Genomic DNA, 115,343 nt, shown 5'->3' with positions numbered 1-115,343 from the left:
CGAACTCCACGTACGCGCGCCCCCACCGGGCCGCCCATTCGTCCTCCGGGTGCGGGCCGGAAAGCCGGTCCCACTGCGCCGAGCCCTGCCAGTCCTGCCATGCCAGCTCAAAGGAATCCTTTACGCCCAGCCGGCGCTGCATCGGGGTGTCCACCAGGAACAGGCCGCCCAGCGACCAGAACGCCTGCCCGCCCAGGTTGGCCGCGTTCTCCTGGTCCACGATGGCCACCCGCTGTCCGGCGCGGACCAGCTCGTTCGCGGCTACGAGCCCTGCCAGCCCGCCGCCGATGATGATGACGTCCGCGTCCATGCGATCCCCGCCCTGCCTGACGATAAGTGAGAGTCCAGCATCAACCTACAGCAGGTTTGAAGCTCTCCTTCATGGTTGGTGGGAGAATGGAGCCAGGACATCTGTCACGGCGCCGGCCCGGCTCCGGCAGGTCCCATCCAGTACTTCAGGAGGGGATCCTGATGGACCCCACCACCGTCATTGCGGTTGTTGTCGTCATCCTGCTGCTCATCGTGGCGAGGATGTCCATCCGGATTGTGCGCCAATACGAGAAGGGTGTGCTCTTCCGGCTTGGCCGGGTGGTCGGCGTGCGGGAGCCCGGGCTGCGGCTGATCGTCCCGGTCATCGACCGGCTGCCGCTGGTCAGCCTGCGGATCGTCACGATGCCCATCCAGTCCCAGGGCATCATCACCCAGGACAACGTGAGCGTGGATGTTTCAGCGGTGGCCTACTACCGTGTGGTGGACGCCGTGAAGTCCATTGTCGCCATCGAAAACGTTGCCGCGGCCATCGACCAGATCGCCCAGACCACCCTGCGGAAAGTAGTGGGCCAGCACACCCTGGACCAGACCCTGTCCGAGACCGCGCGGATCAACGCTGACATCCGGCAAATCCTCGATGTGCTCAGCGTCGAGTGGGGCGTGGAGGTCACCCTCGTTGAGCTGAAGGATATCCAGTTGCCCGAAAGCATGAAGCGCGCCATGGCCCGCCAGGCTGAAGCTGAACGTGAGAAGAGGGCCAAGATCATCGCCGCCGAAGGCGAGGCCATCGCCGCAACGGCGCTCGGCGACGCATCGGACACCATGATGGCCCACCCGCTGGCCCTGCAGCTGAGGAACCTGCAGTCGCTTGTGGAAATCGGCGTGGACAAGAACACCACCGTGGTGTTCCCGGCACCGCTCATGAGCACCATCGGCGAACTGTCGGCGTTCCTGGCCCGGGAGGGCCAGGCGGCCTCCGCCGGTAAGCCGCCCATCAAGGCCGCCTGACCGCCGCTCGCCGTAAAATCCCCGCCGTTCGGCGCGCCAACAGTACGTTTGCTGATGATTTGCATGATGATTGCCCAAGGCAAGGGGCCTGGGCTCGTCAAGGTCTTTCGCCTCTGGATCGATCAGACATCGACGTCTTCGACAAGCAAAGGGAATCAACCATGGGCTTCCTGGACCGTGACCACTCCATCGCCCCGCCGGGCTTCAACCGCTGGCTGGTCCCGCCGGCGGCGCTCGCCGTCCACTTGTGCATCGGGCAGGCCTACGCCACCAGCGTGTACAAGACCGCGCTGGTGAAGCACTTCGGTGCCAGCCTGACCGAGGTGGGCGTGATCTTCTCCATCGCCATCGTCATGCTGGGCCTTTCCGCCGCGGTCATGGGCACCTGGGTGGACACCAACGGCCCGCGCAAGGCGATGTTCACGTCCGCGATGTTCTGGGTGGGCGGCTTCCTCATCGGTTCGGTGGGCATCTTTACCCGGCAGCTCTGGCTGGTCTACCTGGGCTACGGCGTGGTGGGCGGCATCGGACTCGGCATCGGGTACATCTCGCCGGTGTCTACGCTGATCAAGTGGTTCCCGGACCGGCCGGGCCTGGCCACCGGCATGGCGATCATGGGCTTCGGCGGCGGCGCGCTGATCGCCAGCCCGGTATCCCAGGCCCTGCTCAAGGCGTACGATCCCAACTCCGGCGCCCAGGGCTGGGTTGCCAGCGGTGATGCCGTGGGCAAGCTCTTCCTGACTCTCGCCGTCGTCTACCTCGCCTACATGCTGTTCGGCGCGTTTACCGTCCGGGTGCCCGCCGACGGGTGGAGGCCCGCCGGGTTCGATCCCTCGAAGGTCAAGGCGGCCAAGCTGGTGACCACCGAGAACGTCTCGGCGAAGAACGCCATCAAGACGCGCCAGTTCTGGCTGGTGTGGGTGGCGCTGTTCTGCAACGTGACGGCCGGCATCGGCATCCTGGAGCAGGCCGCGCCCATGATCCAGGACTTCTTCCGGCAGTCCGACGGCAAGTCCCTGGTGAGCGCCGGCGTGGCCGCAGGTTTCGTGGGGCTGCTGTCCATCGGCAACATGTCCGGCCGGTTCGCCTGGTCCGCCACCTCCGACGTCACGGGCCGCAAGCGGATCTACATGGTGTACCTGGGCGTGGGTGCCGTGCTGTACACGGTGCTGGCGCTGGCCGGGTCCAGCGCCACGGCCCTCTACGTGGTGCTCGCCTTCGTCATCATCTCGTTCTATGGGGGCGGTTTTGCCACCGTTCCGGCCTACCTGCGGGACCTGTTCGGGACGTTCCAGGTGGGCGCCATCCACGGCCGGCTGCTGACCGCGTGGTCCGCCGCCGGTGTGGCCGGGCCACTGATCGTCAACAGCATCCTGGATGCGCAGGGTAAGCCCGGCCAGCTGAATGCGGTGTCCTACCAGCCGGCGCTGCTGACCATGGTGGCGCTGCTGGTGATCGGCTTTGTGGCCAACCTGCTGGTCAAACCCGTCGACGCACGGTTCCACGAATCCCGCCCCGAGCGGCACGAATCCCACCATGGAGGCCTGAAATGAGCAGCACCGCACACACCCACGGCGCACACGAGCCGGTCAACAAGTCCACCGGCAGGCTGGTCCTGGCCTGGGTCCTGGTGGGGATCCCGCTGGCTTACGGCGTTTTCCAGACGTTGACCCAGGTGGCCGCCCTGTTCGGTTGAGTTCTTGCCCCTGGTGTCACACTGGCCCGGTTTTGGCGGCCGAACGGCGGTGGTTGCCCGTTGCTTCCCTCGCTTGGCGCTGAAAACCGGGCCAGTCTGTGCGCCCGGGCGTCACGCAGAGCAGGGTTTTGGCGGGAGCGGACGACGGCGGCCCCGGTTTTCCGGGGGTTCGCCGCCGTTCGTGGGCCTAAAGCGTGCCGTCCGTGACGCGAGTGCCGGGGGTCAGGCCGCGGCAGGCTTCATGAGCCGCCGCCGCAGGATGGTTGCCGTCACCCAGGTGACCAGGCTGCAGGCCGCGGCGCCCCAGAGGATGTCCGTCACGGCCACCAGCGCGGTAAAGTCCTTCAGCACGGCGAACCCGGTCTGCGCCCAGGTGGCGTAGGTGAAGAACCCGAACAGCGCAGCGCCGGTGACCCTCTGCCGCAGCGTAGCCCGGGAGTCGTTGGGCCGGATGCCGTAGTGCACCACTCCCGCCACGAAGATGACATAGAACAGCACCGCGCCAGGCAGGTTGGCCTTGGCTCCCAGCAAGTGGCCGATCTGGCTCCGGTAGAGCGGGTTGGCCACCAGCAGGATCCACACCACATCCAGCACGGCGAAAATCAGGGCGCTGACAACGTAGGCGGTCAGCCAGTTCTTGGTGCGGGGGCTCATGGCGGGCTCCTTGGCTCGGGTGCGGTTCAGGAGTGGTTCGCAGCCACTGCCGGGAGCGGACTGCCCGGATCCGCATTCTTCCAGGAGGGCAGCCGGGCAACCATGCCGGTTCCGCCCCATACAGGATGGCCCCCGCTCCGAACACTTAGTGGACAAGGCCACCATGGCTGAGTTGTTGTTGGATACAGCCGTGCCCGGAGGGGTGCGGACGGGGACCGGCCGTGCAGCAGCGCGCGGCGGACCAGGGGAAAGGAATCTGTCCGTGAACGAAAAGAGCCGCAAGGCCCTCATCAGCACCATCATTGCCGTGGTGGTGGCGGTGCTCATCGCCCTTGCCGGAAGCCAGGGCGGGTCGAGGATCGGCGGGTTCCCTGTGTTCGCACTGGGGGTCGCCACTGCCTTCGTGATCCAGTGGCTGGTGTTCATCCCGTCCTACAAAGCGCAGACGGAGAAGTTCTACGACCTCACCGGCGCCCTGACCTACATCTCCATCACGGTGTTCCTGGTGCTGGCGTCCCCCGGCGTGGATGCCCGCGGCATGCTGCTGGCAGCCATGGTGGTGCTGTGGGCCGCGCGGCTGGGCAGCTTCCTGTTCCTGCGGATCAGCAAGCACGGCAAGGACGACCGGTTTGACGAGCTCAAGCCGGACTTCTTCCGCTTCCTGAACACCTGGACCATCCAGGGCCTGTGGGTGGTGCTCACCGCGGCGCTCGCGTGGGTGGCCATCACGTCGGACAAGAAGGTGGGCCTGGACTGGTTCTTCTGGGTCGGCCTGCTGGTGTGGCTTGTGGGCATCACCATCGAGACCGCGGCGGACCTCCAGAAAAACCGGTTCAAGGACGATCCCGCCAACAAGGGCCGCTTCATCAGCACCGGCCTGTGGTCCAAGTCCCGCCACCCCAACTACTTCGGCGAGATCACGCTGTGGGTGGGTGTCGCCATCATCGCCCTGCCCGTCATGCAGGGCTGGCAGTGGGCGGCGCTGGTCTCCCCGGTGTTCGTTGCCCTGCTGCTGATCAAGGGAAGCGGCGTGCCGCCCCTGGAGAAGAAGGCGGACAAGAAATGGGGCGGCCAGGCGGACTACGAGGAGTACAAGAGGAACACTCCGGTGCTGGTGCCGAAGCTGAAGTAGGGCTCTGCCGCAGCAGGATTAACGACGGCGGCATCCGGAACCGGGTGCCGCCGTCGCCCGTTGATCAGTTACGATTTAACCCATCAAGGGGAGTACTCCCGTCTGTGCGTGGCCCGTCAATACGGATGCAGCGAAGCATCCCGGGCCACCGGCTCCGGTTCCCACCGGGCGGAGGAGACCTTGGCGTACATGTCAGCGCCTACCCTTTGGAGTACCCGCCATGCAGGTAACACCCCTCGTCTGGATCATCACCATTGCTGTGACCATCCTGTTCTTCGTTTACGAGTTCTTCGCCCACGTCCGCAAACCCCACGAACCGTCCATCGGTGAATCGGCGCGCTGGTCGGCCTTCTACATCGGGCTCGCGCTGGTGTTCGGCGCCGGGATTGGAATGGTGTCCGACTGGACGTACGGCGGCGAGTACTTCGCCGGGTACCTCACCGAAAAAGCCCTGTCCGTGGACAACCTGTTCGTCTTCCTCATCGTGATGACAGGCTTCGCCGTTCCCAAGAAGTACCAGCAGAAGGTGCTGATGGTGGGCATCATCATCGCCCTCATCCTCCGCGGCGGGTTCATCGCCATTGGCGCCACCCTGATCGAAAACTTCTCCTGGGTGTTCTACATCTTCGGCGCCCTGCTGCTCTTCCTCGCGTACAAGCAGGCCTTCGGCGGCCACGACGCCAACCCGGCTGACGGCAAATTCATGAAACTGGTCCGCCGTGTCCTGCCGGTCACCCCGGACTACCACCGGGACCGGCTCACCGTGAAGCTGGACGGCAAGCGGTTCGTGACGCCGATGATGCTCACCATCATCGCGATCGGCTTCGTGGACCTGGTTTTCGCCGTCGATTCAATCCCCGCGATCTACGGCCTGACCAGCGAAGCGTACATCGTCTTCACGGCCAACGCCTTCGCCCTCATGGGCCTGCGGCAGCTGTTCTTCCTCATCGGAGGCCTGCTGGAGCGCCTCGTCTACCTCGCGCAGGGCCTCGCCGTCATCCTCGCGTTCATCGGCGTCAAGCTGGTCTTCCACGCGCTGCACGTCAACGAGCTCCCCTTCATCAACGGCGGCCAGCCGCTCCTCTGGGTGCCCGAGATCCCCATCTGGTTCTCCCTGCTCTTCATCGGCGCCACGATCCTCGTGGCCACGGCGGCCAGCCTGGCCAAGACCCGCGGCGGGGGTGAGGCCGAAGTCCGGGCAGGTGAGGTCACGGACTCCACAGCAGGCAGCCCGCGCTAGCCGGCGGCTGGCCACCTGCGCAGGACGTACGACGGCGGCACTCCAGGTGGGTGCCGCTGTCGGGTAGTCCACTCCATGACATGGTCCACTGACCCCTGTTGAAGAAGCGGGGCCCGTCCTACACTTAAAGCGCCTGCAGGTAACCATCAGATGACGCCGGGTTGTTCAGGACATGAGAATGTCCGAGCCGTCTCTTAGCGAGATCGCGAAGGTACCTGCAGGTTCTGCGTCTGAAGACTGCAGTGCTGGAGGGGCTCCCCTTCTGCCGTCACCGTGCGCCGTACGTGGATGCGTCCCGGATCTTTCCCAGGCGCAGCGTTGGCGCAGGAGTCGGGAAGGATTGCCCGAGTTCCGCTGGAACCGTCAATCCGGGAGATTCCCCGACGCTAAGCTCTTGCGTGGCGTCAGCGGTAATGGGGGCTGACGCACCAAACTTTTCATGCACACAACCTGGGGAATCTGCATGTCCAGAAACGCGTCCTTGCCCGACACCATGCCTGCCTCCGGCGCCCGCTGGACGGCCGCCGTCGTCCTTTCCGCGCTGCTGGCCCTCTTCGGCTCAAACCTGCCGGCGGTGGCTGCTGACACAGGCACCGAGCCGTCAGCAACAGTCAAGGCCGCGGTGCCTCCGGCCAAGGGCTTCCGGTGTGAGTACGTCGCCCGGCAGGTCTCTGTGAAGGCGCGGTACAGCCTGTGGGTGACGCAGGCGGAGCACGACGCCATCGCCGGTATCCTCGCCACCTGCCCCGGGCAGCAGGCACCCGCCACCGTAGCGGCTGCCTCCAGCGCCACGGTCGTCTACTACGCGAACTGCTCCGAGGCCGTGGCTGCCGGGGCTGCCCCCTTGTATGCCGGCAGCCCCGGATACCGTTCCGGACTGGACGGCGACGGCGACGGAGTAGCCTGCGAGGGATAGCTCCCGTTATGCCGCCTTCGGCCCTGTTTGGGGCGGGGCGTCCTTGTTCAGTGCCAGGCCTGCGATGATCGCGCCGGCCAGGAGGAGTACGAACGGCGTTTGGAGAATTGAACCCAGAAGTGCGAACCCCGAGTCCGCAATAGGCCTTGACGCCGCAATGAGGCAGGCAACGTCCATAGCCAGGGCCACCACGTAGCCGGCGACGAAAATGACCATCACCGCGGGCGGCCGGTAACCCTTGGTGAAGGCCCGCACTGCCGAGTCGTAGGCCACGAATTTCAAGCCGATGAAGATCGGAGTGAAGGTCAGCAGGTCCACGATATGCACATTGTCCGGGAATCTGCGCAGCGGCACGTTCGCGTCGCCTTGGTAGACCCCCTCGGAAAAGAACCACCTGGTGCCCAGGTGGATCCCGATCAACAGGGCCGACAGCAGCCCGTACCGCAGCCATGTTCCACGCCGTGTCATCCCCATCGCCCAGTATGGCTGTGCGTGCCATGTGGGTTTCAAGGCAGTTGCGGCAAACTTGAGGTGCCGGCGGGGTGCAGGCCGTTCATGCTCTTCCCCGGACGGCCTCCAGATGGCAGATTGTTCCTTGGCGCCGGAATAGCCGGACACGAAAAAATACGCTTAGGGGCTCCATGGCTCACGCCGAGAACCAGATCACCATCAGCCGTTCGCCCGACGAGGTATATGCGTTCCTGGCCGACGGGCTGAACAACACGGCCTGGCGCGCAGGCGTTCAGTCGATCTCGCTGCAGAGCGGCACTCCCGGAATGCTTGGCGCGGTGTACAAGCAGACGCTGAGCGGACCCGGCGGCCGGCCCATCGACGGCGACTACGAGATCACCGCAGCCGAACCCGGCAGGCTCCTCGGCTTCCAGGTGGTGGCCGGTCCTGCCCGCCCGTCCGGCGCCTACCACCTCGGGCCATCCGACGGCGGGACAACGGTCCGCTTCACCCTGGACTTGCAGCCCAAGGGACTGATGAAACTCGTCGGGCCGATGGTCCAGCGCACCATGGACCAGGAGGTAGCCCAACTGGCCCACCTCAAAGCAGTCCTCGAGGCGCGGTAGGCATGAGCCGTGCGGGACTAACACCGGCAAGGATGGACTCCCGCATCAGGAATCACGACGGCGGCACGCGGCAGTGTGCCGGAGGTATGGGGTTCGTGCGGCAGACTTGAGGGTGCTCCCCAACGAAAGCAGGACCCCGTGATCACTCTCCAGCAGGACGCCGACGGCTTCGTCCGCATGAACCGCCACTACCCGGCCAGTGTTCGGATCCGGATTGCCTTCAACGATGGCAGCACCGGCGAGTTTTCCGGCCGGGTCCTCAACAACGCCTACGACGCCGCGCTCGCCGAGTTCCGCGCCCAGAACAACCTCGACGCGAAGGGCTTCAGCCGGACTCCGGCAGGCCGTATTAACTCCGGCAACAAACTGGACTTCGTTCCCGTGCACCCGGGCATGGGGGAGTAGCCGGAGCGACAAGCCTGCGGGTGGTCACACGGCAAGTGCATCGGCATGCCGGTGAGCAACCTTCCACTGCCCGCCCTCGCGCCGGTAGACCTGCGTGGCCCGGAGCGTGAGGCCGGTGGGCTCGCCGTCCCGGCGGAATGAGATGCGTTCGATGCCGGCGGTGTAGGCCATGTCTCCTATGACGTCGCATGCCTGCAACTCGAACTCGTACGATGTGCAGTTGGAAAAGCTGTTTTCCAGGAACCTGAAGATTTGCTCTACTTCTGCCAGCCCGTAGGCGTTGCGGAAGGCTCCCAGGATGCTCACCGGCTCACCTTGCGACCAGATGGCGCGCCGGGGGTCCGCGTCGCCGTTGTGCAGGGCGACTTCCGCGTCATGCAGGGTCGTTTTGACCCACTGAATGAAGTCTTCGCGGTCACTCATGGCGTCAAGGTATCTGCGCCGTGCGGGCCCGGCAAGGGCGGAAAGTCCCTACGAGTGCGGGCTTTCAAGTCACCAACCCCGCCGGGTTTGTACCTAAGGCACCGGCCCAAAAGAGGGGGAAATGTTGGGGGCTGTTCCTCTCGACCGGTCCTCAGCCCGGGCCTAATGTTTCCTCGCAAGCATCCGGCGAGGAGGAATGAGGTGCCCAAAATGGGAGCACAGGAAGACGCCGCACTGGTTCGGCGAGGCTATGAAGCGTTCAGTGCAGGCGACATGGATACGCTCAGGGAGCTGTTTGCTGAAGACGCGGTCTGGCACGTAGGCGGCACAGGTCCGCTGTCCGGCGACAAAAAGGGCCGGGAGGCGATCCTGGCCTACTTCGGCGAACTTGGTACGCGGTCAAACGGTTCGATGAGGGTCACCGTGGAGGACGTGGCCCAAGGTGATAGATATACGGTTGGCGTCCAGTTTTCGCACGCGGAGCGCGACGGCAAGACCATGGACCAGCGGCAGGTCATCGTGTTCAGCATTGCCGACGGAAAAGTCGCAGAGGGCACTGAGATGCAGGCGGAAACCACGTTGGTTTCTGATTTCTGGTCCTGACTGAGAGGGCCCTTCAGTTGCTGTGACTCTAGCCGGTGCTGTCCCCCGAGCACCATGCCGTTCACTCTGCTGGGGAGCAGAAGGTAATGCCGCAAACAGGGTGGAAACTACCCTATGCCGCCTGGCATGGAGCAACATACGGTGGACCGCACATCGGCCGGCGCTTTTCCTTTGCATAGGGCTTGCCGTCATCCCGCAGGAGGTCAACCATGCGCATTAACCCCAGGATGTTCGCAGTTCCCGTCGCCGTGGTAACGCTGCTCGTGTCGGCCGGTGGGGCGTCAGCAGCTCCGCCCGAGGTCATTAAGGAAAATGACGTCACGGGCTTGGTGATCAACGGTTGCAACAGCGAAGAGGTCATCCTCCTCGACGGGATCTTCCGCACAGTCATTAAGACTTCTGCAGACGGCACCACGAAACAGTTGGCATTCATCCACTTGACCGGCACCGGAACTTCCGGGTCCAAGTACGTCGTCAACCAATCGTTGCAGGACAACTTCAACGGTACGACCTTCAGCGGGAGCACGTTCTCTGTTCTTGTCAGCCAAGGACCACAGCCCAACGAAACAGTGACTTTCAGTTGGGATGGAGACAACTTTTCGGCGGAGTCCGTTTGCCACGGCTAGATACCGGCCCTTCCCTGTGACTCTAGCCGGCGCTGCCCTGGTGGGCCGTCACCACAAAGTGTTCCACCCGGCGGTCCGGAACCAGCCAGATCAGCGCGACGACGGTGAATACCGCGACTCCCAGCAGCGGCTGAACGAAGGTGAGGGCGATGCCGGTGAGGTAGATTAGCGGCGAGGCCTTGCCCTTCCAGTCCTTGCCTACGGCCTGGGCCAGGGCCCCATCCTTGCCCTGCACCGCGATCAGCCGCCGCTCCAGGATGAAGTAGGCGATCGCGGCGCACAAAAGGTTGACGCCGTACAGCAGCACGGGAACCTGCAGGAAACCGGACTCGTCCATCCACCGGGTGGTGAACGGGAACAGGGACAGCCAAAACAGCAGGTGGAGGTTGGCCCAGAGGATGCCGCCGCTCACCCGGCTGGCGAGGTGGATCATGTGGTGGTGGTTGTTCCAGTAGATCCCCACATACACGAAGCTCAGGAGGTAGGTGAAGATCGTGGGCAGGATGGCGGCGACGCCTGCCCACGTGGGTTCCTCGGGCGTGTGCAGTTCCAGCACCATGATGGTGATGATGATCGCCAGTACGCCGTCGCTGAAAGCCTCAAGCCGGTTTTTATTCACCCGAACATCATGCACGCAAAGTCACGTGGACAGGGGCCTCACACGACGATGGTGACCGTGCCCGCGTCGCCGTCCACGCTCACCTTCTGTCTACCGGCCAGCCGCTGCGTCGCCACCCCCGTGCCCAGGACGGCCGGGATGCCGTACTCGCGGGCCACGATGGAGCTGTGGCTCAGCGGCCCGCCCACATCGGTGACCACAGCGGAGGCCATCGCGAACAACGGCGTCCAGGCCGGAGTGGTCATGCGTGCCACCAGCACTTCGCCGGGCTGCATCAGGCCGAAGTCCTCGGGACCGCGCAGCACGCGGGCAGGCGCAGTCACCCGCCCGGAACTCGCACCCGCGCCCTTGATCACGTCGCCGGACTGGCGCTGCGATCCCGCCGGCATCATCGAGCCGAAGGCCTTCTCCATCCACGCTTTTTGCGGCAGCATCTGCGGGGCTTCGGCCTTCGCCTGGCCGCGCCACAGCATCCTGCGTTCCTCGACGGCGGCGGCCCGGACCGGCCGCGACGCACCGGCCAGGGAAACATTGGCCTCCACGTCCGCCAGCCCAAACTCCACCGCACTCTGAAGTTCCTGGAAGCGCAGCCAGAATACGTCGTCGGGTGCGGCGATGACACCCGACAGCACCAGCCGCCGGCCGAGTTCCCGCAGTATCCGCCGCAGCAGCGGCCAGGCGAGTCCGACGTCGGCCAGGGCATCCTCACGCACCGGTGCCGTCTCCTGCGCCCACTTCAGCACCCGGAGGAACAGGGCCCGGCGCCGCGGGCCGAGGCGCGAGGCCACCTCACGGGTCAGTGCCTCCCGCCGCTCGGTCAGGAGCCGCTGCCGCTCATGCGGGTCGGTGCCCTGCCCGCGCAGGTAGAACTTCACGGTTTCCAGCTGCGCCGACGGGTTGTCCGCCGGCACCGGGGTGGCGAAGTCCAGGTTGTAGACCGCGTGCCCGTAGAGGTCCAGGTGTTCCTGGAAGGTGAACCGCCATTCCTGCCACAACACGTCCTTCACGCCCTCCGGCGCGGAACCTGTGCGCAGGCACTCGGCGAGTTCCGGCGTCGGCCGTTCAAGCAATGCCTTCACCAGGGAAGGATCGCTGCGCGCCCAGCCCGCGAGGTCGTACAGGGACTTTTCCGCCCGGATGGGCTCGCTGTCAAAGCCCAGCAGGAACTCCTGGGCCGCGGGATCGCCTTCACGCCGGACAGCCTTGTAGCAGGCCCGGAAGGAAAGTTCGCTCATGTCGGCCATCGGGATGATGGACTGCACAGCGGTGTAGTACACGGTTCCGGCGTCCAGGAGCGCCTGCACGCCGGCCAGCAGATCCTCTCCCGAAAGCTCCGTTGGTGGTTTCGCCGACCAGTCCTTGATGATGCGTTCGTAGCGCGGATGCGAGTAGTCGCGCCAGCCGGCGACGCCCATATGCGCCTTGCCGCCGAACAGTGCCCCCATGGCCGGCACCGTCCTCCCCGTCATCCGCAGCATGGGCCAGGTGCGGTAGTAGTAATAGGCGTAGCCGTTGACGGTGGGGAATCGGACGTCGCCCTCGCGGAGGGAGCCCGGCCCCAGCGCCTGGTTCATCAGGGCGGACAGCGAGCGGGACACCGAGCCGTCGACGAGGTCGGCGAAAAGCGGGGTGAGCGGCTCCGGCATCTGCTCCACGATGCTCGCCCGGAAGTAGAGGCCCTTGGGGTAGGGGACAGGCCATTCCGTGGGGACGTCCGCCGCGGGTTCGGGCAGCGCGGTGATGGGCCGGGACTGGAGCAGGAAGAACGTGCCGTCCGCCCTGGCCCACTCGATGTCCTGCGGGGCGCCGAAGTGGTCAGCGATCCGCTGTCCGTGGGCGGCGAGCTCGGACGCCGCGGCATCGTCCAGGACCGGCGCACGACGGCGGTCTTCCGCCACCTTTTCCTCAGCCGTCCCGTCCTCCGTCAGGACCGTCATGACCTCCTTGTCGGCTGTCTGCCGCGTGAGGACTGTGCCCGTGGGAGTGTCCACGGTCAGGTCATCTGTGGTGACCTGCCCGCTGACCACGGCCTCGCCCAGGCCCCACGCGGCGCTGATCACCGTCTGGTCGCGGCGGCCGTTCGCGGGGTTGGCCGTGAACATCACCCCGGCTGCCTCGGCCTCCACCATCTGCTGGATCACGACGGCGAGACGCACCTGGCCGGGCAGCACGCCTTCGCGGGCACGGTAGGCCATGGCGCGCGCCGTCCAGAGGGAGGCCCAGCAGTTGATGACGGCCTTGGCCAGGGCGTCCTGGCCGCGGATGTTGAGGTAGCTTTCCTGCTGCCCGGCGAAACTGGCGGAGGCGAGGTCCTCGGCCGTGGCGGAGGAGCGGACCGACACGGCGGTGTCCCCGCCGCCGAGGCGTGCATACGCTGACCCGAGTTCGGCCTGGATGGCGGCAGGCATGGAGCCTTTGCGGAACAGGGTCCGGATCAGCGCCGACGCATGCTCATACTCCTGCGGCGACGCATCAGGTGGCAGTGCGGCCAACTCCTGGATGGCCGCCCCGAGGTTGTTCCCGGCGGTGAAATCAGCGTACGCGGCGGTGGTGAGGACCACCCCCGGCGGGACCGGCAGCCCGGCCCGGATAAGGCCTCCCAGGCCCACGGCTTTGCCACCCGCCCCGGCGATGTCGCTCCGGTCCACGTCGCCCAGGTCCATGACGTAGGTCATGACGATGCCCCCTTACTGTCGATCGCCGTCGGCCGTTTCCAAAGCACTGCCGCCAGGACCGCAACCCATAGCAGGAACGCCCCGATGCTGATGCGCTCGCCGACGCCCAAGACGACGTTCGGTCCCGGGGCTGCCATGAACGCGACCATACCCATGAGGGCTGACAGTGCGAGCGAGACGATCGAGTAGGCGCGCATCCGGCCGTGGAATCCTGCCGCGACGAAGCACATCGCGGCGACCATGAGGGCCAGTTGCACGTTGGTGGCCACGATGTGCGCGGGGATGGACGAATCGTCGCCCAGGCGCAGCGGGAAGAGTGCGCCGATGATGTTCCAGAGCCCGTAGGCGGTGAGCAGCCCGGCGCCGATGCGCAGGGCCCGGTTCCCGCGGACCGAGTTCCAGGCGCCCACCCCGAACGCGGTGAACAGCACTGTGTAGAGCCACGTGAACGGGACCAGGACCGGGTAGCCGGGGGAGCCCACGGCGAACAGTTCGCTGACCATCTGTTCCGTGCGGCGGTAGCCGGCCCATTGGGAGGCCGCGATGCCGTCGGTGAACACCACATAAAGCAGTGATGACAGCGGTCCGGCGGCGAGGAGCGTGATGCGCAGGGCGTCGCTGCGGTGGCCGTCGAACGGCAGGGCCCGCCCGCGTCCGGGGAGCCGTCCTCCTGCAACTGACATGGTGGGATGTCCTCAGAGCCCGCGCTCCAGCAAGCGGCCCGGCGCAGGGCACGCGGGCGTTGGCCCCGACGCCTACCTGTTCCAGATTGTTCCCGGCCGCCGTGCCCCGCTAGGGCCGAACGGCCTTGGGGCTGCGGTAAGCGCCGGAGCCCTTTCCCCTACTCCTGTTATTGGGTATCCCGGGATATTGACTGCCGCTGTTCCGGGGGATACGTTCCGCCTTATCGGCGCCGGTCCCGCAAACCACGGAACGAGGCGCCGCGGGACAGGCCAGGAGGAGAGACCATGCCGAAGTATCTGTTTGAAGCCACATACGTGGGCCAGGGCATTAAAGGGCTTATGCAGGAAGGCGGAACCGCGCGGCGTGATGCCCTTGCGGAGGCGCTGAAATCCGTGGGCGGAACGCTGGAAAGCTTCTACTACGCCTTTGGTTACTACGACGTCCTGGGCGTTTTTGAGGCGCCGGACGACGCAAGTGCTGCCGCGCTGTCGCTGCTGATCAATTCGTCGGGGACCGTCAACGTCCGGCTGAAGCCGCTCCTCACTGTGGAGGACATAGACGCGGCCGCGAAGAAGACCCCGTCCTACCGGGCGCCGGGACAGTAGGGGAGTGTCGCGCCGTGGCCAGCGGGCCGCCGTCGGAAATTACGACGGCGGCCTGCCGCTGCCTGGGCGGGTTACTGCGGACACTGCCTGGCGGCGAGAAGCGCGAGATCGTAGATCAGCTGCTGGACTTCGCGCTCGCGGCCGCTGACTCTTGGGACCGGCGTCTGGGAGGGCGCGGTTCCTTTGCGCGGTGGTGCCGGAACGGGGCGGTGCGCTGCGGAATTACTTGGGCTGCCGGGTCCCGCGTTGCGGGCTCCGCCAGTGATATTGCCTTGAAATGCGTCCGTCGTGAGCAAGATATTTCCCCCTGGTCGAACCTGTGACCACCTTAGGAAGCGGCATTCGCATTCGGAAGGGCTTTTGTCCATTGAGGGGATTTATTGCCTCAATCTTGATCGAAACCTGTAGTAGGGGAGAGCTGCAGTCAGGAAAGCCATGTCCTGCTGTTACGCGTTGCCTGCACCTTGCCCGGTGTCCTCCCACAGGACATCCAGGTTGTGGAAGATCACGGGCCCGTCGCACAGCTCGGCCATCCGGGCAGCGAACTCGGACGTCTCCGGACGGCCGGAGTTCTCCATGGCCGAGTCAAAGGAATCGAAGTCCACGATCGTGAAGTAGTGCCCGGGATGGTCCCGGTCAGCGGTGGCCATGATGTGGCGGAAGGTGGGCGGAGTGGTTCCCTCGGTTCGGGAAGGGCGGCCCAGCTCTTCGATCTCCTTGATGCGGGAGGACGTGAATTCGATGATCTGCACAAACCCGGCCATGATGGCTCCTCGACGGCGGTGGACGCTGATGCGGACCACCGTAAACCCGGCGGCGACCTGGGCACAGGGGGAAAATTACCCTACTTCCCCCGCTGAAAGCGTGCAGCATGGCAGATCAATCAGCCGGAGACGAGGAGCGGCGGGGACCGGGCAGGGGACCCGCCGCTGCCCGTCAGCGGTTGGCGCCCAGTGCCGCCCAGGCCTTGTTCCGGCGGTCGGCAAGGTCCCTGCGGGCCGCCAGGGCATCAGCCAGGCTGACGGCGGCGAACCGGGTCGCCGTTCCGGGCGCAGCCCGGGCCACCAGGTCCATATCCGCGCTGATCACGGTGCCCACCATCGCGTAGCCGCCGCCGGAGACGGCATCCCGGTGCAGGATGATCGGCTGGGTGCCACCGGGAATCTGGATGGATCCCACGGCATACCCCGCATCCACGATGTTGGAAGGGTCCGAGCCGGCGCCGAACGGCTGTTCCCGCTCCTTCCATTTGACCCCCGGTCCGGAGTAGCGAAGACCCATCCGGTCAGCCACGGGCGTCACTTTCCACTCCTCGTTGAGGAGATTGCCCAGGCCTTCGTCGGTGAGGCGGTGGTCATACAACCCCAACACGATCCGGACTTCCTGCTCCTTGGCGAAAACAGGCCGGAATTCATCCGGGACGCTTTCGGCCTGGGGGAGTCTTCCGCCATTGAGGGGAGCGCCCACGGGGACCACGTCGCCCGCTTCAAGCTTGCGGCCCTTGAACCCGCCGATAGCACCCAGGCTGTACGTGGACCGGCTGCCCAGCACCTCCGGGACGTCGATGCCGCCTTGGACGGCGATGTAGTAGCGGGTGCCGCCCTGGATGACGCCGAAGGAAAGCTGGTCCCCGGCCTTCAGGACCAGGCGGCTCCACTGGGGCCGCGGCTCCCCGTTGACCTTCACCTCCACAGGAGCGCCGGTGACGGCGATGACGGCGTCGCTGTCGGTGGTCAGCACCGGGCCCAGGTAGGTGCACTCAAGGACCGCTTCGCGTGCCGTGTTTCCCACCAGGGCGTTTCCCAGCTCCGCGGAGTACTGGTCCATGGAGCCGCTTTGCGGGATGCCCACGTTGTAGTGGCCCGTGCGCCCCTGGTCCTGGACCGTGGTGGCCAGGCCGGGGTTTCCAATTTCAAATGCCATTGAGGGCCTCCATGAGTTCACGGTTGTAGCCTTCCGGGTCGGCCAGCGCCCTGGACAGCTCGAACGTTACCGGCGCTTGCCGGTAGCGGAAGGTGCCGGCGGAGATCTCCGCCTGGATGGCGTTGTATTCCGCTTCCGTGACCGGTTTGAATTTCACGATGTCCCCGGGGCGGAAGAACACCATGAAGTCCTTGAAGTCAGCCAGGGCCTGGTCGGGGTCGAAGATGGGGGCAGCGGCCACGCCGAACATCTGGTACCCGCCGGCACCCCGGACGGAATAGATGCAGCCGAAGCATCCGCCGTGCCCCACGGTCAGCTTGGGGGTGTCGGTCCGCGGGCTCAGGTATTTGGGGACCTCCAGCTGCTTGTCGCGGTCCACCAGCTGGAACAGGAACGGCAGCCCGGCCACGAAGCCCACCATGGACACCAGCCACGGCTGTTCGTGGTGCCGCTGGATGAACTCCGCCGCGTCCTCCAGGTGGTTGACCTTGGCCGCGTAGTCGATGTCGCTGCCTTCGGGCTCCTGGTGGAACCCTTCGCGGAACCGCTCTGCCACTTCTGCGGTGAACGGGTCCTCGTACCAGACCGGGACTTCAACGATCCGGGTCTCCAGTGCCCGTTCCTGGTGGGACGCCAGGTCCCGCTCGATGCCGCGCACAGCTGTTTCCAGTTGTTCCGGAGGCAGGACGTCGGGGTCGAAGCGCACCAGCAGGGATGCGTTGGCCGGGCAGATGTCCACGATTCCCGGAAGCCCGGCGTCGGATAGCCTGCCGGCGATGGACATGACCTTGAAGTTCGCGGGCAGGCTCATCGCTTCGGAGACTTCCACGAACAGGAATTCGTCCCCGCCCCAGGTGTAGCGCGCACCCGGGAGGACGGCGGCTTCGGTGGTCATTTTGCCCCCATGAGGTCGGCTGCGGTTTCAATGAACTTGGAGTGGTGGCTGACCTCGGCGAATTCAGGCCGCGCCAGCAGGGCCAGGTGGACGGGGACGGTGGTTTTGACCCCTTCAATGTGTGTTGCCTCCAGCGCCGCCACGGTTGCGGCAATGGCCGCATCCCGGTCCGGGGCGTGGACGGCCAGCTTGGCCAGGAGGGAGTCGTAGTACGGGCTCACCACCGAACCTGCCTCCACCCCGGTGTCCACCCGGATCCCCTCACCCGATGGCCAGTCCAGCGACCGGATGGTGCCCGGGCTGGGGAAGAAGTGGTGGCTGGGGTCTTCCGCGTTGATGCGGCATTCGATGGCGTGGCCGCTGAAGTGCACATCGTCCTGGGAAATGGACATGGATCCGGTGGAAGCAATCAGCAGCTGCTCGCGGACCAGGTCCACACCGGTGATCTGCTCGGTGATGGGGTGCTCCACCTGGATCCGGGTGTTCATTTCGATGAAGGCGGCCTCGTGGTTCACGGGGTCGTACAGGAACTCCACGGTGCCCGCGCCGTGGTAGCCGCACTGGCGGGCAAGGGCCACGGAGGATTGCCTGATGGTGGCGCGGACGGCGTCCGGAAGGTTGGGTGCGGGTGCTTCCTCCAGTACTTTCTGCGATCGGCGCTGCATGGAACAGTCGCGGTCGCCGAGGTGGATGAAGTTGGTCCCGTCGCCCAGGACCTGCACCTCCACGTGGCGGGCGTGCTCCACGAACCGTTCCAGGTAGACGGTGGGGTCGCCGAAGACGGCGGCGGCCTCGCCCCGGGCCATCTCGATGGTTTCCAGGAGCTCGCTTTCGTCGTGCACGAACCGGATGCCCCGGCCGCCGCCGCCGGCGGAAGCCTTCACCACCAGCGGGTAGCCGATGGCACGCGCAATGTCGACGGCGTCGGCTTCCGGATCCAGGGGACCATCAGACCCCTTAAGCACCGGGACGCCGGCCTTGGCTGCCGCTTCCCGGGCCAGAGATTTGTTGCCCATCATGGCGATGGTGTCCGCGTTCGGTCCCACCCAGGTGAGGCCTGCGTCCGCCACCTTCCGGGCGAAGCCGGCGTTCTCCGAGAGGAAACCGTAGCCCGGGTGCACGGCGTCGCACCCCTGCTCCAAGGCCGCGGCCACCAGGGCGTCCTGGTTCAGGTAGCTGGCGGTTGCCTGGGCCGGGCCCACCACCACGTAGTGGTCGGCTGTCCGGGCTGCCAGTGATTCCGCGTCGGGCTCGCTGACCCCCAGGACGGTTTCGATGCCCATGTCGCGGGCGGTCCGGGCGATCCGCACGGCGATCTCGCCGCGGTTTGCGATGAACAGTTTCATGGGCTGCCTTTATCCTTCCCGGATGACGACGATGGAGTCGCCCGGGTTGACCATGTCGCCTTCGTTGACTTCAAAGGATTCCAGGGTCCCGGCGACGTCGGACTGGATCTCGGTGAACTGCTTCATGATTTCCACGATGCCGATGGTCTGGCCGACTTCGATGGTGTCGCCTTCATTGGCGAACGGGGGTTTGCCCGGCCCGGGCTTGCGGTAGAAGACGCCGGGAAGGGGTGAAACGATCGTGGCCATGTGCTGCTCGCTTTCAGGAGTGGGTGGATCGGGATGAGTCGAGTGCCTTGCGCACGGCGGAGGCGACGGCGACGGCGTTGGGTGCATCCGAGTGGACGCAGATGCTCTGGAAGGCGATGTTCAGGGGAGTGCCGTCGACGGCGGGAACGGGCCCGCCTGCCATCGCCCGGCTGACGCGTTTCGCGGCGGCGTCCGGGTCGGTGGGTGCGGGGCGTCGCTGGATGAGGAGCTCGCCGCCGGGGCCGTAGTTGAGGTCCACGTAGAGCTCCGCGACGAAGTCCACGCCCATGGCGCGGCACACGGATTCATGGGCGGTCCCGGCCAGGCCATAGAACGGAACACCGAACTGTTTGGCGGTTCCGGCTGCCGCCTGCATGAGGTCTTCGTCTCCGGCGAGCATGCCGTAGAGCGCGCCGTGGGGTTTGATGTGGTTCAGGGACAGCCCGTTCTTCGCCAGGAAGGCGGTCAGTGCCCCGGTCTGGTACAGGATGATGGACTCGACCTCTTCCGGGGTGAGCACCATGCGGCGGCGGCCGAACCCCATGGGATCGGGGAGCCCGGGATGGGCGCCCACGGCCACGCCGTGTTCGGCGGCAAGGGCCACCGTCCGGTTCATGACGTCTGGGTCCCCGGCGTGGTAGCCGCAGGCCACGTTGGCGACGTCGATGATTTCCATGAGTGCGGCGTCGTTGCCGAACTCGTGCAGGCCGAAACCTTCACCCATGTCCGAATTCAGGAGCACCTGGGCAGGCGTGGTGTGCGTCACGTTTTTTTGCATGCAGGCAACGGTACCGAGGCTGGGGGTCAGCCGGAATTGGGCGGATCGCCGAATGTGGCCCCGCGGATTATGCTATTTGCACTAACAGGAGGGCTTGTCATGCGTGTTGCCGACCTTGTGGCGGATGCTGCGCTGAACATCCGCCTTGCCGTGCCGGGCAGTCCCGGACGCCTGGCCCGGCCTATCGCTTGGTGCGCGCCCACGGAGCACATGGACCCCACGCCGTTCCTCACCGTCAACGCGCTGCTGCTCACCAACGGGATGGGCCTGAACGTCAAGGACTACCGCATCTGGGATGCCTACGTGGAGCGCCTGATGTCTGTGCCTGTCTCGGGCCTGGTTTTCGGCCTCGGTGCCGCGCACCGTGAACTGCCGCCGGGACTGGTGAAAGCCTGCGAAGCACACGGTCTTCCTCTGCTTGAGCTGCCTCCGGAGGTGCCGTTCGTCCAGGTGATGCGGCACGTGGACCAGCTCATTGCCGCCGAACGCTATGCCGAACTGCGCGCCGGGTGGGATCTGGCGGATGAGTGCACGCGGCTGGCGGCTGGCGGCCATTCGCTGGCCCAGGTCCTGGAACGGGTGGCCACCACCATCCGGGCGCGGGTGGCGGTCCTTGACCACAATGGTTTTGAACTCATGTCCGCTGGAACGGCCGAGGGCGGCACGGCCCGGACCACGCTGAGCCTGCCCAGCGGCGGGATCCTCCGGTTCAGGCTGGCCATCGAAGGCATCAAGAGCAGCCTGGTGCTGCAGCCGCTGTTGGGGCCGGTGGCGGCGGTGATTGCCATGCAGCTGAGCTACACCTTAGGGTCCCGGTCGCCCCTGCATTCGCGGGAAGCTGCGCGGTTTATCGAGGCACTCTATGAGGCCCGGGGGACTCCGGCGCCGACCCTGCGGCGCTACGCCGCGGAGGCCGGGTTCGAGCCGGACGCGGAGTGGGGCGCCGTGCTGATCGGCGGTGCGGGGGATGTTGCGCCGGCCAAGCTGCGGACCATCGCCTGGCGGGTGCGGGTGGGCCTGCAGGCTGAATTCGGGACCGTGCGGTTCATGGAGGAGGCCGGCCTGACGACGGTGCTGGTGCAGCGCGGGGAAGCGGGGATGGAACTCATGGAAGCCGTCCAAAAGTCCTTCCAGGACGGGCCGGAACTGTCCGCCGTCGTCTCCGGGTGCGGGAACCTGGACGAACTGCCGCTGGTGCTCCAGTTGGCCCGCCGCCGTGTGGGCGAGCCGGGGCTCCATCAGGCGCCGGTCGCTGACCTGGCCGGCGTGGTGGAGGGCCTGCCCGGCGCCGGGCTGGTGGCCATGTCCCGGCGGCTCCTGGCCCCGTTGATGTCCGACGGCGGCACGGCCTTGCGTGAAACGCTTGAGGTCTACCTGCGGTACAGCGGGAATACCCGCGAGACTTGCAGGGAGCTCTTCATCCACCGCAACACCCTGACGTACAGGTTGCGCAAGATTGAGGAGCTTCTCCGGGTGGACCTGGACGACGGCGAAGTGCGGGCCACCTGCCTGCTGGCACTGCGGATCGTCGCCGCCGGAACCTAGTTGGCCGCCATTTCCGCGGGCGCCCTGGCGGCGCTGCTTTCGCGGACGAACAGGGTGGGTTCCAGCTGTACGGCTTCGGGCTTTTCCCCCCTGAGCACGGCCTGGATGAGCTGCACCGCCGTCCGTCCAATGTCCGCCATGGGGGAGTGGACCGAGGTCAGCGGAATGGGAAGCTCGGCGGCCAGGGAGGTGTCGTTGTAGCCCACCACGGCCACGTCCTGTCCTACGGCGAGGCCGCGGGAGCGCAGGGCTCCCATCGCGCCGATGGCGGCGAAATCGTTGACCGCGAAGATGGCGGTGGGGCGCGGCTTGCCGCTGGCGAGGATCTTTTCCCCGGCCTCCCGGCCGCCGGCTGTGTCGAATTTGGACCACACCACGTCGTCGTCGGAAATGGTGCCGCCCAGGGAGCGCCAGCGGTCCAGGAAGCCGGCGGTGCGGTCGACGGCGGTGCTTGCGTAGGGCTCGCCTGCGATCACTGCCACCTGCCGGTGGCCCATTTCCCAGAGGTGGCTGGCCACGAGTTCGCCGCCCACGACGTCGTCGCAGGTGGCGGACGGGTAGCCCGGCACCCTGCGGTTCATCAGCACGAACGGGACTTTCCGGTCGGTCAGTTCCTGCAGGAGGCCGCCGTCAAGGTGGGCATCGCCAATGATCAGGCCGTCCACCCGCCGGGCCAGCATGAGGTCGATCTTCCGCCGTTGTTCGTCGGGGTCATCGCGGGAGTTCATCACGAACGCGGAGTACCCCACCTCGGCTGAGGCTTCGTCGATGCCCTCGTACATGATGGCCAGGACCAGGTCCGAAAGGCGGGGGACGATGACGCCGAGCAGTTTGGTGCGGCGGGTGCGGAGGCTGGCGGCCTGCGGATCGGGGGAGTAGCCCAGCTTGCGGGCCAGTTCACGGACGCGTTCGGCGGTGGCGGCCGAGGCCGCTCCCTTGGCCACGTCGGAACCGGAGTGCAGGACCCTGGAGACGGTGGACGGATGGACGCCCAGCTCCCGAGCCAAATCCTTCAGCGTGACTGTTCCGCCGCCGTCGGCCTTTTCTTTCATGTCCTTCTCCTGCCCACCGGGGCCACTGTAGCCCAGGTCCGCCCGCGCTGCCGGGAAGGGCGCCAAGGCAACCCTTGACGTGACCCGCTTCACATCCTATAGTCGTTCATCAGCGCTACCCAAACGTTTGGGTAGGTGCGCATCCCAGACCTTCCCCGGCGCCCCCACCCCCGGCGCCGCCCCTCATGCCCATCGCAAATGCCCGTTCTGCGGAAAGTTACCCAATCGATTGGGTTGCGGATTGCGCAGCAAACCACCGGAGCTGAAATGACTGTTACCGACTCCCACGTCGTGCTGCTGGCTACCGGGGGCACCATCTCGTCGCGTTCTTCCCAGGCCGGCGGCGCGGTCGCCTCCGATACCGGCGAGCAGGTGTTCAAAGCCCTCGGCCCGCGGGTGTCCCACCCTGTCCGGGTGCTGGACGTGTTCCAGAAGGGGTCCTACCTCCTGACCTTCGACGACATGCTGAGGATCTGCGCCACCGTCAAGGAAGTCCTCAAGGACCCCAGCGTCCTGGGCGTGGTGGTCACCCACGGCACGGACACCATGGAGGAGACCGCCTACCTCGCGGACCTGACGCACGCGGACGAGCGGCCGGTGGTGTTCACCGGCTCGCAGCGGGCAGCTGACTCCGACGCTCCCGACGGGCCGGACAACCTGGCCCGGGCCATCGCCGTCGCGGGTTCGGAAGTTGGACGGGGAAAGGGCGTCATGGTCCACTTTGCCGGCACCATTTACCCGGCCGCCGGCGTCCGGAAAAGCCAAACTCTTCGGTTGGATGCCTTTGCGAACCCCGATTTTGGGGTACTTGGCCAGGTATCAGCCCAGGGAGAAGTTGCCATGGCCGGCAGCGGCGGCAGGCTCGAGGCCCTGCCCCTGCCCCAGCCGGGCGGCGGCTCCCCAAGGGTGGACCTGGTTGCCGCCTATCCCGGCGCCGATTCCACCCTGATGCACGCCGCCCTTGAAGCAGGAGCGGAAGGCATCGTCCTGCAAGGAACCGGAAGCGGCAATGCAAATGCCAGCCTCTGCGCAGAGGTGGCCGCCGCCGTCGCGTCCGGCGCCGTGGTGGTGACCAGCACCCGCGTGGACGCGGGACCGGTGGTGCCCATCTACGGTGCCGGCGGCGGTGGCGAGGACCTGCGCGTTGCCGGTGCCATCAGCTCCGGCCACCTCCGGCCGTCACAGTCGCTGATCCTGCTCAGCCTCCTGCTCAGGATCAATCCTGACCGGGACCGGATCACCGAAATTTTCGCCCAACGAGGGAGGCCCCCTGAACCTTCCGCCTGACACCAAGAACACCCCGGTTTTGAACGAATTGAAAGGAAAATCTCATGGCTAAGGACATTCAAGTCGCCTTCGGCGTGGACGTAGACGCAGTGGCAGGCATGCTCGGCTCCTACGGAGGAGAGGACTCCCCGTGCGACATCAGCCGTGGCCTGTTCAGCGGTGAAGTCGGCGGACCCCGGCTGATCCGGTTGTTCCAGAAATACAATCTCCCGGCAACCTGGTTCGTGCCGGGGCACTCGATCGAAACCTTCCCCGAGCTGACCCAGATGATCGTGGATGCCGGGCACGAGATCGGCGTGCACGGATATTCGCACGAGAACCCCATCGCCATGACCCGGGAGCAGGAGACCGCCATCCTGGACCGCGCGATCGAACTGATCGAAAAGGTGTCCGGCCGCCGGCCCACCGGCTACGTTGCGCCGTGGTGGGAATTCTCGCCGGTCACCAACGAGATCCTCCTTGAGCGCGGCATCAAGTACGACCACTCCCTGATGCACCGCGACTTCGAGCCGTACTACGTCCGCGTAGGGGACTCCTGGAAGAAGATCGATTACACCAAGGACGCCCAGACCTGGATGGAGCCGTTGAAGCGCGGCCAGGAAACGGACCTGGTGGAAATCCCTGCCAACTGGTACCTCGATGACCTGCCTCCGATGATGTTCATCAAGGCATCCCCGAACTCGCACGGGTTCGTCAACCCCCGCGACATCGAAGAGATGTGGCGGGACCAGTTCGACTGGGTCTACCGCGAAATGGACCAGGCCGTCTTCACCATGACCATCCACCCGGACGTCTCCGGCCGCCCGCAGGTGCTCCTCATGCTCGAGCGCCTCATCGAACACATCAACTCCCATGAGGGCGTCACCTGGTGCACCTTCGACCAGATCGCCGACTCTTTCCTTTCCCGCAGCCCCCGTAAGGACAACAAGTCATGAGCATCCAAGAACCGGTTGTCGACCTGTCGCAGCCCCGCCCGGACGAGAAGCGCCGCTTCCCGGTCTTTTCCAAGCGCCACACCACCACCGCTACCGTCCTTGCCCTGCTGGCCTGGACCGTGGCCGTCTTCGACTACGGCCTGTTCGGCACCCTGCTGCCTGCCATGCAGCAGGAATTCGGCTGGTCTGCCCCCGAGGCCTACGCCATCAACACCTGGATCGCCGTCGGCACCGCCATCGTCTGCTTCGGCATCGGGCCCGTCATTGACCGCCTGGGCCGCCGCAAAGGCATGATGACCACCATTGGTGGGACCGCCGTCGTCTCCGGCCTCACGGCCCTGATCCCCACGGGGATCCCGTTCTTCAGCAACGCCATGCTGGTGGTGGTCCGTTCCTTCGGCGGCCTCGGATTCTCCGAGCAGGCCGTGAACGCCACTTACATGAACGAGGTCTACCAGGTCACCGAAGTCGCGGACAAGCGCAAGCGGCCCGGCTTCCACTACTCCTTCATCCAGGGTGGCTGGCCGCTCGGCTTCCTGCTGGCCAGCGCACTGGCCCTGGCCTTCCTGCCCTCCCTTGGTTGGCGTGCCCTGTACCTGATGGCCACCGTCCCGGCCGCCGTGATCGTCTGGGTCATCGCCCGGAAGCTCAAGGAAACGCCCCAGTTCGAACTGCACCACAAGCTGACCGAGCTCGAGAAGCACGGAAAGACCGAAGACGCGCACTCCCTGGCCCACGCGTACGGCGTCGAGCACTCTTCGGCAGCGCCGCTCAAGCGCATCTGGGAGCCGCACCTGCGCCGGAACACCATCGTGTTCTCCATCGCCTGGATTGTGAACTTCTTCGGCATCACCATCTTCAGCGTCCTGGGCAGCTCCGTGCTCAAGAACGCCAAGGGCGTGGAACTCTCCGATGCGTTCTGGATGCTGATCGTCATCAACCTGCTGGCCTACTTCGGCTACGTGTTCCACGGATGGCTGGGTGACAAGATCGGCCGGAAGCGGACCATCATCGGCGGCTGGATCCTCTCCGGCATTTCCTTCGCCATCATGCTCAGCCCGCTGGCCAGCGACCCGTTCACCATCATCCTGACCTACGGCGCCGGCCTGTTCTTCCTGGTGGGCCCGTACGCGGCCATCCAGTACTTCATGGCCGAGTGCTACCCGGTGAGCTGCCGGGCTACCGGAACCGCGTTCATCGGTGCCATGAGCCAGCCCGGAACCATCATCGGCGGTGCCATCTTCACCGCCATTGCCGCCGGTGCCGGCACCGGCAGCGCAGCCCTCTGGGTCGGTGCCTTGGGCACCCTGGTCTCCGGGCTCCTGATGATCGCCGCCAAGCCCCCTGCTGAAGCCCTGATGGAGGACCACCCCCATGACGTCGTCTAACAGAGTTGCCATCATCACCGGTGCCGCCAGCGGCATCGGCCGTGCCCTCGCCGTCCATTACGCCCGCCAGGGGGTGGTGTCCGTCATTGGCACCTTCCCGGGCGATCCCCACGATCCGGAGGAGACCCTCCGGCTGGTCAAGGAGGCCAACGGTGAGGCGGTGATCCACGAGGTGGACGTCCGCACCACCGCGTCCGTGGACGCCTTGGCGCAGCGGGCCGTGGATGAGTACGGCCGGCTGGACTACGCCATCGCCAACGCGGGCATCCTCCGCAACTCGCCGCTGGGGGAGATGACGGATGAGCGCTGGCACGACATGCTCAACGTGGACCTCACCGGCGTGCTGCGCACGCTGCGGGCCGGGGCGGAGAGAATGACCGACGGCGGCGCGCTGGTTGCGGTCTCGTCCATCGCCGGCGGCGTGTACGGGTGGGAGGAACACGCCCACTATGCCGCGGCCAAGGCAGGGGTGCTGGGCCTGGTCCGCAGCGTGGCCGTGGAACTGGGCCCGCGGCAGATCCGGGCCAACGCCGTGATCCCGGGCCTCATTGAGACGCCGCAGTCCCTGGACCCGGTGAATTCCCTGGGCCCTGAGGGGCTGCAGCGGGCCGGGAATGACATCCCCTGGGGCCGGGTGGGCAAGCCGGAGGAGGTGGCCAGCGTGATCGGGTTCCTCACCTCCGACGACTCCCGCTACATCACGGGGCAGGCGCTGGTGGTTGACGGCGGCCTCACCGTGAAGATGCGCGCCTGACGGCGCCCGACAGCCCGCCTGACAACGAAAGGACACCATGAACACATCGACTGCTGACCAAGCGTCCGGAAACGCCCAGGCCGGGAGCGGCCGCGGGGTGGTGGTCACCGGCGGTTCCAGCGGGATCGGCAAAGCCATTGCCGAGGCCTTCCTGGCCAACGGGGACCGGGTGGCGGTGCTGGACCGCGCCGGCGGGGACGGTGCCATCCGCGTGGACGTGGCTGATGAAGCCAGTGTGCGGGCGGCCTTCGCCGAGGCGCGGGAGAGGCTGGGCGGCATCGACGTCCTGGTCAACAGTGCGGGCCTGCTGACGGAGTCCCCGCTGGAGGACATGTCCTTGGCCATGTGGAACGAGACCCTCACGGTGGACCTGACCGGTGTGTTCCTGTGCTGCCGGGAGGTGGTGGGGGAGATGCGGCAGCGTAAGTGGGGCCGCATCATCAACATCGCCTCCCAGTTGGCCATCAAGGGCGGCGTGGGGCTGACGCATTACAGTGCCGCCAAAGCCGGCGTCGTGGGCCTGTCCAAGGCCCTGGCCCTGGAAACGGCCGCAGACAACGTGCTGGTCAACTGCATCGCCCCGGGCCCCATCGAGACGCCGCTGGTGGAGGGCATTTCGGAGAGTTGGAAGGCCGCGAAGCGCGCCGAGCTTCCGCTGGGAAGGTTCGGGACGCCGGAGGAAGTGGCGCCCGCCGCCGTGCTGCTGGCCAGCGACCCCGGTGGAAACCTGTTCGTCGGGCAGACGCTGGGGCCTAACTCCGGCGACGTGATGCCGTAAGGAAAGGGAACAACATGTGCGGTGCCTGCGGAAGGACCACCGCGGCGGACCCTGCCCTGGGGCCGGTGCGGACCATGCGGCAACACCTGATCGTGGCAGCCACGGTCAACGCCGTCTGCACCGGCCTCCCGGGCGCCCCGAAAGTGACCGCGCTTAAGGACGGTTGGCTGATGACCGGCGCGGCCGGCGCCTCCAGGCAATGCCAGACCGTCGAAGAACTGTGGTCCGCCGTGCTCGGGTGCTTCACGGACGCGTCGGTTCTGGACCGGTTGCGAAGGCGCCGCCAGGCGTACGCGGCGGATCCGGCCAACGCGGGCCTGCCTGCCCGGGCGGCCGGGCTGCTGCCGGACCCCGAACACAAGGAGATTTTGAATGACTGATTATTCCCCGCTCTGGTCACCCATCCGGATCGGTGCCACCGAGCTGGATAACAGGGTGGCGCTGGCTCCTATGACGCGGATCAGCGCCACCGAGGACGGGCATGCCACGGAGAGGATGGCGTCCTACTATCGGAACTTTGCGCGCGGCGGCTTTGGGCTGCTGATCACGGAAGGCATCTACCCGGACACCGCCCACAGCCAGGGCTACCACTTCCAGCCGGGTATCGCGACGGAGGGGCAGGCCAGGTCCTGGGCGAACGTGGTGGACGGCGTGCACCAGGCGGGCTCGAGGATCTTCGCGCAGCTGATGCACGCGGGGGCGCAGAGCCAGGGGAACCGGTATGTGACTTCCTCGGTGGGGCCATCGGCGGTGGCACCCAAGGGGGAGCAGCTGGGGTTCTACCGCGGCGAAGGCCCATATCCTGTTCCTTCCGCGATCACGTTGTCCCAAGTGAAAGAGATCCGGGACGGGTTCGTCACGGCAGCGCTGCGGGCGCAGCAGGCCGGGTTCGACGGCGTGGAGATCCATGGTGCCAACGGTTACCTTCTGGACCAGTTCCTCACGGACTACCTGAACCAGCGCGACGACCGCTACGGCGGGTCAGCGGAAAACAGGGTGCGGCTTGCCGCTGAAATCTGCCACGACGTCCGCGAGGCCGTTGGTCCGGATATGACGGTGGGGATCCGCATCTCCCAGTCCAAGGTCAGCGACACTGAGCACAAGTGGAGCGGGGGAGTGGCGGAAGCGGAGGTCATTTTCGGCACCCTGGGCGCCACGGGAATCGATTTTGTCCACACCACCGAATACCGCGCCGCCGAGCCGGCGTTCGCGGATGCGGAGGAGACCCTGGCTGCGCTGGCCAAGCGATACTCCGGGGTGCCGGTGATCGCCAACGGCAAGCTCGACGATCCGGATACGGCCGCTTCGATGCTGGCGGACGGCTCAGCGGACGTTGTCGCCCTGGGCAAGGGAGCCCTGGCCAACCGGAACTGGCCGCACCTTGTCCGCAACAACCTGGAATTCGGGGAGCTCGATCCTGCCGTCTTCGCTCCGCTGGCGGACGTCAAGGACTGGGAGTTGGAGGACAGGTAGGCCGAGAGCATGCCGCTGGGCTCGGTCCAATCGGGACGGGAAAGCAGGGGTTCCCTCCTGGCTATTGGACCGCCGTCGTAGACGTACGACGGCGGTCCAATAGCCTGAGTGCGTCATGTTGCCTGCACTCGGGCTGCTACGTCGGCGTGATGTCGAGGACTAGCGGCATGTGGTCGCTGTGAGTTAGCCAGTCTTCGTGGCTGCCGATAGTCAGCGATGCCGAGCAGGCTTCGCTTAGGAACGCATAGTCGATGTGATGGCCGAAGTGCAGCTTCTTCGTGTGGAAATACGTCTTTGTTGTTTCCGCGCCGTGGGCGTCACTGTTGGCCCGGTGATAGACGCTCTGCATACCGAGGCCGTGGAGTCGTTCTACCAGCATCGAATGGTTCCTGCCTGGATGCTCGCGGTCCCAAACAGTGTTGCTGTTGAAATCGCCGATAATAAGTGAGGGTGCAGACGTCAAGAATTCGGCGTGCCTGCTGACGACTTCGTGTGTTACCCGGACATACTTGAGCTCTTTATCCCGGACATGGGCCCACAGCCCGATGATGTTCAGACCGTCCACTGAGAACGGAATATGCCAAGGTAGGTGCGCGTCCGCCTCGTGAAGCATGTACGAACGGTTGGTGAAGCCGACGACACCGAGGCCCTTGTGGGGGTTTGAGCCGACCCACGCCTTGAACGGTGCTTCAGTTTCCATGATGTGTCTTTGGGAGGTCTCCGCCAAGATCGCGATATCGGGCTTCAGCGCTTCGACGAGGGGGCGTTTCTTTGCGAAGCCCATGGCGCAGTTCCAGGAAACAATTCGCATACTCGGTAGGCCTCAGATCTAAAGCCGCCTGCTTGAGGCGTCGAAACTAGTTGGTACATGGGTTTGGTAATGCTGGGTTAGATTGCGGGGCGGCAATTTGCTGGCCCGACATCCAGCAGAGGCGTAAGTCGCCGCGCGGCCATCGGCAGAAAGCCCCTAGTCGCAGGCTTGTTGAGTGCCCGAGGCATTAGGAGCGGGTTTCATCAGTGCTCGCGGCGGCATCGATGGGTTCGAGCCACTGCAGGAACGTTTGGCGTCCGACGACTGATCCCGGCGCCGGGATCAGGGAGCCGTGGCGCATGGCCTTGCCCATGGGGCCGGGCAGGGGCAGTGGGACGATCCGTTTCTTCTGCTGAGTTTTGGCCAGGTAGGCCGCGACCAGGCTTTTCAGCTGTTCGGCCCGCGGGCCGCCGAGATCCGGGATGCGGCCTTTCGGTCCGGCCTCGGCCGCATCCACCAGGGCCGCCGCCACCTCCTTGGCCGCCACCGGCTGGGTAGACATCATGGGCACGAATACCAGCGGGCCCACTGACGCGGCTTTGATGGACATCGGCACGAACTCGTGGAACTGGGTGGACCGGAGGACGGTCCAGGGGATCCCGCCGTGCCGGACTTCGTCCTCCTGCACCAGCTTCCCGGCGTACAGTCCTGAATTGGCCTTGTCGATGCCCACAATGGACAGCGCCACATGCTGTGTCACGCCGGCTTTCTTCGCGGCCGCCAGCAAATTCTGGGTGGCGTTGGTGAAGAAATCCACGGCTTTCTTGGTGGACATGGCCTGGATGCCGGAGACGTCGATAAGGGTTTCGACGCCCTGCAGTGCCTGGTCGAGGCCGCGCCCGGTGACCAGGTCCACCCCCTCCGCGCGGCTGATGCTGACCACCTCATGCCCGCGTTCCCTGGCGATGGCCACGACGTGGCGGCCCACTGTACCGGTTCCCCCGGCAACGGCAATCCTCATGGACGGAATCCTAGGCCGGTTCGCCGACAAACCGCTCTTCGCAGGGTAAATGCTTCTGCCAAAAGGCACTGAAACGAGGGAAGGGGGTTCGTCGTTCTCCGGCATTGAATTCCAAAGCGGTCGCGTGGACGACTTCTGGCGGGTCCCAATTCATGACTTCTCCTGCTGTTTTGTCTCGTAGCCATACATGCAGCCGGTCCAGAACTGGCTGGGTTGCCTGATCTACCGCGTCTTCCATGGCGAGAATCAGTGCAGCAAAGCGTTCGGCGATTGCCAGAGGCATCTGATTGATGAGGGAGATGGGAGCAACCTTAGTTGCCTGCCCGGCATCGTCCAGCAGGACAATCGGGAGGGGGAGGGCCAAGTTTGATTGCGAATGTGCGATAGTCGTGTTGCGGTACTGCCGAATAGCCTGGTGCAGCCACTTCATTGAAGGTGGCACGGCTGGTACTTCGGGCATCTCATCGAGGCGCGTGCGGACATTCGAATGGATAAAGGGTCGGATGTAAGCCGTTACCGCGTGTGATGTTAGCGGGAGCCATAGTTCCGAACTTTCACCGGCCGCGAGTGCACTGGCCAACGTATGGGAGGCTTCCGAGAGGTCGCTCGCGTGGCTGGTCAGTTCTACGAGCAGCCTTGTGTCGGGCATGTCCGGCAACAGCGCTAGGGGCGGCTGGGGGCTTGTCACTGAAGTTGTTGCTCCTGTCCTCAACTCTGGTGCAGGCATTTCGTGCCACTTGGCTCAAAGGACCAATATCGCGACTTAGTCACCTTTTCGTGGAACGTTAGCCCGGAGATCATCGGCCTGGATCTCATCAAGCACCCATCGCTCGTGCTTTCGGTGGTCGGAATACTTCTCGCGGAGGTAGTCGCGGACTACCTTCCCCGGGCGCTGTTCGTCTGTGTAGCCGAGTTCCCGGGCAAGTTCGGCAGGTTCATAAGTGGCCATAGCCTTGAGTGTAGGCCGGAGGCTGGCTACGTTGGGGCTATCTGCTGAGACTTCGGCGGCTAGAACTCGTTAAGGAACTATCAGGCTCACCCCGCCACTTCAGCTTTCGCCGCCCTCGTAGCGTTCATCCACTCGCTCAACCACGGCGCCCGGACAGCAGACGTGATCCGGCAGTCTGCTACGAAGGTTCCCTTGGCGCCGGCGTCGATCCAGTCCTGCAGCGCCGACAGGTCAGACAGGGACCGGACAACAGCAGACTCAGCCCCCAAAGCGCGGGCAACACCGCTGAAGTCCACCTCCGGGATCAGCATCGGCTTCTCGGTCAGGCCCTGCGAGCCGTACTGGTGGATCTCGGCACCGTAGGCGGCGTCGTTGTAGATCACCACGATCGCGCTGCGGGCGGCGCCGATCAGGGATTCGAGGTCGGACAGGCCCATCAGGAAGCCGCCGTCGCCGGACGCCAGCACCAGGGTCCGTCCGTCCTCCACGGCGCGGGCTGCCCCGACGGCGCTGGCCAATCCCAGCCCGATCGACTGGAATGCGGTCCCCACCATCACCAGGTCCTGCGGCCGCGGAATGTTCCAGTACATGGGTGCCCAGCCGATGAAGTGCCCGCCGTCCTGCACCACCGTGCGGCGCTCCGGCAGCACGGCGTCGAGCGTGGACGCGAGGGCGCGCGGGTCAAGACGCCCGTCCACAGTCTCAGACGATCCGGCAGGGTGCCCGGGCCCAACAGCCAGACGCCGAACAGCCTCCGTGCGCCATGCCCCGGCAGCAGCCTCGCCATTCAGCAAAGACAAAAGCCGTGAAGCAGCATCCTTCACATCCGCCTGAACAAACACATCTACGCGCGGATTCGTCGGCTCCACCGCGGTATCGATCTGGATGACCGTGGCATCCGGGCCGAGCAGGTGCCCGAACCGCATGGTGAACGGGCTCAGGCTCGCCCCGGCCACCAGGACCACGTCCGCCTCGCCCATGAGGCCGGCCGCGGTGTCGGTGCCGAAACCGCCAGCCACGCCCAGGTACCCCTCGCCATTGAGGAGGTTGAGCGCCAGGGCGGTTCCGGCGGTCAGTGCGCCGAGCCGGTCGGCGAGTTCGCGGAGTTCCGGGCCGGCACCGGCGAGGTGTGCACCCCGGCCGGCCAGGATCAGCGGCCGCCGTGCCCCGCCGAGAAGGCGCGCCACCCGCGCATGGTCCGTGTCGCCGTCGTCCGTCACCTCCAAAGCCACCGGCTCCGGAAGGTCCTCGTCCCCGGCCTCGACTGCGGCGAGGTCGTAGGGGATGGCCAGCACTACGGCGGTGCCCCGGGTGAGTGCGTACTCCACCGCCTGCCGGGTGACGGCGCCGGCGGCGTCGCGGGTGACGGTGAAGGTGGCCGCCCCGAGGCCGGCGGCGATGGCGGCCTGGTCCACGTCCTGCGGCCGGGCGCCGCTGGTGGGGGCGTCGCCGGTGACCAGCACGACGGGGATCTGCGCCTGAACGGCCTCGGCCAGGGCGGTGAGTGCGTTGGTGTAGCCGGGGCCGTAGGTGGTGGTGCCCGCGGCGAGCCGTCCCGAGGCGCGATAGTAGGCGTCGGCCGCGGCGACGGCGGCGCCCTCGTGCCGGACCGGGGTGAAGCGCAGGCCCTGCTGCTCCGCGGCATCCAGGAAGTAGACGTTGCCGTTACCCATGACGCCGAAGACGTCACTGACGTAGCTGCTGAGAACCTGTGCCACACGGCCGGAGACGGTAAGTGAAGTCATGCAGGAATCCTGTGACGCAGGCCTCAGGATCGGCAAGACATAGAATTTCAGCTGGGACTTTTGTCAGCAAGAGAGCGCTATGACTGACAATACGCCCAGCTGAGGCACGCATCACCAGGGCGACAGACACCTCGGCTTCCGAATGACGCTCGTTGGGGCGCTGGGAAACCGCCACGGATGCTGGCCGGCGCGGTGTCCATAATTGCGGGACGAACGGCTCGGCCTAGGTTTTCATAGAAGTGTAGTGACCTTCCACAGTCGACCACTGAAGCGTTACTCTGCAGAATGGCTGTTTGGATCATTGCCTCTGACTACGCCACCTACAGGAGCGATGATGCCTTCCGAGCTCTCGAAGAAGTGGACTGGAGCGAGACGCCTACGGCGCACATCGCTCCTGGCGACGTCGTTTACCTCTACATCACAAGACCGATCTCGGCGATCGGTGTCAAGTGCTACGTGAAGGTCGTCGGCCTTCCGGAACCGAAAATTGACGACAGGGAATTCTGGGTAGATGAGCAAAGGTTGCTCGAGCGTATCAAGGGCCGCACGTGGATGCGGCTCAAACGGGTGACTGTTTACAGCGATGAGCAGCGCGCTCAGCTGAAGGGGGCGGTGCTAGAGAGATATGGATTGCGTGGCGGGTATGTGCAAGGTCGACAGCATGCCACAGCTGAGCTGCTCGAGTACATCGAGTCGGTTGAGCAAGGAAGAATGATCGTCGGCGACGACGCTGTCGCCGAGACGGCCGACTTCGAGCCGGACCAGGTCGAACGCTTTAAAAAGCAAATAGCTCGAGACGATTATGCCGTGCCTGACCAGACCATCAAGGCGAAGACTCGCGGCAGTGCTCAACGGGCATTCGCCGAGACGGTCAAGGGCAATTACAACGGGCACTGCGCTGTCACAGGCATTTCGGCGCGTGAGTTCCTGGTCGCATCGCACATCGTGCCGTGGAGTGAGGGGCCAGAAATCAGGCTCGACCCGAGCAACGGAATCTGCTTGTCGACCCTAGTAGATCGCGCCTTCGATGCGGGCTTTCTACTGATCGGCACAGATTACGTTGTTCGCATCGACTGGATGAAGGTGGGTGATGACGAGGCGCTGCGGGACGCGTTGAAGCCCTTTGATGGCCGCACTTTGATGATGCCATCGTGCAACCCGCCACAGCCGGAGTACCTCCGGCGACGCCTTGAAACGAGTTGATCTCTGGTCCGATAGCGGTTGGCGCAAATGTTACTTACGGCGATATTCGTCGGCGGGTTGTTACCGCTAAATGGCCGGAAGCCCCGGCCGTAAAGATGAGGACCCTGGCCTCCTTCAAAGTCACGCCTTGCAGGCCCGTTCGGTTGAGTCGCTCTATCACTTCCGGATGGTTAGGCAGAGGGGCGGCCCTCCTGCTCCGACAGCCGGCTGATGAGGCCGGCGTATCGCGGCGGCATGAGTTCCATGACGGAGATGGCGGTGCTGGTCCGCTGGATGCCGTCGATCTCCAGGATCTGGTTGGTGATGGGGTAGAGGTCGGCGGTGCCGCGGGCCACTACCTTGGCCATGAGGTCCGCCTCGCCCGTGGTGGCGTGCACCTTAGCTGGAGGGACTCGGCTTCATGTGTCCTGAGCGACAGGATGTCCGTGTTGACCGAGCGCTGCCCGCCACCGAAGCATTCGCCGTGCTGTCCAATCGGGTTCTATGTCAACAGCGAATGCCAAGCAACCATCGACGTAGTTGATCATCGACAGGGCTGAATCGAAGCGCCGGGTCTTCGCGTGTGCGGCAGGACCGTAACGCTCCACGCAGCGAATGTGGTTGTCTAACTGATGTCGGAATTCGGGCAACAGTCTTACCGTCTCTGGGGTCAACATGAGCCCAAGGACAATCTGGCGGGCGCCAGGAGTAACAATGCGCGTCTTCCCCTTGTGGACATCGAACCCGGAAAGCGAGATTGCACGCTCGATCTGAGGTATGAGTTTCGAGACTGCGGTGCGGGACAGGCCCTCGTAGGAGGAGAATGTAAGGTCATCTGAGTATCTGGTGTACGTCAGCCCACCCTCGTCCGCAATAGAGGCCAGCGCTGTGTCAAGACGAAATGCAATAGTGTTTGCCAAGGCACCGCTGGTTGGGGCACCTTGTGGAAGCACGCCTCGGTAAGGCGCAGCGTAAGCCTCCAGGCCTCGACCAGAAAGCCAAGGCTTGGTTACGCCGGCAGGTGCTATGGGCTTTGTACAGAGCCTTGCCATCTCGAGTGCGAGCAGCGCGGGGTACCCGAGACGTCTAAGCACGCCGTAAACCCGGGACTCTTCAATGCTCCCGAAAAAGTTGTGAAGGTCCATCTTCAGTAACCAGCTCGCGCCCAGGTGTACTTCAGCGCAGTGCTTTATGGATCGGCCACGGCGATACGCGAAAGCCGCATCGTGGAACTGTAGACCGGTCAGAACGTTCGACAGCATCCAGCGCTGAACATGCATGAGGTTCGGGTTGGGTGCCGAAATTTCCCTGAAAGAGCCGTCCCGCTTTCGCCGCCGAATCGAGGAGTACTCGTTCGAGCGCCGTTCGACAATGGATCTGAGATACCCCCACTCGGTGCCGGTTTCCCGAGCTAGGTGACGCAAAGTGAGAAGCGGGAACGCGTTGTTTGACGCGATTGCCCGTTGGTAGGCTGCTGCCCGACGAAGCAAGGCGGCGTCGCGGCCAAGTGCGAGACCTTCAGCTATATAGCGATGAGGAGATGGCAAATTTGGGCCTACTCTGATGGGAGATCCCGGAGGGATCCACGGGCAGGAAGAGCCCGAAGGCGCACGCAGGGCGGCCTGTCCGTGCTTACACGCGTTGCGTGAGCTAGTCCGAATGCGCCGGCTATCCGGCGCACTGAGGTTCGAAAACAAACCACTTGAGCAACATGGCTCAACGAGTCACGACGACGCCGCAACTTCATTGCTAGGCCACCTTCTACCATCTCCTCACCTCAATGATTCAGGATAGTAGGGTTGGGGGTTCACCGGAGACGGCCTGCGCTCGACACGCCGAAGTTTGCGCTTGCCGGCGGCCAATTCCGCTATTCCGGACTGAGTCAGGCTGTGACTGTCGGAGGTCCAACCTTGGGAAACCAGATAGTCCAGAAGTGCCGAAACCTCAGCTTGGGTAAGATCCAACGCAAGCCCCAAGAGAGAGGCACGCTCGGGTGAAGCCCTCAAAAGCGCCAGTGCAGCGAGGATATCGCGGTTGCTTTCCCGTTGTTGTTTGTGGATGCTGATCGACAGGCGCTCTTGGCGAACGGCCGCCACCACATCATCGTGCGCAACTGGTGCCTCCGATGAATCGAGAAGTTCACCGATGACTCCAGTTGGGACCAGTCGCCCACCCCTTCCTTCGAATAGAGGCGCCCAATCGGCGCCCGTTTGTCGGAAGATCCGGGGAACCGTATTTGGAACTCGATCCTGAAACCCGAAGAGGCTGGCCTGGTCTCCATAACCAAGGACCGCGGACCCTCGTCCGTAACGACGACAAAGTGAGATTGCATCTGCAATGGCGTCGGTGGGCCAAGGCAAACTCCGTATGGTTGGCGCACGTCGAATGAACCGAAGGGAGTCCACATTCCCCAAATGAGAAAGTGCCTTTTCACCTTCTCTGGATACGGCGTATGCGACGATCTTTAGTTCAATCCAGTGGAACGATCGCCAGCTCTTTAGGGTGGGGTTTCGCAGTAAGGCGCGTACGTACTTCGCCACCTGCGCGCCTGTCTCAATTGTGTCAGTGACCAAGATAATTGTGCGTAGCTTCTTGTTGCGAAGGACTGAAATTGGTGTCGCGGACGAAAGCACGCCCTTACCCTGGACATCTCTTAGCAGATGGCCAATAAGGCCTTCGCTACCAGGCATCGATGGGATATCCATGCCTGGCTCAAAGTTTTCGAACGGCACCAAAGGCTCGTTTTGATGCAGATGGTTTGCGCTGCGGATATCGCCAGTATCCATCGCAGGAATGACCCAGACAGTGCCAGTTTTTTGAGCGGTACTTATCTCGGTCCTGAGGAGATCAAGAAGCCGCGCACGTGCGGACGTCCAGCTGTCAAGTGCGAAGGCGTCGAGCAGTTTCCGCGCGAGTTGGCGATCTTCGCGCGCGAAGTTCTCTAGCCACAGGCTTCCAACTTCAGTGTCAGACAAAGTCATGTTTCCCCAGCCAATTCGCCTAAGCCGCAACGTTCCCGTTCATTGTGACAGGCCTGTCCCTATGGCTCTTGGCGCCCGGCACCCGAGATCTGGTCCACTCCGCGGGACTCCTCCTTCGACAGCCGGCTGATCAGCCCGTCGTAGCGGGGCGGCATCAGTTCCAGGATGGAGATGGCCGTGCTGGTCCGCTCGATTCCTTCGATCTCCAGGATCTGGTTGGTGATCCGATAGAGGTCGGCGGTGCCACGCGCCACCACCTTGGCCATGAGGTCCGCGTCGCCGGTGGTGGCGTGCACCTCGATGACCTCCGGGATCGCGGCGAGCCCGTCCTCCACCGATCCGGTCCGGGTCTGGCTGATCGACAGGGAGAGGAAGGCCATCAGTTCGTAGCCGAGCGCGGCTGGATCCAGCCTGCGGCTGAAGGAGCGGAGCGCGCCGCTGCGCTCCAGCCGCGCCAGCCGGGCGTGGACGGTGTTGCGGGCGACGCCGAGTGTCCGGGAGAGTGCCAGGGCGCTGGCTTCGGGGTCCTTGTCCAGGGCAAGGATGATCCTGCCGTCGAGTGAATCGAGGGTACGGGAGGCAGTGATGGTCATATTTTCACCAGAGGTACTAGAAGTTGAGCAGAAGTCCCAAGCACAAAAGCGTATCTTGCATTGTGGTCCGGGTCACTTCCATGATCGGTCCTCATGAGCCCTGAACAACTCCTGGCCGAACCCGAGACCGCGCTGCCCACCCTGCGCGCTGCGGTGACCGGCCTCCCGTCCTACGTCCCGGGCCGGCGCAGCCTCGGCGCGAACATCGCCGCCCTCGCCAGCAACGAAAGCCACTACGAGCCGCTGCCCGCAGCCACCGCTGCGGTGGCCGAAGCAGCCGGCAGGATGAACCGCTACCCGGACATGGCCGCCGTCGAACTCCGCGAACGGATCGCCCGGCACCTGGGCGTCACCGCGGAGGAGGTGGCGGTGGGTCCTGGCAGCGTGGGCGTCCTGCAGCAGATCATCACCGGACTGTGCGACGCCGGGGATGAGGTGGTGTTCGCGTGGCGCTCCTTCGAGGCGTACCCCATCCTGGTGGAGCTGGCAGGCGCCCGGCCGGTCCGCGTCCCGCTGGACGACGCCGAGGGCCACGACCTGGACGCCATGGCCGCCGCCGTCACCGAGCGCACCAGGGTGATCCTGCTCTGCACCCCCAACAACCCCACCGGCGTGCCGATCAGCCACGGCCGGCTCGACGCCTTCCTGCAGTCCGTCCGCTCCGACATCCTGGTGGTGATCGACGAGGCCTACGTGGAGTACGCCGACGCCGGCAGGGGCCCCGACTCCCTGGCGCTCTACCGCCGGTACCCGAACGTCTGCATCCTGCGCACCTTCTCCAAGGCGTACGGGCTCGCCGGCCTGCGCGTCGGGTATGCCATTACGACGGCGGCAATCGCCGACGGTTTGCGGCGCACCGCCCTGCCGTTCGCCGTAAGCGCGCTGGCGCAAAAGGCGGCCATCGCGTCGCTGGACGCGGGGGAGGAGATGGCAGCGCGGGTTTCCCTAGTGAAGCAGGAGCGCGCCCGGATGGCAGCGGAACTGGAGGCGCAAGGCTGGAGGCTGCAGCCGAGCCAGGGCAACTTCCTGTGGATCCGCACCGACGCCCCGCTTCTGGCCTTGCTCGTGGATGCGTTCGACGCCGCCGGGATTCTGGTCCGCGCGTACCAGGGCGACGGCGTGCGGATCACCGTGGCCGACCCCGCCTCCAACGACCGCGTGCTCCGTCTCCTCGCAGCCCACGCGCCCGTGCGAACTTCCTGACTCCTTTTCTCCTTCCGTTCCACATACCAAGTAAGAGGAATCCCTAATGGAACACCAGACAACGACGTCTGCACGCGCCCTCGGCGCGGCCCTCAAACCCCGGCAGCTGACCATGATGGGCCTCGGCAGCGCCATCGGCGCCGGCCTGTTCATCGGCTCCGGCGCCGGCATCCAGGCCGCCGGCCCGGCCGTGCTCATCTCGTACCTCGCGGCCGGTACCCTCATCATCCTGGTGATGTGGGCGCTCGGCGAGATGGCCGCCGCCAACCCGGACAGCGGCGCCTTCTCCGTCTACACCGCCAAGGCCTACGGGCCGGTGGCCGGCGCCACGGTCGGCTGGCTTTGGTGGATCCAGCTGGTGGTGGTCATCGCCGCGGAAGCGCTCGGCGCGGCCGGCCTGCTGGCGACCATCTTCCCGGCCCTGCCGGTGTGGCTGATGGCCTTCGTGTTCATCGTGGTGCTCACCGCCGTGAACCTGACCAGCGTGAAGAACTTCGGCGAGTTCGAGTTCTGGTTCGCGCTGCTGAAGGTGGCGGCTATCGTCGGTTTCCTGCTGGTGGGCTTCGCCCTGCTCTTCGGGTGGCTGCCGGGCGTGCAGTCCCCGGGCTTGGCCAACTTCACGGGTGCCGGGTTCGCTCCGAGCGGTTTCGCTGGGATTGCGACGGCCCTGTTTGTGGTGGCGTTCGCTTTCGGCGGCACCGAGATCGTGTCCGTGGCGGCCGCCGAAACCGCTGAGCCGGCCCGGAGCGTGAAGAAGGCTGTCCGGACGGTGCTGTGGCGGATCCTGGTCTTCTACATCGGCGCCATCTTCGTCATCGCCGCCGTCGTTCCTGTGGGTTCGGAGGGGCTGAAGAGCCCGTTCGCCGCGGTGCTGGATGCCGCGGGCATGCCAGGGGCGGCCACCGCCATCACCCTGGTGGCTGTGGCGGCTCTGCTGTCCGCGCTCAACGCCAACCTCTACGGTGCTTCGCGGATGGCGTTCTCGCTCGCTGAACGTGGTGAAGCACCTCGTTGGCTCGCTTCGGTGTCGAAGGCCCGGGTTCCGGTGGTCGCGGTCCTGGCGAGCGTCGCGTTCGGCGTTGTCACGGTGGTGCTGGAGCTGGCGTTCCCCGAGATGGTGCTTGGCGTCCTGCTCAACATCGTGGGTTCCACTTGCCTGCTGGTGTGGACCTCAGCGCTCCTGGCCCAGCTCGCACTGCGCCTCCGAGCCGACCGCGAGGAAACCGAGCTTCCGCTGCGGATGCCCGGCTTCCCGTGGCTCACGGTTGTTGGGCTGATCATCCTCGCGGCGATCTTTACAGTGGGCTTCATCGGCGAGGACTCGCGTCCACAGCTCCTGAGCACGTTTGGGCTTGTGGGACTGCTGGCGGTGGCGAACTGGCTGAACCACCGCTCCCGTAAGGTGGTACCCGTTGGCGCGCCCGAGGACGCCAAGCAGCCGGTGCTCATCGACTGAATCTCATCTGCTGCGAACTACTATGCCCATGTGCCTAATGGGCGCGTCCGGGCGTGGTCCTCCAGATGGACTGATGAACTGCGAATTCGTCACTCACGCTCGGTTCGTGGACTCGTTCCCGTTGCTTCCTCTTGAGCAAAGTCGGATGGTCCCCGGCCTGGGGCACAGCGGGTAACCGGGAGGAGGCCGCGGAGGCGGCGCACGGCATCAGTGATTTAGTCCTTGGATTCCCGGCGAAGGAGATCAGCTGACTACCGGCGAAAAGGCAAGCAATCAGTCTGCCTGGGTCAAATGGCTTCTCTGGCTCGAGCAGACAGTTGGCATGGCGTTGCCCCTGTCGTGGGTTGCTTCCGCTAGTGTCAAGTGTCGCCGAACGGAAAGGCAAATAGGGGGAATCTGTTGAATAGCAATGATGAGCGGGTGCTGCGGCGGCTTTTTCAGTCGCAGTCCTATGAATCGGCCATCCGCCATATCCGGTTTCCCCGATACAAAAACCTCGCGCCCGACCTGAGGATCGAGTTCAGCTATCCGATAACTGCCTTGGTCGGTGGGAATGGCACCAACAAAACTTCGATACTTCGGGCTATAGAAGCCTGCCCTGAGGGGCAAGATCTTGGCAATTGGTGGTTTTCGACCTCGATGGATCCAATTGGATCTGGTGAGCAGCCCCGATACATTTACGGTTACATTAATCCTGGCGCAGGAAAAGTTGTCGAAGTGAGAAAGGTCCGTATTGACCGCAAGGATCGACACGTCGACTACTGGGAATCATCAAAGCCAGCTGACGGTATGGAACGCATGCCCCGTCTCCCGGCGGGGACCACACAGGCAGGGCGATCAGCAACGAGATGGAACCCAATTGCGAAGCCAGTTATCTATCTAGACTTCCGTGGAGAACTCCCTGCCTATGATAAATTCATGCGTAATCCCAGTGCCAGGGAATCATCGCGTTCCTTGGCCGAACGAAAGGACTGGATTCGGCAGAGATCTTCGAAGGTAAGTCAGGCCTTCGCGGGTGTCAAAAAGGCCTTCTACGGGAAGGTTCGGGTTCATAAAGTCGTAAAGCTGAAGTCAGATGCACTGGATGAAATTTCGAAGATTCTTGGTCGACGATATGATGCTATCGAAATGGTTTTGCATGAATACTTCGATCGTGTGGGCTGGACCGTTAGAATGCACACGGGTAATTTCAAGTATTCAGAAGCATATGCCGGTAGTGGTGAATTTGCCATAGTCACGCTTGTTCACCAGTTACTTGGTGCTGAAAAAGGGGCAATGGTGCTGCTGGACGAGCCGGAGACATCTCTGCACCCTGCCTCGCAAAGATTGCTTATGCATTTCATCGCAGATCAGGTAAAGGTTAAGCACCTACAAGTTGTAATGGCCACACACTCCCCGTACCTCATTGCTGATTTGCCCGGGGATGCCATCAAGCTACTGCAGCAAGACACAACCGGTGCTGTGGTCTTGGACAAGCAGTCAGCGTCTCAAACCGAAGCCTTCTTTAGACTGGGTGCCCCAAAGGGAGATAAGCTGCAGCTTATTGTGGAGGACAAGCTCGCGGGGGAAATATTGCACCGAGGGCTAAAGCCGCTTGGGGAGGCTGCCCTTAAAAGGCTGGACATCCTGCCTTTTCCCGGTGGTTCAGCCACGATCATCTCGCGTCTAATACCAAACCTTGCGATCACAGGTACCGCTGCCACGATGATCTTCCTTGACGGAGATCAGCGGCCGGACGAGGATGATCGCAGTCCAAGCTCTGACGTAGTGAATCAGCCTCAGACTGAGTTCCGTAAAACGTCGCTGATTCTGGATGAGAATTTGATTTTCGCTGTCTCGCGGCTTTTCCCGGGATCACCAAATCTTCAGATCCCGCTTAATGGCGGTAATGATTTGCAGTCCGAAGCTAATCGGCTGGCGACGTACAAAACCATTCATGCATGGGTTTATGCCAATGTGCATTTTATGCCCGGAAAAAGCCCGGAGGAATATGTTTGCGAGATTCTGGGAAGTTCTCAAATTGGGTCCAAAGCTGCGAAAGAATTTCTCCGAAAGCGGACAATTGAGGAGCTTTGCAAAGAAGATTGGGAAGAGCCCTCGCTCACATCTGAGCAGATCTTTGCCACACAACAGCGCTCGCTAGCATCTCTCCCTGTAGACGACGTGTCCTGGACCTACATCCGGGACGCTGTAGGCAAACGGCTAGCCTCTTTGCCATAGCTTTCGTAGGGGGTGGGCAGTAGGCCCCGGACTTAACTCTGATAGCAGCCATGCTCTGGCCAAACGACCTGTTCCTAATGGTGCCGAGTGCGTTCCAAGCACTGAGGCCATTAGCCAGGTCCTGTGCCTGGCAAGCCCCGGCCTGTGCTAGCCAACGAGGAGTGATAATTGGTCGGGAGTCCAATAGCCGAACGGATGGTGAGAGCTCCGATTGGGGAACCACGAAGCACAGGAGTAGGTCTTGACAGTTATAGCCGAAAACCGGGAACTCAACGTCGCACCCGGTTCGGTGGTCCACGTCCGGGATGAGGAGTGGCTGGTAACCAGCCTCGAGAAGTCCTTCGATGGCACGCTCATCAGGGTTCAGGGCTTGAGCGAGCTCGTCAGGGACACCACTGCTGCCTTCTACTCCGCCCTTGACGACATCGAGGTCGTGGACCCCGCCAAGTCCAAGGTCGTCGCGGATGACACTCCGAATTACCGCAAGGCGCGTCTCTTCCTGGAGACAACACTCCGAAAGACCCCCACGCCGCAGTCTGCGGAGCACCTCACGGTGTCAACGCGGATGCTCTTAAGAAATCTGAAGTACCAGCAGATCGCCGTCGCAAAAGCCCTGGATACCAAAAACATACGGCCCCGCATCCTAATCGCCGACGCAGTCGGCCTGGGCAAGACCCTCGAGATCGGCATGATCCTCAGCGAGCTGGTCAAGCGCGGCCGCGGCGAGCGCATCCTCGTCGTCACGCCCCGCCACGTCCTCGAGCAGATGCAGCACGAACTTTGGTGCCGCTTCGCCCTCCCATTCGTCCGCCTCGACTCCGCCGGCATCCAGAAGGTCCGCCAAAAACTGCCGGCCACGCGCAACCCCTTTACCTACTACAAGCGCGCCATCATCTCCATCGACACCCTCAAGAGCGCCCGGTACCGCGCTCACCTCGGCAAGCTGAACTGGGATGCCGTCGTTATTGACGAATCCCACAACCTCACCAACACCGGCACTCTCAACAACGAGCTCGCCCGCATCCTCGCCCCCAATACCGAGGCCCTGATCCTCGCCTCGGCCACCCCGCACAACGGCCGCAACGAGTCGTTCGCCGAGCTCCTCCGCCTCCTCGACCCCACGGTTGTCAGACCTGACGGGACCTTTGATCCCAAGCAGGTGGAGAACCTCATCATCCGCCGGCATCGCCACAGCCCCGAGGTCGCGCAAGAGGTCGGCGCGGACTGGGCCGAAAGAGAGGAACCGGACAACCGGCTTGTCACCGCGTCGGCAGCTGAGAACGCAATCGCCGAGGAGCTCTCCGACACCTGGCTATACCCCAAGGGTCGTCCGTCCCCGTACTCAGGACAGAACGGGTCCCTGTTCTCCTGGACACTCGCCAAGGCTTTCCTCTCCAGCCCAGCCGCGTTGCTGGAAACAGTGACTGAGCGCCTGAAAAAGCTCGACGCCGATGCCCCCACCGAGGCGAAAGAGAGGGAGGCGTTGGGTCGCCTCCGTCAGCTCGCCGAAAACGCCAACACTGGCGAATCAGGCAAATATAACGAGCTTGTTGCTTACCTTAAGCAGATCGGCGTCGGCAAGGGATCGCCAATTCGAGCCGTCGTCTTCGCCGAGCGCGTCGCTACGCTCAAGTGGCTGCAGGAGACCCTGCCCAAAGCCCTCGGCCTCAAACCGGAAAACGTTGGTCTACTCCATGGCGGCCTGAGCGACGTCGAACAGCAGAGCATCGTGGACCAGTTCAAGCGCGGCAACAGCCCGCTCCGCGTTCTCGTCACGGGAGACGTGGCATCGGAAGGCGTCAACCTGCACGCCGAATGCCACCACCTCATCCACTTCGATATCCCGTGGAGTCTCATCCGGATCGAGCAGCGCAACGGCCGCATTGACCGCTTCGGCCAGCGACATAAGCCCCAAATCACCACCCTTCTGCTGAACCCGAGCAACACGCGTTTCTCCGGCGATATCAAAGTCCTCACCCGCCTGATGGAGCGTGAGCATGAAGCGCATGCGGTGCTCAACGACGTCGCCTCCCTCATGGGGAAGTACAGCGTCAAGCAGGAGGAGGACGCCATCCTGGATGTCCTCCTCGGCAAGAAGGAGTTCGAAGACACCGTTGGAGAACCCGACCCGGACCCCGAGTCAGGCGACGTCTGGGACTTCCTCGACTTCGAAGCCCTCAACCAGGACGGAGCGAGCGAAGATGTCTCGCTAGAGAAGCCATCCGGTCTCTACGCTACGGACCTGGACTTCCTCAACGAAGCGCTGAACGAGGCCTTCGGTGAGCCCCAGAAGAAGCTCGGTTGGACCATTCACACCAGCCACGGGCTCGCCCAGCTGAACCCGCCCCCGGACCTTCAGCACCGGTTGGGATATCTTCCCCAGGACTACCTTTCCGAGCGCAAAGTCACCGAGCGCCTCAAGCTAGCCACCACCGTGGAAGCCGGCACCCGGGAGCTGGAGCGTGCCCGCGAATCTGACGACATGAGTTGGCCGGAAGCCCACTACCTCGGCCCGCTCCACCCCGTCCTGGACTGGGCCAGTGACCGCGCCCTGGGCTCGATGTCCCGCAGCGAAGTGCTCGCCGTCCGCGGCGACGTCGACGCCCCGCAGGTCCTCCTGATGGGCACCCTTATGAACCGACGCGGTCAGGTCGTGTCCAAGGCCTTCATCGCCGTCGAATACCCCGACCCCACCAATCCCAACTTCTGCATGGACCAGCCCCTCGAGGACCTGGGGGACCATCTGGCAGCAATCGGCGTCCACAATAAGGCCACCAATCCAGGCCCCGTCAACCTGGACGGTCTGCAGGCCCTCCTCCCACGCGCAGTGGAGAACGCAAGGCAGACAATGCAAATGACGTTCGAGTCCGCGGCCGCGGCTGCCGAGCAGCGGCTGCAGGCATGGACGGACCGTGCTGCCGGCTGGACCCAGCTGTCCTTCGAACTCACACAGAGGGCCGCGGTGAAGAAACAGCGCGAGCGCGTCACCGAAGAGCAGCTCATCGCCGAGTCGCTCGCACCGGCCCAGCGCCTAGTCCGTCCGCTCCTGATCGTTGTTCCCCGCAATACCCCTACAGCCGTACCGGAAGGTGCTGACCAGTAATGCCGTCCTTTGATTCGATCGTTGTTGGTGAAGACTGGATCAGCGAACACTTCTTCACCACGGACTCCACCAAAGAGTCCTTCCAAGCGGAAGTCATCAAGCTCCGGAAGTCCTGGGACGAACAAGCCAAGGAAGGCCACTCCACCACGCTGTCCCGCTTCTCCGAAGTCCGCGGCCGGCTGCAGATCCTTCTCGCCGGGCTGGCCGAGGACCCCGCGGGGGCTCCTGAGGCGTATGCTCACCTACGCAGCGCACTCGGGTTCAAAGGTACGACGGCGGCAGTCACCTTTGAACGCAGCGGCACCGAGATATGGGTTCCCGGCGTGTGGATGACGGACAACGCCGACGTCGTGTTTCTTGAGGCCGGTACAGCTGACGCTGCTGAAGATGTTTTGTCATCGGTAAAGCCGCTCGGACGCGTGCTCGTCGACGGCAAGGAAGAGTCGTCCCTGACGGTGGCAAAGCTCGTATCAGAAATTTACCTTGCGGAACGCTCGCCCAAGTACGTCGTCATTATGGCGGGGCGATGGCTGGTGCTGGCGGAGCAGGAGCGCTGGGCCGAAGGCCGCTTTCTTGCCGCCGACGCCCTGCTGGTTGCCGACCGGAACGACACCAGGAAGAATTCTGAAACCGACCGTTTCCTTGCCATCTTTGGCCGCGACTCGCTGATGCCAACTCCTGATGGATCCATCTGGTGGGATGACGTCTTGGAGGCATCCGTCAAGCACACCGTGGGTGTCTCGAAGGATCTGCGTGAGGGGATTCGCCGTTCGGTCGAAATCATCGCCAATGATGTGCTCAAGAGGCGAGCTTCGCATGGCCTACCGGCCGATGGCCTCGACGGTCAGGACCTTGCCCGTCAGTCCCTGCGGTTCCTCTACCGCATTCTGTTTCTGTTGTACGCAGAGGCTTCACCGGAGATGGGGGTGCTGCCCATTGGGGCCGGCGAATACAACGAGGGCTACGGCCTGGACCGGCTCCGGGAACTGTCGCTCGTAGATATTCAATCTCTGGAATCGCAGCGTGGCACGCACATTTACGAGTCACTGGAGCGGTTATTCCGGCTCGTCGATGACGGTCACGCGTCCCGGGACGGATCATCGGACGTTGGGGAAGCCACCGGAGACAACGAGGGACTCGTCTTCCAGCCGCTCAAGGCTGACCTTTTCCAAGAATCAGCCACTTCCCTCATTAACGATGTGAAGTTGAGTAACTCCGAACTTCAGCGCGTCCTGCAGCGCCTGTTGCTGAGTAAGGAAGCCCGTGGAAAGGACCGCGGATTCATCTCCTACGCGGAGCTGGGCATCAATCAGCTTGGCGCCGTCTATGAAGGTTTGATGTCCTACACCGGCTTTATTGCTCGAGAGCCCCTGTACGAGGTGGCGAGGGACGGCAACCCCGAGAAGGGATCTTGGGTCGTCCCGGTGGACCGCTCTGAGTCCATTGATGCGAAGCACTTCGTGAAGTTCGAGGACGAGCGGACCGGGGAGAAGAAGCTCGTTCTCCACGAGACTGGCTCCTTCGTCTTCCGACTTGCTGGCCGGGAGCGCCAACAATCTGCTTCTTTCTATACTCCGGAGGTACTGACCAAGTTCGTCGTCTCTCAAGCCCTCGAAGAGCTGCTGGACCCGGGCGGTACCACTACTGCGGCGGATGACGTCCTGAAGCTCACCGTGTGCGAGCCGGCGCTCGGTTCGGGCGCCTTCGCCATTGAGGCAGTCCGGCAGCTTGCAGATGAGTACTTGAAGCGGAAGCAGAAGGAACTCGACCACCAGATTCCAGCTGATGAGTACCCTCAGGAACTGCAAAAGGTAAAAGCACAAATCGCTTTGCATCAAGTTCACGGTGTCGACTTGAATACGACGGCCGTGGAGCTTGCCGAAGTTTCGCTGTGGCTAGACACGATGGTCAAGGACCTTCAAGCTCCGTGGTTCGGGTTGCGATTGCGTCGAGGCAACTCTCTCATCGGTTCAAGAAGGGCTACATATTCGCGTCAGTCGGTCAACGACAAGACCTGGCTAAAAGCTGTGCCTGACGAAGCACCTTTGACGGGGCTGGTTGAGGCAATGAAAGCCGACAGCGATGATTCGAACGTCGTCGGCCGAATCCACCAGTTCTTATTGCCGGCTGAAGGGTGGGGTTCAGCTGCTGAGGCTAAGGAAGTTAAAAACTTAGCCTCGGAAGCCCAAAAGGAGTTGAAGGTCTGGCGGACGAAAATCAAGGCTAAACCCAGCAAGACGCAGCTCGATCGCTTGGTCGCATTAGGCCACCGAGTGGAATCCCTTTGGAAATTGACACTGCGCCGCCTGCAGGTCGCTGAGACCGAGGCGCGCCGGGATATCGACTACTTTGGCAAACGTTCTCCTCGGGGTGAACCTGTTGAAACCCCTGCCGTAACCCGTGAGCAGATAGAACGTTCGCTCAACGACGAAAACGGGTCTTATCAGCGACTACGCCGCGTCATGGATGCCTGGAATGCCCTTTGGTTCTGGCCATTGACGGAGCGCGTGACCGATGGAGCTCAACCGCCTTCGCTCGAGGAGTGGATCTCCGCACTCGAAGGCATTCTGGGCATAGAAGCATCCGTGGGGAAAGTTTCGAAAAAGTACGGCCTAATCGAGGGCCAGACGTCGGTCCTGTCAATGGCATCCTGGGGTGAGTTGGACGCAATTGAGTCGTTCGACCACAGCACATCGCAAGCGAAGCAAGTCAGCGCAGTCATGATGCAACACCAGTGGTTAAGTGTTTGTGAGAATATAGCCGCCGACCAAGGTTTTTTCCATTGGGAACTCGACTTCGCGTCCGTCTTTGGAAATGGCGGGTTTAATCTGCAGGTGGGTAATCCTCCGTGGTTTCGGCCGGAGTGGGATGACCGCCAGGCTTTAGCCGAATTTGATCCCTGGTGGCAGCTCCGCGACCGTGTGGAATCAAATGACTCCGCCGAGCGGAAGTCCGCCCTTCTTTCGAACGGTGATATCCGGGATTATTTCGTAAACGCCAATACGAGTCTCGTGGCCACACGTGAACGGCTCACAACGACGGTCGAGTTTATTCCGCTCCAAGGAATGGCGCCAGACTTGTACCGGTTCTTTGTTGAACAGACGTGGCGGCATCAAGCCAGCACTAGTTCGGTCGGGCTTATCCACCCGTCCACACACTTGACCGATCGAAGGGCTAGTATATTCAGAAAACAGACGTACCGGCGTATACGTCAGCTGTGGCACTTCATTAACGAGAAGAAGCTCTTTGAAATTGGCAATACCCGAGAATATAGCGTTTGCGTTTATGGCCACGAGAAGCCGACCGCTAACTTTGTTATGGCTTCGTCCATGTTCCATCCTGACACCATCCAGCGCTCGATCGCCCATGACGGGTCTGGGCCGCTCCCAGGATTGAAAGACCCTGAGGGAGACTGGGACTTGAGGCCTCATCAAGCTCGGATCCTCAGGATCGATAAGGCAGCCCTTCAGTTATGGGCGGATTTGTCCAATGAAGATGACTACACATCCGCAAGCGTCGTTTTTTTCGTAAACCAGCCGTCTATGCTCACCATGGAGAAACTGACTACAAATGCTCGGCTTCGGAGTTGGCCGCTGTTCTACTCTGGGGGCTGGTCCGAGGATGTCTCTACTGGGAAGGAGCCTCTAAAAATTGAACCGAGAATAAATTCGACTTGGGATGATGTTATCTATCAAGGGCCGCATATTTCCGTTGCTCAAACCGTATTCAAGCAGCCGAACCCGACATTGAAGAATCACCGGGACTGGTCCGAGATCGATCTAGAGGCGCTGCCGCAGGACTCAATTCCCCGAACGGGATTCCAGAATAACTGGAGCCAGCAGGAAATGACGCGCGCCTTCGGGTCTTGGAATCTCGAGGACGGCTCGTCTGTTCCAATTCGTTCGACATTCAGGGTTGCTTGGCGCCGCATGGCAGGTGTGCAAAGTGTCCGAACACTGCAGGCAGCCCTAATTGGGCCAGGAGTGACTCATACTGAACTCGTACATTCGGCGGGAATGCCATCTCAGTCAGACCTGCATCAGCTGGGCGTCTTGGCTGGCCTACTTGCCTCGCTACCCATTGATTTCTGGGTGAAATGCTCTCGACTCTCTAACCTTCGCGACCGCGCTATCTCGGACCTCCCCACCGTTTCATTGGACCACTTGTTAATTCCGTTCTTAGTACATCGGGCGATTAGGCTCAATGCGCTCCACGCTGGAATGGGTTCTATGTATGACGACATTTACGACGTAGCTTGGGCTAAGGACCGGTGGTCGGCGGATGACGGAGTTTTCAGCCGACATCAACTGGCCGCGCTGAGTCCTCGGTGGGCTCCTGACTTTCCGCTCCGGTTGGATGCGCTAAGGCGTTTGGCTCTGATTGAGATAGACGTAATCGTGGCCATCATGCTCGGGCTCTCAGCTGACGACTTGGTGGCTGCTTACTACACGCAGTTTCCTGTCCTGGTTGGATACGAAAAGAAGGACCTCTACGACGCCAACGGTCGCAAGGTGCCCGGGGAGATAAATCGTTTGTACCGAAAGGTAGGCGAGAGCCTGACGCTCGACGAACGAACCTGGACACACCCGCAGAGCTGCGTGGAGTACGTCTTCGAGTTCCCGTTCCAAGTCTTCGACCGCGAAGAGGACATGCGGAAGGCCTATACCCATTTTTCGAGCTTGCTGGGAGGAAACTCCTAATGTCGGAACTGCTTCCCACGAGCCAAGCTGCTGACTTACGTCGTGGCCTCTCGGACTATCTGGCGACCACGTTTGCTCTGACCAATGGCAATGCGCAGTCTTCTATCAAGGACTTTCTTGCTGACTCGGAGAACGGTCTCTTCAAGGGTTCGTATGTCCGGCTGCGCCTGCCTTTTGAAACGGCAGACCCTGGCTGGAAGGACTGCCTGGACTGGTACCAGGGTTTGGAACCATACGGCCATCAGGCTCGGGCGTTTCAGCGGCTAAGCAGCAAGGCCATCGGTAGCAACGGTGCCAGCACCAGCCGTCGCCCGGAGCCCACGCTGATCACTACCGGAACCGGCTCCGGTAAGACTGAGGCATTCCTGTACCCGATTCTGGATCACGTGCTGCGGGCTAAGCGTGACGGCGTCACCGGCATGAAGGCGCTCATCCTCTATCCGATGAACGCCCTTGCCAACGATCAGGCCAAGCGCTTGGCCGAAATGCTGATCACCTACCCCGGACTCTCCGGAATCAGCGCCGGCATCTACACCGGACAGCAGGACACCAGCCGCACCAAAGTCTCCAGTGACGGTCTCATCAACGATCGGCAGGTATTCCGCGAAGACCCGCCGGACATCCTGCTGACCAACTACAAAATGCTGGATATGCTCCTGCTCCGCCAGGAGGACGCCCCTCTCTGGCAGAAGTCCGCCACAAGCCTGCAGTACGTCGTCCTCGACGAGTTCCACACCTATGACGGCGCCCAGGGCACCGACGTCGCTATGCTGCTGCGCCGGCTCGGGCTATCGCTGAAGAGCTACTGGCCGGAAGACCTCACCAATCGTCCTGACGGTCTGACCCAAGAAGACCGATCCCGCCCGCTTGGCCGCGTCACACCCGTCGCCACATCCGCCACCCTCGGCAGCAAGGGCGACCCCGAAGCGATGCTCCGGTTCGCGGAGACTGTCTTCGGCGAAGCGTTCCCTTCAGAGTCCGTTATCACTGAGTCCAGGCTAAGCTCTGAAGCCTGGTCGGCCCTGGGCTCCGACACTGCTCTGGCGAAGGATCTGCACGCCGTCGCGCTAAGTATCTCCGAAACGAACGCGGCCGTAGCCGCACTGCGGGAAGCCGGGGCCGGGCCGGAACGTGTCGTTCAACCAGTCGTCGACTCGCTCTTCGAACAGCGGCCAAAAGACCTACTGGATGCGATGCGAACCCATCCGCTCACTACAGCCTTGCTCCACGACGCAACCGCCGCCGTAGAGCTCGCCAAGTTGTCTCAGACAGTTTTCCCGGCGCATTCCCTGCCCGCGGGCGTGAGCGGAACGGACGCTGAAGAATTCCTGTCTCACGTCATCGCGCTCCTGAGCCACATCCGTGCCCGCCACGGCCGCGAAGCCCTGACTGTGGAGACGCACCTTTGGATCCGCGAAATGTCCCGGGTGGATGCCGCCGTGGACACGGTACCGCGGTTCCGTTGGTCGGATGACGGGGTGGACCAGTCAAACGACATGTTCCTGCCCGCCGTCTACTGCCGGCACTGCGGCCGGTCCGGCTGGGGGGCCGTCCTGGCGCCCACCGGCATGGATCTTGAGCTGGACGACTCAAAGATCCGCGAGGCCCGCCTGGCGAACAACCCCCGGTTCAGAACTCTGATCTCTGCCGCCGCGGAGGCCGACATCATCGAATTCCGCCAGGACGGCGCGGAGCAGGTCCAGGGATTGCATTGGCTGCACACAGTCAACCGGGGCCTTTCGAAGACCCCTCCTGCTGCCGATAGCGCTGATCTGGCCGAAGGCCGCGTTATCCCCGTGCTGATGCTAACGGGACAGGACGCGGATGACCAGTCGAAACGGGACGTCTGCCCTTCCTGCCTGGCCAAGGAAGGCATCGCTTTTATGGGCAGTGCCATCGCCACTATGCTCTCGGTGAGCATTTCCAACCTCTTCGGTGCCGAGGGCCTGGATGAGGGGGAGAAGAAGGCGCTGGTATTTACCGACAGCGTGCAGGACGCCGCCCACAGAGCCGGTTACGTCCAGTCCCGCTCCCACACCATGACGCTCCGCACCGCGCTCCGCCGGGCCCTGGGTGAGAACACGGCGACACTCTCGGAGGTTGTCGACGCTGCCATTGCCAACGCGAAAACGCCGGCGGAGCGTTATCAGCTGGTGGCCCCCGAATATGTTGATCGCCAGAGCTTCAAGCAGTTCTGGAACCCGAAAGCTACACCGGCCGAACAAGCGCGCGGACGCCGGTTTGCAAGGCGACGCCTGCAGTTCGACGCACTCCTTGAGCTCGGCCTGCAGTCCCGCACCGGCCGGACTTTGGAGCTGACCGGCTCTCTCGCAGTCGAGACGGATGCGGGCAGCGCCACTCGCATGCTCGCCGTCGCCCGCCGGGTGTACGACTCGGCGCAGCACCAGACGATGGTGGGAGACACCCCGCCTACCGAACAGCAGTTGCTGCAGTGGATCCGGGGCACCGTGGAGCGGGTCCGTCTCCAGGGCGGCATCAACCACGAGTGGCTCAAGGGCTACATCGCCACGGACGGCAAGCGCTGGCAGATCTGGGGAGGCCGCCCCAAAGGTGAAGGCATGCCTGCTTTCCCGTCCGGCCGACCTGCGCCGGCCTTCCCGCGGATCGGCCGCGCGGACGCCGCGACCGACAACCTTGACACCGTCACGCCGTCGACTTCCTGGTACTCACGGTGGACGGCGCGCTGCCTCGGCATTGCTCCGTCGGACAGCGGCTACCTTTCCAAGGCTTTGATCAGCGCGTTGGAAGAAGACGGTGTGCTGGGCAAGACCAGCACAAACTCCGGAGCCGACGTCTACTGGCTGGATCCGGCAAAGATCATGCTCTCCGCTCCCGCCGTTGATGACCTCGAGTCCGGCCGCCACGTCCTTGCGTGCAGGGTCTGCAAGGCCGTGACGCCCGGGAGTCTGACCGTCATCGACCAGCTCGACGGCGCCCCGTGCACTCTGGTCCGATGCAGCGGCAGGCTGGAACGCCAGGCAGGGGACGCCGGGAACTTCTACCGGGACCTCTACTCCTCGCGGGAAAGCAAACGCGTGGTCGCCCGTGAGCACACCTCCCTCCTCGACGACAAGACCCGGATTCTCTACGAGACCCAGTTCAAGTCGGGCTCCGACAATCCGCAAGCTCCCAATGTCCTGGTGGCCACGCCCACTTTGGAGATGGGCATCGACATCGGCGACCTCTCCTGCGTCATGCTGGCATCGCTCCCCACTTCAGTCGCCTCCTACCTGCAGCGCGTCGGCCGTGCCGGCCGCCTCACCGGCAACTCCCTGGTCCTCGCGTTCGTTCGGGGCCGCGGCGAGCACCTGCCCAAGCTGCATGACCCGCTGTCTGTCATCAACGGCGAGGTCCGGCCGCCTGCAACCTATCTGGACGCCGAAGAAATTCTTGGACGCCAGTACGTCGCCCACGTGGCAGACCGGTTCGCCAGGACCGCTGGGCGCCCGCACCCGCGCGACGCGGTCCAGGCCCTCGGAAGCGTTGCACTGGGCTCGTTCATCGGGGACCTGATCCAGGACGCCACAGCGAATGCCAAAACGTACTTGGTTGAGTTCCTCGGCCAGTTCGGCGAAAAGGTCTCCGAGGGAAGCCGCCAGCGACTGATGGCCTGGGCATCCGAGCACGACGACGGCGAGCCCAGCGGTCTTGCCCGGCACCTCATCCGGGCGGCAGGCGAGTGGAAAGCCGACATCGACGAGCTGGAGGCCCGCCGCAAGGAAATCGACAAGGCTCTCCCGGAGCTGGAGGCCGCGGCCAAAGAAGCAGAACGGTTGGACGACAAGTCCTCTGACGCAGTTCAGGCCCTCCGCACGGCCAAAGCGACTCTCCGCATGATCGGCGACCAGCTCAAGCAGCTCCGCGGCGACTACTGGATCTCGGTATTGGAGGCGTACGGAGTCCTGCCCAACTACACCCTGCTGGACGATTCCGTCAGCCTCGACGTGGGGCTGTCCTGGAAGGACGCCGACACACAGGAGTTCGTCACCGATACCGTCACGTACAACCGCGGCGCGTCCATAGCGCTCAGCGAGTTCGCCCCTGGCGCCACGTTCTACGCCCAGGGCATGGAGATCCTGATCGATGCTGTGGATCTCGGGCCGCAGCAAAGCCACATTCAGAAATGGCAGGTGTGCCCCCAGTGCGGTTGGATCAAGACAGACGTCAGCACCAGCGTGCCGGTCACCAGTTGCGTTAGGTGTACGACGGCGGCAATCGCCGACATGGGTCAGATCTTTGACGTCGTGGTCATGAAAAAGGTCTCCGCCGAAGTACGACGCGACGAGGCCGCCATCAACGACCGCCGCGATAACCGCGTCCGTGAACGGTTTGCGATCGCTGCCGCGGCCGATATTGACCAGCAGCACCTGCAAAAGCGCTGGTTCGTGGAGGGGTATGAGTTCGGCGCGGAGTACTTCAACCGGGTGGACATCCGGTGGATCAACACCGGGCGGACCGCGTCCAACGGTGGGGTACGGACGATTGCCGGCGACGACGTGCGTACACCGATGTTCCGGCTGTGTTCCTACTGCGGCCAGCTGGACCAGTCAGCTAAAGAGAACCGGCCGAACGAGCACCGGTTCTGGTGCAAGTTCCGAAAGGAAACCCAGGAGAGCATCAAGGAGGTAGTGCTGGCGCGCGAGCTCAACACCCAGGGCGTGGTGCTGCACCTTCCGCTGGACGTTACCTATGGCGACGATTTCTCCGTGCCGAGCCTTCAGGCCGCGCTGCTCATGGGTCTCCAGAAAGTCCTGGGCGGAGCACCTGACCACCTCGGGGTGCTGAAGATCAACGATCCCGCACATGGTGGTGCCCGGGTTGCACTCATGCTCCACGATAAGGTCCCCGGAGGCACGGGCTACCTGGCAGAGTTCGCAGACGCGAGGCGGGTGTGGGAGCTGCTGTACGCAGCCTGGGAGATCGTGCGCGACTGCAGCTGCCGGTTCGAGGAACGCCTTGCCTGCCACCACTGCCTCCTGCCGCACGCCGAGCCGTGGCAGGTCGACAAGGTCGCCCGCGCAAGTGCGGAGCGGCTGCTTGGTCTCCTCCTGCGCTCGGGGCAGAAGGCCGCCGATGGTGAGGTCCCGCCGTCGTACTCGGACTGGACCGTAACCGAAGAAGCGCCGAGCGCCGAAACGTCCATCGAATCATTGCTGGAAAAGCGGTTCCGGAAAGCCTGGATGGAACGACTCAAAGCAGTGGGCGCGCACACTAAGGTCACCCCCGGTGCGCTCGCCGACACTATTACCTTCCGCATACCCGGTCAGAGCTTCCAGTGGCAGCTTCTGCCGCAGGTGGATGTTGCCGGCACGCGGCCGGACTTCCTGCTGAAAGGACCGCCGGACCCGAACTTTCCGGTGCTGGCCATTTACACCGACGGTTTCGCATTCCACGCGTCGCCGGAGCACAACCGGATTGCGGACGACGCCGAGAAGCGCGACAAGCTTCGGCACACCTCGGAGCTGTCTTCTGCTGTGGTTCCGTGGGCCGTCACATGGGAGGACGTGAATGCCTTTGAAGCTGGACCCGCGGCGCCGGTTACGTTGCCTTCCTGGGCAAACGCCAAGCTGAACGCACAGCTGATGGCCAAGTTCCCTGTGGACGCGTCCATCATGGGTCTGCTGGGGCGGGATGCCATGAGCATGCTCTGGCAGTGGGTCAACAAGCCGGCTCCTGAAGCTTGGACCAAGTTCTCGGAACTGGTCCCGCTGATGCTCATGCAGCAGAAGCCACAGCTATCGGACCCGGACGCTGTTTATGGGCATGCTGTTGCTTTGGCCCGTGGAGAAGAGCCACCGCTGCCCAGCGGCAGTGTGACCGCCTGGACGTGCGGATCCGGCAGCGTCGGCTTTGCTGCCGCGGGCTCGCCTAACAGCCTGTCCACGATCGCAGTCGGTCTTTGCCTTGATGATCGGCAGGATGCGCTGGCTTCTTCTTCACACGAAGTCTCTTGGCGCCTTTGGCTGCAGCTCTCGAACCTCCTGGCATTCAAACCCATAGGTTTGACCATTGGATCCGTAGCTTCCAACGTGAGCGCTGGCGGCTCGGTTGCTGAAGAAGCCGCGCGCCAGGAAATGGCGGATGAGGTCGAACCCGCGTGGAAGCCACTGTTGGATCAGGCAACGGAATTCGAAAAGACACTGCTGTTGCAGCTTGCCACTGCCGGTCTGGATATCTTGCCGGAACTCGGATACGAGGTGGACGGCGTGCCAGTTTCAATCGCCTGGCCGGACCATCACCTTGCCGTGGTATTCGACGGTGACGAACGTGAAGGGCTGGAAGCCTCGGGATGGACCACCGTGGGAATTGACGTTGATGAAATACGCGAACTGCTGAAGGCAAAGGGGGCTTGACGTGGCACTCGTGACTTGGATCAAGCAGAAGGACAAGATCGACGGCGCAATGAAAGCCAAGGTCTACTCCTTCTTTGAAAAGTTGCAGAAAGACGACACTGCACCGGGCCTCCACATCGAACCGATGCATACGCCTGCGGACCCTCGCGTCCGCACGGGCCGTATCGATTTGAACTACCGCGCCGTGCTGTTCAAAGTCGCCTTTGAGAACATCCCGCACTACTTCTACTACGGTGCATGGCCCCACGACCAGGCAATCGACATCGCCCGGTCTAGCGTGCTGCAGGTGAACTCTGTCAACGGTGTCCTCGAGGTGGTGCGTGCATCAACACCGACTCCCGTGCCGCCGTCGGACACTGCGACCGAGGAGCCAGTCGAGGTGATCGAGCCGGAGGCTCCCGAGGATGTAGAGCCCGAATCACCACAGCTCTGGACGAACCCGCTCGGAACGTGCGGGATGGATCAGGGTGAGCTGGTGGCAAGCCTTGGTCTCGCTGCCGATCTAGTGAGCCGAGCCTTCGCTGCTTCATCAGATGAGGAGCTTCTGGATGTACTGAGTGATGCCCCGGAGTGGCAGGCCACGGCGTTGCTGGAGCTCGCCGCTGGGACATCCGTCTCAGAGGTACGGGACAAGCTGGCCCTGAGCCGCTATGTCGACGACCCGGAGGAGTCCGAAGAGGACAAGATCAAGCGGGCGCTCGAGCACCCGGCAACGAAGATGCAGTTCACGTTCGTGGGGGACAACTCCGAAGAACTGAAGAAAGTCATCGAAGGCGGCGACTTCGACTCCTGGCGTACCTTCCTCCACCCCGAACAGCGCATCTATGCCGAACGCCGCTACAGTGGATCCTTCAGGCTTTCCGGCGGTGCCGGCACAGGCAAAACCGTTGTGCTGCTGCACCGGGCAAGGGCACTTGCTCTTGCGGAGCCGTCTTCTCGTATAGTGCTGACCACGTACACGACCACCCTTGCTGAATCGCTTGAGAGCGGACTGGCAAAGCTTGACCCGGGGCTTCCTCGTGCGTCCAAGCCTGGTGATCCGGGCATTCATGTCGCCGGTGTGGATTCGCTCGTCAACAAGGTATTCCGTGCCGCCTCCGAAGTGGAACAGCGGCAGTCGATGAAGGACCTGTTTGGCCTCGAGGCTGCAGCTCCAGGCAAGATACTGGAGGCCGATCGAGCGCGCCAACAATGGGAATCCGCGCTTAGCGACGTGGAGCACGAGCTGGAGCCCGAGCTCGCCAACCCCACGTTCCTGCAGCAGGAATACGAGACCGTTGTGCTGCCAAACTTTATTACGGGTAAAGACGAGTATCTCAAGGTCCCCCGCGCGGGGCGCGGCACCGCACTGAACCGAGCCAAGAGGCTGGCGGTGTGGAAGGTCATCGAGGGCTACAGGTACTACAACCGGATCGACATGCATGCCTCCTTTGTTGAGATGGCGCACCTCGCAGCGTTGATCCTGAGGCAGCGCGCCGAGAATGGCCTGACTCGGATGGCAGATCACGTTCTTATCGACGAGGCCCAGGATTTGCATGCAGGTCACTGGCTCTTCCTCCGGGAACTGGTGCAGCAGGGTCCTGACGACCTGTTTATTGCCGAGGACTCGCACCAACGCATTTACGGACAGAAGGTGCCGCTGTCCCGTTTTGGCATCGGAATTGTCGGCAGGTCTCGGCGGCTGACCCTCAACTATCGCACCACACAGCAGAACCTGGCGTACGCCGTCGGACTTCTGAAAGGCATTCCCGTCACGGACATCGAGGGCACCGATGAATCCGTCAACGGATATACGTCTTCCCGTGTGGGACCGAAGCCTCAGGAACACGCGGCAACGTCCTATGTGGAGGAGCTGGACAACCTCGCCCAGACGCTGCGGACATGGCAGGAGGAAGGCGTGCCGCTTGAAACAGTCGGCATCCTGGTTCGCGCGAACTTCCAGATCGGCAAGGTAATCAGCGGACTAAACGAACGGGGACTAGAGGCGCGAATTGCTGGATCCGCCGCTGCCTCCGGGGTGCCTGCAGTGATGACCATGCACCGATCAAAGGGCATGGAGTTCACCCGAGTTGTTCTGTTCGGCATGTCGGATCAGTCGATGCCCGCCGCATACCAGCTGCAGAACCTGGCTCCGGCCGAACAAGCGGATGCGCTTCTGCGCGAGCGTTCGCTCCTCTATGTGGCTGCTACCAGGGCCCGCGACGGGCTTGTCGTCTCATGGAGCGGCAAACCGTCAGAGCTGCTTGGTACAAAGTAGTTTCCATACATAACGGCAATTGGGGGAGAAATGGCGGCAGGATCGACAGCGACGAAGTCCCGATGGTGGCATGGAGACGCTAAACAGCGGTACTGGATGGAACTGGTCAACGTGGACACCTGGGGGAGCGAGCTCATTGCACCCGATACACCGCGTTATGACTTGATGAGGGACGTGCGAGTTGGAGATGTTGTTCTCCATTGGGTTGGAAAGAACAATCCAATGCGCTTCAAATCCGGCATGTATGGTGCGTCGATCGTAGCGGGGGAGCTTCAGCCGCGCGCTGGGGACTGGTACGGGAAGCCCGCAAACACGATTCCCCTGACGAACTACACTCCTTTGCCTCACCCCTATCTCCTGACCGATCTCCGTGCAGATCATCAGTCCGACATCCTCGGTATTAAGAGCGAACTTGAACGTGATTTCTCCGGGCGCGGCAAGTTCACCATCTATTTTCCGTTTCAGGAGCATCCGACGAGCGGGTTGAAGCCGAATCAGGGGTATCTGTTCAAGCTTCCGGCGAAGGTCATCGATGTGGCTCCGGACCTACTGCCCGATAGTGACTGGGGCGGCTTTGATCGGCCGCTTGTTGCGCCGCCTGTGAGTGGGCAAAACGGTGTGAGGCAGCGCTACGCTGGCTTTTGCGCGGATCCGGTCCTGAAGAAGGCCATCGAGATGCAGGCCGTGCGTCAGGCAATTAGGCACTACGAGACTTCGGGGTTCACGGTGCAGGACGTCGGAGCATACCGGTCCTACGACCTGGAAGCGGTGTGTGGCGACGAAGTTCGTCGCGTCGAAGTGAAGGGCTCTCAAGGTCACGTTCAGAAGGTCATCCTCACCCGCAATGAGGTGACCAGCGCCAACGAGTTCGAACAGACAGATCTAGTGGTGGTTGCAGAGATCCAATGGGAGCGCCATCTGAATGGCAAGATCACTACCGCAGACGGGCTGATGAATGTATATCCCGACTGGAAGCCGTCGCCCGAAAACCTCGTGCCCTTGAGTTATGAGTACTTCCTGGATTAGAAATCCTGTGATGCTCGAGGGGGGTCGGACTCCCGACCCCCCTCGCTGCACAGGGCATCAGTAAGCTTTGTCGGCCAGCTTGTCCGCGAGATCGGAAGGGGCGAAGTCCTTCGTGTGATACGTAGTCCACCCCTGCTCCGCGAGCCAGTCGTCCCGCTCGTCGTCGCGGTCCACGAGTACTGCCACTCGGGAGGAAGGCCACAATAGATCTACCTGCCACTGGTTGTCTGGGCCGATGTCCGCCCCCCAGTCTCCGAGCTCTACCTCGACTTCTACAAGTTCGGGGATGAGTTCCCTCAAATCGGGACCGGATTCGGCAAAGACGGTCAGCCAGGCGCTCTGCCGGATGCTTTCCGGAATGCCCAAGTCTTCGGCAACGGAGGATTTCCCTGAAGCCTCGACGCCAAGCGTCCCTAGAGGATTCAACTGTGCCCATTCAAGAAAGCCGAGCCCAATTTGCCCGTGCACGCCGAATAGGGTGCCCCGGTCCAGGTTGGAATTGAACAGCTCGCAGCTAGTTTCCGGGACGAGGACGCAGCAATGGCAGGCTGCGAGGTTTCGCGCGTCAGTTCCTGATCCTCGCGACTCGATGCAAACAGGGTCGGCCGAGCACCACGATGTACGGAACAAGCCTTCATCCAGTGCAGGACCAAGCCGCTTCGGGCTCGCTTGCGCTGCGATGCCACCCAGACTGCCAGCCGAGTCCGATGAGGCCGTGTAAAGAAGCACTCCGACCTGATCCTGACCCACATAAAGACGTTCCCGGATCGAAGATGCCGGGTAACCGGCGTCGAGTGAAAGCTGGTCGATGATGATGTGGGACAGTGTGTGGACCAGGGTCTCCACAATGCTCCCAGGGGCAGGGTCCAGTCCCCGCTGCTTCGCTGCGCGCTTGGCGTTGATCCACAAAGTATTTTCACGGCTTGCGGCGAAGTCAGTTTTTGCCCAGGCCTCGACTTGTGATCTGTCCAGGGCGACAAAGAGTCCCTCGCCGAGGGTCTCGATTGCGGGCAGCCAGTTTTGTCGGTTGTCATCTGGTGACAGTGGAGACAATTTCGCATCCGGCTTGTCCTCGCCCCTGGGTTGCAGGCGGCTGAAGCCGTAGAGTGCCCGGACTTCCCTGAGTCGGGTGATTTTTCGTGCCGCCTTGATCCAGTGCTGGTGGGCAGTTGGAACGGCTACTTTCTCAGCGACGAAATCTGTGTCAGGGCTGTCCTTCCGGCCGTTCATCAGCGCAAGGAACTCCTGCTCACGAAGCTGGTCTTCGGAGAGCTCAGTCTCTTCGCTGCCGTGGAATTGGCGTCTGATTTCGGCCCGCAGCTCGTCCACAGAGAAGCGTCCATCGAACTCTTGGACAACGCCCTCTAAAACCCACGCCGATGCTGGTTCAAGTGCCTGTGGTTGGCTGAGCTGTGAAGCCTTCGACGTCACGACCTTCGCCAGGAACTCCGAATACGGCGGAATGGAGATCGCAGATCTGACTACTGGAAACCAGACGTTGGATGCACCACGCTGCACCGTCTTGGGAGGCTTACCGCATTCACGCTCCCGGTATCCCCAGCCGAGCCACGGCCGGTTCCCCTGGCATTTCATCTCCTTCAAGGCGATGGAGTTGAAGGCGTCGGCCATTGTCCGCGATTTTCCGCATGAACACCGGACCACCATGTCGGCCAGGGATGATGTCCGGCCTTCCGAGGCAAGCGAGAGCAAGTGGTTGGCATCCTCTGTGGGGGTGAAGCCATGAACCCAATAAGAATAGGGAAAGTCGTCGATATGTCCGTCCTCGCATGCGACGACGAATCGCGATGGAGTCAGCGGTGCCAGTGACTTACATAGGCCACACTTGGGATCCTCGTAGGACGCCTGTAACTGCTGTATCTTCCCGAGACGGTTGCAATTCGGACAAACAAGCATCTGTGGGAAACGAACTACCGGAATCTTTCCGCGAGCTCCCGCAGGGGGCAGTAAAAGCTCAGACACTTTCAAGCTTCTCGCAAGACGTGGCTCGCTGACCGGCTTCAAATGCTTCCGGTCCCACTGATCGATGCTGGTGATCATGAAGCTGTTGTTTTCGGCTGGGAACAGGCTGCCGACTCCGAACGTGGAGATCAACTGGCTGCGCCGGGCGGCATAGGTCTTTTTAGCCAAGGGTGGCATCCTTCCTCATTGGGGCCGGCCGGAGTGCCGTTTCTGCGTCAACGTCGCGCATGCTGCGGGGCGTGGGCCAGGGAATGGTGCTTGTGCTGTAGACGAAGTCGGGATCTTCAAGGGCTTTGCTGGAATCGATGAGCAGCGAACGCGGCGAATTCCGCTTGCCCTCGTAAGGCAGATCAGCGTCAGCGAGGGCTGCTTTCCGCCATATGTTGAGAAGTCGCTCCAGCTCTTCGCGCGTAGCGGATAATTCCCCAGGATCGACGGATGCGACCCGATTACCTATCCAGGTCATAACTTCATCTACTGCTGGGGATTTGTCTCGGACATGCCCTGCAGTGCCACGTAGCTCGGGGACTAGCATCCTCAGTGCTGACACCAGCGTTGCATGAAGTCCCCGGTCTCGCGATCGGGCAGCGAAAGGCGTGGCACTGGTCGCTTCAACTGCCCGGTAAAGCGCTCCATGGAAGTCATTGAAGGATTCGTAGTGTGAGCGGTCCCGTGTGCGCGCTGCGTTGAAGATGGTTACTACCAAGCCCGGGTGCTGTCGCCCGACGCGGCTCGTCGCTTGAATGTACTCCGCGCTTGATTGGGGCTGTCCCATGACTGCCATGAGACCCAGACGGTCGACGTCGAGGCCAACTGAGATCATGTTCGTGGCCAATACAACGTCCTCAGGTACCTGGCCACTCATCAAGCTCTTCTCCAGGGACTTGAGCGCCTCTGGAATTTTGTGGTTTTCAACGCGGCTTGTCAGCTCACTCAATTGAATTCCGCGGCCCTCAAGCCTGCCGTCACGTTTCGCCAGCAGATTAAGCCGGGCCCGGACGTCGTCGTATACCTGAAGGTAAGCGGAGCCAAGAACGCGGAGACTGTTGAAGTAACCCATGAGGGTCCAGTAAGGGTCACGGTCTTCGGCCGTTGCCGCGTCAATCAGGTTGGCCGAGTGCAGCAACGAGGCGTATGTGCGGACCATGAGCGTCGCGTGACTGGTGCCGGACGCGAGCACTCCAACGTATTGGCGTGTTCCGAATTGCTCGGAGGGGGCCTTCTGGGCAAAGAAGGAGTCGTCAGGATCAAGTCCCGGGGGTGGGAAAAGGCTGGATTTCCGGTTGAAGACGGAACGAATCTGGTCTTCAGCCCTTCGAATCGTGGCCGTGGAGGCAACGATCTTTGGCTTTCTGGCTTCTGAGCCCCCTTCACGCCCGATGCCACTGGCGGCCAGGTCGACAGCCGTTTCGAACAATCCAACAGTAGAACCGAGGGGGCCGGAAATAAGGTGAAGCTCATCCTGGATAATCAGGTCCGGGCCCAGATCAGCAGGGGAGAGGCGTCCAAAAAGGGTTGCAATTTCGCCACGCCAGGACATCCCTGCGAACTTGTCGACAGTGCCGATCACGAGCTCCGGGCGCTCCCTATAGACATCCGTGTCGACTATATGAACGGGAAGACCGTCACTGAAGTCGCATGAACGATTGGAACACGTCACAGTCATTCGATCTGTCGGGACCTTGGTAATCCTGTAGTCGTCAACGGTGAGTCGGGTGCCACACCAAGGGCATGCTTCTATCTGTTTTGGGTTGCCTTCGATGACTTCCTGATTGCTCCTGAGCTTTCCGAGGTTCGTCCTCGCAGTCGCAATGTCGTTCGGGGTGGCGCCTCCGCCGACCCAGAGCCCGATGCTAAACGATGCGCCTCCAAGACGGTTCTCGTTGTCCAGCCGCACGGATTCCAGGGAGCAGATGAGCATGGCGGCGCGCTCGAACTGTTGGATGGTCAGAAGTCGCAGCGTGTAGCGCATGATCACGGCGACGCCGCGAACACTGGTATCGCGAAGTCGCCGAAGCAGCAGAAGATAGGCGATAAGCCCGAGGTATGCTTCGGTTTTTCCACCACCGGTGGGAAACCAAAGAAGATCGGCTAGGTCCCTTTCCTCGTGCAGGTCGTCCGTTAAAGACGGCAGATTGATGAGGATGAAAGCGATCTGGAAGGGGCGCCAGCTCTGCTCGCCAAGTTCGAAATCGCCCTTGGCTCCTTTTCGTACCCAGTCCTGGCGGGAACGCTGCATGTGCATTGCTTTGTTCGCCAACTGAAACGCCTCAAAGGCTTTTGCATCATCGGCGAGCAATCGGATTCCAGCCTTGATGCGAGTGTGGGCGATCCCCGCCTGCTTCATGTGTTCGTCCGCGACCCCGCGCAGGTGGGGTGGCACGTACGCTGGCCCGTCCTGTGTTGCAGATGCAGTGGATGCCGCGATCCAGGTCGAGTAGTCCTCTGCGAGGCGGCTGAGTTCGGCAACGACTTCTTCACGTGGTGCTGTTGCCATGAAGGGCAGCGACAGATTGGCGGCACTGCCTCCAGCCATGGATCTGTGGACGTCTTGCCGGGGGACAAACGTTGACGAGACTCGTTGACAAAGCCGCCCGTCGACGTCGGACTCTTGTACTTCGATTGCGCACCCGTGGCCTGCCCCGAAGACCATGTGGTTGCGGTAGAGAAGCTCCGAGGACGCCAAGTCGGGGTCGGACGGGACGCTGGTGCGGAGCTTGGAACGGTCTACCAGCGCCGGGACTGGCGTGTGGACTGAAATGCCGGCCTGGAACCAGCACGCCACATCCTTGTCGGAGGCCGGGTCCGGCTTGGGTTGCGTGTTTCGGAGAACAACGGTGACAGTAACAACAGCATCTTCCGGGACACGCACCAATGCATACAGCTCTAGGGCACCCCCCTCAAGCAGGTGACGCTGAGGTCCCGATGCAGCAAGATCTACCTCGATCTCGGGCAAATCAGCGGCAGTTCGCTGCCAGTCATAGGTTTCACGCCGTTTGCTGCCACTCTCCCTGACCGTAGCTATTGGCATATAGCGCGCTGCTGTCGGGGTGACAGCCAGGGACGTGGAACGGGTTGTATCCACGGAGACGGTAAGGCCTACACTGCTGGGATAGGTCAGGCGGGCGTTCGCGACGGAGCTGTCCACGGAGGCCTCTCCTGAAGCTGCAGCAACCGACTCTGGCTCGTCAGGGGCTTCGACGTAGGTGTCGTCAGCTGCGGGCCAAAGTACGCCCGTCACATAGCGCTCCAACGGACGTTCCGTGATGAGTTCGTCGGTAGAGCCCGGTCCATAAAGATCTGTTTCAAGGCGGTCCACCATTTCACGGCGGAAGGCGTACTTGGCACCGAGTTTCGACACTTATTGCTCCTAGTTCTTCGTCCGCGTAATCAAACCAGTCAGCCGGGGGACCAACCACATGCCCGAGGAGCCCAGCCCCGTCAGCTTCGTCTCTTCAGGGTGGCCGGTAGCGCATTCGATGGAAGTGACGCGCGCGCCAGTGAACCCTGCGGGCCACTCGTCCCTGCGGTGGGTCTTGAATGCATAGTTCTTTTTCAGTGCGTACGCGAAAGAGCGGCTGGTTCGCCCGATAACCTTGCCTTCACAGGTCGTCAAGACATAGCGGGGCACTTCGCCGGGCTCCGGCTCGGACTGTAGGGAGCCAGAAACTACCTGGCCCAAAAGGTCCTCCAATACGAGGTTGTCCTGGATTGCCTGGGCATCGCCGTCTTCGGGGTAGTAAGGGGAGACGTCGTCGATGTCCGAGTTTAGGAACTCCATCCGGGCTGTGTACTGGCCGTACTTTCCGTAGGCTTTCTCCAACCACCGCCCGGTTGAGCCATCAGCATGCTTGAGCAGCTTCTTGGGCAGTTTTGTGGAGATTACCTCTTCCCGTGCCCGGGTCAGTGCAACGTACTTCTGCTTGAGCGTCGCCTCATTCTGCTCAGCCGCCGGCGATCCAAACTCGGGCTGCAGATAGAGGACGTTCGTGAACTCAAGACCCTTGGCCCGGTGAACAGTCGAAAGTATGAGGCTCGCGGTATCCTCCACCGTAAGGGTTAACGGAATGGACCTGCTGCGGAGTCGCTGACTCAGCTGGGGGACATTCAAGGAGTTGTAAGCCGTGAAATTCCCTTCGGCTGTCTTGAGCGCAAGCCACAGGTCAGCTGCTGAGTCGCCGAAGAGTCCTGTAAGGCGTGACTTAATGTCGTCCGCATCGTAAGTTCGATCCTCAAGGTCTTTGAAGACCTGGTGCACCCAAGGCGCCAGACTCATGTCCTGAGCTTTGCGGCGAACCAGATGCGGATAGCCGTTCTCCCACAGAAGTTCGCTTGCGATAAGCACCTCGTAGTTTGTCGAACAGAGAAGGGCAGTCGTCTCGCCGTCGTTCGGGCACAATGCCCCGGATTCATTTAGCACTGAGGTGCTGGACATCTGCCTTCGGAAGTCGTCGAGAAGGCCGTGCGCTGTTTCCGAAGCTGAATCATCGAGCTCACCAAGGCTCCGTATTTCCTCACCCACCGAGATGAGCTCCCGGGTACGGTCGGTGACCGCCCTGTAGTGTTTGGCCAGCGCGTAGTGCTCGGCGCCGTAATCGCTGACGAGTCTGTCGATAAGTTTTGCCGACGTTAGTTTCGACTTCGATTCATCCAGCTGGAAGTCGTAGATGCCCTGAAGGGGATCACCCAGAACGGTAAAGCCAAGGTCTTCTCCGAGGGCGGATAGCAAGGCCAGGACAAGCTCAGCACGATCGCCCACGAGGTCCTGGGCTTCGTCAACGAGAATGTGCTTTAGGTGGAAGATTCGGTCGGGTGTCTCGTCGCCAGCAATGTATTCCGTCGCTTTCCTGATCCGTGCATCGAAGCTGTCACCAAGAGTGTCTTCGTCCATGTCGATCAGTATTTGTGCGGCAAAGGAGTCAAAGGTCCTGATCTGCAAGCCATCCAGATCATGCACGCGGGCACGTTTACGCACTGCTTCTACGGCGGCACGTGAGAAACTCAGCACTAGAATTTCGTCTGCTGGATTTAGACCGTCTTCTACGAGTGTTTTCACTCGGGCAAGAAGTACTTCGGTCTTGCCTTGCCCGGCCGCGGCGGTGACAAACAGCCTGTCCTCTGGTTCCGCTTCTGCCACCGCCCGCTGGCTTTCGTCCAGCTCAATGTCAGCGAGCACTAATTGCCTCGTTCCTCCAGAGGTAGTCCAGCTGCGTGAAAGCGAGCTGGTGCCCGTACTGATCCAAATTGTCCTTCACATTCACAATCAAAACTTCTTCGCTGCCGCCGTTCAGGGGGCCGCGAAGGCCGCGGCCGATCATCTGGATGTATTTGTTGGGTGAGAAGGTCGGGCGGCAGACGTAAACCGCGTCGACCTTTGGCGCATCAAATCCCTGCGTGAGTACATCGAAGTTTGTCAGAACGCGAATTCTTCCATTGCGGAAGTCTTCAATGATGGAACGTCTGTGGCCAAGGTCGGTCTTCCCTGAAATTGCTGCCGAAGGGATGCCTTCCACCGTCAGGACGGCGGCGAGGGCTTCAGCGTGTTCCACGGAGGCTGCGAAGACGAGAGTCGGTCCCTTCGTATCCGATGCCTTGATGTGGTCAAGAATGGCCTCATTGCGTTGCGTGTTGTCCGCTACGTGCTGGAGGTCGAGGCGGGCCTCGAGCATGGCACTTTGCGAATCCTCGTCCCTAGCTGAGCGCATATCTTTTAGTTTGAGCTCGATACCCTTCAGCTCGCGGTGCCTTACTCGAGCCAGGACCCCCATTCCCTGGAGATACTCGTGAGCATTGTTAGCGGTGAACTCATCCGGCTCGATGAGATTACGCCCGAACCGGGCGACAAGTCGCTCCGTCTCCGTTTCGTTCGTGCCCCGATACGGCGTTGCGGAGAGCCCAAGCAGAGATCGGGACTTTTCCGTGAATGAGCGGCCGAACCAGGATAAGACGGGGGTGTAAGAAGTTGCAGTCGCCCCGTGGGCTTCATCGATGATCACAAGGTCGGGGTTAGACATCCATTCATACATGGCCCGGCGCGTTTGTTGGATGCTGGCCAAAGTTTGGATAGTTGCGACGACCAGATGAAGCTTGGTTTCCTCTCGGACTGCGGTGTTACCACCCCAGAGCCTACTTACGGCCATACGTTCGCCGGGAGCTCCCGCCGCTTGCCACACATAGGTCCAGGTTTCGATGGCCTGCTCGCAGAGTTCTTCAGATTGAGCGATCCAGATGACTAAGCGATGTTCTTCCTTTGGCGCTTTTTTGATCTCCCGAATCACGGATTCAACGGCTACACGCGTCTTGCCAGCTCCGGTGGGCAACTGGACCAGACCGCGGCTATGTTTGGTGTTCCCTGCGAGGAGGTCAACGATCTTCTTGCTGGTCGTCTCCTGATATTCATGCAGAGGGTTCAAACCCACCGGTCCAACAAACTCCTCGCGTTCCGGTTTCTTCTTGATCGATTCACCAGCCATTGCGGGGGAGAACCCGAGCTCTTTGACGAATTCGCGGGCTGTTCTGCCGCCACGAAACTGATCCGGGGTCTCAATACCTGCTTCTGAAAGAGCGGGCTTGAGTACTTTGAGGAGGCTGCTGCCGTGCAAATTGCTGACAATGTCGAACAGGCGTTCGTCCGTGAGCTCAAGTCCGCGGGAATCCAGCATCTTCATGACTGCGCTCGGAATGAGGTCTTGAAGGGTTTCACGCCCAACAAGCTCGGCGATTTTGCCGGCGTCTGTCTTTTGTTTGTTGACTCGTCCCAGCCGCGCCTGGGCTTCAGCGTCCTTCTTAAGCTGCCGCATTGTTTGCATGACCTCGGCGCTAGCCCGTTTGCCACCAAACGCCCCCAGTATCGTTGTCAGCAAAGCCTGATCGCCTTGGGGAGCGCGGTAATAGAGCATGCCGTCTTGTAAGTAGGACGCCCTTGGCGTGGCCACAGACCTGGAGTCGTAGCTGTTCGTCTGAACTTCTTCGACCGAGACGCAGGGAACACACAAAGTTTGAACGGCAACTTCACTGGCTGCACGCTTGAGATATGGAAATCGCGACTTGATGCTTTCCGGCTCTTCTCCTTCAACTGGAATGGCTCGAGCGGAGGTGAAGAATTCCACAGTGACTGGTTCGACTCCCCAGTTCTCGGCTAGTGCCTCATCCAAATCCGGGTGACCTGTGTAGAGGACTGGGGCACCGGCTGTTTCAACAAGGTAGTCGCGGGACCTGAGGTCGGAGGCCAGGACTACGTCGCCTGTTAGATAGCGCGTATTTCGGCCTCCGCTAAGTGGGATGAGAAGTTCCTTGGGAGGGCGAACGGCAAGGGCAGCCAGCGCCCCATACAGTTCGTGAAGTTGCTGCATCGGCAACTGCTGCTCAGCCAAGGACAGGACAAGCGGCCACTTGATTCGGCTGGGGTCGGTTGGGAAGCCCAGCGCCGCTGCTTCTTCTTCGCCGGGAAAGGGCAGGTAATCTGAGGGGATTCCTTCGACTTTCCCGACACACTGCTGGGCGTCCACTTTGCCAAGCGGCGTTTCAAAGGCGCCGTACTTCTTAACCCACCAGAGGTCGGGCCCATCTATCGTCTCTGCTGGCCGAAAACCGGTGCTGAATTCGACTTTCGAAGGATACTGGGGCCTGCCCAAAATCGTCCTTGTCACCTTGGCCCGCGTTGTGGCGGACGCGTCGACAAGAAGGTAAAGGCCGTCTGTTGTTAGGGCTTGGCTGAAGCGTATCCCGGCCTCTGAAATGGGCGCTGGCCCGTTACGTGCGGCATCGGCAAGGCGGCTTGCCTCAGCATGCTTCCATAGCTCGTAGGTCGCGCCGCCTCGCACCATCTTGGCGTCTGCGAGTGCTGTCCTGGCTCCGAGGTTTCTAATCAGGGCGAGGTCGTTGGCGTGGAACTGGTCGTCCACTACAAGATGCTCGTCACCAACACTGTTTTGAGCGAACAGTCCGCCAGGGAGCCAAACGTTGCCAAGCGGACGCCACTGACGATCACGGCAGCGCACCAAGACCTTCGCAGGCTCGGTTCTCTCGTTGAGGACAGCCAGACTCTCGGGGACTGCGAGCGACCGAGTAAGCCTCCATAAAGACTGCACGAGCTCGGCGTCGGAGTAGTCCTGGGCCACTTCGCTCGCGACTCGACTAACGATACCCCGGCCGTCTTGCGCTTGGAGGTCAAGAGCACGGAGGTAGCTGTTTGCGTTGCCATGGTGCATCAAGTCATAGGAGACAACGTTGGCGGATTCGTCGTCGGCGCTCATGGGAAGAAACACCCTTGACGTGATCGGGGCTTGAACGCTGCCGTCGGACATAAGAACAATGCGGCTTCGACGCATTGCTGGTCGGTAATCCGCATAGGACTTGTCGATCATGGCGGCTAATTGGAGGGCATTCTCATAATCCTGCAGCTCGCCGCCGGCAACGACCTCTTCCAGCCACTCCTCAACTGAGGCACGCTTCGAGTTCGCTTCCTGCAGGATGCGAGCCACTTGGGGCTCTCGCCCTCGCATTGCAGCAGAATGCAACCACGGTCGGTCTGCCGGGACCCAGGAGTCCCAGAGTGCCGTCAACCGAGTTGCTTCTTCGAGAACAGGCTGGACCTTGATTTCCGTCGGAAGTCTCAAGGTTCCAGATCTGTCTGGCAGACATGGGGCAAAGGGAAGAATTGCGAAGATCGGTTTATTAATTTCAGCGTCAGACCAGGAATAGGACTCTCGGGCACGTGACGGAAGAATATCGAGAAACAGCGCAGGATCCGTCGGGGTAATGAGGTCCTTGAGAGCTCCTGCGACCATCCGCGGAAGGGTGCGGGTAAGGATCTCTTTGTTGTAGAGAGTTTCCAAGATGCTGTGCCGGTCCTCATTCATCTTGAATGCGGCGTTAACGATGCCTCGAAGCGAAGTTTCGTGCTGGGTAGGAAAGTAGTTCCAGAACCGGCCTAGCTTTTTACGCTGATTTTCGGTCAGCGGGACGGCCCAGGTGACATCAACCTGCTTGCGGGCAACAATGCTTCCGGCCTCGACAGCTGCCTGGGTGCTGACGACATGCTTGTCCCGGAAAATGCGCCATTCGTTTGTTGTGGTTCCGTCGCTGAGGGTTACTCGGTTACCCTCTCTAAGGGCGGACCAAACGAGCGCGGATCCGTCGATCCGGTCCTCGAACTCCAGAGTCCCAATTTTTTCGGAGAAAAGAAGAAACTCGCCGGGAAATTTCTTAATCTCATCGGACAGCCAGGAGACGTTACCTGTCAGAGGCAGTTTCACAACGGTAGAGGCCCAGGGGAAGAGCTCGGCAAGAACGGCGTCGTCGGCTGCTGCGATGTCCGGGTCTACGGGCGTGGCTAGTCGAAGAATCGGGTAGGTTTCGAGGTTCGGGTACAGGCCCTGGAGAAGCTCCCGGCTTCGGGTCTGGCTCCACGAGACGGAGCCGCTCCGGCTGTAGATCTTTGGATCGGAGGTTACTTGGATAACTGACTTGAACCCTAGCCCAAAACGACCAATCTCATCGTCACGCTTTTCAGATGAGTGGGAGAGCATAAGAGTCCGAAAGCCCGCCTCCGTAAAGGCCTGGCCCTCGTTGGCGCAGTAGAGCGCATCCTTCGTCAAGACCACTTTGATGCGGCCACCCGCATCCTTGATGGCGTCGGCCGCATTTTGTATGAGTTCGTTTAGCTGCTTCCGGCCGTAGCCGCCTTGGGAGATAGCAGCTTCAATGTTGCTGTGCTCGCGGACAAGATCAGGACGGGCTCTGTAAGCGTTGAGTGCGCTCTGAGTTTCAGCCGCAACAAACTTGCTGAGCGGCGAAGTTACGCCAGCCCAAGAATCCCGAACCATCATTGGTTCTGTCCCCCACATCGAGATCAATGCTATCGGCCCCCGCCGAAGTCTTCTCGATAATATTTACCACCCAGATGCGACTTTTTCGCGCAGACTCTTGATAAAGCGAGGCTTCTCAGAGGTGCTGCACGAGGTGACGGGCTATGGCACTACCTAGGGCTGTGGGGACCGCGGCGTTCCGGTGGTTCATGAGTGACCGTCGTCAGTCCCAGTGATTCACGACGCGAGGTATGACAAACAAACACATTTGGGAAGAGAACTTCTGGAGTGACGGTCACTCAGATTTGCGACGATACGAGGCTGGGGGACCGCCGGGTACGTCCGCCGATTGGTCGTGCCGGCACCGGTCCAGTCCTCGGCACAGGATAGTCGTGGGAACCCTTGTCGTTTTGTGGGGCAGTTTCGCGAGCCGTGTCGGTCCACCGTTTTCTTGTCATCGTGTCGAAGAAATTTGCGTCGAGTTCTCGACCGAGAGCTGCTGCCAGGACATGAGCAGCAAGTCGCGGTGGGATGGCGTTACCAATCTGTTGCGAGACGTCCTTGCCCGACCAGGGGTAATCGGCCGGGAACGTCTGGAGTTGGCCAGCCTCCGGAAGTGTGAGGCGGTCGAGTTCGTTCCCGTTGAAGAACAACCGGTTCCGGGAAACCTTTCCGGTGACCGTGAAAGCCGGTTCCTTCGAAGTGCGCTGACCTCGGGCCTTTGGGTCCCCGCCGGTTCCATAATTGGAGATCATCACGAAGGGCTCCACCCGGCTTAACGTTTCGCCGATGCTCCGGCAGGGCAGCAACGAAGGCTGGCTCGTCAAGGCTTTCACCTCTTTTCTCCTGAATCGGTGATGCGTGGGTGCGGGAAGTACGGGGGTGCGGTGACGGCTCGCGATCAGGATCGCGCGACGGCGAGTCTGCGGCACCCCGTACTCATCTGCGTGGAGTACGCCAGTCACCGTCCCATAACCCAGTGGTTCCAATACCTTTGCCATGGCCTCCCACACGGGCAGAACCGCAGGCACCTGCTCCAGCACAATAACCTCGTAGGCGTTCCCCGCCTTATGGGCCTCTAATGCCCATCGCAGCGGCTGCAGCACCAGCCCGGTTCGCTCATCATCCAACCTGGCTAACTCAGTTGTGACGTCGTCCTCGTCGGCCATGCGCGTAATGAAGGACAGGACCCGGTCCAATGCCTTACGACCAGCACCTGCCCCGGCAACGGTGTACGTCTGACAAGGAGGCCCTCCGGCGAGGATCGTCGCCTGGGGAAACTCGGCCGGACCATGATCCCGTACGTCACCTTGCACGGTTCCAAGCCCGGCAGCCCGCCTGGTTGCGCAGGCATTTTCGTCCCACTCAATGCCAGCCACTGACAATCCCAGCCAGCGTGCAGCGACATCCAGTCCACCAGGACCGGCGAAGAGATCCACCATGTGAGCGTCATAGGGAGGTGGGTCCAAGTGCACGAAGGTCATGGGACACGATCATATCGGTCCGCAGCTCGCTGATGGATTAGTGGCCCGCGCTTGCCGATTGATCATCAGCGCAACGGCCGGTCCCACAGGATATCTGTCAGGAGAAATATCCAGACCGCCAGTTGCCCAGCGCCATGTGCCGTCGCCATGACTCCGCCGGCGGCACGGGAATCTCCGACCGTGGGACATCGACAACGACCTACTCGTGCGCACCGCGTACGGCACGCGGGCCAGGGCCTGCGCAGGTATTGTTGGCTAGGGGGACCGTACACGGTCAAGTCCTACACCGGTGCTTGGGTTGACCGCGGCAGGCCGCGCAACAGCACGTCACCGTTGTCCGAGTTGACGGTGGAGGCGCCGTCCGGAATTACTGAGGAGCGTGACTGGTGGGCAACGCCAGTGATTGGGCAATGGGGCTCAAGAAAATTCATGAGAAGCAACTGGACCGTCCCCGCCGTGTACACCGGCTGGGCCGGACCAAAATTCTTTTCACCACCGGCCACGCGGCATGCACGGTGGGGGCAGCGGTCGGGGCAGTGTCGGTAGATGCTCCCGACCTTGTTTTCTGGATTGCAACGGTGGCAGGGTTTTTCGGCGGAAAGTACTTTTACCCGGTGCCCCGCAGCAGTGTGGCGAGCCCCTACGGCGTCAGGGACTTCGCTAAGAAATCCCCGGCCGACTTGGACTTCATGACCCCGGCAGAGATCCGGGCATACCAATTCAACGCGGAGTTCGCCCAAAAGGGCGCGACACCATTGGCTTTGGGGACCGAAGAGGCCTTGGGCCGCCAGCGTGAGGCAGTCCGAACAGCGTCCCAGGCCGCAGGCGTGGACGCCGTGTTGCTGGCTGATTTTTCCCTGGCGGAGCTGAAGGAGTACGGAAGGACCGCGGACCGTCACGATCTGCTGAAGCGTCGGTGGCTCACCTACGAGGTGGACCCGCAGTTGCAGTTCGACTATCCAGCTATGACAGATACGTCCCTTCCGGCTACTTCAGCCATGCTCAGGGCCATGCGTGCCGCCGACCACGAGAAAACCGCAGGTAACCCGGCCGAGTACAAGCTCGCAGTGGATAGGTTTTCCCAGGCCTTGGCGGCGGCTGAAGCAGCAGCAGGGGTGCCCTGACCACGGAGCCGTCGACGCGGTGACCTGGCCGCCGGCGGGGGGAGAGCTGAGCGAGAAGCTCCTAGTGACCGCTCATCATCGACCGGGTCGCGTTGGACGACCTAGTGGAGCAGGGCTTCGACACTCTCAACCACAAGGACACGGCGGTGAAGGTTCCGGTGCGCCGCTGTGTTCTGGTGGGCGGGCGTGAGGAAGGACGACGGGGGGGAGGCGATTGCCGCCGTCGTACCCACACGCCTGTCCGTGGTCGGGCAACAGCCAACGCTTACACGGACCCAGCGACTACGTCTCAGAATTGGCGCAGGAACACGGAAGCATTAGATCAAGACCCGTTTTGCTTGTGAATCCACGTGAGACGATTCACGCACTACGCGCACGATGCATGATTTGGGGGCCTCCAACAGTGAATTACAAAAGCTTATCGACGGCGCTTGCTCTTATTGCGCCTATTGAAGTGGCCACCGTGCGGGCGGAACAACCTCGGCACGCTCAGACTGGTGAAAGTCACAGCCGTGGAATCCGCATCGAGCTCGGGGGACACCGATGAACTTCGATTTCCACTCCGATACTCCGGCCGGCAAAGACCCTGACTCCTTCAGCCCTACTCTGCGGAAGTACCACCAGCTCCTGTGGAGCAAGGAGTTGCCCTCCGGCCAGCAGTTCCACCTGGCTATGGAACCCCCTAGGTACCTCGTGCACCGATCCTCGTCCGGTGTTTTCTTCCTCGCCAGCGACACAATCACCACCGGGCTGCGCAAGAAGGCTTGGAACGTCGTCCGTAACATACCGGAGGACGACCTACCTGAGTACATCGGCTACACGGCCGGAAGCACGCTCGTGTTTCCAGGCAACAGGATCGGCCGAAAACCGACGATCAATGGTGCACGCGGGCTCCATCCCAGGATCGCCGATCGCTTCGATCTGACCCTGGAGTGCATCCGCCGCCACTATCTCGATGAGCCAAGCCCCCTCGCAGCGGTCCTGCTCAGGTATCCGGACTTCTTCGCGCTGTTCGGGGATTTCGCCGGGTACGTCAAATTCTTTTTACTCGAAGACCTTGTGGAGGAGGACGGCGACACAATCCGGTTCTTCCACCCGTTCGCCGACTTCAGCACACCGGCTGTTCCGAAGAACCTCGATGAATACCTCGAGTACTTAAGACTCAGCAATGATTTCATTTCCGCGCGCAATCGAAGGATCGACGAAGAACTTCAAGGGCGGATGGCACGGTAAGCGTGAAATCCACAGCACTACCGGTCCTGCGGAACGGCGTCGTCGGCGGTCAAAGCTCGCTGGGCCGTTCGCACGGCTTCTTCATGTCCTTAGCCTCGGCAGGGCCGAAAGGGCCGCAAAAGACGGGTCAATTGGTCCGGGCCGTAACTTGCCGGTCTTCTAGACCGCTGAGCGGCGCCAGAACCAGCAGACACGCAGGATTGTCATTGCCGGATGCCATGATTGGTTGCATTGATTGAATGACGGTCCTGATGCCAGTGCCGTAGATGGGGGAATTTGATGAGTCTGTCCAACCGCGAGTATGTGGGCCGGGCCCTCGAGGCCTTGGCGATTGGCCTTGAGCCCTACATCGCAGCGGTGCTCTCTGAGCTAGCCCCCGGCGTGGCCTGGACCAAGATCATTCAGCACAAGGATGAGAACGCCGGTCGCGCTGCCCAATCCTACGCAGCCACGGATCTCAGCCTTCAGCTGCGCATCATGACTGAATCCATGGGCTCACTTGGCTACCCCTTCAACCTCCCGCATGACGCACGCAGCCACACCTCCGAGCTGCGCCAAGCACGGAACCGCTGGGCCCACAACGAGAGCTTCGACGACGCCGATACCTTCCGTGCCCTGGACACCGCAGGTCGGCTGGCCAAAGTGATCGGGCTGGACCAAACTCACAGCAAGTTGGTTGCGCTTCTTACCGAGTACCAGAACCGGTCTTCTCCGAACCGGGAACAACCGGAAGAAGACCAGCAGGCTCTGCCGGCCGCCGTCGCGCAGTCCGACCCCCCGGAGGAAAGCCTTCCGGGTGAGCCCTCGGTCCCTGGACCGGCTGCATCCGCTGCCCACGTTGTGGTTGAGGTGACCACAGCAGATGCCCTTAGCTATGCGATGGCGCACAACGGCTTCCGGTTTGTCAGGCAGGTCAAGATCACCAACATGGGGGCGGAAATCCGTGGTGCAGTGGTACAGGTGGAGGCCTCCGCGCAGTCAGGCCGGATCTCCGGCGACTTCCAGCAGTATGTGGATCTTGCCGCAGGACAAAGCATCACGCTCGATGACCTCAACGTCCCGGTTCAGGCCGCCACCATGTATGAACTGGCTGACCGCCAGATGGGAAAGGTCCTGGTGACCGTCCACGCCGCGGGCGCCGATGCCGCCGTGGGGGAGTTGGGCCGCGCAGAGACAGACCTGACGCTCCTTCCCGCACAGTTGTGGGTCGCGGGACGGGGACTCGTCTCCTACGAGTTCCTGGCCGCGTACGTGCAACCGCACCACCCCAGCATCGCCAAGCTCATGTCCGAGGCCGCCGACATCCTCACCCAAACAACCGGGAGCGGCAGCTTGGACGGGTACATGGAAGACGGGGACCGGGTTGACCAGATCGTGTTCGCCATCGCCCAGGCCATGAGCGCCCGTGACATCCGCTACAGCATGCCACCCGCCAGCTGGGGACTGGAAGGCCAGCAGGTACGCACGCCGGCGCAGGTCCTTGACGACCGTTTGGGCACGTGCTTGGACACCACGCTGGTCCTGGCCGCCGCTTTGGAATTCTGCGGCATCAGACCTCTGCTCTGGTTGGTGGACGGCCACGCCTTCCTCGGCTATTGGCGCGAGGAAGGCAGCCTCAGCACTGCGGCCTCCGACGACGTGCCCGAGCTGGTCAGCCTCGTACAGCGGGGCTACATCGGACTCGTGGAAACGACGCTCCTCACCGGCAGCCAGCCGATCTCGGCCGCCGCACTCCGCAGCAGCCCGCTGAACCGGTATGTGGAAAGCGGCAATGACGAGATCAACGCGGTGACTGACATCAGGCGCGCCCGCCTCGATGGCATCTACCCACTGCCAGCCCGGACTATGTCCGACGCCGGAACCTACACCGTGGTCAACTACGTCCCGGAGACCAAGACTGCGCCGGCGCTGCCCCAGAAGGCGCCCTCGAGCGGGGGAGCCGCCCGGACCGCATCCGATGTTCCACCCCGGGTGGTCCAGTGGAAGAACGCCCTGCTGGACCTGAGCCTGCGGAACAGGCTCATCAACTTCACTGACACCGCCCGGTTTCCACTCGCGGTGCCCACCGCATGGATGGGTGCCTTCGAGGACCTCATCAGCAAGGGCACGTCCGTCAGCCTGCTTCCGTCAAACCAGATCAGTGCCATCCACCAGGAGCGCGGCGTCCGCTTCGGCCGGGACCTTCCCCAGGACGAGCTCGCGGAGCTGCTCAGCTCCAAAAGGGCCGTGTTCGCCGAGGTCAGCGAAGACGGCTACAACGCCAAGATGCGCGGTCTGGCCTACAAGGCGAAGACCCAGCTGGAGGAGACGGGAGCCAACAACCTCTACCTGGCCATTGGCAGCCTGATGTGGGAGCTGGACGGCCGGGCGCTTCGGTCCCCGCTGGTTCTGGTCCCGGTCAAACTGACTTCTGCAGGGAAAAACGGCCTGTACCGCGTCACACTCGATGAGACCGGCCAGTCCACGCCGAACTATTGCCTCCTCGAGAAGCTGGCGCAGTCCCATGACCTGCGCATTCCGGGCCTCGCGGAGCCGGAGGAAGATGGGTCCGGAATCGATCTGGACGCCGCGTTCGCTGCTGTGCGGGCCGCCGTTTCGGCCAAGGGCCTGGCTTTCCGAGTGGAAAACACCGTGGACCTGTCCATGTTGCAGTTCGCCAAATTCCGCCTGTGGAAGGACCTTGACGAGAACTGGAAGGAATTCACCGCCAACAGCCTGGTCAAACACCTGATCAGCACCCCCACGGAACTCTATTCAGACAGCGTTGCCGTCACGCCCGACGTCGACCTGGACGCCTTGGCTGCCCAGTGTCCAATACCAGCGGACTCGTCGCAGCTGGAGGCAGTCGCGTCTGCGGTCGCCGGCCAGACGTTCGTCCTGGAAGGCCCTCCGGGCACCGGCAAGTCACAGACCATCACCAACCTCCTGACCCGCGCCATTGTCGACGGCAAACGGGTCCTGTTCGTCGCCGAGAAGCGGGCAGCACTCGACGTCGTCCAGAAGCGGCTCGACGACGTAGGAATGGGACCGTTCTCCCTTGACCTGCACGACAAGGGCAGCAAGCCGGCGGTGGTGCGGGCGCAGATCAAACATGCTCTGGAGCTGAGCCTGTCTGCGAATAAGCAGCAGCTTGAGACTGCCTCCACCGATCTTGCCTCAGCCCGGCGTGGACTGATCCGCTACGCCAAGAACGTCCATGAGGAGAATGGTGCACAGCTGTCCCTCTACAGCGCGCGGACCAAGGCGCTGACCTATGAACCTGACCATGCGACGGTTCCGCTCAGCCCGGAACTGACAGCGTCCTTGAACGACTCAACCCTGAGCTCGGTTCGGCAGGTGTTCCGGGAACTTCCGGAATTCAGCGACCCCGTCCGCCCTGGATCTGACCACCCATGGCGCTTCGTCTCTGCTGCGTCGGACGACCAGCAGGAGCAGCAGCTGCTGGCTGTGGGACGCCGCCTTAATGAGGCGCTGAACGCCCTCCGGCCGACGCCTGGGCTTTCGTCGGTTCTGGACGCAGCGCAAACGCCGGCCGACGTCGGAACTCTTGCCACGCTGCTGCAGGACCGGAACGTCCCCCTGGGAACACTGGATGTGGTCCGCTCCGGGGACTGGTCGGTTAACGCTGAACAGCTGGAGAAGCTGGTTAAGGCCTTTGCGTCCGTTCAGCATCCGGGCCTTGAGCAGGTAGCGCCGGGGGCTATGGATCTTCCGCTGCCGGAAATCCTCGGCCGTGCGCAGCAGGCGGCAGCATCCGGGTTTTGGGGACGCAAGAAGCGGCTGCTGGCAGTGGCCGCCGAACTGTCTCCCGTGCTTGTATCCGGAGCTGAGATCCGCCACAAGGAGCTTGTGCCGCTGCTGGAGAAACTGGTGGCCGTCCAGCAGGAGGTCTCCGGCCTGCGGGCAACGCGGGGGTCCTTGCCTGGGCTTCCTGCGGATCAGCGATGGAACCCGCTGACGCCGGACGCACAGGCCGACCTGAGACACCGAATTTCCTGGCTTCGCTGGGCCGCGCAGGCGGTGCAGCCGTCCCCGAAGCCTGACGCGGTGAGCTTCCAGACCGAGCTTCGTACCTTCCTGAAAGATGCCCCCGACGTCCACCAGAACGTTGTCGGCTGGCTGCGCGAGCTTTCCCATGCCTGGGAAGAATTCCTGAAGATCCAAGGTGTGGGTAGCGATGACCTGCGTGCGTGGACCGGTGAGCGAGGTTTTCTAGCCCGATGGTGGGAAACGTCGGTGCCGCGGCGATTGGACGCGGCGGTGTCTGTCCCGCTGACGCGGTGGCTCGAGCTGATCCGTCATGTCGAACCGCTGCGTGCCGCGGGATTGATCGACGCCCGTATTGCCATCCTGGACGGCGAGCTGGAAGCAGATGATGCAGCAGCAGCCTTTGAACGCGGCCTAGCTGAAGGGTCGCTGGCCGAACGCCGCATCGCTACAGGGTTGGCCGACTTTGATGCTACGGTGCACGAGCGCACCATTGAGCGGTTCACCTCGCGCGCCGAAACCGTACGTGAGCTGCTCAAAACCAACCTTGCCGCCGGGGTCCTGCGCTCCCGGACAGTCTCGTCGTCGTCGACCTCGGGGCGCATGGGCGAGCTGCAACGGCAACTGACCCGGCAGCGGGGTGGCTTGTCCGTCCGGAAACTGATGGAACACTACGCAGATCTCATCACGGGGATTATGCCCTGCACGCTGGTCAGCCCGGATTCGGTGGCGCGGTTCTTCCCTGCCAAGGCCGGTCTGTTCGACATCGTTGTGTTTGATGAGGCCTCACAGATCCGGGTTGCCGACGCGGTAGGTGCCATGGGTCGTGGTGCTTCAGTGGTAGTGGTGGGTGACAGCAAGCAGATGCCGCCCACGTCGTTCGCGGAGATTTCCTCCGACGCCGGCAGCGACGGTGACGCCGAGATCTCCGTGGTGGAGGACATGGAGTCGATCCTTTCCGAATGCGTGGAAGCGCGGGTGCCGCGGCAGTGGCTGTCCTGGCACTACCGGAGCCAGGACGAATCGCTGATTGCTTTCAGTAACCAGCAGTACTACGACAGCAAGCTTTCCTCGTTCCCGGGCCCGTCCCACGGCGCAGCGAATGCCGGTGTCCGCGGGCACGGCGTGAACTTCGTCCGGGTTGATGGCCAGTTCCACCGTTCGGGACCGTCCAAGGTCCTTCGGACCAATCCCGTGGAGGCTGCTGCGGTGGTCGCCGAAATCCGCCGCAGGTTTGATGCTGATCCCGCGGGAACTCCCTCCGTAGGTGTGGTGACATTCAACCTGCAGCAACGCGCCCTGATCGAAGGCCTGCTGCGTGACACGGAGGAGCCGCGGATCGTCGCTGCCCTGGACGAGGACTCAGAAGGGCTGTTCGTCAAGAACCTTGAGAACGTGCAAGGTGATGAGCGGGACGTCATTTTGTTCTCCACAGGGTTCAGCAAGAATGACAAGGGATACCTGCCGCTGAACTTTGGCCCCTTGAACCGGTCTGGAGGGGAACGGCGCCTCAACGTTGCCGTCACCCGTGCACGCCGGCAAGTTATTGTCTTCTCCAGCTTCAACCCGGCCGACCTGCGCTCTGAGGAAACCAGCTCCGTTGGCATCAAGCACCTGCGGTCCTACCTTGATCTGGCCGAGCAGGGAACGGCTGCTCTGCCTTACGACGGGCGCCGCGCGGCCAGCATTGACCTGCACCGGGAAGAGATTGCAGATGCGCTGCGGGACCGCGGCTTTGTTGTTTCGTCGGATGTAGGATTGTCCGATTTCAAGGTGGACCTGAGTGTTGCGTCGGCGGAAGACCCGTCCCGCCAGCTGATGGCCATCTTGCTGGACGGTCCGGCCTGGGCTGCCCGCCGGACGGCGGGCGACCGGGACGGGCTGCCTCGGGATGTACTGACGCGGATGATGCGATGGCCTTCAGTGGAGCGCGTGTGGTTGCCGGCGTGGCTGGCCGACAGCGAGGCGGTCCTCGATCGGCTGGAACTGTCTCTGCGGGAAGCTGCCGATGACGTCTCGGTAGAGTCTGTCGCTGAGCCAGACACGCGGATGATCGCCGGCTCGGGAATCGTTGAAGAATCTCATCCCGCTGATGCGGACGAAAGCTTCACGGACATCCCGGCGACGTTGCCGCTTTTCGAGGAGATCCGGAGACCCGTTGCCTCGCTGTCGTCCGAACGTGTTGGCGCCGGAGTCCATACTTACGAGCCGTGGACCGTCCAGAAATTTGGAGGTACCGACATCCTCGACAGCCTGCACTCACGCCGTTCCGTAGCGGCCGTCCGAGATGCCATTGGTGTTGTTGTTGCCGCTGAGGGGCCAGTACATCAGGACCGCTTGGCAAAACTCGTATGTGCTGCCTTCGGCCTCAACAAGGTCAACAGCTCCCGTGCGAACGCGGTACTTCGTCTCGTCGAACCGTCGGCTCACGTTATCGATGATGATGGCTTCGTCTGGGATGCGACGGTGGACAGGCGGGCCTGGAAGATCTTCCGGCCAAACGACTCTGAGATCGTTCGCAAACCGGAGCACATCAGCGTTGTGGAGCTATGCAATGCCATGGTGAATATCGTGAAGGCGACGGGGGGCATTGCGGTGGATGAGCTGCATAGGGAAACGATTCAGACGTTCGGCGGGAAACGCAGGACGGCTGGCATTACGGCTCGCCTGAATCAGGGTCTGCAGTACGGAGTGGACAATGGGTACATGGAACTGCTCGGTGACACAGTGCGGCTAGGCACATCCGTCCATTTCTAGAAGAGGCGCTGACCTTTTTCCATCCGGACCGTGGCCCGCGGCAGCGGCCGGCGCCGTGCTGCTTGGTCTCAGCCAGCCTCATCCATGCTTATATGTGAAGAACCGGTATTTCGGAACCTCGGCGAGCGGCACTGCACGAGTCACTATTAAAACCCTAAAGCCCCCTAGCTGACCTGGTTTTCAGCTCGGGGGCCTTACAGGCCAACGCCATTTTGCTATTTCTTGAAACGGGCTTTCTTGTCAACTGCCAAATCCGACTTCATCAGCTCTTCGAGTTTGTCTGTATCTTCACGTATCGATGCAACCTCAGCCGCCATCGTGGGGCTCCACAGCACCGGGTTGTCGGGATTTATCAGATCCTTCGTTCGCCAATAAAGCTTCTCAGCCGGGACACTGATGTGTGCGGGTGCTATCAGTGTGATTGCCGTAGTACGCAAAGGACCTAGCAATGGCTTCCTGCCTTCTACCAGATCCTGAACATTTGTTGCTCGTCTAACGTGATTAAGCATTTCTTGCCGCGCATCCAGAAACTTTACGTAAGCCTCTTGTTTACGCTCAGTTAGCCATTGCTGACGTTGAGCCTTTTGAGTACTCCGCGCAACAAAGAGATTTACCACGCAGGTTATAAGAGCGGCAATCACAGCCGCCGGAAGTAATGATTCAGTAATTTCCATAATGAGATAATCCTAGCCGACTTTCGCGCCCGCTTTACTCGCGTTCTTCTATTCCCGAGTACCGAGGGGAAGCAAAACGGGATGCCTCGAAACCTAAGATAATGCTTGGCGCATTGACGCCATCGCCGCTTGCAACATCTCCGACTCCGCCAGCCAAGTCCCGGGGCCACTATTCGCCCCTTATGCCAGCAAGACAGCGACCTGTTTTCCGTCCACGTACACCTGCGCGTGCTTGGCGCGGTACTTCACATCCTCCGACACGGACATGTACGTGGTCGGACGGACACCGAGAAGATGTCTGCAAACCGGTGTGATGGCTCCACCACTTCAGAAGCTGCTGAGCATCGTCTCGGTACCGAGGATGCACGTGCCGTCCTTCAGCTTTGTGAGGTACGCCTGCTCCTTCGCGCTCCAGCTGATGCCCGGCAGCTTCTGCTCTAAGACGGTGATCAGCTCCGCACGCAGTCCTCCTCCATATCTCACGAGACTTTCCGCGGCGGCGCGGGACTTGCGTGACGGGGGGTGCTTGTATTCAGGCTTGGGGCCTCCGGTTCGGCGCAGGCGGTCATCATCAATGTGGACAGGGCAACTACAGCCGGCAGCAGATGCCACTGCAGTTCCTTGCGACACGGCATGGTTCCCCAAGGTTGTGTACTGGCCCGTGCAGCGGCCCCCACGAATGCTTCCATACCCTGGCGCGTTCCGCGATGGACACATCAACCCGCATCCGTTCACAAAGACATTGGTACGTCTGCTTCAAGGCAGCGGCTGGCACTCGCCCACACCGTCGGAGGACGACGACGGCAGGTACTCACGCCGTCGTCTTTCCATCCGGCCTGGCTGGTGGGAGAACCGGCGTACCGGGTCGCGGCGTCGCCTATCTCGCCTGCTGACGAAGGCTGCGACGGTGCCGAGCACGATTACGACCACGAGGGGGAGCGCAGCTGCAGAGACGACGCGGTCGGACATCCCACGCAACACCTCTCCGCGACAGATGGCCCTGAGCGGGAAACCGGTGCTGCCTTTGCCGTGAGAGCCGTCAGCACCGCGGCGGCGAGCCATATCAGAACCGCTGAGTACGCCAAGCGAAGCCCTTGACCGGTCCTAGCAGCGGCTGGCGCGGCGCAGCGTGGGGGGCGTGGGCAACAATCCGGTCATGACCCACGCCCAGCTCCTCTGTGTTGGAAAGCCTGTTGCCGCCGGACGGATCTACTTGGGCGAGGTCACCCGGCGGGTGCTGTCGCGGACGACAAGGGTGGGCGCGATTGGCGTGCGGTCCACGTCCCGCCCTTCCATGGCACCAAGAAGCACTTCCATGCTCATGAGCGCCAAAGCGGTGAAGTCCTGGCGCACAGTGGTCAGGGGAGGCAGGAAGTAGTCTGAGCCTTCAATATCGTCGAAACCGACAACGCTCACATCCTCCGGCACCCGGATCCCATGTTCAGCGAAGGCGCGTATCAGCCCGAGAGCGGTGTGGTCGCTGGCGGCAAAGATAGCCTGGGGAACCTTGTGTTCCCGTACCAGCTGGAGTGCGGTTTCGTAGGCCCACCGAGGGCTCCAATCGCCTTCGAGGCACAGCCCCGGTGTCAGCCCGGCGTCGCGCAGTGCGGCCTCCCACCCGCGTTTGCGTACCCGGCCGTCGAACCAGTCCATGGAGCCGGCGAAGTGGGCGATGTCGGTGTGGCCCAGGTCTATCAGGTGCTGGGTGGCCAGCCGTGCGCCCAGTTCCTGGTTCTCCGAATAGGTGAAGACGTTTGGGGTCGATGATGCTCCCGCCGCAATCATCTCCACGGGGATGCGGCAGGAAGCGTTCCATACGGCGGCTGCCATGTTCACCACCGGGGCAATGACGATGATTCCGCCAACGCCGGTATCGTCCAGGGTGTCGAGGGCGGCCTGGACCGACTCCCCGTAGGGCTGTTCGACGCTAATGACGGTAGTGGCGTACCCCTTCTTGCGCGCAATGTTCTCGAGGGCCATGAGCGTCCCCACCGGGCCGAACCGCGGGGAGCCGTCCGACAGTATGCCGATGGAAGTGGACCGGCTGGTGACCAGCGCCGTGGCTGCCCGGTTCCTGCGGTACCCGATGTCCTTGATCACCTGAAGAACCCGCTGCCGCGTTGCCGCACTCACGTCCGGTGCGTCATTGAGTACCCGCGAGACCGTACCGAAGGAGACACCGGCGATGCCCGCAACATCGTTGATGGTGGGTTTCCGGCGCCGTGAGGCACCGGGCAGTTCCTCGGTCGCCTTATGCGGAACAGTTATTCCGGCCACGCTTTCTCCTGTCTTGCACAGCGCAAACGGAACCCCCTTGATCCCGTTTGGTTCCGTGCGTTTTGATCTTACGTCTGCCGGGATTTCTCCGTCCGCAAAACAGCTCTCAATGTGATGCTTGACACTCCTCTCCGTAAACGTTTACGATGATGTCCGTAAACGTTTACGGTTCTCTCGTAATCGTTTACGGATAAGATTTTCGATGAAGAAAGGCGCGGGATGACCAGCCGTATCGTGGACGAACTCGCGCTCAAGCCGAACTCCGGGCTTCGGGACATCGACCAGAACCAGTGGGCAAGTCTCGAAGCACTCCTGAGGGACACCCCGGCCGGCGATCTGGCACTCGCAGTCCGCACCTTTGTCCCTGCCGGCTCCTCGGCGGTCATCGGAATCTTTGATGAAAACCGTCTCTGGGCAAGCCTGGTGGTCTCCGTCGACAGCTTAGGCAAACCCGCATCAGTGTCCACCATTCAACGCTCGGCCGCGGAAGCGGGCGGCGACATGGCGAAGGCGGCCAACGAGGCAGTGAAGTGGGTTCAAGCCCACCACGGTCCGTGCTCCTTGGGCTTCTTCGTCGACAAAGTACATGCAGAGGCGCTCCTGAGAGCTTCAGACAAAGCCACCGCCATCCGCACAGCATCGGCCTCCGGCGGCCTCGTCCTGTCCCCGGTCCCGGCGGCCCTGGCCATTGCCCTCGCCTGAATCCCAGGCATCCACCCCCACCCTCACCCCCACCCACCCCAAGCACTGGAGAACAATGATGATCCGCAGGCTTCCCTTTGTGGCCCTTGCCGCAGTCCTGTCCCTTTCCGTCGCGTCCTGCAGCAGTTCGACCACGGGCACGTCCAATGCGCCCGACGCCGGTGTGTCCAGCAAGGCCCAGCAGGCCCTTGACCAGATCAAGGGACAGGTCCTGAGCAAGGGGCCCAACGGCGAGACGCCCTCCCCGGCGTCCGCGGCAGACCTCACTCCTGACGAGATTCAAAAGGTCAAGGCACTCAACGCCAAGGCAGCCATCGTGATGCACTACGGCGGCAACGACTGGGCCACCGCCCAGATCAACGGACTAAAATCCGAGTTCGAAAAGCTCGGTGTCAAGGTCATTGCCACCACTGATGCGAACTTCAAGCCGGACAAGCAGGTCTCGGACATCGAGACGGTCATGTCGCAGAACCCGAACATTATTGTCTCCATCCCCACGGATCCCGTGGCTACGGCCTCCGCCTACAAGAAAGCCGCGGCCGCCGGCACCAAGCTCGTCTTCATGGACAACATCCCCCAGGGCCTGACGGCCGGCCAAGACTATGTCTCTGTTGTTTCCGCTGACAACTACGGCAACGGAGTGGTCTCGGCCCACCAAATGGCCAAAGCCCTCGGCGGCAAGGGGAAGATCGGGGTGGTCTTCCACCAGGCCGATTTCTTCGTGACCAAGCAGCGCTACCAGGGATTCAAGGAAACGATTACGAAGGAATACCCGGATATCAAGATCGTCGAGGAAAAGGGGATTGCCGGGCCGGACTTCGCTGGTGATGCCCAGGCTGCTGCGAACGCAATGCTCAGCAAGTACGCCGACCTGTCCGGAATCTGGGCGGTCTGGGATGTTCCTGCAGAAGGTGTCATGGCCGCAGCGCGGGCCGCGGGCCGGCCGGACCTGAAGATCGCCACGGAGGACCTCGGCAAGAATGTCGCGATTGCCCTGGCCAAAGACGAACTCGTCGTAGGCCTTGGAGCACAGGTTCCGTTTGACCAGGGTGTCACGGAAGCGCGGCTGGCCGCGGGGGCGCTCATCGGCAAGAAAGCGCCCGCTTATGTGGCTCTGAGTGCGCTTCCGGTTGACCACTCCAACGTCCTGGATGCCTGGAAGCAGGTCTACCACGAGGACGCCCCGAAGGACATCCAGGACTCCTACAAGAAGTAGCCAAAAACCGGCGGCGCGGGGGGTTTCCCCCCGCACCGCGCCGAAAGGGCAACGATGAATACCGCAGACAATGTCGTCGAGATGCGCTCGATTTCCAAGAGCTTCAACGGCGTTCCCGTATTGAAGGATGTCAATTTCGACGTCCGTAAGGGTGAAGTCCATGCGCTCGCAGGAGGAAACGGCGCAGGGAAGTCCACGCTCATGAAGATCCTCCAGGGCGTCTACCAAACGGACGCCGGCGAGATCCTTATCGGAGGAAAGCCCACCGCCATCAACTCGATCCAGGACGCGAAGGCCGCCGGGATCGGCATGGTCTTCCAGGAGTTCAGCCTGGTACCGAGCCTGACCGTTGCGCAGAACATTTTCCTCGCCGCCGAACCACTCGGCACCGGCGGGCTCATCGACGACCGTGCCTCGGTGCGCCGGGCCAGGGAAGTCTTCAGTGAGATGGAGGTCGACGTCGACCCGCGCGCCGGAGTCGCACGGCTCGGCACTGCATACTGGCAGCTGACCGAGATCGCCAAGGCACTCGCGCAGAATGCCCAGGTGCTCATCATGGATGAGCCCACGGCCAGCCTTGCCCGGCATGAGTCCGAAGCGCTCTTCGAACTGATTGACCGCCTCAAACAGCGCGGCATCTCCATCATCTACATTTCCCACCGCATGGACGAGGTGTACAGGCTCGCGGACCGGATCACCATCCTCCGCGACGGCCACCATCTCCTCACCGCGCCACTGACGGATGTCACTCCCGAACAGATCGTGGAAGGCATCGTCGGCAAGAAGATCGAGGGCCAACTGTCCTACCGTGCCCGTGATCATGTGGCCTACGACGGGGCGCCGCTTCTGGAAGTCCGGGGGCTTAACGCGGGGCAGCGGGTGAGGGATGTTTCGTTCACGGTCCGGCCTGGCGAAATCCTCGGCCTGGCAGGGCTGATGGGCAGCGGACGAACCGAGCTCGCCCGTGCTCTCTTCGGCATTGACAAGTTGGACAGCGGTGAAGTCCTCCTGCGGGGCAAAAAGGTCAACCTTAGCTCGCCGCAACAGGCCATCAACGCGGGAGTTGCCCTCATCCCGGAGGACCGCAGGGCCCAAGGCCTCGTCTTGGAGCACTCCGTCCAGGACAACCTGCTGCTTCCCCTCCTCGGCCAGATCCAGCGTGGACCCTTTCTGGACGGCGGAAAGGGTAAGGAATTGTCCGCATCACTGATCAAGAGGTTCGCAGTGAAGGTGGCCCACCCCCACCGCCCGGTGCGGCTTCTCTCGGGCGGAAACCAACAAAAAGTGGTCATCGCCAAGTGGCTGGGCACCGATCCGGACATCCTGATCCTTGACGAGCCAACGGCGGGCGTCGACATCGGCACCAAAAGCGAAATTCTCGACATGATCCGGGAGCTTGCCAGTGCAGGCAAGGCCGTCATCGTCATCTCCTCCGAGTACCCCGAACTACTCGCGGTCAGTGACCGCGTCCTCGTCCTCAAGGACGGCTCCATCATCCGTGACATCCCCCGCAGCGAGATCGCTGACGAGGAATATCTCCAACTTGCAGTCCAGGGAGTCTGAAAGTGAGCAACGCAAAAACCATCGCGCCCCGGGACACCGCGGCCCCCCGAAATTTCGGCACCATCCTCAAGGAACTCGACTGGCGGCGCTACGTCATCTACATCGGCTTCGTCGTGGTTTTCCTCTTCTTCGCCGTTCTGCTCCGCGACCAGGGCTTCCTGTCGCCCAACAACCTGCTGAACATCTTCCGGCAGACGGCCACCATCACCGTCATCGCCGTCGGAATGACCTACGTGATCGCCTGCGCAGAGATTGACCTCAGCGTTGGATCCGTGGCCGGCCTCTCCAGCGTGTGCACCGCGATGGCGCTCTCCCAGTGGGGCCTGGTCCCCGGCATCCTCGCCGGCCTCGCCGTCGGGCTCGTCGTCGGATCGGTCAACGGTGCCCTGGTCAGCCTCCTTGGCATCCCATCCTTCCTGGTGACACTAGGCATGCTGGGAATCGCCGTCGGCGTTGCCCAGTGGATCACGGCGTCCGCGCCCCAGCCCATCCTGAACGACACGTTCAACACGCTGTTTGGATCCGGCAACTTCGGTCCTGTTCCGGGCCTGGTGGTCTGGAGCGCCATCTTCGTGGCCATCGGCGCCGTCGTGCTGAACCGCACCAGGTTTGGCCGCCAGGTCCTGGCCACAGGTGGCAACCGCAACGCCGCTGAGTTCACCGGCATCAATACCAAGCGCATTAAGTTCCAGGTGCTCCTCATCTCGGGCATGGTGGCAAGCGTCGCCGGCATGCTCTACGCCGGCCGGCTGCAGTCCGGACGGTTCCAGTGGGGATCGGGAGACGAACTCTCCGCCATCGCCGCCGTCATCCTGGGTGGAACCAGCCTCTTCGGCGGGTTCGGCTCCATCATCGGCACCCTCTTCGGCGCCCTGTTGATCGGCCTGATCAACAACGGGCTGATCCTCGCAGGGCTCGACAGCAGCCAGCAGCAGGTGGTCCGCGGCGCGATCATCATCCTGGCCGTCGCCCTCGCCCGAAAGAAGTAGCACCCGTGACCTTCCAACTACGCGCCGGAATTATCGGAACAGGATTCATGGGTTCTGTCCACGCCCATGCGGTACGCGCGGCAGGCGCTGAAGTCATCGCAGTCGCCGGCAGCAGCAAGGCGTCTGCCGAAGCCGCAGCCCCCGCGCTCGGCGCCCGCACCGCAGCCGAGTCCCCTGAAGCACTGATCGCACGGGCCGACGTGGATGTCATCCACATCTGCACCCCGAATGCCACCCACGCCGACCTCGCCCGCAAAGCCATTGCGGCAGGAAAAGCAGTCATCTGCGAAAAGCCACTGGCGACGAGCGTTGAGGATGCCCGGGAATTGACAGCCCTCGCGGACCAAGCGGGAGTCGTTACCGGAGTGCCCTTCGTCTACCGGTTCTATCCGGCCGTCCGCGAAGCCCGGGACCGTATCCTCCGCGGCGACGCCGGCCGCCTCTGGATGCTGCACGGTTCCTACCTGCAGGATTGGCTGGTTGGCGCGGAAGCCACGAACTGGCGGGTCGATTCAAAGCTCGGGGGAGCCTCCAGAGCGTTCGGTGACATCGGCGTGCACTGGTGCGACCTGATGGAGTTCACCACCGGGCACAGAATCACCAGGCTTGTGGCGAAGACCAGCCGGGCATACGACGAACGGGAAACCGGCGGCCAGCTGTCCTCCGTAGCTACCGAGGACGGCGCCACGCTCCTGTTCGAGACGGACAAGGGCGCCACCGGATCCCTGGTGGTCAGCCAAGTCAGTCCCGGCAGGAAAAACCGCCTCTGGTTCTCCTTTGACGGAACCGAAGCGTCATTCAGCTTTAACCAGGAGCGGCCGGACACCCTGCACGTCGGCCGCATTGACTCAAGTTCCGAAGTCCCGGTCGGCCCGCAAACGCTGACAACCCCGGGCGGCCGGCGGTACGCCAAACTCCCACCGGGGCACCCCCAGGGATACCAGGACAGCTTCAACTCATTCGTCGCCGACGTATACGCAGCTATCCAGGGGCACACACCTGAAGGCCTGCCCACGTTCCGGGACGGACTACGGGCAGCCCTCATTACCGATGCAGTGGTCACCTCCGCTGCACAACGGTCATGGGTTGATGTTCCCGGCACTGAGGCCCCACTCGAATTACTCAAGTCTTCCTCCACAGTTGAAAGGCAGAAGCAATGAAACTCGGTTACTGTTCCATCACCTGGGGCGGCGTCGTCGGCCACCCGCAAGGTGTGACCAGCGTGAAGGACCTCTTCTATCTGACCCACGGGTCTATGCGGCAAGCAGTCCAGGACATCGCATCCGTCGGCTACCAGGGTGTTGAAATGTTTGACGGCAACCTCGCGGACTATGCAGACAAGCCCGAAGAACTCAAGGAAATCCTGGCTACCGCCGGAGTCGAACTCACAAGCGTCTACACCGGCGCGAACTTCATCTACGCCGACATACTCCCGGACGAAATGCACCGCATTCACCGCGCCGCCGAACTGGCCGCAAGCTTCGGAGCGGAACGGCTCGTGGTGGGTGGCGGGGCACGGCGCGCCGCCGGAACCACTGACCAGGACTACCAACGGCTCGGTGAGGCGCTGGACAGCGTCACGGACATCGCGGAAGGCTTCGGGTTGTCGGCAAGCTACCATCCGCACCTGAGCACCATCGTCGAAAGCCCGGCGGAACTGGACAGGCTCATGCCTCTCACCCGGATCGGTTTTTGCCCGGACACCGCCCACCTCGCGGCCGGCGGTGCCGACCCGGCCGCGGTCATCCGGAAGTACGCCGGCAGGATCCAGCACGTCCACCTGAAGGACTTCCAGAAGGACCCCTTCAATTTCCTGCCCCTGGGACAGGGCGAGCTCGACTTCCCGGACATCATCGCCGCGATCCGGGAAAGCGGATATGACAGCTGGCTCATGGTCGAACTCGACAACTACGACGGTGACCCCCGCGAAGCCGCAGCCCTCAGCAAGAAGTACCTGGAAAAGCTCCTCTCTAACTAATTAGTCAACCGCAGGGACTGCCACCAACGGCAACTGCCCTGCCTTCCGGAAGGAACAAGATTCATATGCAGAACCTCAACGTCGGCCTCATCGGAGGCGGCTTCATGGGCAAGGCCCACTCACTGGCTTACGCCGCCATGCCTATGTTTTTCTGGCCCGCACCAGCACTCCCAGTCCGCAAGGTCATCGCCGAAGCCAACCCGGATCTCGCCGCCGAGGCGGCCCGCCGCTTCGGGTTCGAGAACTCCACCGCGGACTGGCGCAGCATCATCGACGATCCAGATATCCACGTTGTAGACATCGCCACGCCCAACCATCTCCACGCCGAAATCGCCATCGCCGCCGCCGAAGCAGGCAAGCACATCATCTGCGAAAAGCCGCTGGCCCGCACCGGCGAAGAATCCAAGGCCATGTACGACGCGGTTAAAGACAAGAACCTCGTCCACATGGTGGCGTTCAACTACCGGCGGACCCCTGCCGTGGCACTGGCAAAGAAATACATCGAGGAAGGGGCAATCGGACAAATCCTCAACTTCCGTGGCACCTACCTGCAGGACTGGAGCGCCGACCCCAACTCGCCGCTGTCCTGGCGCTTCCAGAAATCCATCGCAGGTTCCGGTGCGCTCGGCGACATCGCGACGCACGTCATCGACATGGCCCGCTATCTTGTCGGCGAGTTCAGCGCCGTCAACGCCCTCATGTCCACCTGGATCCCCGAGCGGCCGCTCCAAACCGGAGGTGCTGACGCGCTCGGCACGGTACGGGGCGGAGAAGGCCCCCGGGGTCAGGTTGACGTGGACGACGAAGTCATGACCATGATCCGCTTTGCCAACGGTGCCGTGGGTTCCGTGGAAGCAACACGCAACGCCCACGGAAGGAACAACTTCATCACCTTCGAAATCCACGGAACCGAAGGAAGCATTGTGTTCAACTACGAGCGGCGCGACGAACTGCAGGTCTGCTTCGCTTCGGACCCCGGTGACCGCCGGGGATTCCGAACCGTTTACACCGGGCCCGCGCACCCCTACGGAGACGCACTCTGGCCTATCCCTGCCCTCGGCATCGGATACGGCGAAACAAAGATCATCGAGGCCTACGACTTCTTCAAGGCCATCGCAGAAGGCGGCAGCGTAAGCCCTAACTTCGCAGACGGCTACCAGGTGGCCCTCATCGACGACGCAATCGTCGAGTCGGCTGCAAAAGAATCCTGGGTCGACGTTCCGCAAATCAACGCATGACCCACAGGGAGGGGCGGCGACCAATCCGCCCCTCCCGCAGGCCCAGGAGCACCCGAGGACGAAAAATGCCACACACAACAGTCAAGCAAGAAGAAGCGCAAGTCTGGTTAATGCCCGTGTTCATCGCAAAGGCTGGGCACGAAGCAACGCTTCATGAAGCACTCATCGGACTGCAATCCCTAAGCCGAAAAGACACCGGATGCTTGGAATACACCGTCTTCTCTGACGATCAAAGGCCAGGTACGTTCGTCCTCATTGAGGGATGGGCCCGCAACGAGGACCTCAAGGCCCACAACGAAGAAGTCCATGTAAAGGAATTCGTGAACGTGGTGCAGTCAATGCTGGCCGCACCCTTCTCCGTAACCCCCATTACGCCTCTCGGCTGATACCTGCCAGGGTGGGGAAGGACGACGGCGGGAGGCGAGTCCCGCCGTCGTCCTTCCCCTTCCTTCGCCCTGGAGCGCCGTTGTAGGGTCAGGGCGTGATCGTCCCTGATATTTCGCAGAACGCCGTGGCGGTGGCGGATCACTACGATGAGCTCGATCCCATGTACCGCCGGGTGTGGGGCGAGCATGTCCATCACGGGCTGTGGGCAACGGGCCGCGAGACACCCGCCGAGGCTGTTGAGACGCTGGTGGACACTGTTGGCGACAGGCTGGGCCTCCTGCCCGGCCAGGCGTGCGTCGACATCGGCTGCGGCTATGGCGCCACCGCAAGGCGCCTGGCCATGACGCGCGGGGTCCGGGTCACGGGCGTCACGCTGTCCGCCGAGCAGGCGCGCTACGCCGCCGCGCATCCCGTGCCGGGCGTGGACGTCCAGGTCCGCGACTGGCTCGACAACGGGCTGGCCGATGCCTCGGCCGACGCCGCCTGGGCGATCGAGTCGAGCGAGCACATGGTGGACAAGCCCGGGTTCTTCGCCGAGGCGCACCGCGTGCTGGCGCCGGGCGGCCGCTTCGTCATCTGCGCGTGGCTCGCCGGGACCGACGCCAGCGGGTGGAAGGTCCGCCACCTGCTCGAGCCGATCTGCCGCGAAGGGCGCCTGCCCTCGATGGGCGCGCTCGAAGAATATGAGGCCATGGCGGAGGCGGCGGGCTTTGTGGTCACCGGCTATGAGGATGTCAGCCGCCGGGTCGCCCGCACGTGGATGATTTGCGCTCGCCGGCTCCTGAAGGCCCTCTTCGTTGACCGCGAAACCCGCCAACTCGCCCTGGGCGCACGCAATCGCGGTGCCATTCTGAGCATTCCCCGCCTGATCCTGGCCTACCGCACCGGGGCGATGCACTACGGAATTTTCACGCTGTCCAAGGCAGGGGAGCACCGGGCGCCCAGGTGAAGCGCCGTGACGCCTACGCTGCGGCCACGGGGCGTGAGCGTCAACCTGCCTGGGCCGGGCTTGTTGATTAGACGCAGGTCACTAACTGGTGTCAGGGTGGTCGGATGGATGCCGACATCAACTTCTATTTCGACCCCGTCTGCCCTTTCGCCTGGATGACCAGCAAATGGGTGCGGCAGGTGCAGGCGCAGCGCGACTACACCGTGGACTGGCGGTTCATCTCATTACGTCTGATCAACTCCAACGTGGACTACGACGCTCACTTTCCGCCGGAGTACGAGGCAGGCCACACCGCCGGGCTCCGGCTTCTGCGGGTGGCGGCCCGGGCTCGCGCGGAGCATGGCCGCGAGTCGATGGCCAGGCTCTATGAAGCGTTCGGCAAACACATCTTCGACACGGCACCGGACCCGGCCGAACAGCGCACCGAGGGCGAAATCCGTGAGCAGCGCGGAACACGTGAGTTCGTGGAGCCGATCCTGGCCGATGCAGGCTTGCCCCTGGCACTGGCGGACGCTCTCGACGACGAGTCCTTGGACCGCGAGATCCGCCAGGAGACGGATGAGGCACTGGCGCTGACGGGCAAGGACGTGGGCACGCCCATCATCCACTTCGAGCCGCCCGTCGGGGTGGCCTTCTTCGGTCCGGTGATCAGCCGTCTCCCGGACGAGGATTCGGTCGCCGAGCTGTGGGACCACGTAGTGGGGCTGGCACGGTTCCCCGGTTTTGCCGAACTCAAGCGGAGCCTTCGCGAGCAGCCTCAGCTTGCTGCCTTCGGGGTCGATGCCGATACCGTCGGTCAGCAGGAGGACTGGCACGGCGGCAGCCGGCGGCAGAAGAAATGACGTCAGCAGAGGATGGATCGATGAAGACAAACACCCGCCAACACCAGGAATCGGTCATTGTCCAGGCCTCAGCCGAGACGCTCTACGACCTGGTCTCAGACATCACCCGCACCGGCGAATGGAGCCCCGTCTGCACGTCGTGCTGGTGGGACGACGAGGCCAGCGCCGGCCACGCTGGCGCCTGGTTCACCGGCCGCAACGAGATCCCGCGGCGGACCTGGGAGACCCGGTCGCAGGTGGTGGCCGCCGAGCGCGGCCGCGAGTTCGCCTGGGTGGTGGGTGGCCGCTTTGTCCGTTGGGGCTTCATCCTGGCCCCGGCGGATAGCGGGACGACGCTAACAGAGACATGGGCATTCCTGCCCGAGGGCATCGCGATGTTCCGGGATAAATACGGCGATGAGGCAGACGCCCAAATCGCCGAGCGCACCCAGCAAGCCCTCGACGGCATCCCGAAAACGCTCGCCGCGATCAAGCGGATCGCCGAGTCCGCAGACGCCAACGGGGACGGGCGCGCCTAGGCGCGGACCCGCCGTCGTCCGTCCCCAGCAGCGAAAAGCCCCGGCGGCAGCGTGCGCCGCCGCCGGGGCAAGCCGGGGGAGAGTTACTTGACGGCAAACTCCCCAAGCTCGAACCAGCCGTCCACCTTGACGTTCACAATGTCCGGTGTCCGGGACAGGTACGCCGGCAGCTCAGCCGTCGCCTTCTTGAAGTGCTCCGTTTTCACGTGCTCGGCGCCGGCTTCGTCGTCGCGGAACGCCTCGATCAGGACGTAGGTGTTGGGGTCGGCCAGGGAACGTGCCCATTCGAAGAACAGGCAGCCCTCCTCGGCGTTGGTCTTGTCAGTGAACTCCCGTGAGATTTCCGGCCACGCGTCGGCGTGCTCCGGCTTCACGGGGAATTTGGCCGTAATGAAAATCATTGGTTCTCCTTTGAAAGCAGCGGGAAAGATCAGGGGACCAGGATCGCCCGGCCGCGGACCTTACCGGCGTCCAGGTCACTGATGGCCTGCTGGAAATCGTCCAGCTTGTACTTCTGGGTGTGCAGGGTGACCGCCCCGCGGGCGGCCAGCGCCATCAGGTCCTGCAGGTCGTTGTAGGACCCCACCAGGTTGCCGATGATGTTGATCTCGGAGGAGATGATGTCGATGGTGGGCACGCTGATGTCCTCGCCGTAGCCCACCACAAAGTAGTCGCCTGCCTCCCGCAGCATCGCTATCCCCACCGACGTCGCGCCGCCTTCGCCCACGAAGTCGATCAGCACCTCCGCACCGTTGCCGCCGGTGAGGGCACGGACCTGCTCCACCTGCGTGCCGTCCGCCACCACACCTTCATCGGCACCGATGGACTTGGCCAGTTCCAGCGCTGCCGGGTTGCGGTCCACCACGATGATCCGGCTCGGCGTGAGGGCCTTCAGCACCTGGATGCCGATGTGGCCCAGGCCCCCGGCACCTATCACCACGCAGTTGTCCCGCGGCGTCAGCCGCTTGGCCGCCTTCGCCGCCGCGTGGTACGCCGTCAGGCCCGCGTCCGCCAGGGCCGCCACGTCCGCCGGTTCCAGCGAATCGTCGATCTTCACCACCGAGCGGGCGGAGGTCAGCAGGTATTCGGCGTACCCGCCGTGGGTGTCAATGCCGGGGAATTTACTGTTCTCGCAATGCACGTCGTCGCCGGAACGGCACGCACGGCACAAGCCGCAGGTGATCAGCGGGTGCAGGATCACCTTGTCGCCCTCCTTGACGTTGGTCACCGCACTGCCCACGGCGTGCACCCAGCCCGCGTTCTCGTGGCCGATGGTGTAGGGCAGCTGCACCTGGGACTTCTCGGCCCACTGGCCCTCCAGGATGTGCAGGTCCGTCCGGCACACACCGGCTCCGCCGATCTTGACCACCACGTCCCACGCCCCCGACACCTCCGGGATGGGCGCCTCGGTCATCTTCAGGCCTTCGTGGTAGCCGACCACCTGGACGGCTCGCATGGTGTTCATGGGTGGGTCTCCTTGACTGTGAACGGAAGAAGGTGGTGATGGTCGGCCGGCTCGGCACCTTCGGGCCGGTCCGCCTGGTCGGCGCCCGAGCCCTCGTACCGGGTGCGGAGCAGCCCCCGGCAGAAGTGCGCGTTGCCGTCGATGGAAATGCGCGTGGACCGCGCCCGCCGCAGCGCCATCGGTACCTGCTCGGCAGGGTAGGGGCGGCCGTCATGGTCAACAAGTACGACGGCGGCAGGTTCCGTGGGCAGCCCCAGCGCTTCCCGCCGTCGTACTAAAGCGTCCTTGGTGCGGCCCGCCGGCAGGTCACCCAGCCGCACCGTCCCCACGTTCGCTTCGGTGAGCGTGGGATCGGCGCGCAGCTGTTCGGTCAGGCAGCGTTCCATGGCGGCGGTGTGCGCCTTGCGGCGGAACATCAGCCGCAGCCCGTCCAGGCTGTCCTCGGCCTCATGGCCGAAGGTGCCCCGGTAGCCGGCGTCCGCCGCGAGGCCGGCATTGATCAGGGCGGAATCGTGGTGGTCATCGAGTTCCACCACCACCCGTCCCACCCCGGGCAGCGCCGCGATGGCGTCCTTGCTGTCCGACGCCATCAGGTAGGCGAAGTTGGGGGAGCAGAACGAGGTGGGCAGGCGCAGGTGGACGGTTACCTCGGCGCCGTTCGCTGCGCGGGTGACTTCGATGGAGCGGACGAAGCCCAGGTCCGTGATGGGCTCATCCAGCTCGGGATCCAGCACGGCGTCCAGTGCCTGACGGATGTCCTGTACCGCCAAGTCCCCGGCATCCGTCGCGTCTCTGGCGGTGCGTTCCGTCAGTGCCGCCGTCATGCCGCGCCCGCCAGGTCCGCCCGCTCCGGCTGGCGCGGGCCCGTGGCCGTTTCGCCGGCGTCGGGTAGCTGGAGCTCTGCCGGCACCGGGATGTTGTACATCTTCGCGGCGTTCAGCCCCAGGATCTTTTTCTTCTGCTCGGTGGTGATGGGAGCGTACTCGGTCATGTCCTGCGGAATCTGGAAGTCCACGAAGCGCTCCACCAGCCAGCGCGGGGTCCACAGGGCGTAGTCGCTGGAGAAGAAGATCCGGTCTTCGCCGATCCAGTAGATGAGCTCGCCGATGATCTGGGCGAAGTACCGCGGCCGGGTGTGCATGAACGGCATGGCGACGGCCAAACCGCCGTAAACGTTGGGCTCCTGGGTGGCGATCCAGCAGAAATCCTCCAGCCGCGGCAGGCCGACGTGCTCCACAATGAAGTTCAGGTCGGTGAAGTCCGAGGCGACGTGGTCCACGTCGGACACGTCGAACGAATCGCGGTCCAGGGGCCGGATGGTGGGGCCTTTGTGGACGTGGATGTTCTTGATGCCGAGCTTCCGGCACTCCTCGAAGTAGCGGAAGGCCCACGGATCGGAGAGCTTGTAGCCGCGGGATTCTCCGTGCCATTCGGCGGTGTAGAGCTTGACCCCCGTGAACTTCATCTTCTCGTGGTCGGCGCGCAGCCGGTCCAGGCCGCGTTCGCCGTCGCGCGGATCGAAGCAGTGGTTGTAGGTGAGCTTGTCCGGATTTGCCGCGGCCAGTTCGTAGGCTTCCTTCGTCTGTCCGAAACCGTTCTTGTAGAACTCGCCCAGGTACGCCGGCTGGAAGATGGCGTGGTCCACGTAGCCGTCATCGAAGAGGTCCTTCATCAGGCGCTCGCCGCCCTGGTACAGGTATTCCTCGTAGGTCCACAGCTCCTCTGCGGGGGAGAGGTTGCGGTGGTAGTCGTAGAAGCAATCGATGAACTGCTTGCCGTGAACGTTGCGCTGGTTCTCCGGCCGGGCGTCCCACAGGGCGATGTGGGCGTCGACGATGAAGTAGTTCTCGCCGTCTTTGCTGTACATGGTGTTCTCCTCCCCGCGACTGCCATAGTCGCGACACCAACGAGGCTAGGGCGGTTCCTCGCCCGTCAACATGTGACCGGTGTCTCATTTTGAGACGCCGGGGTCTCGCCCTCCCGGACGCCGGCACGTAGTCTCGAATGAGGCAGGACAAGGAGGACGGCAATGGTGCCGAATGGGAACGTGCCGGTGCCGCGGCCGGAGCGCGGCGGGCCGGGCGCAGAGCTCGCGGTTGCCTCGCGGCGCCTCCTCGCGTCGTGGCAGCGGAGCGAGGAATACGGCGTCTCAGCCGAGGAGGTTGACCCGGTCTGGGCCGGATCCGTGGACGGCGACTCCCTGTTCTACCAGTGCGGGCAGGAGGTCCTGACCGGGCTCTACCAGACCCTGGCCAACGAGCCGTTGAGCCTGATGCTCACGGACGCCGACGGGCTGGTGCTCAACCGGTTCAGCGGTGACACGTCCCTGCTGCGGGCGCTGGACAAGGTGCACCTGGCCCCGGGCTTCGCATTCTCCGAGCGGCAGGCGGGAACCACCGGACTGGGCCTGGCCCTGGCCGACCGCACACCGAGCCTGGTCCGCGCGGAGGAACACTACAGCGCCAGCCTCCGCACCTACACCTGCGCCGCCGTGCCGGTGCTCGATCCGCTCAGCGGACGGCTGGAGGGCAGCGTCAACATCACCACCTGGTCCAAGTCCTCCCCGGAGCTGCTCCTCGCCCTGGCGCAGTCCGCCGCGAGCACCACGTCCGCTTTGATGCTTGCCAAGTCCGGCGGCCGGCAGCCGAAAGCGGGGCCGAAAGGAGGGGTGTTCCGGGTTCAGCGCGGGCGGCTGGAACCCGGGGCCGGTACGCTCCGCGCCATGTCCCGGCCGTGGACCGAGGCCCTGGACGCCGCGGCCGTGGCGCTCGTGTCCGGCAAGGTGGCCGCCGCCGTCGGAGAACCGGGGACCGGCCGCGCCACCCTGCTGGGCCAGGCCATCCGCCAGGCGCACCCCGGCAGCCGCATCCTCTGCGCCGCGGTCCCCGCACCCCAGGACGTGGAAGCCTGGCTGTCGCTGTGGACGCCGGAACTGTCCAAGCCCCACACCGCGGTGATCGTGGAAAACATCGACCTTCTCCCGGCCTGGGCGGCGCAGGAGCTCAGCGCCGTCGCTGTCAGCTCGCGTGGGGCGGAATTCGCGGGCCATCCCACCGCCGTCACCTGGGCCGTAACCGCGGAGGAACTCACCGCTATCCCCGCTCCGCTGGCTGTGCTGGTGGAGACAGTGGTGCCGGTGCCCGCCCTGCGGGACCGTGGTGACGACGTGATGCCCCTTGCCCGATACGCAGCCCGCCAGGCCCGGATGCGGGAGGTCGACTTCACGCCTGCGGCCGAACATGCGCTGACCGCGTACAGCTGGCCCGGCAACATTGACGAACTGTTCGGAATGGTCCAGGACGCGGCCCAGCGCACGGAAACCATCGATGTGCGGCACCTTCCGGCCGCGCTGATGGGACGCTCAGGCCCCAAATTGACGCGGATCGAGGCCGTGGAGCGGGATGAGATTGCCAGGTGCCTGTCCCGGCCCGGAACCACTGTGGCGGCGGCCGCGGCGGAACTGGGGATCAGCCGCGCAACGATCTACCGGCGCATGGCCCGGCTGGGTATCACGGCTCCAAAGTAGGCCTGACTTTATCCCCTTGGGCGCCACGGCCTTCTGTGCTGACTAATGGACCCACATCGTCTCGGTGGAGGACTTCGAAGTGATGGCCAGCAAGCTCCAAGAGTGAGCGGCCCTCGTTCTCCTTCTGGAAAGGCCCCGCCTGGAAAGCAGCCGTGGCCTTTTGTTGTCCGCCGAAGGCTACGCCGTGTTCCGGCCGCCGCTGAGGTCCAGCACCTGCCCGGTGGTGTAGCTCGCCTCCGGGGACAGCAGCCAGGCAGCGAGCGACGCGAACTCGGCCGGCTCGCCGACCCTGCCCATCGGCACCCTGGCGAGTAGCTCGGCGTTGCGCTCTGCCGAAAGGTCCTCCAGGAGGCGTGTCCGGAACATCGACGGCGCCACCGAATTCACCGTCACTCCGTCCGGCGCGGCCTCCTTGGCAGCCGTCTTCACCAGCGCCACCACGGCCGCCTTGGACGCCGAATACGCAGCCATGTTGGCGTTGCCCTCACGCGCAGCGATGGAAGCCAGCACGGCGATGCGGCCGTAGCCGGCGGCCCGCATGACGGGAAGCAGCGCGGCAAGGCCGTGGAAGCACCCGTCGAGGTTGATGGCGAACGTCCGCGACCAACCCGCAAACGGCATGTCCTGCACCGCGGTTTCAGGTCCCTGCACTCCGTGGGCGAAGAGCGCCCCGTCGATGCGGCCGTGCTGCCCCAGCACGCCGGCCAGTACCGCATCCCAGTCCTGGCGTTGCGTGACATCCAGGCGCAGGGACATTCCAGGAGCCTCGCCGTTGCCCGTGCCGAGTGCATCGGTGTTGACCACCGTCGCCCCCTCGGCCCGGAGGCGGTCGCTTGCTGCGGACCCCAGGCCTCCGGCCGCCCCGGTCACCAGGACCACCTGGCCCTGGAAGCGGCCGGGCCAAACGGGCGAGGGCTGGGCCGTTTCACTAGCGCGGGTCATCGGAGCTCCTGCGTCATGGCGGGACCGGACGCGGCAGCCGCCGCAAGCGGTGCAAGGGCCTGAGCCAGGTGCTCGCCGACGGCGAAGGCCCGGGTGATCGCCGAGCCGAGGGTTGCGCCGCCGCCCGGGTAGTTGTTGCGGAAGACGCTGGCGGAGACGTTGCCGGCGGCGTAGAGCCGAGGGATCGGCTGGCGGTGGCGGTCCAGAACCCGCCCGTCGAGGTCGGTGTCCAGGCCGCCTGAGGTGCCCAGGGTCCCGGCCGACACCGGCACCGCAAAGAACGGTCCCGCCGTGAGCGGCGCCAGGCAGGGGTTGGGTGCCACTCCGGCGTCGCCCAGGAAGCGGTCCTGCGGGGTGGAGCCGCGGTGGAACTCAGTATCGACACCGGCCGCTGCGTCCGTGTTGAACCTGGCCACAGTCCGCTTCAGCCCGGCCGGATCGATGCCGGTCTTTCGAGCCAGTTCACGGAGCGTGTCCGCCCGCACCATCCAGTCCGCGGGCTTCCCGGGCGTGGAGCCGGCCACCGGGTACTTCGCCATGTAGGTGGAGTCGAAGACAAGCCAGGCCGGGTTGTTCTGCTGGCCCAGGGAGTGCGGGTCGATGGACGCGAACAGCCGGGAGACGTCATGGTAGTTCAGGGCCTCGTTGACGAAGCGCTTCCCTGCGGCGTTGACCGTGATGGACCCGGGCAGCGTCATTTCCACGTTGCCCATCCGTCCGGACTGGACGCCGTCGTACAAGTGCGCCGGGGTGCTGATGACCGGCACGCCCCACACCGTGGTCATGTCCGCCACGGCGGCGCCGGCCTTGAGGCCCAGTTCCAGCCCGTCCCCCTCGTTGGAGGGCGCGCTGATGGGGGTGATGGGGAAAGGCAGGAATGCCTTCCGCAGGCGCGGGTTCCATTCGAATCCGCCCGAGGCAAGGACGACGGCGGCCGCTTCCATCGTCCTGCTGCCTCCGCCCTCGCCGATGGTCACCTTCCAGCCGTGGCCGGGGCCGCCGTCGGGCCCGTTGTCCAGCGGGAGCAGGTCCTGGAGTGGCGCCGACGCGGCGATGTGTACGCCGCGGTCCAGTGCGCTCGCGAGGAGCCTGCCCACCAGGGCCCCGCCCATGGTCCGCACGCCGGCGGCGGCCCGGCGCGCCAGGAGCGCGGGGTCGGCCGCCCGGCCGTTCAGTTCATCCCGTTCGGTCATGGTCAGCAGCGGAAAGTACGAGGACGGGCGGATCAGCTCCGCCAGGCCGGGATAGCCCGCGGGGTCGAACGCATCATTGTCCAGGCCCCTGCCACCATCAGTGGCCCCGGCCCACTCCATGTGGTAATCCGGCCGGGCGATCGGCGTCATGGACACCTTGGTGTTGTTGACCAGATATTCGACGGCGCGCGGGGCCGTGCTGACGTACCATTCGATTTCCGCATCCGTCAGCACGTTCCGGCCCGCCTCGGTGAGGTAGGCGACGGCGCCGGAATGGCTGTCAGCGAACCCCGCCTTCCGGGCCAGATGGTTGTTCGGTGCCCACATCACGCCGCCGCCGGCTGCCGTGGTGCCGCCCAGTTGCGGGGCCTTTTCGACCACCAGGACGGAGAGGCCGGCGTCGGCGGCGCGCACCGCTGCCACCAGCCCTGCGGCACCGCTGCCCGCCACCACCACGTCGTAGGAGCCGGCCAGATTCTCCACGGGAGTGGTCACGGAGTTCATGCCGTGACCGCTTCCCGGGCAGGGGCGGCCGCTCCGGCAGCCTGCGCAGCGGGCATGTCGATGACGATCTTGCCCACCTTTTCGGTCCGGTTGCCCATCAGCGCGTAGGCCTCCGGCAGGTCCCTGAAGCCAAAGCGGTGCGTCATGAGCGCCCGCGCCTGGCCGGGGTGCCGGGCCAGCAGCGCCAAGCCGTCGGGAATCAGGTTCAGGCTGTTGCGGCTGCCCATAATGTCGAGTTCCTTGAAGGGGATGTCTTTCATGGAAAGCGTGACAGCGCGCGGCGAGATGCCCACCTGGACAATGCGGCCGGCGCTGGCCACGAGCCGGATGGCGTTTTCGAGCGAGGACGGCACGCCCGTGGCCTCGATGACCAGGATGGGGCCGTTGCCGTCCGTCAGGGCATCCAGCCGCGCGCTTTGCCCGGCGTCGGGAAAGGTTCCCGAAGGATCCACACGGAGGGTGTCGGCCGCGCCGAAGGCGGTGGCGAGCTCCAGACGGTCCAGTTCCGTGTCGGCGGCAATGACCTGCACTCCCAAATCGGCCAGGTACAGGGCGGCAAGCAGTCCGATGGGTCCGCTGCCCAGCACCAGCGCAGTTTCGCCGGCCGTTGCCCGGCCGCGGTTCACGGCCTGCATGGCGATCGACGCCGGTTCCCCCATCGCGGCGATCTCCAGTGGCAGCCCGTCGGGAACAGGGCACAGCTTTTCCACGGGGACGCTGAGCAGTTCCACGAGGGCGCCGTCGGAATAGCAGCCGATGCAGCCGATGCCGCGGCAGACGTTGGGCCGGCCCAGCCTGCACGGCTGGCATCGCCCGCAGTACGTCACGGGACTGACGGCTACCCGGTCGCCGACGCTGATGTTGGCGCCGTTGTCCCCGATGGCCTCCACGACGCCGGAGAATTCGTGGCCCTGCACGATGGGCAGCTCGGTGGGGTAGTCGTCCTCCCAGATGTGCAGGTCCGTCCCGCAGAGGGCGACGTGGTGGACCCGGACCAAGGCCTGGCCTGCTTCCAGGGAGGGCTCAGCCACTTCTTCGTAGCGGATGGTTTCCTTGGCGATGGTGCGTGCGGTCAGCATCTTTCCCTACTTCCCGTCCGCGCCGAAGAAGATGTTCCACTGCCGGATGCTGCGTTCTTCGACCAGGTTGTTCCGGAAGAACGGGTCCTGGTCCATCAGGGCCTCAACATCGGCCTTGGACTCGCCTTCAATGACCAACAGTGCGCCAGGTGCCTCGTCCGGGCCGAAGGGGCCGCTCTTGAGGAGCCGGCCGCCGTCGAACTGCGACTGGAGGAACTCCACGTGGCTGGGACGGTGCGTGTCGCGGGCAGCGGCGGTCCCGTTCGCGTAGGAGTAGGTGACGGCGAAAGTGGCCATGGAAAGTTCCTCTTCATTGAGTCGGGAGGTGTGCCGGCTTGTCGGGCCGGTCCGGGTGATTCCATGGTGCTGACCCGATTGAGACAAGTCCAATACTTATTCGATCAAGGACTATGTGCGGGAATTGCATAGTCGGGGACCCTGCGGGAGAAGAGTTCCTGGGCCCCGGCCCGCCCCTGCCCGGGCTTCAGGCTGGGGGCGTGGGGAGGACTTCCTCCGCCACCTGCAGCGCCAGCTTAAGGGCAGGGGAGACGAGGACTGGATTCCAGGCAATGCCGGATTCCAGCCGCGGCGCACTGCCCGAGAGCGGAATGAACACCGTGCCGCCGGGCATGATCGCGGCGACCGACCGGGGCATGAGGCTTACCCCCACGCCGCCGGCCACCAGGGACAATGCGGTGTAGGGATCCGACACTTCCTGCGCCACGCGCGTGCGGAACCCTGCAGCGGTGCACGCGGAAAAGATGGCCTCCCGGAGGGTCGACCCCTGGGCCTCGGGCATGGTGACGAAGCCGTCCGCGGCCAGTTCATGCAACGCGATCGTGGACCGCCCGGCCAGCGGGTGGTCCACCGGGACCGTGGCTCCCAGCGGTTCCACCGCGATGCGCCGGGTGGCAAGGGACGGCGCGTCCACCGGCAGGCCGATGAAGGCCAGGTCCATCGAGCCGTTGTGCAGGTGGCCCAGGGCGTCCTGCGTCAGCAGTCCGCCGCTGAGGGTGAGGTCCAGTCCGGGGTAGCGCTGGCGCAGGGCGCGGGTCAGCGGCGGCAACGTGGTGTGGTTCAGTGCACCGGAGAACCCGATGGCCAGGCGGCCGTAAACCGTCCCCGTGTCAGCGGTTGCGGCCCGCCGGGCGAGGTCCAGCTCCTCGAGGATCTTCCGGGCGTGGGGCAGGAAGGACAGCCCTGCCGTGGTCAGCGAAACGGCCCGGGTATTGCGCTCGAACAGCTCCGCACCCAGGCTCTTTTCCAGCTTCTTGATGGTCTGGCTCAGCGGTGACTGTGCCATGCGCAGGCGGCTGGCCGCCCGGCCGAAGTGAAGCTCTTCGGCGACCGCCAGGAATGCCTCAATCTGCCGCAGTTCCATGTGCCTCCCGGTGGGCCGAGGTCCTGGCCCGATTGAGCGCTGATTCAACCTAGTTGCCCCGTTACTATAATCCCAGTGCACTTGATGCATTTCCATGGATCCGGGTAGCCAGCCAACAGGATGGCTGCCAGCAAGGGGCGCGTAAATGACCGAAATCCGGTGGCTTGAAGCCTTCGTTGCGGTTGCCGAGGAACTCCACTTCGGCCGCGCAGCACTCCGCCTGCATACCTCGCAGTCCCCGCTGAGCCAGACAATCCGGAAGCTCGAGAACGACCTGGGCACCCGCCTATTCGAGCGGAACACCAGGAGCGTCGCGCTCACACCGGCCGGCCACGCCCTCCTTCCGCGGGCCTACCGCGTGCTCCAGGACATGCGCCTGGCGCGCGAGGCCGCCCTGGCTGAAGTGGAGGGTGTCCGCGGAAAGATCCTGATCGGATTCTCCGGGGCCGTGAACCATTTGACCCTGCCGCCGCTCACGCGCGCAGTGCGGCGGCGCCACCCCGACATTGAACTGGACCTCACCAGCAGGGTGCGCACCAGGGACGGCCTGGCAAGCGTTGCCAACGGAACCCTTGACCTGGCCTTCGTCGGCGTTGCCGAATCCCCGGATCCGTCAGTAGTGGCCCGGCTTGTTGCACGGGAAGAAATCGGGGCAGTGCTTCCGCTGGACCATCCCTTGGCCCGGGAGAAGTCGATACAGTTGCAGAGCCTGTCGGGCGACGACTTCATTTCGCCGCCCACGGACGGCTCGTCCTCCATGACGGAAGTGCTGCTGGCGTCCTGCATGGCGGCGGGGTTCCGGCCGCGCATCGTCCAGGAGTTGTCGGACCCTTACATGGTGCTGACGTTCGTGGCGGCGGGGGTCGGAGTCACGCTGATGAGCAGCGGAATCTCGAGCATCATCCCTTCCGGCGCAACCTACGTGCCGCTGGACGCTCCGCATCACTACATGAACCACGCCATTGCCTGGTCCGCCGGCAATGACTCAGCCGTGCTGAAAGCCGTGCTCGACGTCGTCGAGGAGGTCTTCCCGCCCGTCACAGCCTGACCAAATATAGATCGATCGCAGCATAGTGCTAGATCAATTTAGTCGTGGACTAACTAAGTGATGGCACCCACACTGGATGGAGAAGCCGCCCCATGCGGCCACCCGGTTGCAGCGCACGCACAGCCTGCACAACCGTTCCAGTCCATGAAGGGAAGACCATGTCAGTGTCGACATCGGTGCCAGCACACCCAAAGAACAATGCCAAGATCGCAGCCGTCTCCGGATTCGTCGGCAGCGCGCTCGAATACTACGATTTCTTCATTTTCGGCTCGGCCGCAGCCCTGATCTTCGGAAAACTCTTCTTCGCCCCCGGCCCGTCCGCCATGCTGCTGTCCTTCGCCACGGTCGGTGTAGCGTACGTCGCCCGCCCGCTGGGCGCCGTCATCTGCGGACACCTCGGTGACAAGTTCGGCCGCAAGAAGGTCCTCCTGCTCACGCTCCTGCTGATGGGAACCTCCACCTTCCTCATCGGCTGCCTGCCCACCTACAACCAGATCGGCATGACGGCGCCGGTCCTCATCGTGGCGCTGCGGCTTCTCCAGGGGCTCTCGGCCGGCGGCGAATCGCCGGGCTCGAGCTCCCTGACCCTCGAGCACGCCCCCGACGGGAAACGGGCCTTCTACACCAGTTGGACCATGAGCGGGATCATGTTCGGCATCGTGCTCTCCACCCTTGTCTTCATCCCCGTGGCCTCCATGCCCGAGGAGCAGCTCCTGGCCTGGGGCTGGCGGATCCCGTTCCTGGCCAGCGCCGTGGTCACCGTCATCGCCTTCGTGCTCCGCAGGCTCCTCGAAGAACCCGAGGTGTTCAAGGAAGTCAAGGCCCACGATGAAGTGGTCAAGGTACCGCTGGTTACGCTCTTCCGGCACCACTGGGTAACTGTCCTTCGCGTCACCGCAATGTCGCTGTTCACCATCATCAACACCATCATCAACGTCTTCGCCCTCAGCTACGCCACCTCCGTCGTCGGGGTGGAAAAGGGCCTGATGCTGACCGTGATCGCCGTGGCCAACCTCGCCGCCGTGGGCATGGGCCCGCTGGCAGGCATCCTCTCCGACCGCATCGGCCGCAAGCCCGTCTTCCTGTCCGGACTGGTGCTGCAGATGGCCATGATCTTCGTGTTCTTCGCGGCGCTGACGGCCGCGAACGTACCCCTGATCTTCCTCACCGGCATCGCCCTGATCGGCCTTGCCTACACCGCAACCAACGCCATCTACCCCGCCTACTTCCCGGAGCAGTTCCCGGTGAAGGTCCGCTACTCCGGGATGGCCGTGAGCCTGATGTTCGGCCTCCTCCTGGCAGGGTTCGCCCCGGTGATTTCCGAACTGCTGATCGGCGGCGACAAGACCAATTGGGTTCCGGTCGCCATCTTCGCCGCAGCAGCCTGCGCCGTCTCCGCCGTCGCGGCGCTGACGGCACCCGAGACGGCCAGGACTCCCACGCCGTTGCTGGGACTGAAAGCGGCCGACTCCCGGCACCACGCGCCGTCGGCCCTGGCAGCAGACAAGGTGCAGGCGTGATGCTGCAAACCCTGGCGGGTCCGCAGCCGCTCCAGCCGCGTAAACCCGATGTCCACCACCGGTTCGTCGTGGGGCTGCTCGGCGCCGGCATCGCCGGCTCACTCACCCCCGGCCTGCATGAAGCGGAAGCGGACAGGCTTGGCCTGGCCTACACCTACCGCATCATCGACCTGGACGCCCTGGGCGGGCAGCCCGGAAGGTCCGCGGAGCTGGTCAGGAGCGCAGCGGAGCTCGGATACGACGGGCTCAACGTCACCCACCCGAGCAAGCAGCTGGTGCAGGACGGCCTGGACGAGCTCTCGCCCGATGCCCGCATCCTCGGCGCCGTGAACACCATCACCTTTCACGGCGGCAGGGCAGTGGGCCACAACACCGACCACACCGGCTTCATCGGCGGCTTTCGTGCCGGGCTCCCCTCGGCGCCCATCAACTCCGTCGTGCAGGTCGGCGCCGGGGGTGCCGGGGCGGCCGTGGCCTACGCCCTCCTCAACGCCGGTGCCGGCCACCTGGTGATCGCGGACATCGAACCCGACCGGGCCGAAAGCCTCGCCGCCCGGCTGGCCCCCCACTTTCCCAACAGCGAGGTGGTGGCTGCCCGCACCGATGCCATCGCCGGAACCATCCGCACCGCGGACGGCCTGGTCAACACCACGCCGATCGGCATGACCGGCCATCCCGGGATCCCAGTGGATCCCCACCTGCTGCACCCCGGGCTCTGGGTGGCGGACGTCATCTACCGTCCGCTCGAGACCGCGCTGGTCACGGCCGCCCGGGAGAAGGGCTGCGCGGTCCTGGACGGCGGACGGATGGTGGTGGGGCAGGCCGCCGCGGCATTCGAACTCTTCACCGGCATCCCCGCGGACCCGGACCACATGCTGGCCACCTTCCACCAGGCAACACCCGCCTCCCACTCCGACCAGAAAGATGGCATTCGCCGATGACCACCCCCTCACCCGCCACCTCCCGCCCGCTGCGCGTTGGAATCGCCGGATGCGGAGCGATCTCCCACAACCACCTGACCGCATTCCGTTCCCTCGACGGCGTCGAGGTCGTTGGCGTCTGCGACATCGACCCCCACCGTGCAGAGGCAACGGCACGGGAGTGGGGGATTCCCCACGCCGCGGGCACCGTGGATGCGCTGCTGGCACTGGATCTGGATATCGTCTCCGTCTGCACGCCGCACCCCACCCACGAAGAGGTGGTGCTGCAGGCGGCCGCAGCGGGAGTGCACGTGCTCTGCGAGAAGCCGATCGCCGTCGAGCTGGCATCCGCGGAGCGCATGGTGCAGGCCTGCGACGAAGCGGGAGTGAAGCTGGGCGTCCTCTTCCAGCGGCGGTTCTGGCCGGCAGCCCAGCGCATCCGCGCCGCAATCGACGACGGGACCCTGGGCCGGCCCATCCTGGGCCAGTGCTCGGTGATGCTGCACCGCGACCCGGAGTACTACTCCCGGGACGCCTGGCGCGGGACCTGGGCGAACGACGGCGGAGGGGTCCTGATGACCCAGGCCATCCACTACATCGACCTGCTGCAGTGGTTCATGGGCGATGTTGCCGAGGTGTACGGCAAGATCAACACCTACAAACACGGCGGGCACATCGAGGTGGAGGACTCGGCGACAGCAGTCATCACCTTCACCTCCGGCGCCATGGCCACGCTTGAAGCGTCGACGGCGGTGTCCCCGAGTTTGGGCGTCCAGATCCGAATCACGGGGGAGACCGGAGCCTCCGCGTCGCTGACCGAATTCCCCGAAGGCAGCGACGGCCGGGTGGACCTGTGGGCAGTGGGCGGCACCGTCAGCACGGAGCCTGCCCACCCGGAAGGAATGGAGCCAAACGTCCCCCTGGCCACGATCAACGGCCAACTCATTCCGCACCACACCACCCAGGTCCGCGATTTTGTCCAAGCAGTCCGTGAAGGCGGCGAACCGGCCATCACCGGCCGCGATGCCACCAAAGCGCTGCGGATCCTGCTGGCGGTCTACGAATCATCCCGGACAGGCAGCCCGGTCCGCTTCACCCCGCTGCCCGAAAGCGCACAATCCCCCGCACAGGTTGGGGGCTAAGGAAGAACAATGGAACAGAACACGCGCTACGCCGCCCGCCCCCTGACACTGGGGCGCAACGGCCGCACCCCCAAGACCCTCCGCAACCGGCTTGCCTCCGCTCCGATGGAACGCAACTACGGCACCACCGACGGGCGCATCACCGAGCAGTACATCGACTACCTCGTGACCCGGGCCAAAGCCGGGCTGGGCATGGTCACCACGGAAGCCACCTACGTCCGTGCCGACGGGAAGGGCCGCACCCACCAGCTGGGCCTGCACACTGACGCCATGATCCCGGGACTGCGGAAACTCACGGACGCGCTGCACCGGGAAGGCGCGCTGGCCGCCGTCGAACTCAACCATGGCGGCCGCACCGCGCAGGCCGCCGTGTCCGGGTTCAAGAACGTGGCGCCGTCGCCCGTACCGTGCGAGGTGGCAGGCGGCGAAATCCCGCGCGAGCTCACCAGCGACGAATGCGAAGGGCTCGTCGAAGCCTACGCCCAGGCTGCCCGGCGCGCGGTACAGGCCGGCTTCGACGTCATCAACCTCCACGGCGCCCACGGCTACCTGATCCACCAGTTCATGTCACCCATCTCCAACCACCGCACGGACCGGTTCGGCGCGCCCGAGTACTTCATGAACAGGGTCATCGACGCAGTCCGGGCCGCAGTTCCGGACACCATCGTGGGCATGCGGGTCTCCGTACTGGAGGGCCCCGCCAACGGTATTTCCGCCGAAGGGCAGGTGGCCATCACCGCCAAGGCCCACCTGGACAAGCTGGACTTCCTGGACATCTCGGCCGGCAGTTACGAAGCGGGTGAATGGATCGTCCAGTCGGGGGAGTGGAAGCCCGGCATCCTCGCCGGCTACGCCCGGGCCTACCGCCAGTTCGGCATCCCCCTGGGGATGGCCGGCCGGCTCAACTCGCCGGGCATCATCGAAGAAGTCCTCGCCGCGGGGACCTGCGATTTCGTCAGCCTCGCCCGTGCCATCCACGCCGACCCGGCCTTTGTGGGCGGTGTCCTCCACGGCGACCGCTACCGCCCCTGCATCGCCTGCAACGTCTGCATCGACAACCTGGGACTCGGCCAGGTGACCTGCACCGTCAACCCCGCGGTGGGCCGCTCCCGCGTCCCGGTCCCGACGCCGGCCGTCCGCGAGGGCGCCCGCGTGACGGTTGTGGGCGCCGGCCCCGCCGGCCTCACCGCCGCCCGGGAACTCGCCGAAGCAGGGGCGAAAGTGACAGTGTTCGACGACGGCGGGCGGCCGGGCGGCCAGTTCGCCTTAGCGGAGCGGATGAAGTCCACGCCCGACTTCCACCGCTTCACCGAATGGTCGGCCGCAGAAAACGCCCGGCTGGGCATCGATCTCAAGCTGGGATCGCACGTGGATACCACCCGCCTGGACGCCCTGGTCCGCGGGACTGCGGCAGACGCCGTCGTGCTTGCCACCGGTGGTCTCCGGCCCGGCGCCGGCTTCCCGGGCGCAGGCTCTGAGGACGTCCTGGATATCCGGGACTGGCTGGCCGGCCACCCGGAAGTCCTCGCCGAACCGGTGGACGGCGCCGCCATGCCCGAGGCCGTGACGATCTGGGGCGCCGATTCCGTTGCCATGAGCGTTGCCGACACCCTGGCCGCCAGGGGAACGGCGGTCCTGCTGCTCGGGCCGCAGGACGCGATCGCCCCGGAATCCGGCCGCAGGGCAAAGATCCTGGCCGTTCCCCGGCTCCAGGCGAACTCCCGGGTCCGGATCCGGCTGGACACCGTCATCGAGGAATACGACGGAACCCGGGTCCGGGTGTCCGGACCGGGTTGCCCGCCCGAGGGGGAATGGCTGGACGCGCCGGGACCGCTGCTGGTCTCGCGCTCCGTGGTTCCGCTTGACGGCTCTGTCGCGGCCGAGGCCCGCGATGCGGAACTGAGCCTTATGGCCGGAGTGCCCGTGACCCTGGCCGGAACGGTGGTGGACCAGACGCCGGCGATCGCCTCCAATGCGGTCAAGAGCGGCTACGACGCGGCGCAAAGGATCGCCGTCCGCCTGGCCCCCGGCTCATTGGACGGCACGGACTCGATGGACAGCACGGACTACAGCTTGAACGGCGCACCCCGATGACGCACACCCCGCCCCGGCCCGTCGGGCTGGCCCAACTTTCCCTGCTCAACACCGCCCCGCCGGACCTCGTTGGCATTGCCGCCCAGGCGGGATTCGACTTCATTGGCGTGCGGGTCCGTCCGGTAACGCCCACGGAACGGCCCTATGACCTGCAGCCGGGCTCGCCGATGCTGAGGGAGGCCCTGGCGCGCATGCGGGACACCGGCGTCACCGTACGGGACATCGAATTCCTGCTGCTGGACGGCAGCGACCAGCGCGAGGCCTGGCTGCGGATGATGGAGGCCGGCCAGGCGCTGGGCGCCAGCTCCATCACTGTTGCAGGAGGGGATCCCGACGCCGGAAGGCTGCTCACCACGCTGCGGTCGATGACCGAGGACGGCCGCGATTTTGGCATCACCCCCACCTTGGAAGCCATCTCGTACCAGCCGGTTGCGTCCATTGCCCAGGCCGCGGATCTCGCCCGCCGCGCCGGCTGCAACATCGTGGTGGACACGCTGCACTTCAACCGCTTGGTGGGTGCAGGCGCCGCCGGCCAGTGGGATGCGCTGCGCGCCCACGCAGCCCTTGTGCCGTTGCTTCAACTGTGTGACGGCCCGGCGGAACGGCCAGCCAGCCGGGACGCGCTCATCACCGAATCCCGGTCGGAACGGGAGGTTCCCGGCGAGGGCGGGTTTGACCTTGCCGGGGTGGTGGCGGCACTGCCGGACGGGCTTCCCGTCAGTGCGGAGGCGCCGTCGGACCGGCGCGCGGCTGAACTGGGTGAGCTCGGGTGGGCGCGGCGGCTCAAGGCCGGCGTGGACGCGGTGCTGGCGAAGGCCGACGCGCTGCGCGAATCAGGGATACCCACGAAGGCGGGTGTGCAATGAGCACCACCACCGCAGGCGGAACCACCACCGGTCTGGTGCCGGGCGTGCAGATCCCGCTCATCGGCCTGGGGACCTGGCCGCTGATGGGTGAGGATGCGTCCGCCGCCGTTTCGCAGGCCATCGGCAGCGGCTACCGGCACATCGACACCGCCGAGAACTACGGCAACGAGGAAGCCGTGGGTGAAGGAATCCGCCGCAGCGGAATTGACCGGAGCCAGCTCTTCCTCACCACAAAGTTCAACACCCGGTGGCACAGCCGGACCGGCGTCCGGGAAGCCTTCGCGGAAGCAACCCGGCGGCTGGGCACGGACTACCTCGACCTGTTCCTGGTCCACTGGCCCAACCCCGCCCAGGGACGGTTCGTGGAAGCCTGCGAGGGACTCCAGCAGCTGATGGATGACGGGTGCATCCGCGCATGGGGTGTCTCCAATTTCAAGCCGGCCCACCTGCAGCGCGTGCAGGCCGCGGGGCTGCGGGTACCCCTGAACCAGGTACAGGTGGACCCCGAACACGGCCAACCGGCACAGCTTGGCTGGCACGCCGGGCACCGGATCCTGACCGCTGCCTACAGCCCGCTGGGCCGCAACGGCAGCTTCCTCAGCCACCATGCCATCAGCGGCCCGGCCAGGGAGCTTGGGAAAACACCGGCCCAGATCGTCCTGCGGTGGCATGTCCAGCACGGCCGGATCGCCATCCCCAAGTCGGCACACTTGGAACGCCAGCGCGAAAACCTTGACGTCTTCAATTTCGCCCTGACGCCACCGCAGCTCGCCGCCATTGACGCCCTCGAAACCGGTGCGCCGCCGCGCCTCGACTCCGACACCTACTTCCACTAAGAAAGCTTTGGCATGATGTCCCCTTCACAAACTCCTTCCCGGCTCCCGGACCTGGACTGCGACGTCCTGGTGATTGGTTCCGGCGCGGGCGGCCTGTCCGCCGCCGTGACCGCCGCCTACCACGGACTGAAAGTCGTCGTCGTCGAGAAAGCCGCCGTCTGCGGCGGTGCCACCTCCTGGTCCGGCGGCTGGGCCTGGACGCCCGGAAACCCGCTGGCCAAAGCCGCCGGCGTCAACGAAGACCGTGAACTTTTCCGGACCTATCTCCGCCACCGCCTCGGCCGGCACTACGAGGAAGACCGGGTTGACGCGTTCCTTGAGGCCGTTCCCCACATGGTGGGTTTCTTCCACAACAAGACCAGCCTGCAGTTCGTGCCCGGAGCCAAGATCAAGGACATTTACGGGGACACCCCGGGCGCCGGAACCGGGCACCGCTCCGTGGGTCCAAAACCGATCAATGCACGCCGGATCAAGCCCGCGCTCCGGGCCAGGATGCGCCACCAGCTCTACGAAACCTCATTCCT

General features: G+C 63.5%; 91 protein-coding genes and 1 pseudogene (2 of these 92 cut by a window edge). 51 read left to right on the top strand and 41 right to left on the bottom strand.

Annotation, left to right across the window (positions count from 1 at the left end; genetic code table 11):
- Positions 1 to 310 carry the 5' end (the start) of an FAD-binding dehydrogenase gene (locus tag AB0280_RS17335; RefSeq protein ID WP_366368054.1) on the bottom strand. 1,367 nt of this gene lie to the left of the window's left edge, so only the first 310 of its 1,677 coding nucleotides appear in the window; its start codon is at positions 308 to 310; its stop codon lies off the left edge, out of view.
- Between the two features lie 161 nt (positions 311 to 471).
- On the opposite strand from AB0280_RS17335, the gene AB0280_RS17330 reads away from it, so the two are divergent.
- The 3 genes from AB0280_RS17330 to AB0280_RS17320 all read left to right on the top strand — a co-directional run bounded on the left by AB0280_RS17330 (position 472) and on the right by AB0280_RS17320 (position 2,974).
- Positions 472 to 1,278 carry an SPFH domain-containing protein gene (locus tag AB0280_RS17330; RefSeq protein WP_159632720.1) on the top strand — a complete coding sequence of 269 codons (807 nt, stop codon included), beginning with the start codon at positions 472 to 474 and terminating at the stop codon, positions 1,276 to 1,278.
- A 161-nt stretch (positions 1,279 to 1,439) separates the two neighbouring features.
- Positions 1,440 to 2,831: an OFA family MFS transporter gene (locus tag AB0280_RS17325; protein ID WP_364400538.1), complete on the top strand. Its 1,392-nt coding sequence runs from the start codon at positions 1,440 to 1,442 to the stop codon at positions 2,829 to 2,831.
- The gene (locus AB0280_RS17320; RefSeq protein WP_224025265.1) at positions 2,828 to 2,974 is read left to right on the top strand and encodes an MFS transporter small subunit; all 147 of its coding nucleotides are present in this window, start codon (positions 2,828 to 2,830) and stop codon (positions 2,972 to 2,974) included. The genes AB0280_RS17325 and AB0280_RS17320 overlap by 4 nt, the downstream gene beginning before the upstream one ends.
- Before the next feature lie 222 nt (positions 2,975 to 3,196).
- Here AB0280_RS17320 and AB0280_RS17315 read toward each other — a convergent pair whose 3' ends face one another.
- On the bottom strand, positions 3,197 to 3,628 hold the full coding sequence (locus AB0280_RS17315) for a DUF2177 family protein (RefSeq protein ID WP_366368052.1): 432 nt from the start codon (positions 3,626 to 3,628) through the stop codon (positions 3,197 to 3,199).
- 262 nt (positions 3,629 to 3,890) lie between these two features.
- Here AB0280_RS17315 and AB0280_RS17310 point away from each other — a divergent pair, with 262 nt between their 5' ends.
- The 3 genes from AB0280_RS17310 to AB0280_RS21545 all read left to right on the top strand — a co-directional run bounded on the left by AB0280_RS17310 (position 3,891) and on the right by AB0280_RS21545 (position 6,916).
- Positions 3,891 to 4,760: a DUF1295 domain-containing protein gene (locus AB0280_RS17310; RefSeq protein ID WP_366368051.1), complete on the top strand. Its 870-nt coding sequence runs from the start codon at positions 3,891 to 3,893 to the stop codon at positions 4,758 to 4,760.
- A 220-nt stretch (positions 4,761 to 4,980) separates the two neighbouring features.
- Positions 4,981 to 6,000 carry a TerC family protein gene (locus AB0280_RS17305; RefSeq protein WP_366368049.1) on the top strand — a complete coding sequence of 340 codons (1,020 nt, stop codon included), beginning with the start codon at positions 4,981 to 4,983 and terminating at the stop codon, positions 5,998 to 6,000.
- Between the two features lie 463 nt (positions 6,001 to 6,463).
- Entirely contained in the window at positions 6,464 to 6,916 is a 453-nt protein-coding gene (locus tag AB0280_RS21545; protein WP_425328621.1) for an excalibur calcium-binding domain-containing protein, read from the top strand.
- 6 nt (positions 6,917 to 6,922) lie between these two features.
- Here the strand turns inward: AB0280_RS21545 and AB0280_RS17295 are convergent, their stop codons facing one another.
- Positions 6,923 to 7,384 (bottom strand): hypothetical protein, encoded by a 462-nt coding sequence (locus tag AB0280_RS17295; RefSeq protein WP_364400557.1) that lies wholly within the window; start codon positions 7,382 to 7,384, stop codon positions 6,923 to 6,925.
- Positions 7,385 to 7,557: 173 nt separating this feature from the next.
- Here AB0280_RS17295 and AB0280_RS17290 point away from each other — a divergent pair, with 173 nt between their 5' ends.
- Positions 7,558 to 7,992: an SRPBCC family protein gene (locus tag AB0280_RS17290; protein ID WP_366368048.1), complete on the top strand. Its 435-nt coding sequence runs from the start codon at positions 7,558 to 7,560 to the stop codon at positions 7,990 to 7,992.
- Positions 7,993 to 8,130: 138 nt separating this feature from the next.
- Positions 8,131 to 8,397: a hypothetical protein gene (locus AB0280_RS17285; protein WP_366368046.1), complete on the top strand. Its 267-nt coding sequence runs from the start codon at positions 8,131 to 8,133 to the stop codon at positions 8,395 to 8,397.
- A gap of 24 nt (positions 8,398 to 8,421) precedes the next feature.
- Here AB0280_RS17285 and AB0280_RS17280 read toward each other — a convergent pair whose 3' ends face one another.
- Positions 8,422 to 8,820, bottom strand: coding sequence for a YybH family protein (locus AB0280_RS17280; RefSeq protein WP_366368045.1), 399 nt, complete (start codon positions 8,818 to 8,820; stop codon positions 8,422 to 8,424).
- Between the two features lie 210 nt (positions 8,821 to 9,030).
- Here AB0280_RS17280 and AB0280_RS17275 point away from each other — a divergent pair, with 210 nt between their 5' ends.
- Together AB0280_RS17275 and AB0280_RS17270 are read left to right on the top strand one after the other, a co-directional pair.
- On the top strand, positions 9,031 to 9,423 hold the full coding sequence (locus AB0280_RS17275) for a nuclear transport factor 2 family protein (protein ID WP_366368043.1): 393 nt from the start codon (positions 9,031 to 9,033) through the stop codon (positions 9,421 to 9,423).
- 209 nt (positions 9,424 to 9,632) lie between these two features.
- The gene (locus tag AB0280_RS17270) at positions 9,633 to 10,049 is read left to right on the top strand and encodes a hypothetical protein (protein ID WP_366368042.1); all 417 of its coding nucleotides are present in this window, start codon (positions 9,633 to 9,635) and stop codon (positions 10,047 to 10,049) included.
- A 22-nt stretch (positions 10,050 to 10,071) separates the two neighbouring features.
- On the opposite strand, the gene AB0280_RS17265 is transcribed toward AB0280_RS17270, so the two are convergent.
- From AB0280_RS17265 to AB0280_RS17255, 3 genes are read right to left on the bottom strand one after another with little or no spacing between them, the layout of a single operon-like run.
- Entirely contained in the window at positions 10,072 to 10,668 is a 597-nt protein-coding gene (locus tag AB0280_RS17265; RefSeq protein ID WP_366368040.1) for a TMEM175 family protein, read from the bottom strand.
- A gap of 38 nt (positions 10,669 to 10,706) precedes the next feature.
- On the bottom strand, positions 10,707 to 13,343 hold the full coding sequence (locus AB0280_RS17260) for a PEP/pyruvate-binding domain-containing protein (RefSeq protein ID WP_366368038.1): 2,637 nt from the start codon (positions 13,341 to 13,343) through the stop codon (positions 10,707 to 10,709).
- Positions 13,340 to 14,026: a DUF998 domain-containing protein gene (locus tag AB0280_RS17255; RefSeq protein ID WP_366368036.1), complete on the bottom strand. Its 687-nt coding sequence runs from the start codon at positions 14,024 to 14,026 to the stop codon at positions 13,340 to 13,342. Before AB0280_RS17255 ends, AB0280_RS17260 begins: the two co-directional genes overlap by 4 nt.
- Positions 14,027 to 14,311: 285 nt before the next feature.
- Between AB0280_RS17255 and AB0280_RS17250 the strand changes: the two genes are divergently transcribed.
- Entirely contained in the window at positions 14,312 to 14,632 is a 321-nt protein-coding gene (locus AB0280_RS17250) for a GYD domain-containing protein (protein WP_275181582.1), read from the top strand.
- Positions 14,633 to 15,078: 446 nt separating this feature from the next.
- Here AB0280_RS17250 and AB0280_RS17245 read toward each other — a convergent pair whose 3' ends face one another.
- From AB0280_RS17245 to pxpA, 6 genes are all read right to left on the bottom strand, one after another.
- A complete protein-coding gene (locus AB0280_RS17245) occupies positions 15,079 to 15,396 on the bottom strand; it encodes a hypothetical protein (RefSeq protein WP_307488701.1) in 318 nt (105 codons plus the stop codon).
- Positions 15,397 to 15,568: 172 nt separating this feature from the next.
- The gene (locus AB0280_RS17240; protein ID WP_366368035.1) at positions 15,569 to 16,555 is read right to left on the bottom strand and encodes a biotin-dependent carboxyltransferase family protein; all 987 of its coding nucleotides are present in this window, start codon (positions 16,553 to 16,555) and stop codon (positions 15,569 to 15,571) included.
- Positions 16,545 to 17,450: a 5-oxoprolinase subunit B family protein gene (locus tag AB0280_RS17235; protein WP_366368033.1), complete on the bottom strand. Its 906-nt coding sequence runs from the start codon at positions 17,448 to 17,450 to the stop codon at positions 16,545 to 16,547. The genes AB0280_RS17240 and AB0280_RS17235 overlap by 11 nt, the downstream gene beginning before the upstream one ends.
- A complete protein-coding gene (locus tag AB0280_RS17230) occupies positions 17,447 to 18,796 on the bottom strand; it encodes an acetyl-CoA carboxylase biotin carboxylase subunit (protein WP_366368031.1) in 1,350 nt (449 codons plus the stop codon). Before AB0280_RS17230 ends, AB0280_RS17235 begins: the two co-directional genes overlap by 4 nt.
- 9 nt (positions 18,797 to 18,805) lie before the next feature.
- Entirely contained in the window at positions 18,806 to 19,045 is a 240-nt protein-coding gene (locus AB0280_RS17225) for an acetyl-CoA carboxylase (RefSeq protein ID WP_018770516.1), read from the bottom strand.
- Between the two features lie 13 nt (positions 19,046 to 19,058).
- Positions 19,059 to 19,823 (bottom strand): 5-oxoprolinase subunit PxpA, encoded by a 765-nt coding sequence (gene pxpA, locus AB0280_RS17220; RefSeq protein WP_366368029.1) that lies wholly within the window; start codon positions 19,821 to 19,823, stop codon positions 19,059 to 19,061.
- A gap of 99 nt (positions 19,824 to 19,922) precedes the next feature.
- Between pxpA and AB0280_RS17215 the strand changes: the two genes are divergently transcribed.
- Positions 19,923 to 21,368 carry a PucR family transcriptional regulator gene (locus tag AB0280_RS17215; RefSeq protein ID WP_366368027.1) on the top strand — a complete coding sequence of 482 codons (1,446 nt, stop codon included), beginning with the start codon at positions 19,923 to 19,925 and terminating at the stop codon, positions 21,366 to 21,368.
- On the opposite strand, the gene AB0280_RS17210 is transcribed toward AB0280_RS17215, so the two are convergent.
- Entirely contained in the window at positions 21,365 to 22,420 is a 1,056-nt protein-coding gene (locus AB0280_RS17210) for a LacI family DNA-binding transcriptional regulator (protein ID WP_324644412.1), read from the bottom strand. The two genes, AB0280_RS17215 and AB0280_RS17210, sit on opposite strands and share 4 nt — an antisense overlap.
- 267 nt (positions 22,421 to 22,687) lie before the next feature.
- Between AB0280_RS17210 and AB0280_RS17205 the strand changes: the two genes are divergently transcribed.
- The 7 genes from AB0280_RS17205 to AB0280_RS17175 are packed head-to-tail and all read left to right on the top strand — an operon-like array spanning position 22,688 to position 29,035.
- A complete protein-coding gene (locus AB0280_RS17205; RefSeq protein ID WP_366368025.1) occupies positions 22,688 to 23,707 on the top strand; it encodes an asparaginase in 1,020 nt (339 codons plus the stop codon).
- 44 nt (positions 23,708 to 23,751) lie between these two features.
- Positions 23,752 to 24,642, top strand: a complete 891-nt coding sequence (locus tag AB0280_RS17200; protein ID WP_255174695.1) for a polysaccharide deacetylase family protein — start codon at positions 23,752 to 23,754, stop codon at positions 24,640 to 24,642.
- Complete coding sequence (locus AB0280_RS17195; protein ID WP_366368023.1) at positions 24,639 to 26,030, top strand: MFS transporter; 1,392 nt, start codon at positions 24,639 to 24,641, stop codon at positions 26,028 to 26,030. Before AB0280_RS17200 ends, AB0280_RS17195 begins: the two co-directional genes overlap by 4 nt.
- A complete protein-coding gene (locus AB0280_RS17190) occupies positions 26,017 to 26,784 on the top strand; it encodes an SDR family NAD(P)-dependent oxidoreductase (RefSeq protein WP_366368022.1) in 768 nt (255 codons plus the stop codon). The genes AB0280_RS17195 and AB0280_RS17190 overlap by 14 nt, the downstream gene beginning before the upstream one ends.
- 37 nt (positions 26,785 to 26,821) lie before the next feature.
- The gene (locus AB0280_RS17185) at positions 26,822 to 27,562 is read left to right on the top strand and encodes an SDR family NAD(P)-dependent oxidoreductase (RefSeq protein ID WP_366368021.1); all 741 of its coding nucleotides are present in this window, start codon (positions 26,822 to 26,824) and stop codon (positions 27,560 to 27,562) included.
- Between the two features lie 14 nt (positions 27,563 to 27,576).
- Positions 27,577 to 27,942, top strand: coding sequence for a hypothetical protein (locus AB0280_RS17180; protein ID WP_366368019.1), 366 nt, complete (start codon positions 27,577 to 27,579; stop codon positions 27,940 to 27,942).
- Positions 27,935 to 29,035: an NADH:flavin oxidoreductase gene (locus tag AB0280_RS17175; protein ID WP_366368018.1), complete on the top strand. Its 1,101-nt coding sequence runs from the start codon at positions 27,935 to 27,937 to the stop codon at positions 29,033 to 29,035. The genes AB0280_RS17180 and AB0280_RS17175 overlap by 8 nt, the downstream gene beginning before the upstream one ends.
- Before the next feature lie 136 nt (positions 29,036 to 29,171).
- Here AB0280_RS17175 and AB0280_RS17170 read toward each other — a convergent pair whose 3' ends face one another.
- From AB0280_RS17170 to AB0280_RS17150, 5 genes are all read right to left on the bottom strand, one after another.
- A complete protein-coding gene (locus AB0280_RS17170; protein ID WP_366368016.1) occupies positions 29,172 to 29,846 on the bottom strand; it encodes an endonuclease/exonuclease/phosphatase family protein in 675 nt (224 codons plus the stop codon).
- 187 nt (positions 29,847 to 30,033) lie between these two features.
- Entirely contained in the window at positions 30,034 to 30,807 is a 774-nt protein-coding gene (locus AB0280_RS17165) for an SDR family oxidoreductase (RefSeq protein WP_366368014.1), read from the bottom strand.
- A gap of 10 nt (positions 30,808 to 30,817) precedes the next feature.
- On the bottom strand, positions 30,818 to 31,495 hold the full coding sequence (locus tag AB0280_RS17160; RefSeq protein WP_366368012.1) for a hypothetical protein: 678 nt from the start codon (positions 31,493 to 31,495) through the stop codon (positions 30,818 to 30,820).
- 75 nt (positions 31,496 to 31,570) lie between these two features.
- Positions 31,571 to 31,756 (bottom strand): hypothetical protein, encoded by a 186-nt coding sequence (locus tag AB0280_RS17155; protein ID WP_366368010.1) that lies wholly within the window; start codon positions 31,754 to 31,756, stop codon positions 31,571 to 31,573.
- Positions 31,757 to 31,842: 86 nt separating this feature from the next.
- A complete protein-coding gene (locus AB0280_RS17150) occupies positions 31,843 to 33,501 on the bottom strand; it encodes a thiamine pyrophosphate-binding protein (RefSeq protein WP_366368008.1) in 1,659 nt (552 codons plus the stop codon).
- A gap of 285 nt (positions 33,502 to 33,786) precedes the next feature.
- On the opposite strand from AB0280_RS17150, the gene AB0280_RS17145 reads away from it, so the two are divergent.
- On the top strand, positions 33,787 to 34,704 hold the full coding sequence (locus tag AB0280_RS17145; protein ID WP_366368006.1) for an HNH endonuclease: 918 nt from the start codon (positions 33,787 to 33,789) through the stop codon (positions 34,702 to 34,704).
- Positions 34,705 to 34,874: 170 nt separating this feature from the next.
- Here AB0280_RS17145 and AB0280_RS17140 read toward each other — a convergent pair.
- The 4 genes and pseudogenes from AB0280_RS17140 to AB0280_RS17125 form a co-directional block, all read right to left on the bottom strand.
- Positions 34,875 to 35,084 (bottom strand): annotated as a pseudogene (locus AB0280_RS17140) (Lrp/AsnC ligand binding domain-containing protein); the annotation flags it as partial.
- Between the two features lie 18 nt (positions 35,085 to 35,102).
- Positions 35,103 to 36,107 (bottom strand): reverse transcriptase family protein, encoded by a 1,005-nt coding sequence (locus tag AB0280_RS17135; protein WP_366368089.1) that lies wholly within the window; start codon positions 36,105 to 36,107, stop codon positions 35,103 to 35,105.
- Between the two features lie 348 nt (positions 36,108 to 36,455).
- Positions 36,456 to 37,664 carry a phosphoribosyltransferase-like protein gene (locus AB0280_RS17130; RefSeq protein WP_366368005.1) on the bottom strand — a complete coding sequence of 403 codons (1,209 nt, stop codon included), beginning with the start codon at positions 37,662 to 37,664 and terminating at the stop codon, positions 36,456 to 36,458.
- Positions 37,665 to 37,723: 59 nt separating this feature from the next.
- Positions 37,724 to 38,257, bottom strand: coding sequence for an Lrp/AsnC family transcriptional regulator (locus AB0280_RS17125; RefSeq protein ID WP_366368004.1), 534 nt, complete (start codon positions 38,255 to 38,257; stop codon positions 37,724 to 37,726).
- A gap of 93 nt (positions 38,258 to 38,350) precedes the next feature.
- Between AB0280_RS17125 and hisC the strand changes: the two genes are divergently transcribed.
- From hisC to AB0280_RS17085, 8 genes are all read left to right on the top strand, one after another.
- Positions 38,351 to 39,460, top strand: coding sequence for a histidinol-phosphate transaminase (gene hisC / locus AB0280_RS17120; protein ID WP_366368002.1), 1,110 nt, complete (start codon positions 38,351 to 38,353; stop codon positions 39,458 to 39,460).
- Between the two features lie 46 nt (positions 39,461 to 39,506).
- Positions 39,507 to 40,916 (top strand): amino acid permease, encoded by a 1,410-nt coding sequence (locus tag AB0280_RS17115; RefSeq protein WP_366368000.1) that lies wholly within the window; start codon positions 39,507 to 39,509, stop codon positions 40,914 to 40,916.
- 399 nt (positions 40,917 to 41,315) lie between these two features.
- Complete coding sequence (locus tag AB0280_RS17110; RefSeq protein ID WP_366367998.1) at positions 41,316 to 43,136, top strand: ATP-dependent nuclease; 1,821 nt, start codon at positions 41,316 to 41,318, stop codon at positions 43,134 to 43,136.
- 241 nt (positions 43,137 to 43,377) lie between these two features.
- The gene (locus AB0280_RS17105; RefSeq protein WP_366367996.1) at positions 43,378 to 46,239 is read left to right on the top strand and encodes a helicase-related protein; all 2,862 of its coding nucleotides are present in this window, start codon (positions 43,378 to 43,380) and stop codon (positions 46,237 to 46,239) included.
- Positions 46,239 to 50,939: an Eco57I restriction-modification methylase domain-containing protein gene (locus tag AB0280_RS17100; protein WP_366367995.1), complete on the top strand. Its 4,701-nt coding sequence runs from the start codon at positions 46,239 to 46,241 to the stop codon at positions 50,937 to 50,939. The genes AB0280_RS17105 and AB0280_RS17100 overlap by 1 nt, the downstream gene beginning before the upstream one ends.
- Positions 50,939 to 57,313 (top strand): DEAD/DEAH box helicase, encoded by a 6,375-nt coding sequence (locus AB0280_RS17095; protein ID WP_366367993.1) that lies wholly within the window; start codon positions 50,939 to 50,941, stop codon positions 57,311 to 57,313. Before AB0280_RS17100 ends, AB0280_RS17095 begins: the two co-directional genes overlap by 1 nt.
- Position 57,314: 1 nt before the next feature.
- Entirely contained in the window at positions 57,315 to 59,570 is a 2,256-nt protein-coding gene (locus tag AB0280_RS17090; RefSeq protein WP_366367991.1) for a 3'-5' exonuclease, read from the top strand.
- A gap of 96 nt (positions 59,571 to 59,666) precedes the next feature.
- On the top strand, positions 59,667 to 60,596 hold the full coding sequence (locus AB0280_RS17085) for a protein NO VEIN domain-containing protein (protein WP_277798425.1): 930 nt from the start codon (positions 59,667 to 59,669) through the stop codon (positions 60,594 to 60,596).
- Between the two features lie 57 nt (positions 60,597 to 60,653).
- On the opposite strand, the gene AB0280_RS17080 is transcribed toward AB0280_RS17085, so the two are convergent.
- The 5 genes from AB0280_RS17080 to AB0280_RS17060 form a co-directional block, all read right to left on the bottom strand.
- Positions 60,654 to 62,744, bottom strand: coding sequence for a DUF1998 domain-containing protein (locus tag AB0280_RS17080; RefSeq protein ID WP_366367990.1), 2,091 nt, complete (start codon positions 62,742 to 62,744; stop codon positions 60,654 to 60,656).
- On the bottom strand, positions 62,737 to 65,937 hold the full coding sequence (locus AB0280_RS17075; RefSeq protein ID WP_366367988.1) for a helicase-related protein: 3,201 nt from the start codon (positions 65,935 to 65,937) through the stop codon (positions 62,737 to 62,739). The genes AB0280_RS17080 and AB0280_RS17075 overlap by 8 nt, the downstream gene beginning before the upstream one ends.
- 9 nt (positions 65,938 to 65,946) lie before the next feature.
- On the bottom strand, positions 65,947 to 67,752 hold the full coding sequence (locus AB0280_RS17070; RefSeq protein ID WP_366367986.1) for a UvrD-helicase domain-containing protein: 1,806 nt from the start codon (positions 67,750 to 67,752) through the stop codon (positions 65,947 to 65,949).
- The gene (locus AB0280_RS17065) at positions 67,742 to 72,406 is read right to left on the bottom strand and encodes a DEAD/DEAH box helicase (RefSeq protein WP_366367984.1); all 4,665 of its coding nucleotides are present in this window, start codon (positions 72,404 to 72,406) and stop codon (positions 67,742 to 67,744) included. The genes AB0280_RS17070 and AB0280_RS17065 overlap by 11 nt, the downstream gene beginning before the upstream one ends.
- Before the next feature lie 278 nt (positions 72,407 to 72,684).
- On the bottom strand, positions 72,685 to 73,869 hold the full coding sequence (locus AB0280_RS17060) for a DNA cytosine methyltransferase (protein WP_366367982.1): 1,185 nt from the start codon (positions 73,867 to 73,869) through the stop codon (positions 72,685 to 72,687).
- 386 nt (positions 73,870 to 74,255) lie between these two features.
- Between AB0280_RS17060 and AB0280_RS17055 the strand changes: the two genes are divergently transcribed.
- From AB0280_RS17055 to AB0280_RS17045, 3 genes are all read left to right on the top strand, one after another.
- On the top strand, positions 74,256 to 74,993 hold the full coding sequence (locus tag AB0280_RS17055) for a hypothetical protein (protein ID WP_366367980.1): 738 nt from the start codon (positions 74,256 to 74,258) through the stop codon (positions 74,991 to 74,993).
- Positions 74,994 to 75,536: 543 nt separating this feature from the next.
- On the top strand, positions 75,537 to 76,226 hold the full coding sequence (locus AB0280_RS17050) for a DUF6994 family protein (protein WP_366367978.1): 690 nt from the start codon (positions 75,537 to 75,539) through the stop codon (positions 76,224 to 76,226).
- A 279-nt stretch (positions 76,227 to 76,505) separates the two neighbouring features.
- The gene (locus AB0280_RS17045) at positions 76,506 to 82,970 is read left to right on the top strand and encodes a DUF3320 domain-containing protein (RefSeq protein ID WP_366367976.1); all 6,465 of its coding nucleotides are present in this window, start codon (positions 76,506 to 76,508) and stop codon (positions 82,968 to 82,970) included.
- A gap of 215 nt (positions 82,971 to 83,185) precedes the next feature.
- On the opposite strand, the gene AB0280_RS17040 is transcribed toward AB0280_RS17045, so the two are convergent.
- The 4 genes from AB0280_RS17040 to AB0280_RS17025 all read right to left on the bottom strand — a co-directional run bounded on the left by AB0280_RS17040 (position 83,186) and on the right by AB0280_RS17025 (position 85,921).
- On the bottom strand, positions 83,186 to 83,644 hold the full coding sequence (locus AB0280_RS17040; RefSeq protein WP_366367974.1) for a hypothetical protein: 459 nt from the start codon (positions 83,642 to 83,644) through the stop codon (positions 83,186 to 83,188).
- Positions 83,645 to 83,971: 327 nt separating this feature from the next.
- Entirely contained in the window at positions 83,972 to 84,256 is a 285-nt protein-coding gene (locus AB0280_RS17035) for a hypothetical protein (protein WP_366367972.1), read from the bottom strand.
- 144 nt (positions 84,257 to 84,400) lie between these two features.
- Complete coding sequence (locus AB0280_RS17030; RefSeq protein ID WP_366367970.1) at positions 84,401 to 84,613, bottom strand: hypothetical protein; 213 nt, start codon at positions 84,611 to 84,613, stop codon at positions 84,401 to 84,403.
- Between the two features lie 240 nt (positions 84,614 to 84,853).
- Positions 84,854 to 85,921, bottom strand: coding sequence for a LacI family DNA-binding transcriptional regulator (locus AB0280_RS17025; RefSeq protein ID WP_366367968.1), 1,068 nt, complete (start codon positions 85,919 to 85,921; stop codon positions 84,854 to 84,856).
- A gap of 219 nt (positions 85,922 to 86,140) precedes the next feature.
- Here AB0280_RS17025 and AB0280_RS17020 point away from each other — a divergent pair, with 219 nt between their 5' ends.
- The 11 genes from AB0280_RS17020 to AB0280_RS16970 all read left to right on the top strand — a co-directional run bounded on the left by AB0280_RS17020 (position 86,141) and on the right by AB0280_RS16970 (position 96,303).
- Positions 86,141 to 86,623: a hypothetical protein gene (locus AB0280_RS17020; RefSeq protein ID WP_366367966.1), complete on the top strand. Its 483-nt coding sequence runs from the start codon at positions 86,141 to 86,143 to the stop codon at positions 86,621 to 86,623.
- A gap of 55 nt (positions 86,624 to 86,678) precedes the next feature.
- On the top strand, positions 86,679 to 87,839 hold the full coding sequence (locus tag AB0280_RS17015; RefSeq protein ID WP_366367964.1) for a substrate-binding domain-containing protein: 1,161 nt from the start codon (positions 86,679 to 86,681) through the stop codon (positions 87,837 to 87,839).
- Between the two features lie 54 nt (positions 87,840 to 87,893).
- Positions 87,894 to 89,402 (top strand): sugar ABC transporter ATP-binding protein, encoded by a 1,509-nt coding sequence (locus AB0280_RS17010; protein WP_366367962.1) that lies wholly within the window; start codon positions 87,894 to 87,896, stop codon positions 89,400 to 89,402.
- Positions 89,403 to 89,404: 2 nt separating this feature from the next.
- Positions 89,405 to 90,391, top strand: coding sequence for an ABC transporter permease (locus tag AB0280_RS17005; protein WP_224025316.1), 987 nt, complete (start codon positions 89,405 to 89,407; stop codon positions 90,389 to 90,391).
- 5 nt (positions 90,392 to 90,396) lie between these two features.
- Positions 90,397 to 91,551, top strand: a complete 1,155-nt coding sequence (locus AB0280_RS17000) for a Gfo/Idh/MocA family protein (protein WP_224025317.1) — start codon at positions 90,397 to 90,399, stop codon at positions 91,549 to 91,551.
- Positions 91,548 to 92,369: a sugar phosphate isomerase/epimerase family protein gene (locus tag AB0280_RS16995; protein WP_224025318.1), complete on the top strand. Its 822-nt coding sequence runs from the start codon at positions 91,548 to 91,550 to the stop codon at positions 92,367 to 92,369. Before AB0280_RS17000 ends, AB0280_RS16995 begins: the two co-directional genes overlap by 4 nt.
- Before the next feature lie 65 nt (positions 92,370 to 92,434).
- Positions 92,435 to 93,607, top strand: a complete 1,173-nt coding sequence (locus AB0280_RS16990; RefSeq protein ID WP_224025319.1) for a Gfo/Idh/MocA family protein — start codon at positions 92,435 to 92,437, stop codon at positions 93,605 to 93,607.
- Positions 93,604 to 93,993 carry a putative quinol monooxygenase gene (locus AB0280_RS16985; protein WP_307488668.1) on the top strand — a complete coding sequence of 130 codons (390 nt, stop codon included), beginning with the start codon at positions 93,604 to 93,606 and terminating at the stop codon, positions 93,991 to 93,993. Before AB0280_RS16990 ends, AB0280_RS16985 begins: the two co-directional genes overlap by 4 nt.
- 95 nt (positions 93,994 to 94,088) lie before the next feature.
- Complete coding sequence (locus tag AB0280_RS16980; RefSeq protein ID WP_307488667.1) at positions 94,089 to 94,943, top strand: SAM-dependent methyltransferase; 855 nt, start codon at positions 94,089 to 94,091, stop codon at positions 94,941 to 94,943.
- A 104-nt stretch (positions 94,944 to 95,047) separates the two neighbouring features.
- A complete protein-coding gene (locus tag AB0280_RS16975) occupies positions 95,048 to 95,785 on the top strand; it encodes a hypothetical protein (protein WP_307488666.1) in 738 nt (245 codons plus the stop codon).
- Between the two features lie 20 nt (positions 95,786 to 95,805).
- Complete coding sequence (locus AB0280_RS16970) at positions 95,806 to 96,303, top strand: SRPBCC family protein (RefSeq protein WP_307488665.1); 498 nt, start codon at positions 95,806 to 95,808, stop codon at positions 96,301 to 96,303.
- 83 nt (positions 96,304 to 96,386) lie between these two features.
- Here the strand turns inward: AB0280_RS16970 and AB0280_RS16965 are convergent, their stop codons facing one another.
- Genes AB0280_RS16965 through AB0280_RS16950 form a run of 4 tightly spaced genes read right to left on the bottom strand, consistent with a single transcriptional unit; the run spans position 96,387 to position 99,635 of the window.
- The gene (locus AB0280_RS16965) at positions 96,387 to 96,704 is read right to left on the bottom strand and encodes a putative quinol monooxygenase (RefSeq protein WP_307488664.1); all 318 of its coding nucleotides are present in this window, start codon (positions 96,702 to 96,704) and stop codon (positions 96,387 to 96,389) included.
- 29 nt (positions 96,705 to 96,733) lie between these two features.
- On the bottom strand, positions 96,734 to 97,768 hold the full coding sequence (locus tag AB0280_RS16960) for an NAD(P)-dependent alcohol dehydrogenase (RefSeq protein ID WP_307488663.1): 1,035 nt from the start codon (positions 97,766 to 97,768) through the stop codon (positions 96,734 to 96,736).
- Positions 97,765 to 98,592, bottom strand: coding sequence for an iron-sulfur cluster assembly protein (locus tag AB0280_RS16955; protein WP_307488662.1), 828 nt, complete (start codon positions 98,590 to 98,592; stop codon positions 97,765 to 97,767). Before AB0280_RS16955 ends, AB0280_RS16960 begins: the two co-directional genes overlap by 4 nt.
- Positions 98,589 to 99,635 (bottom strand): amidohydrolase family protein, encoded by a 1,047-nt coding sequence (locus AB0280_RS16950; RefSeq protein WP_307488661.1) that lies wholly within the window; start codon positions 99,633 to 99,635, stop codon positions 98,589 to 98,591. Before AB0280_RS16950 ends, AB0280_RS16955 begins: the two co-directional genes overlap by 4 nt.
- A 162-nt stretch (positions 99,636 to 99,797) precedes the next feature.
- Between AB0280_RS16950 and AB0280_RS16945 the strand changes: the two genes are divergently transcribed.
- Complete coding sequence (locus tag AB0280_RS16945; protein ID WP_307488660.1) at positions 99,798 to 101,294, top strand: helix-turn-helix domain-containing protein; 1,497 nt, start codon at positions 99,798 to 99,800, stop codon at positions 101,292 to 101,294.
- Between the two features lie 177 nt (positions 101,295 to 101,471).
- Here the strand turns inward: AB0280_RS16945 and AB0280_RS16940 are convergent, their stop codons facing one another.
- The 5 genes from AB0280_RS16940 to AB0280_RS16920 all read right to left on the bottom strand — a co-directional run bounded on the left by AB0280_RS16940 (position 101,472) and on the right by AB0280_RS16920 (position 106,393).
- The gene (locus tag AB0280_RS16940; protein ID WP_307488659.1) at positions 101,472 to 102,236 is read right to left on the bottom strand and encodes an SDR family NAD(P)-dependent oxidoreductase; all 765 of its coding nucleotides are present in this window, start codon (positions 102,234 to 102,236) and stop codon (positions 101,472 to 101,474) included.
- Positions 102,233 to 103,933, bottom strand: a complete 1,701-nt coding sequence (locus AB0280_RS16935; protein ID WP_366367958.1) for an FAD-dependent oxidoreductase — start codon at positions 103,931 to 103,933, stop codon at positions 102,233 to 102,235. The genes AB0280_RS16940 and AB0280_RS16935 overlap by 4 nt, the downstream gene beginning before the upstream one ends.
- Positions 103,930 to 105,012, bottom strand: coding sequence for an alcohol dehydrogenase catalytic domain-containing protein (locus AB0280_RS16930; RefSeq protein ID WP_366367956.1), 1,083 nt, complete (start codon positions 105,010 to 105,012; stop codon positions 103,930 to 103,932). Before AB0280_RS16930 ends, AB0280_RS16935 begins: the two co-directional genes overlap by 4 nt.
- A 6-nt stretch (positions 105,013 to 105,018) precedes the next feature.
- Positions 105,019 to 105,309: a YciI family protein gene (locus AB0280_RS16925; protein ID WP_141943019.1), complete on the bottom strand. Its 291-nt coding sequence runs from the start codon at positions 105,307 to 105,309 to the stop codon at positions 105,019 to 105,021.
- A gap of 187 nt (positions 105,310 to 105,496) precedes the next feature.
- The gene (locus AB0280_RS16920; RefSeq protein WP_366367955.1) at positions 105,497 to 106,393 is read right to left on the bottom strand and encodes a LysR family transcriptional regulator; all 897 of its coding nucleotides are present in this window, start codon (positions 106,391 to 106,393) and stop codon (positions 105,497 to 105,499) included.
- A 145-nt stretch (positions 106,394 to 106,538) separates the two neighbouring features.
- On the opposite strand from AB0280_RS16920, the gene AB0280_RS16915 reads away from it, so the two are divergent.
- From AB0280_RS16915 to AB0280_RS16880, 8 genes are all read left to right on the top strand, one after another.
- The gene (locus tag AB0280_RS16915) at positions 106,539 to 107,441 is read left to right on the top strand and encodes a LysR substrate-binding domain-containing protein (protein WP_366367954.1); all 903 of its coding nucleotides are present in this window, start codon (positions 106,539 to 106,541) and stop codon (positions 107,439 to 107,441) included.
- Positions 107,442 to 107,599: 158 nt separating this feature from the next.
- Positions 107,600 to 108,961 (top strand): MFS transporter, encoded by a 1,362-nt coding sequence (locus tag AB0280_RS16910; RefSeq protein WP_366367952.1) that lies wholly within the window; start codon positions 107,600 to 107,602, stop codon positions 108,959 to 108,961.
- The gene (locus AB0280_RS16905) at positions 108,961 to 109,902 is read left to right on the top strand and encodes a shikimate dehydrogenase (RefSeq protein ID WP_366368087.1); all 942 of its coding nucleotides are present in this window, start codon (positions 108,961 to 108,963) and stop codon (positions 109,900 to 109,902) included. Before AB0280_RS16910 ends, AB0280_RS16905 begins: the two co-directional genes overlap by 1 nt.
- Complete coding sequence (locus tag AB0280_RS16900) at positions 109,899 to 111,023, top strand: Gfo/Idh/MocA family protein (protein ID WP_366367950.1); 1,125 nt, start codon at positions 109,899 to 109,901, stop codon at positions 111,021 to 111,023. The genes AB0280_RS16905 and AB0280_RS16900 overlap by 4 nt, the downstream gene beginning before the upstream one ends.
- Before the next feature lie 9 nt (positions 111,024 to 111,032).
- Entirely contained in the window at positions 111,033 to 113,117 is a 2,085-nt protein-coding gene (locus tag AB0280_RS16895; RefSeq protein ID WP_366367948.1) for an FAD-dependent oxidoreductase, read from the top strand.
- Positions 113,114 to 113,983: a sugar phosphate isomerase/epimerase family protein gene (locus AB0280_RS16890; protein WP_307488651.1), complete on the top strand. Its 870-nt coding sequence runs from the start codon at positions 113,114 to 113,116 to the stop codon at positions 113,981 to 113,983. The genes AB0280_RS16895 and AB0280_RS16890 overlap by 4 nt, the downstream gene beginning before the upstream one ends.
- A complete protein-coding gene (locus AB0280_RS16885; protein WP_307488650.1) occupies positions 113,980 to 114,819 on the top strand; it encodes an aldo/keto reductase in 840 nt (279 codons plus the stop codon). The genes AB0280_RS16890 and AB0280_RS16885 overlap by 4 nt, the downstream gene beginning before the upstream one ends.
- A gap of 12 nt (positions 114,820 to 114,831) precedes the next feature.
- Positions 114,832 to 115,343: the beginning of an FAD-dependent oxidoreductase gene (locus AB0280_RS16880; RefSeq protein ID WP_366367946.1), read on the top strand. 1,267 nt of this gene lie beyond the right edge of the window; 512 of the gene's 1,779 nt are visible here — the first part of the coding sequence; the start codon lies at positions 114,832 to 114,834; its stop codon lies off the right edge, out of view.

Origin of the sequence: Pseudarthrobacter sp. 902506025, from assembly GCF_040702325.1 — a bacterium.
GTDB lineage: Bacteria > Actinomycetota > Actinomycetes > Actinomycetales > Micrococcaceae > Arthrobacter.
The sequence above is the reverse complement of the archived record's forward strand: the minus strand, read 5'-3'. Positions and strand labels throughout refer to the sequence as shown.

Coding starts and splice junctions, on each gene's coding strand:
- AB0280_RS16885 (WP_307488650.1), top strand. CDS start 113,980: ATGAGCACCACCACCGCAGGCGGAACCACCACCGGTCTGGTGCCGGGC.
- AB0280_RS17175 (WP_366368018.1), top strand. CDS start 27,935: ATGACTGATTATTCCCCGCTCTGGTCACCCATCCGGATCGGTGCCACC.
- AB0280_RS17215 (WP_366368027.1), top strand. CDS start 19,923: ATGCGTGTTGCCGACCTTGTGGCGGATGCTGCGCTGAACATCCGCCTT.
- AB0280_RS17100 (WP_366367995.1), top strand. CDS start 46,239: ATGCCGTCCTTTGATTCGATCGTTGTTGGTGAAGACTGGATCAGCGAA.
- AB0280_RS17200 (WP_255174695.1), top strand. CDS start 23,752: ATGGCTAAGGACATTCAAGTCGCCTTCGGCGTGGACGTAGACGCAGTG.
- AB0280_RS17230 (WP_366368031.1), bottom strand. CDS start 18,796: ATGAAACTGTTCATCGCAAACCGCGGCGAGATCGCCGTGCGGATCGCC.
- AB0280_RS17305 (WP_366368049.1), top strand. CDS start 4,981: ATGCAGGTAACACCCCTCGTCTGGATCATCACCATTGCTGTGACCATC.
- AB0280_RS17085 (WP_277798425.1), top strand. CDS start 59,667: ATGGAACTGGTCAACGTGGACACCTGGGGGAGCGAGCTCATTGCACCC.
- AB0280_RS17330 (WP_159632720.1), top strand. CDS start 472: ATGGACCCCACCACCGTCATTGCGGTTGTTGTCGTCATCCTGCTGCTC.
- AB0280_RS17130 (WP_366368005.1), bottom strand. CDS start 37,664: ATGACTTTGTCTGACACTGAAGTTGGAAGCCTGTGGCTAGAGAACTTC.
- AB0280_RS17155 (WP_366368010.1), bottom strand. CDS start 31,756: ATGGCCACTTATGAACCTGCCGAACTTGCCCGGGAACTCGGCTACACA.
- AB0280_RS21545 (WP_425328621.1), top strand. CDS start 6,464: ATGTCCAGAAACGCGTCCTTGCCCGACACCATGCCTGCCTCCGGCGCC.
- AB0280_RS16995 (WP_224025318.1), top strand. CDS start 91,548: ATGAAACTCGGTTACTGTTCCATCACCTGGGGCGGCGTCGTCGGCCAC.
- AB0280_RS16890 (WP_307488651.1), top strand. CDS start 113,114: ATGACGCACACCCCGCCCCGGCCCGTCGGGCTGGCCCAACTTTCCCTG.
- AB0280_RS16930 (WP_366367956.1), bottom strand. CDS start 105,012: ATGCTGACCGCACGCACCATCGCCAAGGAAACCATCCGCTACGAAGAA.
- AB0280_RS16960 (WP_307488663.1), bottom strand. CDS start 97,768: ATGAACACCATGCGAGCCGTCCAGGTGGTCGGCTACCACGAAGGCCTG.
- AB0280_RS17015 (WP_366367964.1), top strand. CDS start 86,679: ATGATGATCCGCAGGCTTCCCTTTGTGGCCCTTGCCGCAGTCCTGTCC.
- AB0280_RS17235 (WP_366368033.1), bottom strand. CDS start 17,450: ATGACCACCGAAGCCGCCGTCCTCCCGGGTGCGCGCTACACCTGGGGC.
- AB0280_RS17210 (WP_324644412.1), bottom strand. CDS start 22,420: ATGAAAGAAAAGGCCGACGGCGGCGGAACAGTCACGCTGAAGGATTTG.
- AB0280_RS17065 (WP_366367984.1), bottom strand. CDS start 72,406: ATGATGGTTCGGGATTCTTGGGCTGGCGTAACTTCGCCGCTCAGCAAG.
- AB0280_RS17245 (WP_307488701.1), bottom strand. CDS start 15,396: ATGGCCGGGTTTGTGCAGATCATCGAATTCACGTCCTCCCGCATCAAG.
- AB0280_RS16975 (WP_307488666.1), top strand. CDS start 95,048: ATGGATGCCGACATCAACTTCTATTTCGACCCCGTCTGCCCTTTCGCC.
- pxpA (WP_366368029.1), bottom strand. CDS start 19,823: ATGCAAAAAAACGTGACGCACACCACGCCTGCCCAGGTGCTCCTGAAT.
- AB0280_RS16920 (WP_366367955.1), bottom strand. CDS start 106,393: ATGGAACTGCGGCAGATTGAGGCATTCCTGGCGGTCGCCGAAGAGCTT.
- AB0280_RS17145 (WP_366368006.1), top strand. CDS start 33,787: ATGGCTGTTTGGATCATTGCCTCTGACTACGCCACCTACAGGAGCGAT.
- AB0280_RS16985 (WP_307488668.1), top strand. CDS start 93,604: ATGACCCACAGGGAGGGGCGGCGACCAATCCGCCCCTCCCGCAGGCCC.
- AB0280_RS16945 (WP_307488660.1), top strand. CDS start 99,798: ATGGTGCCGAATGGGAACGTGCCGGTGCCGCGGCCGGAGCGCGGCGGG.
- AB0280_RS17325 (WP_364400538.1), top strand. CDS start 1,440: ATGGGCTTCCTGGACCGTGACCACTCCATCGCCCCGCCGGGCTTCAAC.
- AB0280_RS17295 (WP_364400557.1), bottom strand. CDS start 7,384: ATGACACGGCGTGGAACATGGCTGCGGTACGGGCTGCTGTCGGCCCTG.
- AB0280_RS17190 (WP_366368022.1), top strand. CDS start 26,017: ATGACGTCGTCTAACAGAGTTGCCATCATCACCGGTGCCGCCAGCGGC.
- AB0280_RS16895 (WP_366367948.1), top strand. CDS start 111,033: ATGGAACAGAACACGCGCTACGCCGCCCGCCCCCTGACACTGGGGCGC.
- hisC (WP_366368002.1), top strand. CDS start 38,351: ATGAGCCCTGAACAACTCCTGGCCGAACCCGAGACCGCGCTGCCCACC.
- AB0280_RS17020 (WP_366367966.1), top strand. CDS start 86,141: ATGACCAGCCGTATCGTGGACGAACTCGCGCTCAAGCCGAACTCCGGG.
- AB0280_RS17315 (WP_366368052.1), bottom strand. CDS start 3,628: ATGAGCCCCCGCACCAAGAACTGGCTGACCGCCTACGTTGTCAGCGCC.
- AB0280_RS17185 (WP_366368021.1), top strand. CDS start 26,822: ATGAACACATCGACTGCTGACCAAGCGTCCGGAAACGCCCAGGCCGGG.
- AB0280_RS16950 (WP_307488661.1), bottom strand. CDS start 99,635: ATGTACAGCAAAGACGGCGAGAACTACTTCATCGTCGACGCCCACATC.
- AB0280_RS17040 (WP_366367974.1), bottom strand. CDS start 83,644: ATGGAAATTACTGAATCATTACTTCCGGCGGCTGTGATTGCCGCTCTT.
- AB0280_RS16900 (WP_366367950.1), top strand. CDS start 109,899: ATGACCACCCCCTCACCCGCCACCTCCCGCCCGCTGCGCGTTGGAATC.
- AB0280_RS17290 (WP_366368048.1), top strand. CDS start 7,558: ATGGCTCACGCCGAGAACCAGATCACCATCAGCCGTTCGCCCGACGAG.
- AB0280_RS17180 (WP_366368019.1), top strand. CDS start 27,577: ATGTGCGGTGCCTGCGGAAGGACCACCGCGGCGGACCCTGCCCTGGGG.
- AB0280_RS17225 (WP_018770516.1), bottom strand. CDS start 19,045: ATGGCCACGATCGTTTCACCCCTTCCCGGCGTCTTCTACCGCAAGCCC.
- AB0280_RS17320 (WP_224025265.1), top strand. CDS start 2,828: ATGAGCAGCACCGCACACACCCACGGCGCACACGAGCCGGTCAACAAG.
- AB0280_RS17030 (WP_366367970.1), bottom strand. CDS start 84,613: ATGTCCGACCGCGTCGTCTCTGCAGCTGCGCTCCCCCTCGTGGTCGTA.
- AB0280_RS17010 (WP_366367962.1), top strand. CDS start 87,894: ATGAATACCGCAGACAATGTCGTCGAGATGCGCTCGATTTCCAAGAGC.
- AB0280_RS17240 (WP_366368035.1), bottom strand. CDS start 16,555: ATGGCATTTGAAATTGGAAACCCCGGCCTGGCCACCACGGTCCAGGAC.
- AB0280_RS16905 (WP_366368087.1), top strand. CDS start 108,961: ATGCTGCAAACCCTGGCGGGTCCGCAGCCGCTCCAGCCGCGTAAACCC.
- AB0280_RS16915 (WP_366367954.1), top strand. CDS start 106,539: ATGACCGAAATCCGGTGGCTTGAAGCCTTCGTTGCGGTTGCCGAGGAA.
- AB0280_RS17115 (WP_366368000.1), top strand. CDS start 39,507: ATGGAACACCAGACAACGACGTCTGCACGCGCCCTCGGCGCGGCCCTC.
- AB0280_RS17170 (WP_366368016.1), bottom strand. CDS start 29,846: ATGCGAATTGTTTCCTGGAACTGCGCCATGGGCTTCGCAAAGAAACGC.
- AB0280_RS17255 (WP_366368036.1), bottom strand. CDS start 14,026: ATGTCAGTTGCAGGAGGACGGCTCCCCGGACGCGGGCGGGCCCTGCCG.
- AB0280_RS17045 (WP_366367976.1), top strand. CDS start 76,506: ATGAGTCTGTCCAACCGCGAGTATGTGGGCCGGGCCCTCGAGGCCTTG.
- AB0280_RS17125 (WP_366368004.1), bottom strand. CDS start 38,257: ATGACCATCACTGCCTCCCGTACCCTCGATTCACTCGACGGCAGGATC.
- AB0280_RS17205 (WP_366368025.1), top strand. CDS start 22,688: ATGACTGTTACCGACTCCCACGTCGTGCTGCTGGCTACCGGGGGCACC.
- AB0280_RS17050 (WP_366367978.1), top strand. CDS start 75,537: ATGAACTTCGATTTCCACTCCGATACTCCGGCCGGCAAAGACCCTGAC.
- AB0280_RS16935 (WP_366367958.1), bottom strand. CDS start 103,933: ATGAACTCCGTGACCACTCCCGTGGAGAATCTGGCCGGCTCCTACGAC.
- AB0280_RS17275 (WP_366368043.1), top strand. CDS start 9,031: ATGGGAGCACAGGAAGACGCCGCACTGGTTCGGCGAGGCTATGAAGCG.
- AB0280_RS17250 (WP_275181582.1), top strand. CDS start 14,312: ATGCCGAAGTATCTGTTTGAAGCCACATACGTGGGCCAGGGCATTAAA.
- AB0280_RS17280 (WP_366368045.1), bottom strand. CDS start 8,820: ATGAGTGACCGCGAAGACTTCATTCAGTGGGTCAAAACGACCCTGCAT.
- AB0280_RS17260 (WP_366368038.1), bottom strand. CDS start 13,343: ATGACCTACGTCATGGACCTGGGCGACGTGGACCGGAGCGACATCGCC.
- AB0280_RS16970 (WP_307488665.1), top strand. CDS start 95,806: ATGAAGACAAACACCCGCCAACACCAGGAATCGGTCATTGTCCAGGCC.
- AB0280_RS16925 (WP_141943019.1), bottom strand. CDS start 105,309: ATGGCCACTTTCGCCGTCACCTACTCCTACGCGAACGGGACCGCCGCT.
- AB0280_RS16940 (WP_307488659.1), bottom strand. CDS start 102,236: ATGACCCGCGCTAGTGAAACGGCCCAGCCCTCGCCCGTTTGGCCCGGC.
- AB0280_RS16990 (WP_224025319.1), top strand. CDS start 92,435: ATGCAGAACCTCAACGTCGGCCTCATCGGAGGCGGCTTCATGGGCAAG.
- AB0280_RS17150 (WP_366368008.1), bottom strand. CDS start 33,501: ATGACTTCACTTACCGTCTCCGGCCGTGTGGCACAGGTTCTCAGCAGC.
- AB0280_RS16910 (WP_366367952.1), top strand. CDS start 107,600: ATGTCAGTGTCGACATCGGTGCCAGCACACCCAAAGAACAATGCCAAG.
- AB0280_RS17270 (WP_366368042.1), top strand. CDS start 9,633: ATGCGCATTAACCCCAGGATGTTCGCAGTTCCCGTCGCCGTGGTAACG.
- AB0280_RS17095 (WP_366367993.1), top strand. CDS start 50,939: ATGTCGGAACTGCTTCCCACGAGCCAAGCTGCTGACTTACGTCGTGGC.
- AB0280_RS17060 (WP_366367982.1), bottom strand. CDS start 73,869: ATGACCTTCGTGCACTTGGACCCACCTCCCTATGACGCTCACATGGTG.
- AB0280_RS17165 (WP_366368014.1), bottom strand. CDS start 30,807: ATGAGGATTGCCGTTGCCGGGGGAACCGGTACAGTGGGCCGCCACGTC.
- AB0280_RS17195 (WP_366368023.1), top strand. CDS start 24,639: ATGAGCATCCAAGAACCGGTTGTCGACCTGTCGCAGCCCCGCCCGGAC.
- AB0280_RS16965 (WP_307488664.1), bottom strand. CDS start 96,704: ATGATTTTCATTACGGCCAAATTCCCCGTGAAGCCGGAGCACGCCGAC.
- AB0280_RS16955 (WP_307488662.1), bottom strand. CDS start 98,592: ATGACGGCGGCACTGACGGAACGCACCGCCAGAGACGCGACGGATGCC.